Raw genomic sequence first — 111,249 nt, 5'->3', positions numbered from 1 at the left:
CTCAATCCTTCGCGACGTGCGCACGCACGCGGTACACGAGGTGCGGATGTTGCTCGACGAGCGTCCAGTCGGTCCACGCGTCGGCGCCGACCGTCAGGCCGGGGTGGCTCGCGACGATTTGCCGCGGCGACGCGGGCACGCACGGATCGGCCGGCTTCGCGCCTTCGTCGTCGATCGTTTCCTGCACGTCGAGCGCGAGCGACACCGTGTTCGCGCCGGCATCGACGGTGACCGGCGCGACCGTTACCGCGCGCGAACGCTCGGTCGGCACGACGCGCGCGGCATTGCCGCAGCCGACCGGCACGGCGGACGGATAGCGATGGGTATCGGTACGGGTCTGACCCACGGTGGTGCGCTGCTGGAACGTGTCGATGGTCTGACCGTCGCGTACCACCTGGATCTCCCACGCGACGGAGGCCGGTGCGGGGCTCTGCGCATGGGCGGCGAGCGCGATGCTCGCGAGCAGGACGGCCAGGCCGTGTTTCAGCATGAAACGTCTCCGGAAACGCGGAATAGCGGGGAACGGACGCACATCTTACGCCCGATCGATTTCGATCGCGATGTGACAGGATGCGTCGCGGCAGGTTCGCCGCACGATGCATGCCTGATCGAAAGGTAGGGCCGCGTCATGCGTTTTCAAGCGAAAAAGCGCGTGAACTCGGCGACCGGCGCGCGCTCGGTGACGAGGCGGTTCTCGATCGCGTCGGGGTCCGCATGGCCGAGCGACATCCCGCACACCAGCTGTTCGTTGGCGGGAATGCCGAGGTGTTCGGTGACGATCCGGTGAAACGGCACGAACGCGGCCTGCGGGCAGGTATCGAGCCCGCGTGCACGCGCGGCCGTCATCACGCCCTGCAGGAACATCCCGCAGTCGAGCCAGGCGCCGTAGGTCATCACGCGGTCGAGCGTGAAGAACAATGCGACCGGCGCATCGAAGAAACGGAAGTTGCGGGCGTGCTGCGCATGCATGCGCGCCTTCTCGTCGCGGCCGATGTTCAACAGGCCGTACAGATCCCAGCCGACCTTGCGGCGTCGGTCGATATACGGCGACACCCATTCGCGCGGGTAGTAGTCGTACTCGGCGACGTATTTCTCGTCGCGCGCGGGATCGTCGTGGGCCGCGGTGAGCGCGGCGGCGAGCGCATCGCGCGTGGCGCCCGTCGCGACGTACACGCGCCACGGCTGGATGTTGGTGCCCGACGGCGCACGGCTCGCGGCTTCGAGGATCGCCTCGAGCGTGTCGCGCGGCACCGGCGTCGGCAGGAACGCGCGGACCGCACGGCGCGACGTGAGCGCCGCGTCGACGGCACCGATCGTATCGGCATCGACGCGCGGAAAAGCAGGGGGGACGGACATCGGCATACCTTTGGGGCGGGGGCCGACGCGCCGCGCGGGCGCGGTCGGACGGGCCGGTGCGGCAGGTGGGTGAATCGACGATCATACGCCGCGGCGCGCCGGCGTGCAGCGCGCGCGGGTGTTAGCAGCAGACTCGCGCGGCTGCTTGCTTGCGCGGGGATGCGGGATCGCTACACTGAAATCGTAAGGGTCTGATGATCGTGTAACGGCAAGCGGCAGCGAGGTTGGTATGACGACGGCGATGGTGAAACAGGAACTGGCGGTGGCATCCTTCAGCACGGTGTACGACCTCGAGCAGGTCGAGACGGCGCTGAGTGACCTGAACGAGAGCGCGAGCGACGCACTGCGCGCCACCTACGAGAGGATGCTCAAGACGGGCAATCTGCGCTTCTGCGTGAAGCCGAACCGGATGCCGTCGTTCGACGCGCTCGGCGAGGCATTGCCGAATTTCGCCGAGCCGCTCGAAGACGTGCGCAAGCAGGTCGCGCTGTGCCTCGAAACGGAGGACCGGCTCGAACTGATGCCGATCCTGCTGCTCGGGCCCCCGGGCATCGGCAAGACGCACTTCGCGAAGGCGCTCGCGCAACTGCTCGGCACCGCTTACCACTACGTGCCGATGAGCTCGCTGACGGCCGGCTGGATCCTGTCGGGTGCGTCGTCGCAATGGAAGAACGCGAAGCCCGGCAAGGTGTTCGATGCGCTCGTGAACGGCAGCTATGCGAACCCGGTGATCGCGGTCGACGAGATCGACAAGGCCGGCAGCGATGCGCAATACGATCCGCTCGGCGCGCTGTATGCGTTGCTCGAGCACGACACCGCGCGCGCATTCATCGACGAATTCGCGGAAGTGCCGATCGATGCGGGCAACGTGATCTGGATCGCGACCGCGAACGAGGCGCACGCGATCCCGGAGCCGCTGCTCAACCGGATGAACGTGTACGAGATCGAGCCGCCCGACGCGGCCGGCGCGCGCCGGATCGCGCAGACGATCTACGACGAGATCCGCACGTCGCATGCATGGGGGCGGCGCTTCCCGGACACCCTCGGCGACGACGCGCTCGACGTGCTGGCCGCGACCCCGCCGCGCACGATGCGCCGCGCGCTGCTGCACGCGTTCGGCGCCGCACGGCTCGACGGGCGCGACGCGATCGGGCCGCGCGACATCCGGGCCGACGAAGGCGCGGCAAAGCGCCGGCCGATCGGCTTCTGAACGCGCGGCGCGCGCACGGCCCCGGCCCTGGCGGCGTGCGCGCCGCGCAGTGCCGCGAGTCGTGCCGTGCGGCGCGCATCATGCACGGCGGCGTCGCGAGACGCTGCACGACCTTCGGCAAGCGAATGAACCGGGACGTACAATTCTCTTCTCTCCCCTCGACGCGCTAGCGGCGCGAAACGTCATGGAGCAGATGGATTGTGTCGTGATCGGCGCGGGCGTCGTCGGTCTGGCGATTGCGCGCGAACTGGCCGCGCGCGGGCGTGAAACGCTCGTGCTCGAGGCCGCCGATGCGATCGGCACGGGTACGAGTTCGCGCAACAGCGAAGTGATCCACGCGGGGCTCTACTATCCGCGCGGGTCGCTGAAGGCGACGTCGTGCGTGCACGGGCGCGACCTGCTGTACGAATTCTGCGAGACCCATCACGTGCCGCACCGGCGCGCCGGCAAGCTGCTCGTCGCCACGAGCGCCGCGCAGGTGAAGCAGTTGAGGGCGATCGCCGCACGCGCGACCGAAAACGGCGTGCTCGACCTGATGCCGCTCACGCGCGCCGAGGCGCAGACGCTCGAGCCCGCGCTCGAATGCGTCGAGGCGCTGTTCTCGCCGTCCACCGGCATCGTCGACAGCCACCAGCTGATGCTCGCGCTGCTCGGCGACGCGGAGCGCGACGGCGCCGTGTGCGCGCTGAAATCCCCGGTCGAATCGATCGACGTGCTGCGCGGCGGGCGCTTCGTCGTGCGCACGGGCGGCGACGCGCCGACCGAGATCGAGGCCGCCTGCGTGATCAACAGCGCGGGCCTCGGCGCCCAGGCGCTGGCGCGCCGCACGCGCGGCCTCGACCCGCGCTGGGTGCCGCCGCTCTATCTCGCGCGCGGCAACTACTTCAGCCTGTCGGGGCGCGCACCGTTTTCCCACCTGATCTATCCGATGCCCGACCGCGCGGGGCTCGGCGTGCACCTGACGCTCGATCTCGGCGGGCAGGCGCGCTTCGGCCCGGACGTCGAATGGATCGATGCGCTGCGCTACGAAGTCGATCCGGCGCGCGCGACCGCGTTCTACGCGTCGATCCGCGCGTTCTGGCCGGGCCTGCCCGACGACGCGCTGCAGCCGGCGTACGCGGGCATCCGGCCCAAGCTCGCGGGCCCCGGCGAGCCGCCGGCAGACTTCATCGTGCAGGGCGCCGCGCAGCATGGCGTGCGCGGGCTCGTGAACCTGTTCGGCATCGAATCGCCGGGGCTCACCGCGTCGCTTGCGCTCGCGCAGCGGGTGGGCGACATGACGGCTTACCGCTGACGCGGCGCGCGCGTGGCGGGGAGGTCGCGAATGCGTATCGGCCGTGTGAAATTCCTTATCTCTGGAATTTCGGCGCGCACATTTATTCGCTTGAGCGTTATTCTGTCGAACGGCTGTCGCCAGAACAGCTTTCAAACCGATAACGTTGGAGCGAGTCCCCCATGAAAACATCCCGTCGGAGTTTCCTGATTACGAGCATTGGTGCCGTGTCCGCGCTGGCGCTGTCGCGTGAAGCGCTGGCCGATGCGCCGATGCTCGCGGAAAGCGACCCGACCGCGACGGCACTCGGCTACAAGGCCGATGCGACGAAGGTCGACAAGACGAAGTACCCGAAATACGCGGCAGGCCAGGATTGCGCGGCCTGCATGCTGTACCAGGGCAAGAAGGGCTCGGCCTCGGGCCCGTGCGGCGCCTTCCCCGGCAAGCAGGTGTCGGCGAAGGGCTGGTGCAGCGCCTTCTCGAAGATGGGTTGAGGCCCGTGCGGCATCGTGCGATGCCGCATTGTGGCGAAAACCGCACAACGCCCGCCGTCGAAAGATGGCGGGCGTTTTTTATTGCTTGAAAACGGTTCCGTCGCTTTCTACACTCGCTGCACACCGGCGCGCCGCGGGCACCCCGCGCGCCGCGCAGCCCGACACGGCGAACCGACGAGGACGAGGCACGCATGGCGACGATTGCGAATTCAACGAAAACGAGCCGGCCCGAGCGTGCACTGAACCGGCGTGCGGTCGCGGCCGCCGTGATCGGCAATGCGCTCGAGTGGTACGACTTCACGGTGTTCGGCTTCATGACGGTCGTGATCGCCGAGCTGTTCTTCCCGACCTCCAGCGAATACTCGTCGCTGCTGCTGACCACCGCGACGTTCGGCGTCGCGTTCTTCATGCGTCCGATCGGCGGCATCGTGTTCGGGCTGTACGCGGATCGCGCGGGCCGCAAGGCCGCGCTGTCGCTCGTGATCCTCCTGATGACGGCCGGCATCTTCCTGCTCGCGGTCGCGCCGCCGTATGCGGCGATCGGCATCGGCGGCCCGCTCCTGATCGTGCTCGGCCGTCTGCTGCAGGGCTTCTCTGCGGGCGGCGAATTCGGCAGCGCGACGGCGCTGCTGATCGAAGCCGCGCCATTCTCGAAACGCGGCTTCTACGGCAGCTGGCAGATGGCGAGCCAGGCGGCCGCGCTGCTGATCGGCGCGCTCGTCGGCGCGGCCGTCACGCGCGGGCTGTCGCACGAGGCGCTGCGCAGCTGGGGCTGGCGCGTGCCGTTCATCCTCGGGCTCGTGATCGGCCCGATCGGCTTCTACATCCGCCGCCATCTCGCCGATTCCGAGGCGTTCCTGCATGCGCAGCAAAGCGCGCGCCGCGTGACGCTCGGCGAAGTGTTCACGCGCTACCCGCGCGAGGTGCTGTGCGGGCTCGGCTCGGTGATCGCGCTGACGGTGACGATCTACGTGCTGATCAGCTATCTGCCGACCTTCGCGGTGAAGCAGCTGAAGCTGCCCTACGCGGAATCCTTCTATGCGGTGATCGTCGGCAACCTGCTGCTGATGGTGCTGTCGCCGATCGCGGGCGCGTGGTCGGACCGCATCGGCCGCAAGGGGCTGTCGCTGTGGTCGCTCGCGCTCACGCTCGTGCTGCTGTATCCGCTGTTCGCCTGGCTCGACGCGGCGCCGAGCATCGCGCGGCTGATCGCGGTGCAGGCCGTGCTGTCGGTCACGCTCGCGGGCTACTACGGGCCGTTCGGCGCGATGATCGCCGAGCTGTTCCCGGCCAACGTGCGCTCGACCGGGCTGTCGATCGCGTACAACGTCGCGGTGATGCTGTTCGGCGGCTTCGGGCAGTTCATCGTCACATGGCTGATCAAGGTCACGGGCACGCCGCTCGCGCCGACCTACTACGTGATGGCCGGGATCGCGCTGTCGATCGTCGCGGTCGCGTTCGTGCCCGCGCGCAGCGCCGACCTCGACGCGCCGGCGTGACGACGCGGCGACGCGACAACATGACGATTTGACGACGATCACCGGATCGTTTCGCAAAACGCAATGATGTGCTGCGGAACACGGGAAAGCGGTGCGCCGGGCCTTCGTGTTCGCGCCCGAATTGTTTAGTCGTCGAACGAAACTTGCGCGAAATGAACGAAATGGGCGCTCGCGCGCGTTGTCGCATTTTTTACTCCCACTAAACATCGGCAAAAACCCGGCGGGACATCTAGAAGAGTTTTTTCTCCAGCTTGTTGCCACATCGTTAGCTCAAGTAATATCCGCGTACGCCGGCCCCTGGCGGGCCGGTTCCGATCTGGAGACCTGGAGGAAACATGGAATACAACCGTCTGTTGCACACCCTGCGTGTTACCGCCATTGCAGGCGTGGCAGCGGCATCGCTCGGCGTCGCGGGCTCTGCATTCGCACAGATTCCGAACAAAACGCTCGTCTACTGCTCAGAAGGCAGCCCGGCGGGTTTCGATTCCGCGCAATTTACGACCGGCGTCGATTTCACCGCCGCCACGTTCACCGTCTACAACCGCCTCGTCGAATTCGAGCGCGGCGGCACGAAGGTCGAGCCGGGCCTCGCAGAGAAGTGGGACGTGTCGCCGGACGGCAAGGTGTACACGTTCCATCTGCGCCACGGCGTGAAGTTCCACACGACGGACTTCTTCAAGCCGACGCGTGAATTCAACGCGGACGACGTGCTGTTCACGTTCCAGCGCATGCTCGACCCGAACCAGGCGTTCCGCAAGGCGTACCCGGTGTCGTTCCCGTACTTCACCGACATGGGTCTCGACAAGCTGATCACGAAGGTCGAGAAGGTCGATCCGTACACCGTGAAGTTCACGCTCGCCGAGCCGAATGCGCCGTTCATCCAGAACATGGCGATGGAATTCGCGTCGATCCTGTCGGCCGAATACGGCGACCAGCTGATGAAGGCAGGCAAGGCCGCCGACATCAACCAGAAGCCGGTCGGCACGGGCCCGTTCATCTTCCGCAGCTACACGAAGGACGCGACGATCCGATTCGACGGCAATCCTGATTACTGGAAGAAGGGCGAAGTGAAGATCTCGAAGCTGATCTTCTCGATCACGCCGGATCCGGGCGTGCGCGTGCAGAAGATCAAGCGCAACGAATGCCAGGTGATGAGCTATCCGCGTCCGGCCGACATCGCGACGCTGAAGGCCGATTCGGGCGTCGACATGCCGTCGCAGGCAGGCTTCAACCTCGGCTATCTCGCGTACAACGTCGAGCACAAGCCGGTCGACAAGCTCGAGGTGCGTCAGGCACTCGACATGGCGATCAACAAGAAGGCGATCCTCGAGTCCGTCTACCAGGGCGCAGGCCAGGCGGCGACCGCGCCGATGCCGCCGACCCAATGGTCGTACGACAAGAACCTGAAGATGGCGCCGAACGACACCGCGAAGGCGAAGGCGCTGCTCGCGAAGGCCGGCTTCCCGAACGGTTTCGAGATCACGCTGTGGGCGATGCCGGTGCAGCGCGCATACAACCCGAACGCCCGCCTGATGGCCGAGATGATCCAGGCCGACTGGGCGAAGATCGGCGTGAAGGCGAAGATCGTCACGTACGAGTGGGGCGAGTACATCAAGCGCGCGCACTCGGGTGAGCAGGACACGATGCTGATCGGCTGGACGGGCGACAACGGCGATCCGGACAACTGGCTCGGCACGCTGCTCGGCTGCGAAGCGATCAAGGGCAACAACTTCTCGCACTGGTGCTACAAGCCGTTCGACGAGCTGGTCCAGAAGGGCCGCACGACGACGGGCCAGGACGCGCGGACCAAGCTCTACATGCAGGCTCAGCAGATCTTCGCGCAACAGCTGCCGTTCTCGCCGATCGCGAACTCGACGGTCTACCAGCCGGTGCGCAAGACCGTGGTCGACATGCGTATCGAGCCGCTCGGCTATGCCCGCTTCGACGGTGTGAGCGTGAAGTAACGCACCCGGCGTAAGCTGTCTACGAAGACCGAGACCGGCTAATTCATCCGGCGGCGGGAGGCCAAAAGCTTCCCGTCGCCGGTCGCACATTTCCCACAAGAAAATACGAGACGCATCATGTTCACATTCGTGTTGCGCCGCGTGGGCATGGTGATCCCGACTTTCATCGGCATCACCATCCTGGCGTTTGCGCTGATTCACCTGATACCGGGCGACCCCATCGAAGTGATGATGGGCGAGCGCGGCGTCGATCCCGCGATGCATGCGGAGGCGATGAAACGCCTCGGGCTCGACCAGCCGCTGCCCATGCAGTACATCCACTACATCGGCCGGGCGCTGCATGGCGACCTGGGCATGTCGATCATCACCAACACGAGCGTCGCGGGCGAGTTCTTCGCGCGCTTCCCGGCGACCGTCGAGCTGTCGCTGTGCGCACTCGTGTTCGCGCTCGCGGTCGGGCTGCCGGCCGGCGTGATCGCCGCATTGCGGCGCGGCTCGGTCGTCGACCATGGCGTGATGGGCACCGCGCTTACCGGCTACTCGATGCCGATCTTCTGGTGGGGGCTGATCCTCATCATGGTGTTTTCGTCATATCTCGGCTGGACGCCGGTGTCGGGGCGCATCGCCGTCGAATACGATTTCCCGCACCCGACGGGCTTCATGCTGATCGACGCGCTGCTCGCGCCGGATGAAGGCGCGTTCAAGTCGGCGGTCAGCCACCTGATCCTGCCCGCGATCGTGCTCGGCACGATCCCGCTCGCGGTGATCGCGCGGATGACGCGCTCGTCGATGCTCGAAGTGCTGCGCGAGGACTACATCCGCACCGCCCGCGCGAAGGGGCTGTCGCCCGCGCGCGTGGTCGTCGTGCATGCGCTGCGCAATGCGCTGATCCCGGTCGTCACCGTGATCGGCCTACAGATCGGCACGCTGCTCGCGGGCGCCGTGCTGACCGAGACGCTCTTTTCGTGGCCCGGTGTCGGCAAGTGGCTGATCGATGCGATCGGCCGCCGCGACTATCCGGTCGTCCAGGGCGGCATCCTGCTGATCGCGACGCTCGTGATCGTCGTGAACCTGGTCGTCGACCTGCTGTACGGCGTGCTGAATCCGCGCATCCGCCACACGAGGTAATCCCATGAGCAATCTGCAAAATACCCTGCCGACCGAATCCGCGCCGGCCGGCGGCCGTGCGCTCGCGCTGCGCGAGTTCTGGGCCAACTTCTCGCGCAACCGGGGCGCCGTCGGCGCCGGCATCGTCGTGATCGTGCTGATCCTGGTCGCGCTGCTCGCGCCGCTGCTCGCGCCGCACAGCCCGGTCGAGCAATACCGCGACTTCGTGAAGATCCCGCCCGCATGGCTCGAAGGCGGCAACTGGAAATTCATCCTCGGCACCGACGAAGCAGGCCGCGACATTCTTTCGCGGCTGATGTTCGGCGCACGGATGTCGTTCTGGATCGGCTTCGTGTCGGTCGTGCTCGCGCTGATCCCCGGCATCGTGCTCGGGCTCGTCGCCGCGTTCTTCCAGAAGTGGGCGGACACGCCCGTGATGCGCATCATGGACGTGCTGCTCGCGCTGCCGTCGCTGCTGCTCGCGGTCGCGGTCGTCGCGATCATCGGCCCGGGCCTCACCAACACGATGTTCGCGATCGCGATCGTCGCGCTGCCGGCCTATGTGCGCCTCACGCGCGCATCGGCGCTCGGCGAGCTGCAGAAGGAGTACGTGACGGCGTCGCGCGTGGCCGGTGCCGGCACGCTGCGCCTGATGTTCTCGCAGGTGCTGCCGAACTGTACGGCGCCGCTGATCGTGCAGGCGACGCTCGGCTTCTCGTCGGCCATCCTCGATGCGGCCGCGCTCGGCTTCCTCGGCCTCGGCGTGCAACCGCCGACCGCCGAGTGGGGCGCGATGCTGGCCTCCGCGCGCGACTACATCGACAATGCGTGGTGGATCGTGACGATGCCGGGCCTGTCGATCCTGATTTCGGTGCTCGCGATCAACCTGCTCGGCGACGGGCTGCGCGACGCGCTCGATCCCAAACTGAAACGGATGGCGTGAACATGAGCCAAGATCTTCTGACCATCCGCAATCTCGCGGTGAACTTCAACGGCCTGCCTGCGGTCGACCGGATCAACCTGTCGATCGCGCCGGGCGAGGTGGTGGGCGTCGTCGGCGAATCGGGCTCGGGCAAGAGCGTGACGATGATGGCGCTGATGGGCCTGATCGACGCGCCGGGCAAGGTGACGGCGGACGAAGTCACGTTCAACGGCGTCGACCTGCTGAAGGCGTCGCCGAAGGCGCGCCGCAAGATCGTCGGCAAGGACATCGCGATGGTGTTCCAGGACGCGCTGACGAGCCTGAACCCGAGCTATACGGTCGGCTACCAGATCAAGGAAGTGCTGAAGCTGCACGAGGGCTTGCGCGGCGACGCGCTGCACCGGCGCGCGCTCGAGCTGCTCGACCAGGTCGGCATTCCCGATGCGAAGAACCGCATCGCGTCGTTCCCGCACCAGATGTCGGGCGGGATGAACCAGCGCGTGATGATCGCGATGGCGGTGGCGTGCAATCCGAAGCTGCTGATCGCCGACGAGCCGACCACCGCGCTCGACGTGACGATCCAGGCGCAGATCATGGACCTGCTCGTGAAGCTGCAGAAGGAGCGCGGGATGGCGCTCGTGCTGATCTCGCACGACCTGGCCGTGGTGTCGGAAGTCGCGCAGCGCGTGGCGGTGATGTACGCGGGCGAGGTGATCGAGACCAACCGCGTGCCCGACATCTTCCGTGCACCGCATCATCCGTACACCGAAGCGCTGCTCGCGGCGATTCCCGAGCACAATCAGGGGGCGCGTCGCCTTGCCGCATTGCCCGGCATGGTGCCGGGCCGCGATGATCGCCCGTCCGGGTGCCTGTTCGCGCCGCGCTGCAAGTACGTCGTCGACGACTGCCGCAAGGCGCGGCCGGCGCTCGACACGCTGGTGCCGGCCAACGATGCGATGCGCGCGCGCTGCATCAAGCCGCTCAACGTTTCCAACCTCGACCTGACGGGAGGTGCACGATGAATGCAGTCAATCAAACGCCTCGCGTGTCGCACGACGAGGAAGCCGTGCTGGTGGCCGACGGCCTCGCGAAACACTATTCGGTGAAGCGCGGGATGTTCGGGCAGGGCACGGTGAAGGCACTGAACGGCGTGTCGTTCTCGCTGAAGCGCGGCAAGACGCTCGCCGTCGTCGGCGAATCGGGCTGCGGGAAGTCGACGCTCGCCCGCCAGCTGACGATGATCGAGACGCCCACCTCGGGCAGCCTGACGATCGACGGCAAGAACGTCGCCGGCGCCAGCCGCGAGACGGTGGCCGACCTGCGCCGCCGCGTGCAGATGGTGTTCCAGAACCCGTTCGCGTCGCTGAATCCGCGCAAGACCGTCGAGCAGACGCTTTCCGAGCCGCTCGAGATCAACGCGAACCTGACCGCCGCCGAACGCGCGCAGCGCATCGCGCAGATCATGCGCACGGTCGGCCTGCGGCCCGAGCACGCGAAGCGTTATCCGCACATGTTCTCGGGCGGCCAGCGCCAGCGTGTCGCGATCGCGCGCGCGATGATTCTCGATCCGCGCATCGTCGTCGCCGACGAGCCGGTGTCCGCGCTCGACGTGTCGATCCAGGCGCAGATCCTGAACCTGTTCATGGATCTGCAGGAGCAGTTCAAGACCAGCTACGTGTTCATCTCGCACAACCTGTCGGTGGTCGAGCACGTCGCGGACGACGTGATGGTGATGTACTTCGGCAGCGTCGCGGAGCTGGGCGACAAGGCGACGATCTACGCACGGCCGCGCCATCCGTACACGCGCGCGCTGATGTCGGCGACGCCGGCGATCTTCGAGGAAGACCGCCGCGTGCAGATCAAGCTGCAGGGCGAACTGCCGTCGCCGCTCAATCCGCCGTCGGGCTGCGCGTTCCATCAGCGCTGCCCGTATGCGGTCGAGCGCTGCCGGGTGGAGGAGCCGCAGCTGCGCGAGGTCGACGGCCGGCGCGTGGCCTGCCATCGGGCCGAGGAAGTCGGGGAGGAGAATGCCTGAGGTGTTGGCGGCGCGCGCGTCCGGCGTGCGCCGTGCGGGGGCAAGCAGCGCGCGCGTGATGCGCGCGTGCCGCTACGCGCGGCGCTGGAGCGTGCGTACCGTCACGGGCGCGGCGCTGGCCGGCGCGTGCGTGGCGGCCAGCCTCGTGGTTCCCGTCGAATCCGCGCGCGCCGAAGGGCGCGCGCCGGCCACTTCACCGATCCATCCATCGCAAGTCCCGCCGCCCGGCATGAGCCTGCCGGGCTTCCACGCGCCTGCCGTGTCGAACGGCACGGTTTCAAGCGGCTCCGTGCGCGTGCAGCCCGCCCGCATGCCGTTCTACGTTGCAACCAAGGGCAAGGTCACGCTCTACGTGCTCGGCACGCTGCACACCGGCGACCCGTCCGACTACCCGAGCGTGCAGCCGTTCCGGCCGCGCATCCTCGCGGCGCTCGCCGCGTCGCCCACCCTGGCGCTCGAGCTGTCGCCCGACGACCTGCTCGAATCGCAGGACGACGTGTCGAAGTACGGCGTCTGCCGCTACCCGTGCCTGCAGCGCCTGCTGCCCGAGCCGCTGTGGCAGCGGCTCGCGGTGCGCCTGCGCGGCAACCCGGCCGCGCTCGTCGAGATCCGCAAGATGCGGCCGTGGCTCGCGGCGCTCGTCGTCGAGACCTACGATTCGCTGTCGGCCGGCCTGCAGACGGAATACGGCACCGAGGCGCAGCTGCAGAACGTGTTCCTGAAGAAAAAGGGCGGCCGCGTGATCGGGCTCGAGACGCTCGCCGAACAAATGCGCGCGTTCACCGGGCTGACGCTCGCCGAGCAGCGCGAGATGCTCGCGCAGGACATGGTGCAGACGCCCGCGCAGAACGCCGACGACATCAAGGCGCTGCATCGACTGTGGCGAATTGGCGACGCCGATGCGATCTCGGCATGGGCGGTCGCGAAGAGCGAACGGCTCGCGCGTTCGAAGGCGTTGTCGGACGCGATCGACAACAAGATCGTGTACGAGCGCAACCGGCGCTTCGTTGCACGGATGACGGCAATCGCCGCACCGAACCGGCCGCTGTTCGTCGCGATCGGCGCGCTGCACCTGGGCGGCCCGCGCGGCGTGCTCGAATTGTTGCGTCAACAAGGTTACAGCGTCGACGCGAACTGATCGCCGTCACCGCGCCCGAACCGATCCTCCCCTGTTTGATCGACGCCGTGCGAGCGGCTCAAACGCCTGGTTGGGCACGCGATTCGATAAGGAAAACCCTCGAATCATCAGAAAATAGCGTTTCAAACGATTGACATCCCGATCTGCCAATATCTATTCTTCGATCCACAAGTTGAAAAAATGAAAAGAATAGAAAAAGTTCTACGGGGTAGCAGAAAATAAAGCGCGGGGTTAGCGCGTTGCCGGCACGTGGTGCACGTGCCGGCCGCGGAAGTGTCTGCATGTACGGCGGGGCCAATCATCGTCGGACAACAACAAGGCATGCAGGCCGACTTGCGGGATAAGCGACGTTCCGTCGTCCCACCGGGGAAAGGCAGTAATCGGGCGGCGGCGGACGTTTTTTAATCCGGAATAGTTTTCCGGTCACCGTCGCAAGACGGTTTCGGGGGGCGAATCGACAGACGGCGAAGCCGCAGCGATTGTGCCAACGGAAAAGCGCCACGAGGGCGCTTTTTTCTTTTGTGCGACGGATCGTGCGTCCGCCAGCGCGAGCGGCCGGATCAGGCGCGTTCGTCGGCCTGCAGCATCCCGGGTGCGACCACGTCGACGCCCACCGCCTCGAGCGCGGCGCGAATCCGTTTCGCGAATGCCAGCGCGTGCGGCCCGTCGCCGTGCAGGCAGACGGTCTGCGCATTGAGCATCACCCATTCGCCGCCGATCGCCCGCACCTGCCGGCTGCGCACCATGTCCAGCGTGCGCGCGATCATCGTATCCTCGTCGTCGATCAGCGCGCCGGGCTGGTTGCGCGGCACGAGCGAGCCATCGGCGCGGTAGCCGCGATCGGCGAACACTTCCTCCACCGCGGCGAGCCCCGCGTGCCGCGCGGCCGCGACGAACACGCTGTTCGCGAGCCCGAACACCGCGAGCGACGGGTCGAAATCGCGGATCGCGGACACCACCGCATCGGCGATCAGCGGGTCGCGCGCGGCCTGGTTGTACAGCGCGCCGTGCGGTTTCACGTGCGCGATGCGCCCGCCCTCGGCCTGCGCGATCGCCGACAGCGCGCCGAGCTGGTACAGCACGCCCGCGTAGATGTCGCTGGCCGGTAGCTGCATTTCCTTGCGGCCGAAATTCTCCGGATCGTGAAAGCTCGGGTGCGCGCCGATCGCCACGCCTTTCTGCACGGCCCAGCGTACGCAGTCGCGCATCGCGTTCGCACCGCCCGCATGCCACCCGCATGCGATGTTCGCGGACGTCACGAGGTCGAGCAGCGCCTCGTCCGAACCGCATCCTTCGCCGAGATCGGCATTCAGATCGATTTGCATGATGTTCCTCGTCCACTGATTGCGTGGCCCGTTTTCTCTACCGCGACTGCCTTCGGTACCGCTACCGCCATTGTCACGCCGCGCGCGACTCGGCGCGGCGGCGCGCTTCCTCGCGCATGTCGATCGCCACGTCGATCTGCCGCAGATACGCACGTTCCGCGGCCAGCGCGGCGCGCGCGGCGTCGGGTGTCGTGCGCACGAAGCGGATCGGCAGGTTGAGCCGCGCCTGCGCGAGTTTCCACAGGTCCGCCCGGATCACCGTGCCGATCTTCGGGTAGCCGCCGGTGGTCTGCGCGTCGTGCATCAGCACGATCGGCTGGCCGTTCGGCGGCACCTGGATCGTGCCGGGCAGCACCGCGTGCGACAGCAGCTCGGCCGGCCGCTCGCGCACGAGTTCGACACCGGCCAGCCGGTAGCCCATGCGGTTGCTGTTCGCCGTGACCAGCCATTCCTCATCCCAGAACGCCTGCTGCGAATCGGCGGCGAACGACGCGTAGTCGGGGCCCGGCAGCACGCGCACCGGCATCGCCCACGGCGCATGCGCGGGGCGGTGACGGCGCGGCGGCTCGTCGACGCGCACGAACGCGCACCACGCCGGCGCCTTGACGCCGAATTCGGGCGCGTCGGCCGCGAGGCAACCCATCCCGGCCGGAAGCACGCCGACCGGGAGGCGATCGCCGTCGCGCAGCGCGCGGCCGCCGAGGCCGCCGAAGCGCGACGCGAGATCGGTGCTGCGCGAGCCGAGCATCGGCAGCACGTCGATGCCGCCGGCGATGCACAGGTAGCCGCGCATCCCGCGTTTCGCGGCGGGCAGCACGAGCGTCTGCCCGGCCTCGACCGGCAGGCTCCACCATGAATATACGCGCTGGCCGTCGAGCGTCGCACCGAACTCGGTGCCGGTGATCGCGATGCGGGTCGCGCGCGTGAAGCGGAACGCGGCCGGGCCGATCGTGATCTCGACGGCCGCCGCATCGGCGCGGTTGCCGACCAGCCGGTTGCCGACTTCGAGCGCGAGGCCGTCGAGCGCGCCGCCCTGCGCGACGCCGAGATGGCGCGCGCCGCGGCGCCCGAGATCCTGCACGGTGGACAGCGGGCCGGCCCGCACCACTTCGATGGTGCCCGGTACGGTGCTCTGGGTCATCGTGCGTCGACTCCGGCAATGGTGAAGCGCACGCGGTCGCCGGGCAGCAGCAGCGTCGGCTGCGGCCGCGCCGGGTCGAACAGCACGTGCGACGTACGGCCGATCAGTTGCCAGCCGCCGGGCGACGTGGCCGGGTAGATGCCCGTCTGCGCGCCGCCGATGCCGACCGAGCCGGCCGGCACCTCGAGGCGCGGCGCCGCGCGGCGCGGCATGTGCAGCGCGGCGTCGAGCCCGCCGAGATACGCGAAACCCGGCTGGAAGCCGACGAAGAACACGACGTAGGCGCCGGCCGCGTGGCGCGCGACGACTTCGTCGGCCGACAGGCCGGTATGCGCGGCGACGGCCGGCAGATCGGGGCCGGCGGCGCCGCCGTATTCGACCGGGATCTCGACCTCGCGGCCGTCCGCGTGCTCGACGTCGGCCGTCTCCCACGCGTCGCGCAGCGCGGGCGTGAGCGACTCGGCCGTCGTGGCGAGCGCGTCGAATACGATCGTCAGGTTGTTCATGCCGGGCACGACGTCGATCACGTCGGGCCACGCGCGCGCGGCCTCGGCAACGGCCCAGACGCGGCGCTGGCAATCGAGCGTGGCGGGCGGCGGCACCTCGCAGACGAGGGCGGCATCGCCGAGCGGATAAAAGCGGGGTTGCGTCATCGGACTGGCACGGTTCGGACGGCAATGTTAGCGCACATTGTCAATAAAATATCGACAACTTCCCAATAAGCGTTTTCGCCTAGCCCGTATGTCGGGGCTTCTGGCGTACACTCGGCACACCCTGTCATCCGGCTTGCTCCGCCTTTCCATGAAGCGTCCTGCGACCAAGATCGTGTCATCCGAACACCTCGTTTCCGATTCGAGCGCGGAGCTGTCGGAACTCGAATACGGCCTCATCATGGCAGGCAATGCTTTCAATCGGTGGATGGTGCGCTGCATGTCGGCGGCCGGCGCGAAGGACATGACGGCGGTCGAGGTGTCGCTGCTGCATCACGTCAGCCATCGCGAACGCAAGAAGAAGCTCGCCGACATCTGCTTCGTGCTCAATATCGAGGATACGCACGTCGCGACCTATGCGCTGAAAAAACTGATCGCCCGCGGCTATGTGAAGAGCGAGAAGAACGGCAAGGAAGTGTTCTTCTTCGCGACCGACGCGGGCCGCGACCTGTGCCTGAAGTACCGCGAGGTGCGCGAGCACTGCCTGATCGAGACGCTGAAGGACAGCGGGCTCACCAACGAGCAGATCGGCGACGCGGCGCAGTTGCTGCGCAACGCATCGGGCCTGTACGACACGGCCGCGCGCGCGGCGGCGTCGCTGTAAACGGTTGCGCCGCGGCTGGCGCGCCGCGGTGCGCTGACGGGCGTGCGACGACGGATGCGGCGCCGCCCGCCGCGTCATCCGGCGGCCGGGTACAGCGCGCCGTCGGTCACGATCCAGTGCAGCGCGAGATCGTGCGCTTCGGCCGGCAGCGCATCGACGCGGCACGCTTCGTACGCGATGCCGACCGTCACGGGCAGCTCGCTGCCCGGCCAGGCGGCAAGCGTGCGGTCGTAGTAGCCGCCGCCGTAGCCGAGCCGGTAGCGCTGCAGATCGAATCCCACACAGGGAATCAGCAACAGGTCGGGCACGACGACGATTCCCGACGCCGGTTCCGGAATCCGGTGATGACCTTCGCGCATCGGCGTGTGCGTGTCCCACGCATGGAACTCGAGCGGCGTGTGCCGCTCGTCGATCACGGGTAGCGCAGCCTGCCTGCCGGCGCCGGCCGCGCACCACGCGAGCACGGCCTCGCGCGCGTCGAATTCACCCGGCAGCGGCCAGTAGAACCCGACCGTGCGCGGCGCGAGCCGGTCGAGCAGCGTGCGCAGCCGCGCATCGAGCGCGGCGTTCGCGGCGGGTTGCGACGCGGCGTCGCGACGCGCGCCGGACAGCGTTTTGCGTAGCGCAACCTTCGGGTTCGGCACAGGGTTGCGTGCTATGCTTTCGCTCACTTCGTGCTCCATTCAAAACGATGTCGAACAGCCTTTTCCGAGTATATCGCGCGGTCGCGCTCACACTTTCGGCCGCCGCGCTCGTCGCGGGGACGGCTGCGTGCGCCGCACCGAACGACGATACGGTCGCCGGGGATGACCAGACCTTCGTGCAGCTTCGTGAAGCCGCGCGTCGCAACGACGCCGCGAAAGCCGCGCAGCTCGCGTCGATGATCCCGAACTATCCGGTACCGTCCTACGTCGAGTATTTCCAGATCAAGCCGCAGTTGTTCGATTCGACGGGCCGCGCGCGCGTGGACGCGCCGGACGCGCCCGTGCAGTCGTTCCTGCAGCGCTACGACGGCCAGGCGATCGCCGACCGCCTGCGCAACGACTACCTGCTCGTGCTCGGCGCGCGCCACGACTGGCGCAACTTCGACGAGCAATACAAGCGCTTCGTGCTCGACGACGACACGCAGGTCAAGTGCTATGCGCTCGAATCGCGCGCGGCGCGCGGCGAGAACGTCGCCGAAGCGGCGCGTGCGCTGCTCGTCGAGCCGAAGAATTACGGCGACGCGTGCGTCGACCTGATCACCGCGCTCACGGTCAACCAGCAGTTCACGAGCGACGACGTGTGGCAGCAGGCGCGCCTCGCGTACGAGCAGAACTACACGACGCTCGGCGGCAAGATCGTCGACGCGCTCGGCCCGCGCCCGGTCGGCTTCGACCAGGCGACGAGCGCGCCGCCGCTGTACCTCGCGCGCGGCGTCGGCCCCGACGCGACGTCGCACCAGATCGCACTGATCGCGCTCAGCCGCATGGCGCGCAACGATCCGGACGCCGCCGCCGGGATGCTGACCACGGTCGCGCCGTCGCTGACCAAGCAGGAGCAGGCGATCGCGTGGGGCGCGATCGGCTACCAGGGCGCGATCAAGCGCTCGCCGCTCGCGTCGGTCTGGTACGCGAAATCGACGAATGCGCCGCTGTCGAACCCGGGCTACGAATGGCGCACGCGCGCCGCGCTGCTCGCCGGCAACTGGCCGATGGTGCGCTGGTCGATCGAGCAGATGCCGCCGTCGCTGCGCGACGATCCGGCGTGGATCTACTGGCATGCACGCGCGCTCAAGCAGAGCGGCGACACGCTGCAGGCGAACCAGGAATTCGAGCAGGTCGCGGGCCAGTTCAACTTCTACGGGCAGCTCGCCGGCGAAGAGCTCGGCCAGCGCACGACGATCCCGCCGCGCACGAAGGTGAGCGACGCCGAGATCGACGCGGTGAGCAAGATTCCGGGCTTCGCGCTTGCGCAGCGTTTCTATGCGCTGAACCTGCGCCTCGAAGGCAACCGCGAATGGAACTGGCCGCTGCGCGGGATGACCGATCGCCAGCTGCTGGCCGCGGCCGAATACGGCAAGCGCGTCGAGCTGCTCGACCGCACGGTCAATACGGCCGACCGCACGAAGGCCGAGCACGACTTCACGCTGCGCTACCCGTCGCCGTACCGCAACATCGTCGAGCGCTATGCGCAATCGACGGGCCTCGACACCGAATGGGCGTACGGGCTGATCCGCCAGGAATCGCGCTTCATCATCAGCGCGCGTTCGTCGGTGGGCGCGGGCGGCCTGATGCAGCTGATGCCGGCCACCGCGCAGATGGTCGCGAAGAAGCTCGGCATGGGCACGATCTCGCGCGCGCAGATGCACGACATCGATACCAACATCCAGCTCGGCACCTGGTATCTGGCGGACATCTACAACAACTTCGACAGCTCGCCGGTGCTCGCCACGGCCGGCTACAACGCGGGCCCGGGCCGGCCGCGCCAGTGGCGCCAGGTGTTGACGCAGCCGGTCGAAGGCGCGATCTTCGCAGAAACGATTCCGTTCAACGAGACGCGCGACTACGTGAAGAACGTGCTGTCGAACACCGTCTACTACGCGGCGCTCTTCGAGGGCAAACCGCAGTCGTTGAAGAAACGTCTAGGCATGATCTCGCCCTGATACGCAATCTTCACACTGCCGCGCGAGACGCGGCAGTGTTCTTTTGAGGCTCACGACATGGATCGCCAGACCGTCGCGCTGCTGGGCGGCACCGGCTTCATCGGCAGCCGGCTCGTCAATGCGCTGATCGAATCCGGCAAGCAGGTGCGGATCGGCACGCGCCGGCGCGACCACGCGCGCCACCTGCAGATGCTGCCGGTCGAAATCGTCGAGCTCGACGCGCTCGACACGCGCACGCTCGCGCGCTTCGTCGCCGGTGCGCACGCGGCGATCAACCTGGTCGGCGTGCTGCATGGCGGCCGCGGCACGCCGTACGGGCCCGGCTTCGAGCGCGCGCACGTCACGCTGCCGGCCGCGCTCGCGACCGCCTGCACCGAGGTGGGCGTGCAGCGCGTGCTGCATATGAGCGCGCTCGGCGCCGATTCGCATGGCGCGAGCATGTACCAGCGCTCGAAGGGCGATGGCGAGGCCGCGCTGCATGCGATCGCGGCGACCGATTCGCTCGCGCTGACGATCTTCCGCCCGTCGGTCGTGTTCGGCCCCGGCGATGCGTTCCTCAACACGTTCGCGAACCTGCAGCGCTCGGTGCCCGTGCTGCCGCTCGCGATGCCCGACGCGCGCTTCCAGCCGGTGTTCGTCGGCGATGTCGTGCGCGCGTTCGTCAACACGCTCGATCTCGCAGCCGCACACGGCAGGACCTACGAACTCGGCGGCCCGACCGTCTACACGCTCGAGCAGCTGGTGCGCTATTGCGGCACGCTGGTCGGCCGCCAGGCACGCATCGTGCGGCTGCCCGACGCGCTTGCGCGGCTGCAGGCGAGCGTGTTCGAATGCCTGCCCGGCGAGCCCGTGCTCACGCGCGACAATCTCGCGACGATGTCGGTGCCGAACGTGCTGTCGGGGCCGCTCGCGCCGGAGCTCGGGATCTCGCCCGCGAGTCTCGAAAGCATCGCGCCCGCGTATCTCGGCCAGGCCGCGCAGCGCTCCCGGTTCGACTGGTTCCGCTCGCGCCGCTAGCCCGGCAACGTCCTCCTTTCCACCTTCGCGTTTTCCGGAACACCGTCATGAAACTCGTCATTGGAGACAAGAACTACTCGTCGTGGTCGATGCGCCCGTGGCTGCTGCTCGCGCATTTCGGCATCCCGTTCGACGAGATCGCGATCGAGCTGCGCCACGATGACACGGCCGCGCGCATCCGCGAGTATTCGCCGTCCGGCAAGGTGCCGTGCCTGGTCGACGACCACGGCGTCGCGATCTGGGATTCGCTCGCGATCGCCGAGACGCTCGCCGAACGCTATCCGCAGTTTCCGATGTGGCCGGCCGATCCGCTCGAGCGCGCGCATGCGCGCTGCGTCGCGGCCGAGATGCATTCGGGCTTCGCGGCGCTGCGCACGCAGATGGGCATGAACGTGCGCGCGTCGATGCCGGGGCGCGGCGCGACACCCGACGCGCTCGCCGATGTCGCGCGCATCGATGCGCTGTGGAGCGCGTGTCTCGAGGCGTCGGGCGGGCCGTTCCTGTTCGGCGAATTCGGCATTGCCGATGCGATGTACGCCCCCGTCGTGATGCGCTTCAACACGTACGCGCCGGGCCTGTCGCCGGAAGCGGCCGGCTATGCGGCGCGCGTGACGGCGCTGCCGGCCGTGCAGCGCTGGATCGATGCCGCGCGCCGCGAAACGAACGTGATCGCCGAATACGAGCCTCAGCCATGAATATCTACGCAGTAGGCGGCGCCATCCGCGACGAACTGCTCGGCGTGCCCGTGCAGGACCGCGACTACGTGGTGGTGGGCGCGACCCCCGAGCAGATGGCCGCGCAGGGGTTCCGGCCGGTCGGCAAGGATTTCCCGGTATTCCTGCATCCGCGCACGCAGGAGGAGTACGCGCTCGCGCGCACCGAGCGCAAGACGGCGGCCGGCTATCACGGCTTCCAGTTCCATTACGCGCCGGACGTGACGCTCGACGAGGATCTCGCGCGGCGTGACCTGACGATCAACGCGATGGCGCGCGAGGTGAGCCCGGAGGGCGAGCTCGTCGGGCCCGTGATCGATCCGTTCGACGGGCAGGCCGACCTGCGCGCGCGCGTGTTCCGGCACGTGAGCGACGCGTTCGTCGAGGATCCGGTGCGGATCCTGCGCATCGCGCGCTTCGCCGCGCGGTTCGCGGATTTCACGGTCGCGGACGAAACGCTCGCGCTGATGCGGCGGATGGTCGAGGCGGGCGAGGTCGACGCGCTCGTGCCCGAGCGCGTGTGGCAGGAAATCGCGCGCGGGCTGATGGAGGCGAAGCCGTCGCGGATGTTCGCGGTGCTGCGCGAGTGCGGCGCGCTCGCGCGCATCCTGCCCGAGGTCGATGCGTTGTGGGGCGTGCCGCAGCGCGCCGACTACCACCCGGAAGTCGACACGGGCGTGCACGTGATGATGGTCGTCGACTATGCGGCGAAGCAGGGCTATTCGCTGCCGGTGCGCTTCGCGGCGCTCACGCACGATCTCGGCAAGGCGACGACGCCCGCCGACGTGCTGCCGCGCCACGTCGGCCACGAGGGGCGCAGCGTCGACCTGCTCAAGCCGTTGTGCGAGCGGCTGCGCGTGCCGAACGAATGCCGCGATCTCGCGCTGGTCGTCGCGCGCGAGCACGGCAACCTGCATCGCGTGATGGAGATGGGCGCGGCCGCGCTGGTGCGGCTGTTCGAGCGCAGCGACGCGCTGCGCAAGCCGGCGCGGTTCGCCGAGATGCTGCAGGCGTGCGAATCGGATGCGCGCGGGCGGCTCGGGCTCGACACCCAGCCGTATCCGCAGGCCGAGCGGCTGCGCGTTGCGCTCGCGGCCGCGCGCAGCGTCGATGCCGGGGCAATCGCGCGCGGCATCGGCAACGATACGGAGAAGATCAAGGACGCCGTGCATCGCGCACGGATCGAGGCCGTCGCGCACGCGCTCGAGATCGGCGAATAGGGCCGGCGAATAGGGGCGGCGAATAGGGGCGGCGAATAGGGGCGGCGAATAGGGCCGGCGGGAAGGGCGCGCGCCTTGCGTCTGCCTCCCCGGCAACCGTTACGACTTCTTCTTGCGCGCCGGCTTCGCGGCCGCCGGGCGTTTGCCGGCGGATGCGCGCGGCTTGGCCACGGCCTTCTTTTCCTTTCCCGCCGCGCCGGCGTCGCGCTCGCGTTCCGCCCGCTTGGGCGCCGGCCCACGGCGGCTCACGCGCGGCTCGCCCGGCGTCGCACGTGCGGCGGGCGCCGGCTTACCGACGTCCATCGTCGCCGACACGAACCCGGCGCCACGGTCGTCGAACAGCGGCAGCGTGCCGACCGCGATCACCTCGGCCGGCCCGTCGCCCACGTTGGCGACCCGATGCCGCTTGCGCGCGTCGAAGTGCAGCGAGTCGCCGGGCGACAGCGGGTAATCCTTCTTGCCGACCGTGTAGCAGATCCGGCCGGCCAGCACGTACACGAATTCGTCGCCGCCGTGCGCGACCCATTCCGAGCGGTAGCCTTCCATCATCTGCACCTTGAGCGCGTTGATCTGGCTGCCGTCGAACGTGGTGGAGAGGCGTTCGTACCACTGCGACCTGGCGTCGAGCGCGTACGGCTTGCGGCGACCCTCGTACGAATCGGGCTGGGCCTGACGCGGCTGGTCGATCAGCGCGCCGAGCGGCACGCCGAGTGCCTTCGCGACGTTGACGAGCGACGACAGCGAGATGCCCGTGAGGTGGCGCTCGACCTGGGACAGGAACCCGACCGACAGCTTCGCCTCGGTCGCGACTTCCAGCAGCGTCTTCTTCGCTTCCCGGCGCAGGCGGCGAATGCGCTGGCCGATACGCATGATGTCTGAATCCATGAATCTCTTTCGTGACAACGAGTCGGGAGGCGAGCGGACGGGCGGTGCAGTCGCCGGACGGTGATTTCCGCGCCTCGCACGAAGCACGGCCGTCGGGGCGGCGATGCCGGCGCATTGTACCGCGCCGTGTCGCCGGGAGAATGCATGTCGCGTTGTGCCGGGATGCGCAGGCGCCGCGCCGATTTTAGCCCTACGAAAATTTTAGCTTGACCTCAATTTCGGCGTGTTCTAGATTCTGTCGCGCGTATCAAAAAAAGTTAAGTGGGACGAAAATTTTTTCAAGGACTGCTGCCGGAACGGCACGGCGGTCCGGCGCCGTGCCGCGCCGGGCCGAACGTCCACCTGCAGCGGCGCCGTGCCGCATCAGGCCTGCCTCGGGCCTGCACCCCGCCGCGTCACCGCCGGCCGCCGACAACAATGCATAACGGGCTTCCGATGATCGATCGACTGAAATACAGCTTCTCCGGCCTTCCCCCGTACGACGCATCCGTCGTCGACACGCAGGCGGGCCTGTCGCGCCTGCTCGATGCGGCGCGGCTCGACGCGGTGCTGGTCACGTCGCAGGACGAATACGTGACCGAGTACCTGCCGCTCGCCAACAATCCGCGCTACGCGGTGTCGGGTTTCGACGGCTCGGCCGGCTGCGGGATCTTCCTGAGCGCGGCGACCGCGCAGGCACTCGATCTGCCCCCGTTCGTGCTGTTCGTCGACGGCCGCTATCACCTGCAGGCCGAGCAGCAGTGCGATCCGGCGCGCGTGCGCATCGAGAAGCTCGGGATGAACGTGACGATCTGGCAGGCGATGGCCGACTGGCTGGTCGCGCACGGCAGCCGGCTCGCGCGGGTCGGCTACGACGCGCGGCGGGTCAGCGTCGCGCAGCGCGATCGTCTGTTCGAACAGACGCAGGCCGCGTCGCTCGACTGGACGAGCCTCGTCGACCGGGAGATCGATCGCGCGATCGCGCTGCCGGGCTGGGTCGTCGAGCGGCCGATCTTCGAAGTGCCTGAGTCGGCGACCGGCCTGAGCGTTGCGCAGAACCTCGACACGCTGAACCGCCGGCTCGCCGCGCATACCGGCGCGCCGGACGGCAAGACCGCGTTCTTCACCTGCGCGTCGGACGATCTCGCGTACCTGCTGAACAGCCGCGGCTATCACATCCCGAATGCGTCGTCGCACCTCGGCTTCCTGTTCGCGGTCGGCGGCCAGGTGGCGTTGTTCCTGCCGGAAGGCTGCGACCGCTGCGAGGTCACGCTCGCGTCGTATCCGGCGCTGCACGTGATCCGGCGCGATGTCGCGGCGCTCGAGCGCTTTCTCGCGCAGTTCGACGTCGAGCACGTGTGCTACGGCTTCGAGTCGGTGAACTGCGCGCTCGTCGACGCGGTGAAGCGGGTGTGGCCGCACGCGCGGCAGGCCGACTTCAACCCGGTCGAGGCGATGCGGGCCAGCAAGACGCCGGCGGTGCTCGACCAGTTCCGCGACGCGTTCGCGCGCAGCTCCGCGGCGATCGCCGAGACGATGCGCTGGGCGAAGGCCGGCGAGCCGGGCGCGCGCCACACCGAATACGATCTGGCTCGCACGATCAACGACGCGTACGGCGCACGCTCGGCGGTGGCGCTGACGTTTCCGTCGATCGCGGCGAACGGCGCGAACAGCGCGTTCGCGCATTACACCGCGGCGAGCGCGGACGTCGAGCTGACGGAAGGCGAACTCGTGCTGCTCGACAGCGGCGCGTACTACGAAGCCGGCTTCGCGACGGACTGCACCCGTGTGGTGCTGCGCCGGACCCGGCCGGAAACGGTCGCGCAGCCGTGGCAGCGCGAGATCTACACGGTCGCGCTGAAGGCCTGCATCAAGGGGCTCGTCACGCGCTTTCCGAGCACCGCGACGGGCGGCGACGTCGATGCGCTCGTGCGGCAGGTGTGCCGCGACCACGGCCACGATTTCGGCCACGGCACCGGGCACGGCGTCGGGATCCACGTGCACGAGGGCGGCGTGCGGTTCGCGCCGGGCGCCAAGTACGGGCTCGTGCCGAATGCGGTGATCTCGGTCGAGCCGGGCATCTATGTGCCGGGCAAGGGCGGCGTGCGGATCGAGAACATCGTGATCATCCGCCAAGACGACGCGCAGCCGGACACCGTCACGTTCGAGAACATCGTGACGGTCGGCTACGACTGGGACCTGATCGATCTCGACCTGCTGGACGACGACGAGCGCGCGTACCTGCGCGACTACGAGCGGCTGTGCGTGGAGCGCGGCACGCAGGTCACCGCGTGTCCGCTGCTGTAGGCACGGCCGCCCGCGCCGGTCAGTTCAGCAGGCGTGCCCGCACGAACGGCGCGATCCGCTCGGCGAGCCACGCGTGCGTGCGCGTGGTCGGGTGCAGCGTGTCCCAGAACACGAAGCGCGCCGGGTCACGGCAGTCCGCACGCGGCGTCTGCGCGCCCAGGTAGGTGAGCGACGACGGTTTCGGGATGTCGAGGCACGAACGCTTCGCATCGTCGAAGCCATACTGGGCCGGGTGGCTCAGCAGGTCGTCGAACAACGCATACGCATCGAACACCTCGAGCCGCAACGTCGCGCCGTAGCGGGCGCGCAGCGCGGCGGCCGCGTCCGCGAGGCGCTGGTTGTAGTCCTTCACCTGCGCGGCCACGCTCGCGGTGTCGGTGCGGGTCGCGAACACCGGCGCGCGCGACACGTCCGGCAGCGTGACGAGCATGATCCGCGTCGCGCCGGCCGCGGCGAGCCGCTCGAGGCTGTCGCGCACCGCATTCGCCGCCTGTTCGGGCGAGCGCCCGTAGTTCACCAGGTCGTTGCCGCCCGCGAACACCGCGAACAGCGTGTTGGCGGGCCGGTAGTCCGGCGCGCGATCCATGTATTCGCGCCACGAATCGATCTGCTGCACGAGGCCCGGCACGACGAGGTACTGGTCGGTCGCCGCGCCGCCGATCGCCCAGTTGTAGAACGGCAGCCGCAACGCGTTCGCGAGATATTCGGCCCACACCGGGCCGTTGCTGAAGCGCCCCGCATTCCAGCTCGTGCCGTTCGGCAGCTTCCACTGGCTCGCGTTGAACATGTTCTGCGTGTCGGACAGGCTGTCGCCGAACACGATCAGCTTGTTGACGCGCGCGTCCTGCTGCGCGGCGTCGATGGTCCACACCGTGTAGTTGAACGACAGCGCGTTGTTCGCCGCGACCGCCTGCACGAGGTCGGTCTTGATGCCTTTCGCGGCCAGCGTCTTGCGGCACACGTCGGCGAGCGTGTCCTGCGGCGTCGTGCTGTAGAACATGTTCTTCCACTGCGTGATGCCGTCCGCCCACCAGTAGCCGGACACGCGATACCAGTCGCCGCCGGCCGGGTTGCGCGCCCATTCGTAGGTCGCGGCCGGCTTCAGCGGGTCCGCGTCGATCCGGTACCAGCAGCGCAGGTACGTGTAGGTGTCGGAGCCGCGGCGGGACGCGCGCGGCGTGGCGCCTGGCGGGCTCGATGCGGACGGCGGCACGACGTCGGGGCCGGCCGGCGACAGCGACATGTCGCCCGTCGGCGTGGGCAGCGGCGCGGGGCCGGCGGCCTGCGCGGCGGGGAGCGTCAAGGCGGCGCCCAGCGTGGCGACAGCGGACACGGCGGCGACGCGGGATGAAAACGGAATGCGGAAATATGGCATGCGGCCCTCTTCTGATTGTTGTGACGGGACGGCGCGCGGCTGCGCGACCGTGTATCGGAAGGGACCGTGGGTGCCGGGCTCGGGCCCGGTCTGTCGAAACGTGGCGTGCCGCGAACGGCGGGGGAGTACGGTGGCGGCGCTGCCGCCGATCAGTCAGTCAGTGCTTCAGCGCGTGAGGGCCGACACACGGCCATCGGCGCCGTAGATGCCGGCCGGCGCGGGCGCCGAGCGCAGTACCGCGAGCGCGCGCTCGTTGTAGTCCATCCGGATCCGGATCAGCATCCCGTTGTTCGCATTGGCCTGGCGCGCGCGTTCGGCGGACTGCTGCAGCAACTGCCAGCGGCCGGCGAGGCGGGCATCGCGCTCGGCGGCCTGGTCCATCCCCTTCTTGCCGGCCGGAAAGCCGAGTGCGGAAAGCTGGGTGTCGCGCGTGCGTTCGAGCTGCGCGAGCCGGTCGATCAGCTCGCTTTTCTTCTCAACGATCCCGGGCAGCATCTCGAGCGGCTGCGCCGTCGTCAGCGCCTTTTCCTCGTACGCAAGCAGGGACGCGAACGCTTCGACCGTCGCGTGTTCGTCGTTGACCGTGGCCAGCAGCTCTTCTCTCATCGCGTCATGCTCGTCGCGCCGGCGCGGGTAGCGCCGGCAAACCGGGGGGGCGGGCCTCGCGAGGCCCGCTTCAGTTGCCCGGGCGCTGCTGCTGCAGCAGCTCTCGGGCGGTATTCAATACGCCGTCGGCGATCTTGTTCGCGTCGATCGTCAGCGTGCCGTTGTTCAGCGCGTCCTTGATCGACTGGACCAGGCCCGTGTCGATATCGCCGTTGCCGGACGCGGATACCGAGCGCAACTGGCCGGACAGACCCGACAGGTTCACGCTCCGGTCGCCGCCGGTCGACCCCGCATCGGCCGCCTGCGCGGACGAAGACGAGGCCGTGCCGGATTGCGCACGGGTCGCGCCGTTGCCGGTCGGCGCCAGGGGGCTCGGGTTCGGAGTGGAATCGATCTTCACGATGGGTTTCCTGTTCGGTTTGACCCAGATAACGGCCGGGTCGGCCCGAACTTTAGCATCGCGAGCCCGAAATGCTCCGAATAAACAATTCTTTACATTCTTGCCGTGAGATCCGTCCCTATAGCGGAATTTCCACGGTGCCGGCGTCCTTGACGATCGCCGTGACGATCTGCCCTGCCGCCATCCGTACCCGCACCGACTGGCCGGGCGCCGCATTCGCCAGCGCGCTGCCCTCGGCCGAAATCGTGAAACCGGGCCCGGCCGCGACCACCCGCACCGTCTGGCCGGCCGACACCGACGCCGCGCTCTTCAGCAGGTCCTGCCGCAGCGGCAGCCCGGCCGAGATGCGCGCGAGCGCGGTCGCGCCGATCGCCTGCGCCGGATCGGTGATCACCGCGAGCGGCAGCACCGTCAGGTCGCCGTCGCGGGCGACCAGGTCGGCCGCGGAAAGCGGCTCGCCGGGCGCGATCTGGCGCGCGGCGACGTAGTAGGTGGCCTGCACGGTGACTTTCGCCTGCAGGTAGACGGTCCACGGCCGTTCGCCCGCGCAGCGCACGCCGACCGTCGTGCGGCCCCACAGGCGCGCGCCGGTGGGCATGAACGGCTCGAGCGTCGTGCACGCGGCGAGCCCGCGCGGAAACGCGGTCGTGACCGTCGTGGTGGTCTTGCCGGGCAGGCCCGCGACCTGCTGCTGCAGGAAGGCGAGGGCCGTGCGGCGGATCGACTCGGGATCCTGCTGGCCGGGCGGTGTCGCGGGCTGGGCCGCGGTGGCGGCATTGGCGGCATTGGCCGCCGGGGCTGGGTTCGAGGAAACCGGGACGGCGCGCGGCGCCGGCGCGGCGGACGCGGCGCGAGCCGCCGCCAGGCGCGCGGTCATGGCCGGCTGCGGGGCCGGCCGTACGGGATTCGATGCGGGTTCGGCCGTGCCGGCGACGACCGTCGCGATCGCGTTCGGATCGGCGGCGCGCGGCGCGCCATATCCGGTTCCGGCATTCATGCGGGCGGCTGCATAGACAGGGCGCGGCGCTGCGGCTGGCGCAGGAGCCGGCGGCGGGACGGTCGTCACGACCATCGTGCCGGCCGGTTGCGCCGCGTAGCCGGCGCCGGACGCGCCGGCGGCACCCGCACCCGCGCCGCTCGCGGCACGACCCGTGTCCGGCGCCAGGCCCGAACCCGGCGCCGTCGCCGCATTCGCGCCGTTCGCCGCATTCCCGCCGAACTGCCCGCCGCTCGCCGCATTGGCGTGCGCGAGCGCGGTTTCGGCCGTCTCGCCGCGCCCCGGAATCACGATCATCGCGTCGTCCGCGTGCGCGGCCGGGGCGGCGATCCACAGCGCCGCGGCGAGCGCAAACGCACGCCGGACGTGCGTGAGCCGCCCGTTCCTTCCGCGAAGTGCGCTGCCAGTCATCGCCGTATCCCCGATCCGTTGCTCCGCTTCGCATTCTAGGGAGCGGGGCGGTCGCGCAAACGATGAATAGAGGGGGCCTTTGCCGCGTTATTCGCCCGATTGCCGGTTGCGTCCGACGCCTACCATCGCTGTCATGGAAAAAAGCCTCTCGAGTCGCCATCCGGCGCGAGGGGCGTGCAGCGCTTCATACGGAGAGACGCACACATGCTGGACAAACTCGATGCGGAATTCGCGTTCGGCCGACAGGCGCTGGACGTGCGCGCCTACCGGCAGGAACTGCTGTCGTCGAACATCGCGAACTCCGACACGCCCGGCTACCAGGCCCGCGACGTCGATTTCGCGTCGACGCTCGCACGCTCGCTGAAGCAGGCGGGCGGCGGCCTCGCGCCGAGCAACGCGGCGCAACTGCCGATGGCGCAGCCGGCCGGCGTGACGAACGGGATGTCGATGGTGTCGACGGCGGCGGGCCACATGGCCGGCACCGCGAAGCTGATCCCGACGGGCGGCCCGTCGGACGACTACGGCCGTGCGCAGTACCGGATGCCGCTGCAGCCGGCGCTCGACGGCAACACGGTCGATCTCGACGTCGAGCGCGTGCAGTTCGCGAACAACGCGCTGCACTACCAGACCGGGATGACCGTGATGACCCAGCAGATCAAGGCGATGATCGCCGCGATCACGTCGAACCAGTGATGGCGCGCACCGCCGCCGAATCCGAGCAAAAGGAGCTTCCATGCCTTCGTTGATGAACATCTTCGGCGTCGCCGGCTCGGCGCTGTCCGCGCAGTCGCAGCGCCTGAACGTCACCGCGTCGAACCTCGCGAACGCCGACAGCGCGACCGGCCCCGACGGCAAGCCGTACAAGGCCAAGCAGGTCGTGTTCGCGACCGACCCGATCGGCGGCGCGCGCACCGCGTCCGGCCAGGGCGTGGGCGGCGTGCGCGTGACGAAGGTGATGGACGACCCGTCGCCGATGAAGTCGACCTACGACCCGTCGAACCCGGCCGCCGATTCGAACGGCTACGTGCAGATGCCGAACGTCGATCCGGTGCAGGAGATGGTGAACATGATCTCGGCATCGCGCTCGTACCAGGCCAACGTCGAGACGCTGAACACCGCGAAGACGCTGATGCTCAAGACGCTGACGATCGGCTCGTAAGCCGCGCCGACCGACCTTACCGACCCGACAGAAGGCCACCCAGGATGACTTCCTCCAACACGACGATCGGCAGCAACGGCACCAACGTGTCGAACCTGCCGACCGACACGATGAACACCAACAAAGTGTCGTCGACCAACGGCACGTCGGCGAGCGACCTGCAGGCGACGTTCCTGAAGCTGCTCGTCACGCAGCTGCAGAACCAGGATCCGACCAGCCCGGTCGACAGCTCGCAGATGACGTCGCAGCTCGCGCAGATCAACACGGTGAGCGGCATCGCGCAGCTGAACACGTCGCTCACGTCGCTGTCTTCGCAGCTCACGGCCGGCCAGCAGACGCAGGCCGCGCTGCTGATCGGCACGAACGTGCTCGCGCCGGGCAACGCGGTCGCGGTGAAGAGCGGCGCGGCGTCGCCGTTCGGCGTGTCGCTCGCGAATTCGGTGTCGAACCTGACGATCACCGTGAAGAACGCGGCGGGCACCGTGGTGAACACGATCAACGCGGGCGCGCAGTCGGCCGGCACCGTGCCGTTCAACTGGACGCCGACCGACGCGGCGGGCAACGCCCTGCCGGACGGCAAGTACACCGTCAGCGCGTCGTACACCGACAGCAACGGCACGCCGCAGCCGGCCACGACGCTCGCGGCGTCGACCGTGCAGAGCGTGATCAAGCAGGCGGACGGCACGGCGGGGCTCGTGCTGTCGAACGGCACGACCGTGGGGTTGACCCAGGTTGCGTCGATTTTCCCGAACACCACCGCGTCGTCGCCATCCGGCAGCGGCACCACCTCCAACTGATACTGATCGAGCAATCTCGAAACGGAGACCGAAATGGGTTATCAACAGGGTCTGAGCGGCCTCGCGGGTGCATCGAACGCGCTCGACGTGATCGGCAACAACATCGCGAACGCGAACACGGTCGGCTTCAAGTCGAGCACCGCGCAGTTCGCCGACATGTATGCGAACTCGGTCGCGACGTCGACCAACACGCAGATCGGTATCGGCACGTCGCTGAACGCGGTGCAGCAGAACTTCGGCCAGGGCACGATCAACACGACGAGCTCGTCGCTCGACGTCGCGATCAACGGCAACGGCTTCTTCCAGATGTCGAACAACGGCGTGACGACCTACTCGCGCGACGGCACGTTCCAGCGCGACAAGAACGGCTTCATCGTCGACTCGCAGGGCCGTAACCTGATGGGCTACGCAGCCAACGGGGGCGGCGTGATCAACACCGCGCAGACCGTGCCGCTGCAGGCGCCGACGACCAACATCGCGCCGACCGCGACGACCAAGATCGCCGCGCAGTTCAACCTGAACTCGCAGGACACGGTGCCGGCCAAGACGCCGTTCAGCGCGACCGACAACACGACCTACAACTACTCGACGTCGATCCAGGTGTACGACTCGCTCGGCGGTTCGCAGGCGGTCAACATGTACTTCGTGAAGTCCGCGGCCGGCACGTGGGAAGCGTACGCGGGCGTGCAGGGCGGCGCCACGTCGGATCTCGGCACGGTCACGTTCGACGCGTCGGGCGCGATCAAGAGCACGACCACGGGCACGCCGCCCGCGCCGACCACGTCGGTCGGCCAGTTCCAGTTCACGGTGCCGAACACCGACGGCTCGGCGACGCCGCAGAGCCTCACGCTCGACCTGACCGGCACGACGCAGTACGGAGGCAAGAACGGCGTGAACAACCTCGCGCAGGACGGCTACGCGAGCGGCACGCTGACGACCTACACGATCGGCGCCGACGGCAAGCTGACCGGCAACTACTCGAACGGCCAGACCGCCGTGCTCGGCCAGATCGCGCTCGCGAACTTCAACAACCCGAACGGGCTGGTGAGCCTCGGCGGCAACCAGTACGCGGAAAGCTCCGCGTCGGGCGTGCCGCAGATCTCGGCGCCGGGCAGCACGAACCACGGCAAGCTGCAGGGCAGCGCGCTGGAAAACTCGAACGTCGACCTCACGTCGCAGCTCGTCAACCTGATCACCGCGCAGCGCAACTACCAGGCGAACGCGCAGACGATCAAGACGCAGCAGGCCGTCGACCAGACGATCATCAACCTGTAAGCGCGGACAACGGGCAGCCATGGACCGACTGATCTACACGGCGATGACGGGTGCGTCGCAGTCGCTCGACCAGCAGGCGGTGGTCGCGAACAACCTCGCGAACGCGTCGACGACGGGCTTTCGCGCGCAGCTCGCGACGTATCGCGCGGTGCCGATGAATTTCGGCGACGGCAGCACGAGCGACCCGACGACGACGCGCACCTACGTGCTCGCGTCGACGCCCGGCGCCGACTACACGCCCGGTCCGATCACGCGCACCGGCAACCCGCTCGACGTCGCCGTGCAGGGCGCGGGCTGGCTGGCGGTGCAGGCGGCCGACGGCAGCGAGGCGTACACGCGCGCCGGCAACCTGCACGTCGACGAGAACGGCCAGCTCGTCAACGCGAGCAACCTGCCGGTGGTCGGCAATGGCGGCCCGATTTCGGTGCCGCCGAACGCGGAAGTGACGATCGGCAAGGACGGCACGATTTCCGCGCTGATGCCGGGCGACCCGCCGACGGCGGTCGCGATCGTCGACCAGATGAAGCTCGTGAACCCCGACCCGGCCACGCTCACGCGCGGCAACGACGGGCTGTTCCGCACCGCCGACGGCAATCCGGCCGACGCCGACCCGAACGTGGTCGTCACGCCGAATTCGCTCGAAGGCAGCAACGTCAACCCGGTGACCGCGATGGTCGCGATGATCGACAACGCGCGCGCGTTCCAGCTTCAGTCGAAGCTGATCCAGACGGCCGACCAGAACGAGCAGACGGCGAACCAGCTGCTCAATTTCAGCTGAGCGCCCGCGCCAGCCTACGCAGGAGAACTGACAAGTGAACCGTTCGCTCTACATTGCCGCCACCGGCATGAATGCGCAGCAAGCGCAGATGGACGTGATTTCGAACAACCTCGCGAACACCAGCACGAACGGCTTCAAGGCGTCGCGCGCGGTGTTCGAGGATCTGCTGTACCAGACCATCCGCCAGCCGGGCGCGAACTCGACGCAGCAGACGGAATTGCCGTCGGGCCTGCAGCTCGGCACCGGCGTGCAGCAGGTCGCGACCGAGCGCCGGTACACGCAGGGCGGCCTCACGCAGACCGGCAACGCGAAGGACGTCGCGATCAACGGCGCCGGCTTCTTCCAGGTGGTGATGCCGGACGGCACGAACGCCTACACACGCGACGGCGCGTTCCAGACCAACGCGCAGGGCCAGCTCGTCACGTCGAGCGGCTACCAGGTCCTGCCGGCGATCACGATCCCGCAGAACGCGACGTCGCTGACCATCGGCAAGGACGGCGTCGTGACGGTCACGCAGGCGGGCTCGACCAATTCGGTGCAGATCGGCTCGCTGCAGGTCGCGACCTTCATCAACCCGGCCGGCCTCGAGGCGCGCGGCGAGAACCTGTTCTCCGAGACGACGTCGTCGGGCGCGCCGAACGTATCGCAACCGGGGCTGAACGGCGCGGGCACGCTCAACCAGAACTACGTCGAAGCGTCGAACGTGAACGTCGTGCAGGAGCTCGTCAACATGATCCAGACGCAGCGTGCCTACGAGATCAACAGCAAGGCCGTGACGACGTCCGACCAGATGCTGCAGACCGTCACGCAGATGAAGAGCTAACCGGAACACCCGCCGTCGCCATGAAGCAGGTTCGCCTCCTCCCGTCAGCCACCGTCCGCGCCGCATGCGCGGTCGCGGTGGCGGCGTTCGCCGCCGGTTGCGCGCAGATTCCGCGCGATCCGATCATCCAGCAGCCGATGACGGCGCAGCCGCCGACGCCGATGTCGATGCAGGCGCCCGGCTCGATCTACAACCCCGGCTACGCGGGGCGGCCGCTCTTCGAGGATCAGCGTCCGCGCAACGTCGGCGACATCCTGACGATCATGATCGCGGAGAACATCAACGCGACCAAGTCGTCGGGCGCGAACACGAACCGGCAGGGCAACACCGACTTCAACGTGCCGACGGCCGGCTTCCTCGGCGGGCTGTTCGCGAAGGCGAACCTGTCGGCGGCCGGCAACAACAAGTTCGCGGCGACCGGCGGCGCCAGCGCGGCGAACACGTTCAACGGCACGATCACGGTGACCGTCACCAACGTGCTGCCGAACGGCAACCTCGTGGTCAGCGGCGAGAAGCAGATGCTGATCAACCAGGGCAACGAATTCGTGCGCTTCTCGGGTGTCGTGAACCCGAACACGATCTCGGGCGCGAACTCCGTCTACTCGACGCAGGTCGCCGACGCGAAGATCGAATACTCGTCGAAGGGCTACATCAACGAAGCCGAGACGATGGGCTGGCTGCAGCGTTTCTTCCTCAACATCGCGCCGTGGTGATGACGATGCAGAAGACGCTTCTCGACCGCCTCTCGGCCCGCGCGCATGCCGCCGCGCGGCTCGCCGTCGCGCTCGTGGCGATGGCCTGCGCATTCGGCGCGGCGCCCGCGCACGCGGAGCGCCTGAAGGATCTCGCGCAGATCCAGGGCGTGCGCGACAACCCGCTGATCGGCTATGGCCTCGTCGTCGGCCTCGACGGCACGGGCGACCAGACGATGCAGACGCCGTTCACCACGCAGACGCTCGCGAACATGCTCGCGAACCTCGGCATCTCGATCAACAACGGGTCGGCCAACGGCGGCGCGTCGCAGCTGAGCAACATGCAGCTGAAGAACGTCGCGGCCGTGATGGTGACCGCCACGCTGCCGCCGTTCGCGCGGCCGGGCGAGGCGCTCGACGTCACCGTGTCGTCGCTCGGCAACGCGAAGAGCCTGCGCGGCGGCACGCTGCTGCTGACGCCGCTGAAAGGCGCGGACGGCCAGGTCTACGCGCTCGCGCAGGGCAACATGGCGGTCGGCGGCGCCGGCGCCAGCGCGAACGGCAGCCGCGTGCAGGTGAACCAGCTCGCGGCCGGCCGGATCGTCGGCGGCGCGATCGTCGAGCGTTCGGTGCCGAACGCGATCGCGCAGATGAACGGCGTGCTGCAGCTGCAACTGAACGACATGGACTACGGCACCGCGCAGCGGATCGTGTCCGCGGTCAACTCGAGCTTCGGCCCGGGCACCGCGACGGCGCTCGACGGCCGCACGATCCAGCTCGCCGCGCCGGCCGATTCGGCGCAGCAGGTCGCGTTCATGGCGCGGCTGCAGAACCTCGACGTCAGCCCGGACAAGGCCGCGGCGAAGGTGATCCTGAACGCGCGCACCGGCTCGATCGTGATGAACCAGATGGTCACGCTGCAGAGCTGCGCGGTCGCGCACGGCAACCTGTCGGTCGTGGTCAACACGCAGCCGGTCGTGTCGCAGCCGGGGCCGTTCTCGAACGGGCAGACGGTGGTGGCGCAGCAGTCGCAGATCCAGCTGAAGCAGGACAACGGCGCGCTGAAAATGGTGACGGCCGGCGCGAATCTCGCCGACGTCGTGAAGGCGCTGAACACGCTCGGCGCGACGCCCGCGGACCTGATGTCGATCCTGCAGGCGATGAAGGCCGCCGGCGCGCTGCGCGCCGACCTGGAGATCATCTAAATGACAGCCAGTCTCCCGAACGCGAACGACCTCACGCAGCGCTTTGCGCTCGACGTGCAGGGTTTCGACGCCCTGCGCGAGCAGGCGAAGCAATCGCCGCGGGCCGGCGCGAAGGCGGTCGCCGGCCAGTTCGACGCGATGTTCACGCAGATGATGCTCAAGAGCATGCGCGACGCATCGCCCGACGGCGGGCTGTTCGATTCGCATACGTCGAAGATGTACACGTCGATGCTCGACCAGCAGCTCGCGCAGCAGATGTCGACGCGCGGGATCGGCGTGGCCGACGCGCTGATGAAGCAGCTGCTGCGCAATGCGGGGCAGGGCGCGGGCAGCGATTCGGCGGCCGACGTCGGCGCGGCCGGGCTGGGCGCGGCCGGCTTCGGCGCGTCCGGCAACGAAGGTGGCCTCGCCGCGATGAACGCGATGGCGAAGGCCTACGCGAACTCGGCCAACAACGGCGGGCTTGCCGGCACGCGCGGCTATTCGGCCGGCAGCGCGCTGACGCCGCCGCTGAAGGGCGCGAGCGGCGTGCAGGACGCCGACGCGTTCGTCGACCGGCTCGCGGCCCCCGCGCAGGCGGCCAGCGCGTCGACCGGCATCCCGGCGCGCTTCATCGTCGGCCAGGCCGCGCTCGAATCGGGCTGGGGCAAGCGCGAGATCCGCGCGACCGACGGCTCGACGAGCTACAACGTGTTCGGCATCAAGGCGACCAAGGGCTGGACCGGCCGCACGGTGTCGGCGCTGACCACGGAATACGTGAACGGCACGCCGCGCCGCGTGGTCGCGAAATTCCGCGCGTACGATTCGTACGAGCACGCGATGACCGATTACGCGAACCTGCTGAAGAACAACCCGCGCTACTCGGGCGTGCTGAGCGCGAGCCGCAGCGTCGAAGGCTTCGCGTACGGGATGCAGAAGGCCGGCTACGCGACCGACCCGAACTACGCGAAAAAGCTGATCTCGATCATGCAGCAGATCGGCTGACGGCCCCCGTCGGCTCCCGCCTGTTGCACCCTCTGGACCGCGCCCGGCAGCCCGCCGCGCGCGGTTTCAACGTTTGCGCGAAAAAAATCCCCAATTCGATCTAAACTTTCGGTCAGCACTGCCGCTAAGTGTGAGAGACCTGCGACCGGGCCCCCGTTCTGGCCCGGTTTTATTGCGCACCGGTTGCCCGGGCGCCCATGACAAGAATGACCGGCTAGCCATGAATATCGAAACGTCGACGGACCCCAGCCTGGATGCAGGCCACTCCGGGCCCGACTATGCCCGCCGCAATCCGCTGGAAATCGGCGTGCAGCTGCGCAACCTCGTCAATCGCGGCGATTTCCTGACCGTCCAGTACCCGGGCGGCCAGCTCGTCACGCGCCTGCTCGAGGTGGCTGTCGGTGCGCGGACGTTTACGTTCGACTGGGGTGCGCTGGCGGAGCAGAACGCCAGCATCCTCGGCGCGTCGCACTGTACGTTCGCGGCCGCGCCGGAGGGCGTGCGCGTCGAATTCTCCACGGGCACGCCGCGCGAGACGCGCTACGAGGGGCTGCCCGCGTTCGTCGCCGATTTCCCCGACGTCCTGACGTGCATCCAGCGCCGCGAATATTTCCGCGTCGATGCGCCGATCGTCGATCCGTTCCTGTGCCGCGGCAAGCTGCCGGACGGCGAAAGCTTCCTGTTCGAGGTGCATAACCTGTCGCTCGGCGGCGTGGGGCTGCGCACGGCCGACGAACGCGTCGAGGCGCTCGAGGTCGGCACGCTGCTGCCCGACGTCGAGCTCGAGCTGACCGGCCACGGCAAGCTGTCGCTCGACCTGCAGCTCGTGTCGCAGCGTTCGACGCAGATGCCGAACGGGTCGCGGCGCTACCAGCTCGGCTTCCGCTACATGTCGCTGCCGGGCAGCGCGGAGAACACGCTGCAGCGGCTGATCACGCAGCTCGAGATGAAGCGCCGCTCGCTCGCGCGGGCCTGACGCGCAAGCGGCGGCCGGCCCCGCCCGGGGCGGCCCGCACGGCGTTTGCGGCACCCTCGGCCGCACGCCTGAACCGGCGACGCGCACGTGCGCGTCGCGCGTGCATTTTTTCCTCAATTTTTTCGATCGGCGGCCGTTATACCGGGAGTCACGCAACCCGGCGGCCGCGACGCGCGGCCGGCTCATCAGGATCGCGCATGTCCAACACACTCATGAACCTCGGCGTCAGCGGCCTGAATGCCGCGCTCTGGGGCCTCACGACGACCAGCAACAACATCAGCAACGCGGCGACGCCCGGCTATTCGGTCCAGCGGCCCGTGTATGCGGAAGCGAGCAGCCAATACTCGGGCAGCGGTTACATGCCGCAAGGCGTGAACACCGTCACCGTGCAGCGGCAGTACAGCCAGTACCTGAGCGACCAGCTGAACACCGCGCAGACGCAGGGCGGCGCGCTGTCGACGTGGTACACGCTCGTCGCGCAACTGAACAATTACATCGGCAGCCCGACGGCGGGGGTCTCGACCGGGATCACGAACTACTTCACCGGGCTGCAGAACGTCGCGAACAACGCGTCCGACCCGTCGGTGCGGCAGACCGCGATCAGCAACGCGCAGACGCTGGCCAACCAGCTCAACGCGGCCGGCCAGCAGTACGACGCGCTGCGCCAGAGCGTGAACACGCAGCTCACCAGCACCGTGTCGCAGATCAACACGTACACCGCGCAGATCGCGCAGCTGAACCAGCAGATCGCGGCGGCGAGCAGCCAGGGGCAGCCGCCGAACCAGCTGCTGGACCAGCGCGACCTCGCGGTGTCGAACCTGTCGGGCCTGGCCGGTATCCAGGTCGTGCGCAACGACAGCGGTTACAGCGTGTTCATGTCGGGTGGCCAACCGCTCGTCGTCGCCGACAAGAGCTACCAGCTGGCGGCCGTCACGTCGCCGTCGGATCCGAGCGAACTGACCGTCGTGTCGCAGGGGATCGCCGGCGCGAAGCCGCAGGGGCCGAACCAGCCGTTGCCCGATTCGTCGCTGTCGGGCGGCACGCTCGGCGGCCTGCTCGCGTTCCGCAGCCAGACGCTCGACCCCGCCCAGGCCCAGCTCGGCGCGATCGCGACCAGCTTCGCCGCGCAGGTCAACGCGCAGAACGCGCTCGGCATCGACCTGTCGGGCAACAAGGGCGGCAACCTGTTCTCGACACCGTCGCCGACCGTGTACGCGAACCAGGGCAATACCGGCAACGCGTCGCTGTCCGTGTCGTTCGCGAACGCGTCGCAGCCGACGACGAGCGACTACACGCTGTCCTTCGACGGCGCGAACTACACGCTGACCGACCGCGCGAGCGGCGCGGTGGTCGACCAGAAGGCGGGGCCGATGCCGGTTTCGCTCGGCGGGCTGAATTTCTCGGTCCCGTCGGGCTCGATGAGTGCCGGTGACAAGTTCACCGTGCTGCCGACGCGCGGCGCGCTGAACGGCTTCGGCCTCGCCACGACGAGTGCGTTGGCGATCGCGGCGGCCTCGCCGGCCGTCACGTCGGCGGCGAGCACCAACACCGGCACGGGCAAGATCACGCTGGGCGGCGTCACCGCGGGCTATCAAGTGCCGACGACCAAGCTGACCTATGACGCGACGGCGAAGACGCTGACGGGTTTCCCGGTCGGCACCACGGTGACGATCGGCACCACGCCGCCGACGTCGGTCACGATCAACAACCCGACGGACACCGTCCCGTACGACCCGGCGGCCGGCGCGACGATGACGATGTCGGGAACGGCCGCGGGCGCACTCAACGGCGTGAGCGTCACGCTGTCCGGCGCACCGGCGACCGGCGACTCGTTCACGATTGGGCCGTATGCGGGCGGCACCAGCGACGGCTCCAACGCGCTCGCGCTGTCGAAGCTGGTCAACTCGAAGGCGTTCGGCAACGGCACGACGACGCTCACGGGCGCGTATGCGAGCTACGTGAACGGCATCGGCAACACGACGACCCAGCTGAAATCGTCGAGCGCCGCGCAGACCGGGCTGATCGGCCAGATCACCCAGGCGCAGCAGTCGGTGTCGGGCGTGAACACGAACGAGGAAGCGGCCAACCTGATGCAGTACCAGCAGTTCTACCAGGCGAACGCGAAGGTGATCCAGACGGCGGCGACGCTGTTCCAGACCGTGCTCGGCCTGTTCAATTGACCGGATTCGAAGGATAGAAGCGATGCGGATTTCCAGCGCCCAGTTCTTCCAGCTGAACGTTTCACAAATGAACGATCAGCAGACCCAGCTTGCGCAGCTGTATCAGCAGATCTCGAGCGGTGTGAGCCTGCAGACGGCGGCGGACAATCCGGCCGGCGCGGCGCAGGCCGTGCAGCTGTCGATGACGTCGGCGACGCTGTCGCAGTACGCGACCAACCAGAACGCGGCGCTCGCGTCACTGCAGGCCGAGGATCAGACGCTGCAGAACGTGAGCACCGTGCTGACGAACACGCAGTCGCTGCTCGTGCGCGCCGGCGACGGTTCGATGTCCGACAGCGACCGCTCGGCACTCGCCACGCAGCTGCAGGGTTACCGCGACCAGTTGATGACGCTCGCGAACACCAACGACGGCGCGGGCAACTACCTGTTCGCCGGCACGAAGAATTCGGCGGCGCCGTTTTCGACGACGGCGAGCGGCAGCGTCACCTATGTCGGCGACACCGGCACGCGCCAGGTGCAGATCGCCGATTCGAGCACCGTGTCGCAGGGCGACACGGGCGCGGCCGTCTTCATGTCGGTGCCGGCGATCGGCAGCTCGCCGGTGCCGTCGGCCGGCGCGGGCAACACGGGCACCGGCACGATCGGCGCGGTCACGGTGACGAACCCGTCGATCGCGACGAACGGCCATCAGTTCTCGATCAAATTTGGCGGCACGGCCGCTGCGCCGACCTACACCGTGACCGACAACTCGGTCAGCCCGCCCACCACCACGCCGGCGCAGGCTTATTCGTCGGGCTCGGCGATCTCGCTCGGCGGCGGAATGACGGTGGCGGTGTCGGGCACGCCGGCCGCCGGCGACACGTTTGCCGTTGCGCCGGCGCCGCAGGCGAGCGGTGGTTCGGACGTGTTCTCGACGCTCGACGCGATGATCGCGGCGCTGAAGACGCCCGTGACGGGCAACGCGGTGGCGGGTGCGGCGCTGAAGAACGCGCTGATGACCGGCTCGACCAAGCTGGGCAACACGATGCGCAACGTCACGACGATCCAGGCGTCGGTCGGTGGCCGCGAGCAGGAAGTCAAGGCGATGCAGGCCGTCAACCAGACCGCGTCGCTGCAGGTCACCAGCAACCTGTCCGACCTGACGAGCACCAACATGGTGACGACGATCAGCCAGTTCCTGCAGATGCAGAACGCGCTGACGGGCTCGCAGAAGGCGTACGCGCAGTTGCAGAACCTGTCGCTGTTCCAGTACATCAACCCCTGATGTCAGCCGCGCCGGCCGCGATGTGAGCGCCCGCTTGCGTCGCGGCAGGCGTCGGTCGCCGCCCGGTCGAGTGTCTGCTCGGGCGGCTGCTGTATCAGGTCGCGCGCTGGGACGTCGACAGCTCGCAACTTTCAGTGGCGTTGATTTCGGCCGCACGGACCTTGACCTTGCGCGTTGTCGTCACGGTGGCGATCGCCAGCATCGCGGCCGCCACGATGCAGACGGCGCGCGGCTGCGGACACGCCCAAAGCAGCGCTTGCGCGCCGGCCTCCCCGAACGCGCCTGCGACCCAGATGAAGCCAAAGTAGCGGCTGCGCGCATGCGCGGGTGCGTGTTCGGAAACCAGGTGGTAGAGCACCGGGATCGACAGGAGTTCGCCGATGCTCAACACGACTATGCCGGCGCCGACCATCCAGCCGGCGGGTGCCGCTCCCACCAGCGCGACGCCGACGGTGGTCAGCGCGAGTCCGGCCGTCACACTGGGCCAGGAGATACCGGTCCTTGCCGGGCGGCGCAGCGTCCACAGGTAAGCGAGTAGGACCGTGGCCGAATTCACGCCCAGCCAGACGTTGCCTTGCGTGCGTAACCCGAGTTCGGCTGCAATCAGGGGGGCGCTGGAAAAGATCATCGTGTAGCACACCCTCAGGAAGATCGGGTCGTGCAGCGGTGCGAACCAGGACGCGGATCGATGCGGTGCCGGTATCGCGCGCGATTCTGCCGAGGACGCGAGTACGGTCACCAGTGCGACGCCAGCCGGGAGCAGGAGCCACAGGCATGCGTTGCCGAAAGCAGGCCACAGGACAAGCGGGCCGGCCAGCGCCCCGACGTTGATCAACAAATAGTGCGTGGAAAAAGCGCGGCTGCCGGCCGGGCCTGATACCTGGCTCAGCATCGAATAAATGACCGGATTCAGGAGCCCTCCACCGATTCCGACCAGTCCGCCCGCGAAGAACAGCGCTTGCGACGAGGTGGCCTGACACAGTGCCGCCAGCCCGAGCGCCTGTAGCAGCGAGCCGAAGGCGAGCGTCGAGCGTTTCGAATACCGGTCCGCGAGGAATCCACCCAGTAAAGGGAAGAGCCGGTAGCAGAAGATCTGGATCACGAAGAACAGCGCGAGCCCCGAATCATCCAGCCAGCCTGCCTGCCAGGCGGAAATGGGTTTGTTCGGCGCAATCGAGAAGAACAGGAGCTTGTCGAGCGCGTGAAAGGCGAGCAGCGTAAGCAGCGGTCGATTCATCGCGCGATCCTGACGACGACATCGCCCAGCACCGCCTGTACCCGGTCGGCCGCGATATCGGCCGTGTCACCGGTCACGATAACGAATGCGATCCGGTCAGCGGAGCTTTCGGGTGGACGAATGCGGTCCCCCGGTTTCTTTTCCAGCCCGCAATGGACGACGTAGTCGCGCCGAGTGACGTCGTCCCAACCGTCGAGCGCTTCCAGCACGCCTTCGCGCGGGGCAACGACGAACCCCACGGCCGCCGCCGCGTTTCGAGCGGGGGGCGTTGTTTCGGCATCACCCAGCAGCGCTCGCAGGTGGAGCTTGAACAGATCGATGCCGGTTGCGAGCGGGACCAGGTGCGTTGTGATGTGATCGCCGCCGGGGCGCGGGTTGGTCTCGATAATGCGCGGGCCAGTCGAAGTCCAGCGCAACTCGATGTGAAATACCCCGGTATCCAGGCCGAGCGCCTGCGTCGCGGAGCGGGCCGCGTCGAGCAGTGCCTGGCGTTGCCGCGCGGGCAGGCGCGCGGGGAATACGTGACCGATCTCGACAAAAGACGGCGGTGACGTCACCCATTTCTCCGTTACGCCGGCAAACCGAACGGTTCCGTCGACTAGCGCCAGCTCGACGCTGAACTCGCGACCGTCCGCGAACGCCTCGAGCAGGTACTCCGTACGGCGTGCCAGGCCGAACATGCCGAAGTCCGTTTGCTGCAACTGCCGATATGCAGGTTCGAGCGCGCTCTCGTCTTGCAGCAGCGTGACCCCCTTGCTCGACGCGCTGCTGGTCGGCTTGATCACGAGCGGGTAACCGATTCGGGCTGCCGCGGCTTGCGCGTCGTCCAGGGTCGCGACCAGTGCGTAGTCGAGCGACGGCGCCCCCGCCTGCCGATACGCGTGCCTTGCGAGATCCTTGTGGACGCCGCATTCGGCCGCGAGCGCGGGGACGCCGCGCAGTCCCAGCAAGGCGACCAGTTTCGCGGCTGTCACGGTGACGAACTGATTGCCGGCGACCACGGCTGCGATGGTCGGCAGCAGGTCTGCTTCGTCCAGCGCGTGCTTGACGGCTTGCGCGTCGTTTACCGGGCACACCAGCACACCACGCACCTGATCGCGATAGTTGTACTGATCCGGATGCGTCGCGTCGCTGGTTACCGCCCAGCATTCCAGGCCTAGCGCACGGGCCGCCTGAATGTAACCGAGGCCGAAGAAGCACGGCTCGATGATGAGAACCTTCATGGGTTTGCTCCTCTCGTGGCGCGCGCGCCCTTTGCCGTTCACGCACGCTCTGGATTACCGGCGGTCAGGCGTTCCTGTCTCTCCAGTTTTTATTGGCATTCGGATGCGTCCGCTCTCCGCTGTTCCGGAATAAGCGGACTGCACGCGCTGATGCAGGCTTTCTCGTGTTGAACTACTGTTTGAACTCGATGGATCCGTGCCGCCACGCTCGCAGCGGGGCAGTCCAGCTACTTTAGGGTGGGCGGCCCCGGCCGTGAATTGGACGAGTTCGAATCTGCAGGGCTGCCGTTCGGCAGCCGCATGCGCGTCCGCCGCTTGCCAGCCCCATTTCCGCTCCGTAAACTCGCGCCAGATTCCAGACCGGCGCATCCTCCGCAGCCGGCGACCGACAGGAGCCCTTTTCCCCATGTCCGATTCCTACTTCCCGCGCTGGCGGGTGCAATCGACCGGCGCGGCCTCGCGCGTGGTCGGCCCCGACGAGCGCCTCGCGTGGCCGCAGATGGTCGCGATGGGCGTGCAGCACGTCGTCGCGATGTTCGGCTCGACCGTGCTCGCGCCGCTGCTGATGGGCTTCGACCCGAACCTGTGCATCTTCATGTCGGGCATCGGCACGCTGCTGTTCTTCGTGCTGGTCGGCGGCCGCGTGCCGAGCTACCTCGGCTCGAGCTTCGCGTTCATCGGCCTCGTGATCGCGGTGACCGGCTACGGCGGCAGCGGCCCGAACCCGAACATCCCGGTCGCGCTCGGCGGGATCGTCGCGTGCGGCGTCGTGTACGTCGCGCTCGGCCTGCTGGTGCAGGCGATCGGCACGCGCTGGATCGAGACGCTGATGCCGCCCGTCGTGACCGGCGCGGTGGTTGCGGTGATCGGGCTGAACCTCGCGCCGATCGCGGTCAAGGGCGTGTCCGGGTCGACCTTCGAATCGGTGATGGCGCTCGTCACGGTGCTGTGCGTCGGCGGCGTCGCGGTGTTCTCGCGCGGCATGGTGCAGCGCCTGCTGATCCTGGTCGGGCTGGTGATCGCTTACGCGATCTACGCGGTCGCGACCAACGGGATGGGGCTCGGCAAGCCGATCGATTTCTCGATCGTCGGGCAGGCGGCCTGGTTCGGGGTGCCGAGCTTCCGCGCGCCGGTGTTCGATCCGCACGCGATGCTGATGCTCGCGCCGATCGCGGTGATCCTGGTCGCGGAAAACCTCGGCCACATCAAGGCCGTCAGCGCGATGACGGGCGCGAGCCTCGATCGCTACGTGGGCCGCGCATTCATCGGCGACGGGCTCGCGACGATCGTGTCGGGCAGCGTCGGCGGCACGGGCGTGACGACCTACGCGGAGAACATCGGCGTGATGGCCGTCACGCGGATCTACTCGACGCTCGTGTTCGCGGTCGCCGCGGTGATCGCGATCGTGCTCGGCTTCTCGCCGAAGTTCGGCGCGGTGATCCAGACGATTCCGGGCCCGGTGCTCGGCGGCGTGTCGATCGTCGTGTTCGGGCTGATCGCGGTGACGGGCGCGCGGATCTGGGTCGTCAACAAGGTCGACTTCTCCGACAACCGCAACCTGATCGTCGCGGCCGTCACGCTGGTGCTCGGCGCCGGCGACTTCTCGCTGAAGATCGGCGGCTTCGGGCTCGGCGGGATCGGCACCGCGACGTTCGGCGCGATCATCCTGTACGCGATCCTGCGCAAGGAAAAGGAACCGGGCCCGGTGGTCTGAGCGTCCGGCGGGCGGCGTCCTGCCGCCCGCGCCATCTTTTGCGTCGACCGTCGACGCGCTACGCGCCGACGTTCGACTGCGTCTGCAGCCACGCGCAGAACTGCGCGACGAGCGGATCGTCCGCCGGCGCGCGCGGCGCGATCCACCAGTAGCTGCGCGTCGCGATGCGCGGCCCCTCCAGCGGCATCACCAGCCGGCCGCTCGCGAGCTCGTCGTCGATCAGCGGCAACGGGCCGAGCGCGACGCCCAGGCCGTCGACGGCCGCCTGCAGCGCCAGGTAGAAGTGGTCGAACGACTGCCGCTTGCGCCCCTTCATCGCCACGCCGGCCGCCGCGAACCAGTCGCGCCAGCCTTCCGGCCGCGTATCCGAATGCAGCAGCACGTGGCGCGCGAGATCGTCCGCGCGCGCGATCGGCGCGCGCTTGAGCAGCGCCGGGCTGCAGACGGGTATCACGCTTTCGTCGAGGAAGTGGCCGCTCGTGCAGTTCGGCCAGTGGCCGGGGCCGCGGCGGATCGCGACATCGAAGCCGTCGAGCGTATCGAGGGGCGCATTCGACGTCGACAGCTTCAGCTCGACGTTCGGCACGTCGCGCTGGAACCGCGACAGGCGCGGCAGCAGCCATTTCATCGCGAAGGTCGGCAGCGCATTGATGCGCAGCACGCGTGCCGCGCCCGTGTTGCGCAACTGCTCGGTCGCGAGCGCGATGCTGTCGAACGCCGCGCGCACGGTGTCGAGGTAGCGGCGGCCTTCGTCGGTGAGCTTCACGCGCTTGCCGTAGCGGTGGAACACCGGCTTGCCGAGCCAGGCCTCGAACCCGGCGATCTGCCGGCTGATGGCACCGTGAGTCACATGCAGCTCGTCGCCGGCAGCGCTGAAGCTTTCATGTCGTGCCGCGGCTTCAAAGGCCCGAAGCGCGGAAAAGGGCGGGAGATCGCGTGCCATGCTTGTGATTCTAGATCACAAGGGCGCGCCGATAAAATCGTTTTGCCGGCATACCGAACGGCGGTAACCTCGGGTCACCGTTTGATAAGGAACCCCATGCAATCCGCTTCTCCGCCGGCCGCCCCGCCGCCGGCCGCCTCGCCCCGCGGCGTCGGCCTCGCCGAGCTGTTCACCGGTTTCCTGTCGCTTGGCCTCATGTCGTTCGGCGGCGCGCTGCCGTTCGCGCGGCGCACCATCGTCGAAGAGCGCAAGTGGCTCTCCGCCGACGAGTTCACCGATCTGCTCGGGCTGTGCCAGTTCCTGCCGGGCGGCAACGTGATCAACCTGTCGGTGGCCGTCGGCATGCGCTTTCGCGGCGTCGCCGGCGCGTTCGCCGGCATGCTCGGGCTGATCGCGGGCCCGACGCTCGTCGTCGTCGCGCTCGGCGTGCTGTACGCGAAGACGCAGAACGATCCGCGCGTGCAGCACCTGTTCGCGGGGCTCGCCGCGGCGGCGGCCGGGCTGCTCGTCGCGATGGCCGTGAAGGTCTTGAAGCCGCTGCGGCATGCGCGGGCGGCGGCCGGCATCGCGGTGCTCGCGTTCGTCGCGATCGCGGTGCTGCGCATTCCGCTGCTGACCACGATGCTCGTGCTGACGCCCGTCAGCGTGTGGTTCGCGTCGCGCCGCGGCGACGCGGGCACGCCGCGGCCGGCGCAGGCCGCGGCGCGCGACGCGCAGCGAGGAGAGCGGCCATGAACGACACGCTGATCGCCATCGCGACGATCTTCAGCCAGTTGTCGCTGCTCGCGTTCGGCGGCGGCAACACGATCCTGCCGGAGATGCAGCGGCAGGTCGTCGACGTCCATCACTGGATGAGCGCGCACGAGTTCACCGCGCTGTTCGCGCTGGCCCAGGCCGCGCCCGGGCCGAACATGATGATCGTGTCGCTGGTGGGCTGGCACGTGGCCGGCTGGAGCGGGCTCTTGGTCGCGTCGCTTGCGAAGTTCGGGCCGTCGTCGATCGTTACCGTGCTCGCGCTGCATGCGTGGGAGCGCTTTCGCGACCGGCCGTGGCGCCGCTACGTGCAGCAGGGGATGATGCCGGTCACCGCCGGGCTCGTCGCGGCCAGCGCGGTGCTGATCTCCGAGGCGTCGAACCGCACCGCGATCCAGTGGGGCATTACGGCCGCGTGCGCAGTGCTCGCGTGGCGCACGCGCATCCATCCGTTGTGGCTGCTCGCGGGCGGCGCGCTGATCGGGCTCACGGGCATCGGGCAATGACCGGCGCACTTTGACCGCCCGTGCGCCATACTGCGCGAATCTTCACGGGAGGCTCGATGGATCTCGACGGCGCCAGCCGCAATCTCACTGTCGCCGCGTTGCTGACGCTGTCCGGCGGCTATCTCGACGCGTATACGTATGTCGGCCATGGCCACGTGTTCGCGAACACGATGACCGGCAACGTCGCGCTGCTCGGCATCAACCTGTCGGCCGGCGAATGGGCCGCCGCGCTGCATCACGTGCCGCCGCTCGTCGGCTTCACGATCGCGGTGTTCGTCGCGCACCTGCTCGGGCTTGCCGCGCAGCGCGGCTGGATGAAGCACACGGCGTTCGCGAGCCTGCTCGTCGAGATCGTCTTTCTCGGTGTCGCCGCGAGCGGCCTCGTCGGCGCGTCGAGCGCGTGGCTGATTCCGGGCATCTCGTTCGTCGCGACGCTGCAGACGCTGTCGTTCACCCATCTCGAGGAACTGTCGTACACGTCGGTGATGACCACCGGCAACCTGCGGCGCGCCGCGCAGAAGCTGTTCGTCGGGTTGATCCCGCGCTACGACGCGGGTGCGCTGCACGACTCGGCGATGCTCGCGACGATCAGCTTCTGCTTCCTGGCCGGCGCGGTGGTCGGCGGCCTCGTCACGCGACTCGTGCCGGAGGTCGCGCTGTGGGGCGCCGTGCTGTTGCTCGTCGGCGCGTTCGCGGAAATCGTGCGGCGCGCGTGGCGCCGGCACACGGCCGACGGCGGGCCGGCGGCGGTGTGACCGCGCCTCCCGAGGGCGCACCCCTGCGTGTGCCCCCAGCGTGCGCCCCCGGGCGTGCCCGCGCGCGCCCGTTCCGCGGCACCTGCCGCGCGATCCTGACCGACCCGACGCACCGTCAGCCGCGCTCGCGGCCGCTGCCGTGCGGCGCCCGATGCCCGCCGGATGCGCGTTGCCGCGCGCAGCGTTGTGCGCGGGCGACAGTTCCGCCGTTACCGCGCATTTCAATTTCTTTCAGCGATGGCACTCGTCATATGATTCAGCCCACATCGCGCGCGCCAAGAACGTGAGCGATCGCCACCCGGCTGCGCACGCGGCCGGCCATGAATGGAGACACCTACAAAAAGGAAAGCTCATGAAGCAGACCACCCGACTCGCAGCCATCGCAGGGGGCGCCGCGCTCGCATTTGCCAGCCAGTATGCGGCCGCACAAAGCTCGGTCACGCTCTGGGGCGTCGCCGACGCCAGCATCCGTTACCTGACCAACGCCAACGCCAAGAACGACGGCCTGCTGTCGATGACCAACGGCGCGATCACGAACAGCCGCTTCGGCATCTACGGCACGGAAGACCTCGGCGGCGGCCTGAAGGCCGTGTTCAACCTCGAGAGCGGCGTGAACCTGCAGAACGGCGCCTTCGCCGACAGCGGCCGCCTGTTCAACCGCGCAGCGTACGTCGGCCTGCAGAGCCCGTACGGCACGGTGACCCTCGGCCGCCAGAAGACGCCGCTGTTCGACCTGCTGTCGGATACCTACGATCCGCTGACGGTCGGCAACTACCTCGAAAACGCATGGCTGCCGGTCGCACTCGGCGGCGGCCTGTATGCGGACAACCAGATCAAGTACACCGGCAAGTTCGAAGGCCTGACCGCGAAGGCGATGTACTCGACCGGCACCAACTACGAATCGACCGGCGCGGGCGGCTTCTCGGGCCAGATCCCGGGTTCGCTGGGCAAGGGCAATGCGTGGGGCGTGTCGCTGTCGTACGTGATGGGCCCGCTCAGCATCGCGGCCGGCGCGCAGCAGAACAGCGACAACTCGGCGCGCAAGCAGACGATCTACCACGCGAACGTCGTGTATGCGTTCAGCAAGGCGAAGATCTACGCGGGCTACCTGCGCTCGAAGGACGACACGGGCTTCGTCGACAGCCTGCTCGCACAGCAGACGATTCCGGTCGCGAAGGGCACCGGCCGGATCGACGACGGTCCGTTCGCGGGCGTGAGCTGGCAGGTCAGCGCGCCGCTGACGCTGACGGGCGCGTTCTACTACGACCACATGCGCAACGCGATGACCACCAACGGCACGCTCGCGAGCGGCAACCGCTACGCGATCGTCGGCATTGCCGAGTACGCGCTCAGCAAGCGCACGGAAGTCTACGGCACCGTCGACTTCAACAAGACGAACGGCGCGGCGAACGTCGAGCTGCCGGGTCGCAGCAACCAGACCGGCATCGCGATCGGCCTGCGCAATATCTTCTGACGAACGTCGGAACGCATCGGCCGGCAGTCGTCCGGCCTGCATCGAAGGGGCGCCGCGAGGCGCCTCTTTTTTTTCGTCACGCGACCTTCATACGCGCGCACGACTATTCGGCGAATGCTTCATCACGAGACCCCCGCGCCGTAAGGGTTTCGTCGGCAATCCAGAACATACTTTTACAGTGCGCGCGACGGCTTTCCGCTACGCTGCGTGCATCGCCCGTTGCGTGCCGCCTGGCGCGCGCGTGCGTCGTTCCGGTTGCGCTCGGCGAGTGCGGCCGGCCTGGTGCGTAACTTGTGTATCCGGTGATGACAATCGCGGTCCGCCGGTTTTTTTCGTGGGACGATGCGCTCACGATTTTCTTGAAAGGGGATGACGATGGGTATCCTGAACACCGTGGGTGAAATCGCTGGCGCAGTCGCTGCTGTCGAAGGCGCGGAAAAGCTGGATCCGGATGCGGGCCTGCTGACCAAGGCGGCCGCCGCCGTCGCCGGCTTCAAGGGTGCGGAAGCGATCGAAGGCATGCTCGAGAAGAAGGAAGAGCAGCCGCAGCAGGCAGACGACACGCAGGCGACGGACGGCAGCGACACGTCGCAGGCATGAGCATGGCGGCTGGTCCGGCCGTGGGCGCGCTCTTCGCGCGCCCGGGCGGATCGGTGCCGCGCAGCCGGCAGGTCGGGCATGCGGTCGATCGGTGACGCATGACACACCCGGCAGCTGGTTTGACCGGCGAGAGGCAACGTCTCTCGCCGTTTTTTATTGGGCGGGCGCCGGGCTGCACCGTGCGCCGCAAGAATGCCGGAATCTTGCTATCGTGCCGTCATCCGAACTGCGATGAGGGAATGCGATGGATTTCGACTACGACCTGTTCGTCATCGGCGCCGGCTCGGGCGGCGTGCGGCTCGCACGCATGTCCGCGTCATACGGCGCGCACGTCGGCATTGCGGAAGAAGAGCAGATCGGCGGCACCTGCGTGCTGCGCGGCTGCATTCCGAAGAAGCTGCTCGTCTACGCATCGCACTACCCGCATGAAGTCGAGGACGCGAAGGGCTTCGGCTGGAGCTTCGGCGCCGGCACGCTCGACTGGCCCGCGCTGATCGCCGCGAAGGATCGCGAGATCAACCGGCTCAGCGACATCTACATCAACCTGCTGCGGCAATCGGGCGTCGAGATGCACGCGGGGCGCGCGACGCTCGTCGATGCGCACACGGTCGCGATCGGCGAGCGCACGATCCGTGCGCGCCACATCGCGATCGCGACCGGCTCGCGCCCGTCGATGCCGGCGCGGCCCGGCATCGGGCATGCGATCACGTCGCGCGAGGCGCTGTCGCTTGCCGCGTGCCCCAAGCGCATCGCGGTGGTCGGCGGCGGCTATATCGCGGTCGAGTTCGCGGGCATCTTCAACGGCTTCGGCAGCCACGTCGACCTGTTCTATCGCGGCGAGAAGATCCTGCGCGGCTTCGACGACGACGTGCGCCAGTTCCTGACCGACGAGATGACGAAACAGGGTGTCACGATCCATGCACGCTCGGTGGTCGAGTCGATCGAGCGCGCGGACGACGGCACGCTGAGCGTGCGCGTCGGCGCGGCACGGCACGGGCCGTACGACCAGGTGCTGTATGCGACCGGCCGCGTGCCGAACGTCGACGGCCTCGGGCTCGAGCAGGCGGGCGTGATGCTCGACGCGCGTGGCGCGATCGCCGTCGATGCGTATTCGGCGACGTCGGTGCCGTCGATCCACGCGATCGGCGACGTCACGTCGCGGCCGCAGCTCACGCCGGTCGCGACGCGCGACGGCGGGTTGCTCGCCCGCACGCTGTTCGGCGGGTCGCGCGTCGCGGCCGATCACGAATGGGTGCCGTCGGCGGTGTTCAGCCAGCCCGAGGTCGCGACGGTCGGGCTCACCGAGTCGACCGCGCGCGACCTGTACGACGGCGACGTCGATATCTACCGCACGTCGTTCAAGGCGCTGCGTCACACGCTGTCGGGCCGCGACGAGCGCACGCTGATGAAGCTCGTCGTCGCGCGCGACAGCCAGCGCGTGGTCGGCGCGCACATGGTCGGCCGCGATGCGGGCGAGATCATCCAGGGCATCGCGATCGCGATTCGCGCGGGTGCGACGAAGGCGCAGTTCGACGACACGATCGGCATTCACCCGACCGCGGCCGAGGAGTTCGTGACGATGCGGCAGAAGGTGGCGGATTAGCGGGGGCGCGTCGGCGCACGGCAACAACGGAACGGCTGCGCTTCGACGCGGCCGTTTCTCGTTGATGTGACCCGGTCAATGCACGCCGAATGCGTCGAGCAGCCGGTACCAGCTCATCGCGAGCACCAGCGCCGGCGTGCGCAGCGCCTCGCCGCCGGGGAAGTCGCGATGGCGGATCTTGTCGAACAGGTCGAAGCGGCTCGCCTGCCCGTTGATCGCCTCGGCGATCAGCTTGCCCGCAAGCGCGGTCGTGTTCACGCCGTGCCCCGAGAACCCCTGCGCGAAATACATCGTCGGCGCGATGCGGCCGAAGTGCGGCGCGCGGTTCATCGTGATGTCGACGAAGCCGCCCCACGCGTAGTCGACCTTCACGTCCGCCAACTGCGGGAACGTCTTCAGCATGTCCGCGCGCATTGCCGCCGCGAGATCGCGCGGCTCCCGCGTCGAATAGCTGACCTTGCCGCCCCACACGAGCCGCGTGTCGGGCGCCGGCCGGAAATAGTCGAGCACGAAGCGGCTGTCGCAGATCGCCGCGCGCGCGGGCATCAGCGCGGCGGCGCGCGCGTCGCCGAGCGGCTCGGTCGCGATCACGTAGGTGCCGACCGGCATGATCTTCCTCGACAGCGCGGGCGCGAGCGTGCCGACGAAGGTATTGCACGCGAGCACGACGAAACGCGCGCGCACGTTGCCGCCGCTCGTCTCGACGACATGGCCGCCCGCGACGTCGCGCACGCGCGTCACGCAGCTGTCCTCGTGGATGCGCACGCCCGCGTCGGTCGCCGCGCGGGCGAGGCCGAGCGTGTAGTTGAGCGGATGGAGGTGGCCGCTGTCCGGGTCGTACAGGCCGCCGCAATAGCGCTCGGACTGCACGTAGTCGCCGAGTTCGTCGGCTTCGACGAAGTGGAAGCGGTCGTAGCCGAAGCGCTTCGCGGCTTCGTCGCGCCAGCGTTTCAGGCCGTCGGCGTCGCGCTCGGTGTTCGCGGCGGTCAGGTAGCCGGGCACCAGCGCGCAGTCGATGTCGTGCTGCGCGATGCGCGACTTCACGAGCGACAGCGTTTCGAGCCCCATGTCCCAGATGCGCTTCACGTCGCCTTCCGGCATGAACTGCCCGAACGTGTCGATGTCGCACGCGAACCCGCCGATCAGCTGGCCGCCGTTGCGGCCGCTCGCTGCCCATCCGACCCGCGACGCCTCGAGCACGGTCACCGAATGGCCGCGCTCGGCGAGATTGAGCGCGGCGGACAGGCCCGTGAGGCCCGCGCCGATCACGCACACGTCGGCATCGATCGTGCCGGCGAGCGGCGCGTGGCGGGTCGTATCGTTGGCGGTCGCCGCGTAGTAGGACGCGACGTGCGGCTGGTTGGCGAATGTCTGCATGGTCAGGATAACGGAGGAGTTTGACTCAGAATAGCTCGCGCACGCGGTGGTACAGCATCCCGAGTTCGAGCGCGGGTTGCCGCCATGCGTCGCCGCCGGGGAAGCGCCGGTGACGCATGCGCGCGAACAGGTCGAACGCGCGTGTGTCGCCCGCGATCGCGCCGGCGACCGCGCGTCCGGCGATGCCGGTGAGCGCGACGCCATGGCCGCTGAAGCCCTGGACGTAGAAGAAGTTCGGATCGAGCGCGCCGAAATCCGGCGCACGGTTGCGCGTGACGTCGACGAAGCCGCCCCAAGCGTGGTCGACGCGCACGTCACCGAGCTGCGGGAACACGCCGACCATGCGGCGCCGGATCGTTTCGGCGAGCGTGGCGGGCGACGCGCCGGCCGAATTCGCGCGGCCGCCGAACAGCATCCGGTGGTCGGCCGACAGCCGGAAATAGTCGAGGAAGAAGTTGTTGTCGCATACGGCTTCGCGCTGCGCGATCAGCGCGTCGGCGCGCGCCAGGCCGAGCGGCTCGGTCGCGATGATGTACGACGCGATCGGCGCGATGCGGGCGGCCGTCGCGGCCGGCAGCACGCCGCCGGGGCCCGCGTTGCAGCACGACACGACGAAGCGGCAGCGCACGTCGCCGGTTGGCGTGCGCACGATGGGCCGCTCGCCGCGCACGACGTCGAGCGCGGACGTATGCGCGTACAGCGCGACGCCTTCGCGGCGCGCGGCATCGGCCAGGCCGAGGCAGTACTTGAGCGGATGCAGGTGGCCCGACAGCGGATCGTAGACGCCCGCGAGATAGCGTGTCGATGCGATGCGCGCGCGGATCTCGCCGGTGTCGAGCCATGACAGCGACGGATGGCCCCAGCGCTGGGTCGCTGCGTCCATCCACGCGTGCAGGTCGTCGATGCGGCGCGGTTTCGTCGCGACCGTCAGGTAGCCGCGCGTGAAGTCGCAGTCGATCCCGTAGCGCGCGATCCGCTCGGCGATCAACGCGACGCCGTCGAGCGACAGCGACCACGCGGCGCGCGCGCCGTCGGCGCCGAGCTGCCGCTCGACTTCCTCGTCCTTCGCGAAGCCGGTGATCGCCTGGCCGCCGTTGCGGCCCGACGCACCCCAGCCGGGCCGGTGCGCGTCGATCACCGCGACGGACAGCCCGCGCGCACGGCAGTCGAGCGCGGTCGACAGGCCCGCGAAGCCGGCGCCGATCACGCAGACGTCGACGTCGATCGTCCCGTCGAGCGCCGGGTCGTCCACGGCGGGGCGCACGGCCGTCGCTTCGTAGTACGAGTCGCGCGCGAGCGCATCGGCGCGGCGGGTGAAAGACTGCGTCATGAATCCGGCTCCCTCGTTGCAGCCGGCGGCGGTGCATCGCGCACCGTCGTCCGGCCGGTAAAAACGGCGCGGGACGCCGTGCGTGCGGCACGGCGTCCCGCGCGGGCTGCGTCAGAACGAATAGATGAACTGCGTCGCGAGCAGGTCGTTGGACTTGCCATACGATCCGTCGTTGCGCAGGAACACCTTGTTGTTCGCCCAGTCGTGGCGGTATTCGACCTTCACGGTGATCTGCTGGGTCGGATAGAACAGCAGGTCGAGCGCGACATCCTGGCGCACGGCCCCCTTGCACTCGAAGCCCAGGCCGCCGCCGGCCTTCGACTGCGCGAGGCAGTCCGCGTCGACGCCGAAGCCGTTGCTCGGGTCCATCCCGTTGCCGTTCAGCGCGATGCCGCCGCCGCCGCCGCCGTTCTTCGAGTTGGCGAGCAGGTCGTAGCGCAGCGTCACGCCCATGCGGCCGACCACCGGCGCGTTGAACTTGCGGTGCGCGAGCAGCGACAGGCCGTACCACTGCGCGAGCCCGCCGTTGAACGCCGCATGCTGCTGACGGCCGTAGTCGACTTCCGCGTTGTACTGAATGTCGGCGAGCGTGTAGGTCGCGTCGAGTTCACCGAAGAAGAACGAGCCGTACGCGCTCGGTGCTGCACCACCCGGGCCGTAGTTGACGCCGATTTGTTGGCCGGTAACCGGATCTGTCACAGCTGCCGACGACAGCGTCTGGCGACCGATATTGAACGAACCGCCGATGTCGAGCGCACTCGACCACGTGTAGTCCGCGCGTGCGGTGAAGGTCGGCACCTTGTTGCTGGTGGTGATCGGGTCGCCGAGCGCATTCACGCCTTTCTGCGTGACCGAACCGTACGTGCGGTACTGCTCGTTGCCGAGGAAGAACTTCCACGCCCAGTTGCCCTTCGTGTAGTTCGCGCCGATCCCGACGTAGCTGCCCGGATCCGAGAAATCGTACAGCAGGTTGTGCGTGAGCGTGAGCATCTGGTTCGACTGCTGCACCTCGTAGCCGCCGAAGCTCGGGATCAGGCCGGCGACCAGCGTCGTTTCGGCGGTGATCGGCACGTTGATGACCGCGGTGTTCAGCAGGTTGTCGGTGATCGAGCCGCGCGAGTTCTGCAGCAGCGTGATGCCGTTGCCGCGGTTAGGCATCAGCGTGATTTCCGCCGACGGCGCCATCGGGCCGACGCCGAACGTCTTCTTGATGTCGAGGTAGAGATCGCCGAACGTGCTGTTGAAGTAGTTGTACGCGTTCTCGTGGTTCGCGAACAGGAACGACGACGTGCCGGCCGCGCGGTTGTACATGTAGGTCGGGTCGATGTAGCCCGTCACCGACAGGCCGGCGAGCGGGCCCGTGTTGGCCGCGTCCGTCAGCGAGTCGACCTTCAGCTGCTGGTTCGCGATCTGCTGCTTCATTTCGCCGACCTCATCGTTGGTCAGCGTGGCCTGCGCCTTGCCGTAGTCCGGCGAGCCCGGGTCGACGGCCACCGCGGCCGGCGCGACGCCCACCCCTGCCTTCGTGCCGGCCTGGGCGGTCGCGGGGCCGCCCTTCGCCGACAGTTGCGCCTGCATCGCCTTCATCTGTTTCTGCAGCGCCGCGACCTGCGCCTGCAGCGCCTTGATCTCGGCGGATGTCGAGTCGGCCAGCGCGATGCCCGGTAACGCGCCGGCCACCAGCAGGCAGATCAGTTTCTTCTTCATTGCGGATTCTCCTTGTCGTGTGCCTGTCAAATCGGAATCGAATCGCGCGCCCCCCCCTTGGGGCGGCGCATCTTGCTTGTCTGCAGTGCTTGTTATCTTTGGAACAGGAGGCGATGCGTCACGCCACCGCGAACGCCGCCTTCATGTCGGTGATGCGGCGCCGCTCACGCGCGATCATCATCCGGTTCACGACGATCACGCCGATCGTCACCGCCGTGATGAACAGCGTCGCCAGCGCGTTCATCTCCGGGTTCAGCCCCAGCCGCACGCGCGAGAACACCACCAGCGGCAGCGTCGTCGAGCCCGGCCCGGACAGGAACGCCGACAGCACCAGGTCGTCGATCGACAGCGTGAACGACAGCAGCCACCCCGACAGCAGCGCCTGCGAGATCAGCGGCAGCGTCACCACGAAGAACACCTTCAGCGGCGTCGCGCCCAAATCGAGCGCCGCTTCTTCCAGCGACTTGTTCATCTCCTTCACGCGCGACTGCACGATGATCGCCACGTACGACACGCACAGCATCACGTGGCCGATCCAGATCGTCACCATCCCGCGCCCCTTCGGCCAGCCGAACATCTGCTCCAGCGCAACGAACAGCAACAGCAGCGAGATGCCCTGGATCACTTCCGGGATCACCAGCGGCGCGTTGATCATCCCCGTGTACAGCGTGAAGCCCTTGAAGCGGCCGAAGCGCGCGAGCACGAAGCCCGCCCACGTGCCGATCACGACCGATGCGGTGGCCGTCAGCAGGCCGATCTTCAGCGACAGCCACGCGGCGCTCAGCAGCTCGTCGTCGTCCAGCAGCGCCGCGTACCACTTCAGCGAGAAGCCCGACCACACCGTCACCAGCTTCGACTCGTTGAACGAGTACACGACCAGGCTGATGATCGGGATGTACAGGAACAGGAAGCCGAAGGCGAGGACGCCCGTCGACAGCGGTTTGCTCGGCTTGATCATTTCGCGTCCTCCAGTTCCTTGACCTGGTAGTACTGGAACAGCGCCATCGGCACCAGCAGCAGCAGCACCATCGCGACCGTCACCGCGGACGCCATCGGCCAGTCCATGTTGTTGAAGAATTCATCCCACATCACGCGGCCGATCATCAGCGTGTCGGCGCCGCCGAGCAGCTCCGGAATCACGTACTCGCCGACTGCCGGGATGAACACCAGCAGGCTGCCGGCGATGATCCCGTTCTTCGACAGCGGCAGCGTGATCCGCGTGAACGCGACCCACGGTTTCGCGCCGAGGTCGTACGCGGCTTCGAGCAGCGTGAGGTCCATCTTCACGAGGTGCGCGTACAGCGGCATCACCATGAACGGCAGGTACGAATAGACCATCCCGATGTAGACGCCCGCATCGCTGTGATAGAGGCGCAGCGGCGTATGGATGATGCCGAGCGCGATCAGCGTGTGGTTCAAGAGGCCGTCGTCCTTCAGGATGCCGATCCATGCGTACACGCGGATCAGGAACGACGTCCAGAACGGCAGCATCACGGCCATCATCAGCACGTTGCGGCGGTTCGGTTCGGAGCGCGCGATGTAGTACGCCATCGGATAGCCGATCAGCAAACACAGCACCGTCGACACGGCGGCCATCTTCAGCGAGCTGAGGTAGGTCGCGATGTACAGGTCGTCCTGCAGCAGGAACGCGTAGTGCGACAGCTGCAGCGCGAAGTGCACGACGCCGTCCTTGATCTCGACGAGCGACGTGTACGGCGGAATGCCCATCACCTGGTCGGCGAAGCTGATCTTCAGCACCAGCACGAACGGCAGCGCGAAGAACACGGCAAGCCATACGAACGGCACGCCGATCGCGACGCTGCGGCCCGACGGCAGGAAACGCGACAGCGCAGCAAAGCGGCCCGGGCGGGCGCGGCCGGTGCCGGCGCTCGCGGCGCCGGTCGGCACCGGCGCGGACGGATTGGAGGCGGAGGTTCTCATCGTGGCGTCCTCACTGCGTCAGCACGACGCCGCTGGCCGGCGACCACGACACGAACACGTCGTCGTTCCACGCCGGTGCGTTCTCGTTCATCAGGTGCGAGCTCGACAGGTTCGACACGACCGTCTTGCCGCTCGGCAAGCGCACGTGGTACAGCGAGTAGCTGCCCATGTACGCGATGTCGGTCACGACGCCGCGCGCCCAGTTGTGTTTCGAGCCCGGCTTCTCGCGCGACACGTGAATGCGTTCCGGGCGCACCGAGATGCCGACCGGCATGCCGAGCGGGCCCGTGACGCCGTGGCTCACGTACATGCGGGCTTCGAGGTCGTCGCTTTCGACGAAAATGTGATCGGGCTCGTCTTCGACCACGCGCCCTTCGAACAGGTTGGTCGAGCCGATGAATTCGGCCGAGAAGCGGCTGTTCGGAAACTCGTACACCTCGCCCGGCGCGCCGATCTGCACGATCTTGCCTTCGCTCATCACCGCGAGGCGGCTCGCGCCCTTCGAACAGGTTGGTCGAGCCGATGAATTCGGCCGAGAAGCGGCTGTTCGGAAACTCGTACACCTCGCCCGGCGCGCCGATCTGCACGATCTTGCCTTCGCTCATCACCGCGAGGCGGCTCGCCATCGTCATCGCCTCTTCCTGGTCGTGCGTGACCATCACGCAGGTCACGTCGACCTTCTCGATGATGTTCACGAGTTCGAGCTGGGTTTTCTGGCGGATCTTCTTGTCGAGCGCGGACATCGGCTCGTCGAGCAGCAGCAGCTTCGGGCGCTTGACCAGCGAGCGCGCGAGCGCGACACGCTGCTGCTGGCCGCCGGAGAGCTGATGCGGCTTGCGCTGCGCGTACTTGCTCATCTGCACGAGCGCGAGCGCGTCGGCCACGCGCTCCTTGATCTCGTGCTTCGGCGTGCCTTCCTGCTTCAGGCCGAACGCGACGTTCGATTCGACCGTCATGTGCGGGAACAGCGCGTACGACTGGAACATCATGTTCACCGGCCGGCGGTACGGCGGTAGCGACGCGAGGTCCTCGCCGTCGACGAAGATCTTGCCGGAGGTGGCCGTCTCGAGGCCCGCGAGCATGCGCAGCAACGTCGACTTGCCGCAGCCCGAGCTGCCGAGCAGCGCGAACAGCTCGTTCTTCGCGATCGTCAGGTTCACGTTGTCGACGGCGGTGCTGTCGCCGAATTTCTTCACGACGTTTTCGATGCGCACGAAGGCGTCGTTTTGCGTACGGGCCGCGGGGGCCGGCTGGGTGTGTCGTGCAGCAGCGGAAGAGGGTATCGATTGCATGGGATTCACCATTCGTTCTTCACGGATTGCAGGCGTGAGCGCCCCCGCGCGAGGCGCAAAACGCGACTCACGGGCGACGGCTCGTGCCGGATGGAACAGTGCGCGCGGCGCGCGCGGGCGGACGGAGGTCCGCGGATCTCAGGCGGGCAGGCGTGAAGCGCCGCCTGCGCCGCCGGAATTCAGGTCGATCAGTGGCCGGTCTTCAGTTGGGCCCACAGACGGTTCTCGAGGCGCAGGATGTCGGCCGGCATCGGCTTCATCAGCACCATCTTCTTCAGCACGTCTTCAGGCGGGTAGACGGTCGGGTCCTGCGCGACGGCCGGCGTGACGAACTGGTGCGCGGCCTTGTTCGCGGTCGGGTAGAACACCGTGTTGGTGATCGCCGCGTTGACCTTCGGATCGGACACGTAGTTGATCCACTTCAGTGCGGCTTCGGCGTGCGGTGCATCCTTCGGGATCACCATCACGTCGAACCACAGCAGGCCGCCTTCCTTCGGATTCGAGAACTTGATGTCGTACGAACGCTTCGCTTCGGCCGAGCGGCGATGCGCGATGCCGACGTCGCCCGACCAGCCGAGCACGACGCACACGTCGTTGTTCGCGAGGTCGTTGATGTAGCCGGACGAGTTGAACTGGGTGATGTACGGGCGGACTTTCTTCAGGACTTCGAACGCAGCCTGGTAGTCGCCGGGATTCTTGCTGTTCGGATCCTTGCCCATGTATTGCAGCGTGGCGGCGAACACATCGACGGCCTGGTCGAGGAACGACACGCCGCAGCTCTTCAGCTTTTCCATGTTGGCCGGATCGAACACCAGCGCCCAGCTGTCGACCGGCGCCTTGTCGCCGAGGGCCTTCTTCACCGCCTGCGCGTTGTAGCCGATGCCGTCCGTGCCGTAGGCCCAGGGCACGCCGTACTGGTTGCCCGGGTCGGCATCCGAGATCATCTTCATCAAGAGCGGGTCGAGGTTCGCGAGGTTCGGCAGCTTCGACTTGTCGAGCTTCTGGTACACGCCGGCCTGGATCTGCTTGGCCATGTAGTTCGACGTCGGCACGACGATGTCGTAACCCGAACTGCCGGCCAGCAGCTTCGCCTGAAGCGTGTCGTCGCTGTCGTAGTTGTCGTACTTGACGTGGATGCCCGTCTGCTTCTGGAAGTTCGGGATCGTGTCGGGTGCGATGTAGTCGGACCAGTTGTAGACGTTCAGCTCGTCGGCCGCGTGTGCCGTCGGGCTGGCGACCGACGTGAACGCGGCCGCGGCGGCAAGGGCGGCAACGGAACAGGCTTGGCGAAGAAAGCAGGCACGCATGGTGGAATTCCCCTGGTTATGGCGGCGTGCGGCGCCCGCCGCACGCCTGTAGGCAAAAACCGTTACGAAATACCCAGTTGCTGGGCGGTTGCATCGACTGCTTTTTTCGCCTTCGATACGAGTTCATCGATTTCCGGACGCGAGATCACGAGCGGCGGCGACAGCAGCATCCGGTCGCCGGTCGCGCGCATGATCAGGTTGCCGTTGAAGCAGAAGTCGCGGCAGATCGTGCCGACGTCGCCACCGTTCGCGAAGCGGCGGCGTTCGGCCGGCGCTTCGGCGAGCTGCAGGCTCGCGACGAGGCCGTGGCCATGCACCTCGCCGACGATCGGGTGGCGCGCGAAGGTTTCGCGCATCAGCGCCTGGAAGTACGGGCCCGTGTCGTTCTTCACGCGCTCGACGATCCCTTCATCGCGCAGCAGCTTCAGGTTCGCGACCGCGACGGCCGCCGCGACCGGGTGGCCCGAGTACGTGAGGCCGTGATTGAATTCGCCGTTGTCGATGATCGGCCGCGCCACGCGTTCGTGAATGCCGACGGCCCCCATCGGCACGTAGCCCGACGTGAGGCCCTTGGCCATCGTGATGAGATCGGGTTCGAAGCCGAAGTGTTGGTGTGCGAACCATTCGCCGGTGCGGCCGAAGCCGCCGATCACTTCGTCGGCCACCAGCAGGATGTCGTACTTGCGGCAGATCCGCTGGATTTCCGGCCAGTACGTCGACGGCGGGAAGATCACGCCGCCCGCGCCCTGGAACGGCTCGCCGATGAACGCGGCGACGTGCTCCGCGCCGAGTTCGAGGATCTTCGCTTCTAGCTGCTGTGCACGCGCCAGGCCGAACGCTTCCGGCGTTTCGCCGGCCGCCGCTTCACCGAAGAAATACGGCTGGTCGATATGCACGATGTGCTCGACCTTCGACGGCATCTGCTCGTGCATGTAGCCCATCCCGCCGAGCGTGCCGCCGGCGATCGTCGAGCCGTGATAGCCGTTCTTGCGCGAGATCACGTATTTCTTCTGCGGCTGGCCCTGCACGCGCCAGTACTGGTGCACGAGGCGCAGCACGGTGTCGTTGCCTTCCGAGCCGCTGTTGCAATAGAAGAAGTGGTTGAAGCCGGCCGGCGTGACTTCCGCGAGCATCGCGGAGAGCTCGATCACCGGCGGGTGCGTGGTCTTGAAGAACGTGTTGTAGAACGGCAGTTCCTGGATCTGGCGATACGCGGCGTCGGCGAGTTCCTTGCGGCCGTAGCCGACGTTCACGCACCAGAGGCCGGCCATCCCGTCGATCACCTTGTTGCCGTCCGAGTCCCACAGGTAGACGCCGTCGGCCTTCACGATCACGCGGCTGCCTGCACGGTTCAGCGCGCCCATGTCCGAGAACGGGTGGATGTGGTGCGCGGCGTCGAGCGCGCGGTATTCGGCGGTCGTGCGCGCCTGCGTCGCGCGCGGTGCGGCGGCCGTGGCGCTCGGTGCGGCCGGTTGGACCCAGGCAGATTCGTTGCGGTACGTCATGTTTCCTCCGTGATTCCGTATTCGGTCGAGTGCACGCTCAGACGTGCAGCAGCAGATGGCGGCGTTCCCACGAGCTGATCACGCGGAAGAACGCTTCGTATTCGGTTTCCTTCAGCGCGAAATACGCCTTCAGGAACTTGTGGCCGAGGATCTCGCCGAGCGGCTCGCAGGCGGCCATCAGCGTCAGCCCTTCCTCGAGGTTGCGCGGCAGCTGGTACGGCAGGTCGTAGCCGTCGCTGACGAGCGGCTCGGTCGGCTCCAGGCGCTGCGTCATGCCGAGATAGCCGGCCGCGAGCGTCGCGGCGAGCGCGAGGTACGGGTTGCAGTCGACGCCGGGGATGCGGTTCTCGATGCGGCGTGCCGACGGGCCCGAGTGCGGGATGCGGAAGCCGACCGTGCGGTTGTCGTAGCCCCACTGCACGTTGATCGGCGCAGCCATGAAGCGCGACAGGCGGCGATACGAGTTGATGTACGGCGCGAAGATCGGCATCAGCGCCGGCGTGTACTTCTGCAGCCCCGCGAGGAAGTTGTAGAACATCGACGTCGCGCCGCCGGTTTCCGGCGACGTGAACAGGTTCTGGCCCGTTTCCTCGTCGACGATGCTCTGGTGCACGTGCATCGCCGAGCCCGGTTCGTCTTCCATCGGCTTGGCCATGAACGTCGCGTACATGTTGTGACGCAGCGCGGCCTCGCGCACCGTGCGCTTGAACAGGAACACCTGGTCGGCGAGCGACAGCGCGTCGCCGTGCATGAAGTTGATCTCCATCTGCGCGGCGCCGACTTCGTGGATCAGCGTGTCGATGTCGAGGTTCTGCGCTTCGCAGTACTCGTAGATGTCCTCGAACAGCGGGTCGAACTCGTTGACGGCCTCGATCGAATACGACTGGCGGCCCGTTTCGGGGCGGCCCGTGCGGCCGACCGGCGGGCGCAGCGGCAGGTCGGGGTCCTTGTTCATGTCGACCAGGTAGAACTCGAGTTCCGGCGCGACGACGGGCTTCCAGCCCTTCGCCTTGTACAGGTCGAGCACGCGGCGCAGCACGTAGCGCGGCGAGATCTCGACCGGCGAGCCGTCGAAGTGCACGCAGTCGTGGATCACCTGCGCGGTCGGGTCGACGGCCCACGGGATCAGGCGGATCGTCGACGTGTCGGGCACGCACACCATGTCGGGGTCGGTCACGCCGGTCAGCGAGCCGTCTTCCGGATATTCGCCGGTGACGGTCTGCACCATCACGGCCTGCGGCAGGCGCATCGACTCGCCGGACGTGAACTTGTTGCGCGGCGTGATCTTGCCGCGCGCGATACCGGCCATGTCGGGAATGATCGCTTCGATCTCGGTGATCCGGTGCTGCTTCAGAAAGTCTTCGATGTCTTGCATGTCTGTTCTCGTTGGTTGGGTCGGCGCTCAGGCGAGCGCGGCGGCGGCCATGGCGCGCGTGCGGGCAGCGCGGCGGACGCGGCAGGCATCGCCGAAGGCGCGGAAGATCGCGCTCGACAGCGGGTCCTGCGCATGGCGCCACTCCGGATGCCACTGCACGGCGAGGGCGAAAGCCGGCGCATCGACGACGCTCACGGCTTCGATCAGCCCGTCCGGCGCGACGGCCTCGACGGCGAGGCCGGAGCCGAGTTGCGCGATGCCCTGCTTGTGCAGCGAGTTCACGTGCACTTCGTCGCGGCCGCCGGCGAGCGCGTGCAGCGTGCCGCCGGGCGTCAGGCGCACGACGTGCGCGGGGCCGTACTGCGTCTCCATCGGCGCGTCGTCGTCCTCGCGGTGATCGGCGAGGCCCGGCACTTCGTGCACGCGCTGGTGCAGCGTGCCGCCGCAGACGACGTTCAGCTCCTGGAAGCCGCGGCAGACGGCCAGCACGGGCACGCCCGCGGCGATCGCCGCGCGCAGCAGCGGCAGCGTGGTCGCGTCGCGGGCCGGGTCGTGCTTCGTGCCCGGTGCGCTCGGTTCGCCGCCGTACCGGTGCGGCTCGACGTTCGAGTAACTGCCGGTAAACAGCAGGCCGTCGACCGTGTCGAGTACGTCGTCGACCGACTGGCGCTCGCCGAGCGCGGGCAGCACCATCGCGAACGCCTGCGCACCATCGACGATCGCGGCGACGTATTTGTCGCCGACCGTATGCGACGCATGCGCGCCGATTTGCGTGTGGTCGGCGGTGATGCCGACGAGGGGTTTCCTTCTATCCATGACGTCAATCAGTTATCCGGAGGGTTGTTGCGTCTTGCTTGCCGGATGTGGCGAAACGCCGGCGTGCAACAGCCCCGCAGCCTTGCGCGAGACGCAGGGCCGCTGGTGAATGGGCGCAACGGGATGGCGTGGCGATCCGCGCTGCGCGCGACGATCAGGCCGTCGTTCGTTTCATTGCGACACGCGACGCGGCAACGCATGCGCGAACGCGTTCCGTCACCGCATGGACGATGCGGTTGGCGAATCAGCAGATGAAACGAACGACGTAAAGAAAGGAGAGGCGCTACGGCAGCAGCGACGCCACTTCGTCGGTATCGACGGCGACGAATGCGCGTGCGGAAACGGCGTTGTGACGCCGAACGGAACGACGGGACAGGATGGTGTAGATCGACAGGTGAAGCAGGCGAGGACTATGCCAGCCGCAACTGCCGTCGTCGGAAGCGGACGCCGCGCTGCGCAAACTTCGCACATCGCCTCGATCCCACCTCACCAGAGGGCCACGGACTCTCACGATTACACTCGACTGGGTTGTTGAAAGTATTGAACACCTGACCGTTTCGACGCGCGGGGCGTTTAAAATAATCAAGGCGCCGGTTACGCGTTATTTACATTGATGGGCATCAATTTTTGCGTTGCAATAACGTTTTTTGCTGCCGATGAATGCTTGATGACGCTAACCTGAGAGCCAGCATATACGAGCCAAAAACGGCGTCAAATGTTTTTTAACGGTGCTGTATCAGGGCTTTCCCGAGCAGTGCGAACAAAAGATTCGCAAAAGGAATAATCGACGGGGTGTTCATTATTTCGAACGCCTTTCAGGGTTTTCCCCGCTGATGTGCGGCATAAAGTGATTAGAATATTCAACGGCTGTCCACCGCGTCGTTTCACTTTGTCATCGCACTTATCGTGTCCGAAACCGAATCGATGTCCACCGAAGTCGCCGAGCGCCTGCGTTTCGTGCGCAACAAGCATGGCCTGTCGCAGCGCGAACTCGCGAAGCGGGCCGGCGTGACCAACGGCACGATCTCGCTGATCGAACAGGGCCGCGTGAGCCCGTCGGTCGGCTCGTTGAAGAAGCTGCTCGAATGCATCCCGATGAGTCTCGCGGAGTTCTTCACGTTCGAGCTCGTCGAATCGCGCTCGGTCGTGTCGCGTCGCGACGAGATGCCGAACCTCGGCAACGACACGCTCGCGTTTCATCTGGTCGGCGCGAGCATGAAGGATCGCAACATGTGCATCCTGCGCGAGATCTACCAGCCGCAGGCCGATACGGGGCCCGAGATGCTCGTGCACGCGGGGCACGAGGGCGGGGTCGTCGTGTCGGGCCGGCTCGAGCTGACCGTCGACGGCGCGACGTGGCTGCTCGACCCCGGAGACGGCTACTACTTCGAAAGCCGTTTGCCGCACCGTTTTCGCAATCCCAGCGCGGACCTGATCTGCGAGGTCGTCTCGGCCAATTCGCCGGCGACCTTCTGAGCTCCCCCCGCGCGTCACTGCATTCGCTGCCGGCCGGCTGCGCGTCATGCGCAGCGGCGTGTCGCATCGCGAATGCCAAAAAACTGAGGCATCCTGATGAACAAGTTGACTTTGGCTGACTGGCAGGACAAGGCGGCGTCGCTCGAGATCGAAGGGCGCGCATTCATCGACGGCGCGTCGCGCGACGCGCACGGCGGCAAGACGTTCGACTGCGTGAGCCCGATCGACGGCCGCGTGCTCGTGAAGGTCGCCGATTGCGGCGAAGCCGACGTGAACGCGGCCGTCGCGGCCGCGCGCCGCGCGTTCGACGCGGGCGTGTGGGCCGGCATGAACCCGCGTGCGCGCAAGGCCGTGCTGCTGCGCTGGGCCGCGCTGATGCGCGAGCATCTCGACGAGCTGTCGCTGCTCGAGACCCTCGACGCCGGCAAGCCGATCGGCGACACGACGACGGTCGACGTGCCGGGCGCCGCGTACTGCGTCGAATGGTTTGCCGAAGCGATCGACAAGGTGGGCGGCGAGGTTGCGCCGGCCGATCATCATCTCGTCGGTCTCGTCACGCGTGAGCCGGTCGGCGTGGTGGCCGCCGTCGTGCCGTGGAACTTCCCGATCCTGATGGCCGCGTGGAAATTCGGCCCGGCGCTCGCGGCCGGCAACAGCGTCGTGCTGAAACCGTCGGAGAAATCGCCGCTGACCGCGATCCGTGTCGCGCAACTCGCGGTTGAGGCCGGCATTCCCGCGGGCGTGTTCAACGTCGTGCCGGGCGCGGGCGAGCCGGGCAAGCTGCTCGCGCTGCATCGCGACGTCGACTGCATCGCGTTCACGGGCTCGACGGCGGTCGGCAAGCTGATCATGCAGTACGCCGCGCAGTCGAACCTGAAGCGCGCGTGGCTCGAACTCGGCGGCAAGTCGCCGAACATCGTGCTGCCCGATTGTCCCGATCTCGACCGCGCGGCGCAGGCGGCTGCCGGCGCGATCTTCTACAACATGGGCGAGATGTGCACGGCAGGTTCCCGCCTGCTCGTGCATCGCGACATCAAGGACGCGTTCATCGAGAAGCTCGTCGCGGCCGCACGCGCGTACGTGCCCGGCAATCCGCTCGATCCGTCGGTGTCGATGGGCGCGATCGTCGACGGCATCCAGCTCGAGCGCGTGCTCGGCTATATCGAGGCCGGTCGCAGCGAAGGCAGGCTCGTCACGGGTGGTGCGCGCGTGAAGGCGGAAACGGGCGGCTTCTACGTGGAGCCGACGGTGTTCGAGGTGAAGCCCGACGCGAAGATCGCGCGCGAGGAGATCTTCGGGCCCGTGCTGTCGGTGATCGTGTTCGACGACGTAGACGAAGCGGTGCGGATCGCGAACGACACCGAATACGGGCTGGCCGCGGCCGTGTGGACGTCGAACCTGACGACCGCGCACGACGTGTCGCGCCGGCTGCGTGCGGGCACCGTCTGGGTGAACTGCTACGACGAGGGCGGCGACATGAACTTCCCGTTCGGCGGCTACAAGCAGTCGGGCAACGGCCGCGACAAGTCGCTGCATGCGCTCGAGAAATACACCGAGCTGAAGTCGACGCTGATCCGGCTGCGCTGACGCGCAATCGGGCGCGGGCGCAGCGCCGGTCGGCGGTGTGCCCGCGGTTCGCAGGGTGCGGACGTTATGCGGCGCGCAGCGCGGGGTGGAAGCCGGCGGCTTCGATGATCGACTGCACGCGCTCGGCGCCTTGCGCCGATTCGACCTTGACGATCTTCGCCGCGACGTCGATGTCGAGCTTCGCGGCGGGATCGGCGGCCGTCACCGCGCGCGTGATGGCGTTGGCGCAGCCGCCGCAGGTCATGTCCTGGACTTCGAATTCCATCGTGTTCTCCTGAGTTGACGATTGACAAGCATCGACAGCATGAAGCTTGCCACGGTGGGAAGGTCAAGCGTACGCGTGTTGCGGGAAATCCGTGTCGCGGCGTCGCTGCAGCGACAGACGGTTGTAAACGTGAAGTCTGACGAATTGCGGTCGCGCCTTTGACGTCATTCGGAATTTATCCCGATTGACGGCGAAGCGTTCCGGGCACGGCGGGGCGGATGCCTTGCCGGGCAACGCGCGACTGCGATCCATGAAGCGTGATCACCATGTCGCCAGTAAGGGTACGCGAGTTGAAAATGCGAATCGATCTTAGTATCGGTTCCCTTCGATATTTCAATTCGTTACCCTCATGAACCGTTTTGCTTTCGGCTTCGCACTGGCCCTGCTGGGCGCATCGGCCACGTCCGCATTCGCGGCCGACGATGTCGTCAACCTGACCCTGAAGGACCACAAGTTTTCGCCCGATGGCGTGACGATCCCGGCCGGCAAGAAGGTGAAGTTCGTCGTGAAGAACCTCGACGCGACGCCCGCCGAATTCGAGAGCGACGACTTCAAGGCGGAGAAGGTCGTGCCCGCGGGCAAGTCGGTGGAGATCCTGGTCGGGCCGCTGAAGGCCGGCACGTACGAATTCCACGACGAGTATCACGAAGCGCAGTCGAAGACGCACCTGACCGTCAAATAAGCCCCTATCGCCATGTTGTCTACTGCCCTGATCGTCTTTCGTGAAGTGCTCGAGGCCGCGCTGGTGGTGTCGATCGTGATGGCCGCCACCAAGGGCGTGCCGCGGCGCGGCTGGTGGGTCGGCGGCGGGCTGGCGGGCGGCGTGATCGGCGCCGGCCTGATCGCCGCGTTCGCCGACGGGATCTCGCAGTGGGCGTCCGGCATGGGGCAGGAAGTCTTCAACGCGGGTGTGATGTTCGTCGCGACGCTGATGCTCGCGTGGCACAGCATCTGGATGAGCCGGCACGGCCGCGAGATGGCGATGCAGATGACCGCGGTCGGGCGCGCCGTCGCGGACGGCAGCAAGCCGCTGACGGGGCTGGCGATCGTGGTCGGCGTCGCGGTATTGCGCGAAGGCTCCGAGGCCGTGCTGTTCCTGTACGGCATCGCGGCGGGCGATCCGGGGCAGACGCCGCAGATGATCGTCGGCGGGCTGCTGGGTGTGCTGGGCGGCGCCGGGCTCGGCTACGGGATGTATGCGGGCCTGCTGCAGATTCCGCTGAAGCGCCTGTTCTCCGTCACCAACTGGCTGATCGTGCTGCTCGCGGCGGGGATGGCCAGCCAGTGCGTCGGCTTCCTGCTCTCGGCGGGCCTCGTGCCGTCGTGGGGCGATACGATCTGGGATACGTCGTGGCTGCTCAAGGATTCGAGCCTTGTCGGCAAGGCGCTGCATGCGCTGATCGGCTATACCGCGCGACCGGCGGGGATCCAGATCGTCGCGTACCTCGCGACACTGGCCACGATCGTCGGGCTGGCACGGCTCGTCGGCCGGCCGCAGACGGCCATGCGGCCGCCACGGCCTGCAGCCTGAGTTGTTCGGGGTCGACGAGGAAAGGGGCGTCCATGACGCCCCTTTTTTTCATTTGCGGTGTGCAGCCGGCCGATGCGTGGCGCCGGCTCAGCGGTGGCTGTCGATCCAGGCGCGAGCCCATTCGAGCCCTGCTTCGCGCGCATCGTCCTCGGTGTCGAACACACCGAGCACGCCCGACGCCTCGACCAGCTTGTTGTTCTGCGTGATCGTGCCGCTCGCCGCGAAGCGCTCGGGTTGCAGGATCTCGTCCTGCTGCAGGATCGCGTGGCCCCAGATCTGGTAGCCGTGGTAGGTTTGCGCTTCCATTATCGAGTCACCTCCGCGGAGCGGCCGTGCGTGCCGACCTGCAGCACGTTGCCGTCCGGCGTGTATTGACGCGGGATGTTGGAGTAACTCAGTGCGTGCGGCGCATCGGGCGCAGCCGGCTGCATCACCGTCAGGCGTCCCGGTGCGGGCTGCGCAACGGGGCGCGGAGCGGCCGGCGTCCCGGCCGCGGGCGGGCGATGCGAATCGGCTTTCACCGCCTGCGCGACGCGGCGCTTGTGCGGCTTCGCCGCGGCTTTCGGGGTGGCGTTCGCGTGCTTCTCCGCGCTCTTGCCGGTGCGCGCGTCGGCGCCCGTGTGCGTGGCCGGGGTACGGGCGTCCGGCATACGGGCTTCCGGCGTACGGGCTTCCGGCGCATGGGCCGCCGGCTTCCGCGCCTCGGGCGGGTTCCAGACCTCGACGTAATGCTCGGCGGCCCAGCCCGTCGACGCGAACGTCAGCGCCAGCACACCGCATCCAATCAGTCTTACCATTGTCTCTCCGTCATATTCCTTGCGACCCGCGTTCGGCCGGCCGTGCATGCGCATTCGGGGCAGTGGCTCAGGAGAACACCTCGAGCCCGTGCTTCTCGACGATCTGCAGCATCCGGGCGGCGATGCCGCTCGGCCGCTTGTCGCCCTGTTCCCATTGGCGGATCGTCGAAGCCGTCGTGTTCAGGTAGAGCGCGAACACGCTCTGGCTGACGTTGACGGATTTGCGGATGCGGGCGATTGCCTCGGGGTCGAACTGCGGCGCGGCTTCGATGCAGAGATCGTCGTATTCGCGCATCGTCTTCTTGTCGATCAGCTTGGCGCGATAGAGGCCCGACGCGGCGCTGTGAATCGCCTCCGTCGCATCGCTCTTGAATCGACTCTTAGCCATTGCAAATCTCCACAAGCTCTTTAAGTGCGATCAGCGTCGCGACCTCGGTGTCGCTGCGGCGCCCGATATCCGCGGCGAGCTTTCTGAAGGCGCGCAGTTCGCGTTCGTCGATGTCGTCCCGATCGCGTTTCGCGAACAGGAACACGAACACCCACGCTCGCCCGACCTTGCTCAGCACGATCCCGCGCTGCCGATTGCCGTCCAGGCGCTTTTTCCAGACGTTGCCGCCGAGCTCGGTGCCCTGGCCGCGTGCCAGTTCCTGCGCGACGCGGCAGCGTTCGGCATCGGCGATACCTGATTTTCTCGCTGCCTTGTGAAACCACTTCGTCTTGAAGACGCGTCGTACGGAAGCAGGCATGTCGGGTCGGTCGAGTTTGCACAGGATTATATACCACCAAGTGGTATATATTTCGACCTGGCCGAATGGCCTGCTTCACGCCGGACCGCGCCCGGGACGGCCCGGCGGAGGCCATCCCGACTTCCCGCCTTATTCCACCGTCACCGACTTCGCGAGGTTCCGCGGCTTGTCGACGTCGGTGCCGCGCGCGCACGCGGTGTGATACGCGAGCAATTGCAGCGGCACGACGTGCAGGATCGGCGACAGTTGCCCGTAGTGCTCCGGCATCCGGATCACGTGCAGGCCGTCGTCGTTGACGATCTGCGTGTCGGCATCGGCGAACACGTACAGCTCGCCGCCGCGCGCACGCACTTCCTGCATGTTCGACTTCAGCTTCTCGAGCAGCGTGTCATTCGGCGCGACCGTGACGACCGGCATCGCTTCCGTGACGAGCGCGAGCGGCCCGTGCTTCAGTTCGCCGGCCGGATAGGCCTCGGCGTGGATGTACGAGATTTCCTTCAGCTTCAGCGCGCCTTCGAGCGCGATCGGGTAGTGCAGCCCGCGGCCGAGGAACAGCGCGTTTTCCTTGCGCGCGAATTCCTCCGACCACGCGATGATCTGCGGCTCCAGCGCGAGCACGCTGTTCAGCGCGGCCGGCAGGTGGCGCAGCTGCTTCAGGAATTCGGCTTCCTGCGCGGCATCGACGTGCCCGCGCAGCTTGCCGAGCGTGGCCGCCAGCACGAACAGCGCGACGAGCTGCGTCGTGAACGCCTTCGTCGACGCGACGCCGATCTCGGTGCCCGCGTGCGTCAGGAACTGCATTTCGGTGAGGCGCACCATCGCGCTCGTCGCGACGTTGCAGACCGCGAGCGTATGCGTATGGCCGAGCGACTGCGCGTGCTTGAGCGCGGCGAGCGTGTCGGCGGTCTCGCCCGACTGCGAGATCACCAGCACGAGCTGGCGCGGGTTCGGCACCGATTCGCGGTAGCGGTATTCGCTCGCGATCTCGACCTGGGTCGGGATCTTCGCGATCGATTCGAGCCAGTACTTCGCGGTCAGGCCCGAGTAGTAGCTCGTACCGCACGCGAGGATCAGCAGGCTGTCGATCTCCGCGAACGCGGCGGGCGCGGCGTCGCCGAACAGCGTCGCGTCGAATGCATCCGTCTGCGGCACGGTATCGCTGAGCGCGCGCGGCTGCTCGAAGATTTCCTTCTGCATGAAGTGGCGATACGGCCCGAGTTCGACCGCGCCGCCGTAGGCGCTGACCACGCGGATCTCGCGCTGCACGGTGGCGCCGTTGCGGTCGACGATCTTCACGCCATCGAGCGACAGCTCGCACACGTCGCCTTCCTCGAGGAACGTGAAGTGGTCGGTGCTGCCCGCGAGCGCGAGTGCGTCGGACGCGAGGAAGTTCTCGCCGTCGCCGTGGCCGACCACGAGCGGCGAACCCTGGCGCGCGCCGACGACGGTGTGCGGCTGGTCCTTGTGGATCACGGCGATCGCATACGCGCCGTGCAGCTGGCCCACCGCCTCGCGCACCGCGTCGAACAGGTTGCCGCGATACAGGCTGTGCACGAGGTGGGCGATCACTTCGGTGTCGGTCTGCGACACGAATTCGTAGCCCTTCGCGCGCAGCGCTTCGCGCAGCGATTCGAAGTTCTCGATGATGCCGTTGTGGACGAGCGCGAGCGCGTTCGACGAGAAGATCGGATGCGCGTTGTGCGTGACGGGCGCGCCGTGCGTCGCCCAGCGCGTGTGCGCGACGCCGGTGGTGCCTTCGAGGTGCGATTCGCGCACCTGCGCGTCGAGATCGGCGACGCGTGCGACGCTGCGCGCGCGCTTCGGTGCGCCCGGCTCGAGCACGGCGACGCCGCACGAGTCGTAGCCACGGTATTCGAGGCGCCGCAATCCTTCGATCAGCACCGGAACGATATTACGCTGCGCAACTGCGCCGACAATGCCGCACATGAATGAGTGAGTCCTGTAAGTCGACGCGGACGCCGTCGGGGCGCCCGCAAAAGGTTCAGCTTTTCTTCTTGACCGGGCGGACGTAGCCGCTCTTCGCGGTCTGGGTCTTCTCGTTCAACGCGAGCAGGCCGTCGGCCACGTCCTTCCAGATCGTCGTGCCGGCGGCGATCGTCACGCCGCGGCCGACGCGCACGGGCGCGACGAGCTGCGTGTCGGAGCCGACGAACACGTCGTCCTCGATCACGGTGCGGAACTTGTTCGCGCCGTCGTAGTTGCAGGTGATCGTGCCCGCGCCGATGTTCACGCGCGCGCCGATGTCGGCGTCGCCGATGTACGTGAGGTGGTTCGCCTTCGAGCCGTGGCCGATCACCGCGTTCTTCACCTCGACGAAGTTGCCGACGTGCGCTTCGTCCGCGAGTTGCGCGCCGGGGCGCAGCCGCGCGTACGGGCCGATCACGGTGTGCGCGCCGAGCTCGGCGCCGTCGATGTGCGTGAACGCGTCGATGCGCGTGCCCGCGCCGACCGACGCGTTGCGGATCACGCAGTTCGCGCCGATCGTCACGTTGTCGGCGAGCGTCACGTTGCCTTCGAACACGCAGTTCACGTCGATCGACACGTCGCGGCCGCAGCGCAGCGTGCCGCGCACGTCGACGCGCGCCGGATCGGCGAGCGTGACGCCGTCGACGAGCAGTGCGTCGGCGATATTGCGCTGGTGGATGCGCTCGAGCTCGGCGAGCTGCGCCTTGCTGTTCACGCCGAGCGTTTCCCATTCCTCGTCGGGCTGCGCGGTGACGACCTCGAAACCGGCCTCGATCGCCAGTTCGACGACGTCGGTCAGGTAGTACTCGCCCTGCGCGTTCTCGTTCTTCAGCGCGCCGAGCCACATCGACAGCTGGGCCGTGGGCGTGACGATGATGCCGGTGTTGATCTCGGCGATCTTCAGCTGTTCGGGCGACGCGTCCTTCTGTTCGACAATGCGCGTGACGAAGCCGGCCGCGTCGCGCACGATGCGGCCGTAGCCGGTCGGATCGTCGAGCGTGACCGTCAGAATCCCGTAGCGGCCTTCGCGCGCGGCGTCGACGAGGCGCTGCAAGGTCGACGCGCGCGTGAGCGGCACGTCGCCGTACAGCACGAGCGTCGGTTGCGCGGGATCGAGGAGCGGCAGCGCCTGGCGCACCGCGTGGCCGGTGCCGAGCTGCTCGGCCTGCACCGCGAACTGGACGTCGGGCGCGGCGACGGCGGCCTGGACCTGCTCGGCGCCGTGACCGACGACGACGACGAGCCGGGACGGCTGCAGCGTGCGCGCGGTGTCGATGACGTGGGAGAGGAGCGGCCTGCCGGCCAGGGGATGAAGCACTTTCGGCAGCGCGGAACGCATGCGCTTGCCGGTGCCTGCCGCCAAAATCACGATATTCATGGCGCCAGCTGTAAGAGGAGTTCGAAGCCGCCTATTTTAGCATGCGGCCCCCGGCGTCCCGGGCCTGTCGCGGCGGGGCGACAGTGCCGGAAAGAGGACTTGCCGCCCCGTTCCGACAAGGGTTCCGGCCCCGCTTACAGGTCGTCGAACTGGACGATCGAGATCGGTTGGGCGCCGCCCGGCGCCGCGCTGTCGTCGCCCGACGCGCACGGTTCCTCGTCGAACGCGATGTCGCCCTGCGGATCGGCCTCGCCCGTCGCGCGCAGCGACTGGAACGGGTACAGCGTCGTGTCCATCAGGTGCGACGGCACGACCTTCGCGAGCGCGTTGAACATATTCTCGACGCGGCCCGGGAAGCGCTTGTCCCATTCGCGGATCAGCGCCTTCATTTCCGCGCGCTTCAGGTTCGGCTGGCTGCCGCACAGGTTGCACGGGATGATCGGGAATTCGCGCAGTTCCGCGTATTTCTCCAGATCGGTTTCCTTCACGTACGCGAGCGGACGAATCACGATGTTCTTGCCGTCGTCCGACTGCAGCTTCGGCGGCATCCCCTTCAGCTTGCCGCCGTAGAACATGTTGAGCAGCAGCGTCTGCACGATGTCGTCGCGGTGGTGGCCGAGCGCGATCTTGGTCGCGCCGAGCTCGCCGGCCACGCGGTACAGGATCCCGCGGCGCAGCCGCGAGCACAGCGAGCAGGTCGTCTTGCCCTCGGGCACGAGGCGCTTGACGATGCTGTAGGTGTCCTGGTTCTCGATGTGGAACGGCACGCCGACCTGCTTCAGGTATTCCGGCAGCACGTGCTCGGGAAAGCCCGGCTGCTTCTGGTCGAGGTTCACCGCGACGATGTCGAAATCGATCGGCGCGCGCTCGCGCAGGCGCAGCAGCACGTCGAGCATCGCATAGCTGTCCTTGCCGCCCGACAGGCACACCATCACCTTGTCGCCCTGCTCGATCATGTTGAAGTCGCCGATCGCCTGGCCGACCTGGCGCACGATCCGCTTGAACAGCTTGTTGTTCTCGTACGCGTCCTTCTGTTCGCGGCGCGTGAGCGCCGGGCGGCCGGCCGGGGCCGCGGGCGTGTCGAGGGTGGCGGCATCGGCCGCCGTGTCATTCATGTGGGGGGCGTTCATGCGCGCTCCTCGTCCTTGATGCGAAAGACTTCGACGCCGACGGCGTCGCAGTCCGGATAAGCGTCCGGTTTCTCGGTACAGACGCGTACCGCGCGCACGGCATCGTGCGCCAGCAGGCGCGCGGCGATCGCGTCGCACAGCGTTTCCTGCAGGTGGATGTGGCCGCGCGCCAGGCATTGCGTGACGCTCTGCTTCATCAGATCGTAGTCGACGATTTCATGCAGCCGGTCGTCGACGGGGGTGGACAGCGCGAGCGGCACGAACAGGTCGACATTGATGACGACGCGCTGCTCGCCGCGCTTCTCGTGTTCGAAGGCACCGATGTTGATGTGCACTTCGTAGTCGCGCAGGTAGAGCCTGCGGCAGTCCGCGAGGCGGGGGTGCAGGAGAGCGGAAAACATGGTCGTCCCAGTCAAATTGGCGTGCGCACACGCAAAGCGGCGCGGGCGGCGGCGCTCAGGCCGCGCGTTTCCGCGCAGTTCATTCATTCGGGCCGACGGCGGGCGGCACGAGGTGCTCGCCGCCGTCGACGGTCAGCGTCGCGCCGGTGACGCCCGGCGCGCTCGCGAGATAGCAGGCGGCCGCCGCGATGTCGTCCGCGTGCGGCGCGTGGCCGCGCACGAGCGCCGCGACCCGCACCTTCGGCGCGAGCGCCAGCGCCAGCGCCGACGTCGCGCGATTCAGCGCGGCCTGCATCAGCGCGTGCGACATCTGCGCCGGCGCAGGGTGAAACAGGGCCTGATCCAGCACGTGGATCGCGCAGGCGCGCAGCGCCTCGTGCTCGCGCGCGGCGTCGGGCGTCGCATCGGCGAGCGCGCGGGCCAGCGCGAGCGGCGCCGTCACGTTGCGCGCGAGGGCGCCGGCGAGCGACGCGCCGTCCACCGTGTGCGCGTCGTCGGCGCCGGCGCTGGCGCTCACGAACACCGCGCACGCGGGCCGGCCGAGCGCCGCGCCGCACGCGGCGACGAGTCCGGCGGCGTCGGCTTCCAGGGCCAGATCGGCGTCGAGCACAATCGCGCGGCGGCCGAGCGCCGCGACTTCGGCGACGAGTGCGTCGGCTGCCGCATGCGGCGCGCCGTGGCTGCGCTGCAGCGCGACGTCCCAGCCGCGCCGGGCGAATCCGGTGGCGAGCGCACGACCGATCGACGCGGCGTCGGCCGCGCTGCCCAGGGCACCCGTGACGAGCGCCACGCGCTGGGTCGACATATCGGCTGAAACGGTCATTTACAATGCCGGGATGAACCCGAAAGCTCACGAACCCGCTAGTTTACCTGCTCCCGGCCCTGACGCGCTTGCGCAGTCCGAAACCCTCGCCGCGCAACTGCGCGACGAGATCGCGGCGGCCGGCGGCTGGCTGCCGTTCGACCGCTTCATGGAGCGCGCGCTGTATGCGCCCGGCCTCGGTTATTACAGCGGCGGCGCGCGCAAGTTCGGGCGCCGCGCCGACGACGGCAGTGACTTCGTCACCGCGCCCGAGCTGTCGCCGCTGTTCGCGCAGACGCTCGCGCAGCCGGTCGCGGAAGCGCTTGCGGCGAGCGGCACGCGCAGCGTGATGGAATTCGGCGCCGGCACGGGCAAGCTCGCGGCCGGGCTGCTCGCGGCGCTCGACGCGCAGGGCGTCGAACTCGACGCCTACCTGATCGTCGACCTGTCCGGCGAGCTGCGCGAGCGACAGCGCGACACGATCACGGCCGCCGCGCCGGCGCTCGCCGCGAAGGTGCGCTGGCTCGACGCGCTGCCCGAGCGGTTCGACGGCGTCGTGGTCGGCAACGAGGTGCTCGATGCGATGCCGGTGCGCCTGTTCGCGAAGGCGGGCGGCGCATGGCAGGAGCGCGGCGTCGCGCTCGACGCGCGGCAGGCGTTCGTGTTCGAGGACCGCCCGGCCGCACCGGCCGGCTTGCCGCCGGTACTCGCGGGCCTCGACGATGCGGCGGACGGTTACGTGACCGAGACGCACGAGGCCGCGCTGGCGTTCACGCGCACCGTCTGCACGATGCTCGGGCGCGGCGCGGTGCTGCTGGTCGACTACGGCTTTCCCGCGCACGAGTACTACCACCCGCAGCGCGACCGCGGCACGCTGATGTGCCACTACCGTCACCATGCGCACGACGATCCGTTCCTGTACCCGGGGCTGCAGGACATCACCGCGCACGTCGAATTCACCGGCATCTACGACGCGGCCGTCGCGACCGGCGCCGATTTGCTCGGTTATACGTCGCAGGCGCGCTTCCTGCTGAACGCGGGCATCACCGACGCGTTGTCCGCGATCGATCCGTCGGACATCCACGCGTTCCTGCCGGCCGCGAACGCGGTGCAGAAGCTGATTTCCGAAGCCGAGATGGGCGAGCTGTTCAAGGTGATCGCGTTCTCGCGCGGCATCGACGGCACGCTCGACGCGTTCGCGCGCGGCGACCGCTCGCACGCACTCTGACGGGAGCCGACATGCTGCGCTGGCTGATGACGTCGTTCGTCGCGGTGATGATCCTGACGCGCTGCTGGCCGTGGCTCGGCAAGCTCGGCATCGGGCGGATGCCGGGCGACGTCACGCTGACGCTCGGCGGGCGGCGCTACCCGTTCCCGTTCATGTCGACGCTGGTGCTGACGATGCTGCTGTCGATGGTGGCGCGGCTGCTCTGAGCCGCGCCTGAATGGCGGCGCGCTACAGCTCGATTTCGCCGAGGATCCGGTGCGCGAGCGCCTTTGCCTCCTCGAATGCTTCCTCCTCGCTGGGGCTCGTCGAGTGGACGTCGTAGCGCGTGTTCTCGGTGTCGTCCCCGTCGTCCCGCGCGAGGATCACGTAACCCTGGAACTGCCCGTTGCCCGCATGCTGGGTATGCGCCTTGGCCGTGTAGATGCCCTTCGTGAACGTGTTGGTGTCCATGGTGCTCTCCCGCAAAAGGACACTTCATCGTAGCACTGCGGCGCAGCATGTACAGCGCGGCTTATCGGTGACCGAACGGAGTCCGGCCGCCATCCTGCCCGTCATCGTTCGATCAGCGCGACGACCTCGTCGAGCGTCGGCGCGTGCGCGCCCGTATGCCGGCAGGCCGCGGCGCCCGCCGCCAGCGCGAACACGAGGTGCTCGCGCCAGGTTCGCTGCGGCGCGGCCATCAGGCTGAACAGCATGCCGCCGATCGATGCGTCGCCCGCGCCGACGGTGTCGGCGACCTCGACGCGCGGCGGGCTCGCTTCATGCACGTCGCCGTCCGCGTAGAGCGTCGCCGCCTGCGCGCCGCGCGTGACGAGCACGGCCGCGTGCGGGTTCAGCGCGCGCACCGCGGCGATCGCGTCGGGGCCGTCGCCGCCGAACAGGTGCCGCAGGTCCTCGTCGGACACCTTGATCAGGTCGGCGAGCGCGGCCATCTTCTCGAGCGTCGGCCGGAATGCGGCCGTCATCAGGTTCCGGACGTTCGGGTCGAAGCTGATCTTCACGCCACGCGCGTGCAGGTCGGCCGCGAGCGCGGCCAGCGTGCCGGCGAGCGGTTCGCGCACGAGGCTGATGCAGCCGAAGTGCGCCCATTTCACGTGGTCGGTCCAGCCGGCCGGCAGCCGCGCCGGATCGAACGCGAGGTCGGCGCTCGCTTCGCCGATGAAGAAGTAAGCAGGCGGGCGCGTCTCGTGGACGATCGCGAGCAGCGGCGGCCGCGCGACGCGCTGCAGGAAGCGCAGGTCGAGCCCGGCCGCTTCGCTCGTGCGCCACAGCACGTCGGAGAAGCAGTCCTCGCCGATCGAGCCCGCGAGCGCGCTCGGCACGCCGAGCCGCGCAACCGCGCGTGCGACGTTCCAGCCGGCGCCGCCCGGCACCGAGGTCCATTGCGCGTCGCCCGCGCGCACCATGTCGGTCAGGATGTCGCCTGCCGACACGAAAGCCGGAAACGTGCCGCCGCTCATTGCGTCGGCTCGCTGCGTTGCGCGCGCGCGAGGGTCGCGAGCACGTCGTAGCACGCGCCCATCGTGTGATAGTCGGTCTTGCCGGCCGGGCTCTTCTCGTCGCTGTACTTGCGGTTGTCGCAGGTGAGGATGCGGTACCACGCGCCGTAGCGGTGATCGACGAAGTGGGCCCAGCTGTAGCGCCAGATCTCGTCGTACCAGTCCCAGAAGCGCTCGCTGCCGGTGCGCGCGCCGAGCATCGCGGCGGCCGCGAAGGTTTCCGCCTGCACCCAGAAATACTTGTTGTGGTCGCAGATCGTGAAGTCGGGGCCGAAGCCGTAATACAGGCCGCCGTGATCGGCGTCCCACGCATGCGTGAGCGCCGCGTCGAACAGCTCGGCCGCGCGCGGCACGAGCCAGTCGAGCGGGCGATGCCGCTCGAGGATCAGCAGCAGCTTCGCCCATTCGGTCTGGTGTCCGGGCTGGAAGCCCCACGGGCGGAAGATGTTCGAGCTGTCTTCCTTGTTGTAATCCCAGTCGACCGACCAGTCCGCATGGTAGTGCTCCCACACGAGCCCGCCCGACAGCGCGGCCTGGCGCTGCGTGATGTGGGACGCGAGCTTTTCCGCGCGATCGAGGTACGTGAGGTGGCCGGTCGCCTCGTACGCGGCGAGCAGTGCCTCCGTCATGTGCATGTTCGCGTTCTGGCCGCGGTACGACGACACGATCCAGTTCGGCGTCGCATCGTCCGCATAGAGGCCCGCGGCCGCATCCCAGAAACGGTGCTCGGCGAGCTCGAAGGTGGCCGCGATCAGCGGGCGGGCCTCGTCGAGGCCGGCCATCGTCGCGTGCGCGGCCGCGAGCAGCACGAACGCGAGCCCGTAGCAGTGGCGCGTGCCGTCGAGCGTCGCGCGCTTCGCGCCGTCGCGCCAGTCGAGTTCCCAGTCGTAGCCCTGCAGTGCGTCGTCCCAGTGCGCGTCGCGCAGGAAGCGCAGCCCGTGGCGCGCGTATTCCAGGTGGCGCGGATCGCCGAAATGCCGGTACGCCATCGCGTAGTTGAAGACGAACCGGCAACTGCTGACGAGGTGGCGCGACGTGCGGTTGTAGATGCTGCCGTCGTCGCGGAAGTAGTGGTAGAAGCCGCCCGTCGGGTCGAACGCGTTCGTCGCGTAGAAGCGCAGCGTGTCCTCGATGTGCGACAGCAGGAACGACGGGTCGCGGAAGCTCGCGACGAACGGCGCGGCTTGCGTGTGGGCGGCCGGCGCGGCCGTGCAGGGTTGGACCGGGGGCATGTTCATGATTCGGTGACCGTGGCGGTATCGAGTGCCGGGGAGCCGGCGGGCTGGCTGCTGGCCCGCACGATCAGCTCGACGGGCAGGGAGATCTCGGTGCGCTCGGGCGCCTCCGCGAGCAGCAGCTCGACGCCGCGGCGGCCGAGCGCCTCCTTGTCGACCGCGAGCGTCGTGAGCGGCGGGCTCGCGTGCGCGGCGGCGGGGATGTTGTCGAAGCCGACGATCGCGATGTCGTCGGGAATGCGCAGCCCGCGCGCGGTGCAGACGCGCTGCGCGGCGAGCGCGGCCGCGTCGTTGTACGCGAACACGGCTTCCGGGCGCGGGCCCGGCGCGTCGAGCAACTGCTCCATCGCGCGTGCTGCGCCGGTGTCGGGATCGAGCCCCGCATCGATCGTCACTTCGTACGCGGGATCGAACAGCCGCCCGGCCTCGAAGAATGCGCGCCGGTAGCCGATCGCGCGCTGCGCGATGCTGTAGTGCGCGGGCGAGCCGCCGATGAACGCGATCCGCGTGCGGCCGGTGGCGAGCAGGTGGCGCATCGCGAGCGCCGCGCCCGTCGCGTTGTCGATGTTCACCGAGCGCAGCCCGGGCGCCCACAGGTCGATCAGCACGAGCGGTCGGCCGGTCGCGGCGAGCGCCTCGATCGTCTCGGGCTCGATGAAGCCGGCCACCGCGATCGCGTCGGGCGCGTGCGGGCGCATCTGGCGCAGCACGTCGTCGTTCGGCCCGACCGTGAGCAGCGTCGGCACGATGCCGCGCTCGCGGCACGCATCCTCGACGCCGTGCAGCACGTGCGAGAAGAATGGGCTGGCCGGGAAGCGGTTGTGCTGGCGATGCAGCAGGAACGTGAGCCGGCGGATGCGCGGCCGCAGTTGCGCGGGATCGTAGCCGAGCCGCTGCGCGATCTCGACGATGCGCGCACGCGTCGCTTCGGACAGGCCCGGCTGGTTTTTCAGCGCGCGGGAGACGGTGCCGATCGAGACCTCTGCCGCCCGCGCCACATCGCGAATGGTCGTACCCATCGTTCGGGGTCCGGTTTGTTTAGGGTGAAAGCGATTGTATAGTAAAACGTATTGCGGAATTCGGGCCGGATAGCCGGGGAATACCCGCAAATTCCCGGGTTTTAAGCGCTAATCTGCGAAAACACCGTTACTAAAAATACTAAACAAAGCGCGAAAAAGGCAAGGTGAACGTGCGGGTGCATGGCGAGCGGGAAGCGGGCGGCAAGCGGGCTGGCTTCACGCATTCGCGCGAGTCGTGCGCGGTTGCCTCCGCCGGCCGCCGGAAAGGTGCAGTGCAACTAACGGTCTGGCTGCATGGTGCATGAATGCGCGCCCCCGCCGCACCGGGCGCGTCGTGTCTGCAAACGGCGATCGCCCGCCGTTCAGCGGATTGCCACGGCCGGTGGTTCGCCGCGATGGCGCAGCGCAGCGCGGCCCGCATCGAGGTCGACGACCGCGAGCCCATCCGGCTGCTGTTTCGCGCGCCGCTTCGCGAGCGCGGCGACCGATGCGATCTCGTCGCTGCCGTAGCGTTTCGCGCCGTGCGCGCCGGCCGCCACGCCGACCGCGCCGATCGCCATCGTCACGAAGCCGAAGAACGCCGGGTTGCCATGGCGGTCCTCGCCGTGCAGCCCGCCCGCCTGCCGGTCGGCCTGCGTGTAGAAGAGCTGCGCGCCTTCGTTGAAGCGGGCGATCGCGTCGGCGGCGCGTTCGCGCCAGTCGGCGCGCTGGAACAGCACGAGGAAATCGTCGCCGCCGACGTGCCCGAGAAAGTCGCGTTGCGGGTCGCACACGCCGGCCAGCACCGTCGCCGCGAACTTCAGCACCTCGTCGCCCTGCCAGTAGCCGTACTGGTCGTTGAACGGCTTGAACTGGTTCAGGTCGACGTAGCACGCATGAAAGCCGGCGTCGCGCTGGAGCAGGCGGTCGATGTGCGCGCTGATCGGGATGTTGCCGGGCAGGAACGTCAGCGGATTCGCGTAGCGCGCGGCCTCGATGCGCATCTCGGTCACCGCGCGCACCAGGCTCTCGCCGGTGCCGAGCCCGACGTAGCGGCCGTGTTCGGTGATCACGAAGCCGTCCGCGAGATAGCGCTGGTCGTGGCTCGCGAGCAGCATCGCGAGCTGCTCGAAGGTCGTCGCGTTGTCGATCATCAGCGGCGCGTCGTTCGCGAACTGCAGGCACGGCTTCTTCCCGAACACCTCGCGGTGATACGGCAGCGCGAAGCGGTCGATGAAGCCGCGGCGATTCACGAGCGCGACGGGCCGCCCGCGTTCGACGAGCGCGACCGCATGCAGGTCGGGCATCCGGTTGAACAGGTCGAGCACGTCGTTGCTGGTCGCGTCGCGCGGCAGCGCCGGCGCCGGCACCAGCATCTTCCCGGCGATCGTGCCGGCCGGCCGCACCGAGCGCGTCGCGCCGGGAAACACCGCGATGTGCGGCGCGCGGATCGCATCGCGCGCGGCCGGCGCGACGACCCGCGACGGCTGCGCGTTCGGCCGGCCGAGCAGGAAACCCTGCACGCAGCAGATGCCCATGTCGCGCACGACGATCAGGTCGCTTTCGTTCTCGATGCCTTCCGCGATCAGTTTCGCGCCGCTCGCCTGCGCGAAGTGCTGCATTGCCTTCACGGCTTCGAACTTGAGCGGGTCGCGGGCGATGTCGTGGATGAAGAAGCGGTCGATCTTCACGACATCCGGATGCAGGCGCAGCCACAGGTTCATGCTCGCGTTCGCGGTGCCGTAGTCGTCGAGCGCGAACTGGATGCCGGCGTCGCGCAGCGAGGCGACGGCCGGGCCGATCTGGGCGACATCGGGAATCGCATTCTGCTCGGTCAGCTCGATCACGATGCGCTCGGCGCCGATCCGCGCGCGCACGAGGAGCTGACGTGCACGCTCGCGTTCGCTGGCGAGCTTCAGGATCGTCCCGGCGCTGAAGTTGAGGAACAGCTTGCCGTCGCAGCCGAGTGCCGCGAATGCGTCGAGGCAGGTGCGCGCGGCGGCCTGTTCGAGTGCGATCGTCTCGCCTTCGCGCGCGGCCTGCGCGAACAGCGCGGCGGGTGGTTCGAGGTCGGTGCCGCGCGGGCCGCGTATCAGGCCCTCGTAGCCGACGACCGTCCCCGACCCGAGATCGACGATCGGCTGGAAGACGGCGGCGAGCGCGCGATCCGCGATCAGGCGCGTGATGCTGGCTGCAGCGGAATCGGAGTGGGGCGCGGGCATGGGCGAGAGCAGCCGAATCGACGGGACGCCCGACATAACGGCATCGCGCGCGGAGAATTGAATGAAGATTTCGTGACGCGATGGGCGTTGGTGGTGCATCGCGTCGGGTGTGAAGCTGGAAGGGCGGTGAGGCGGTGAGGTGGTGAAGCCGGAAGCGGACGGCGGAAAGCAGGAGGGCGGAAAGCAGGAAGGCGGAAATCAGGAGGACAAAACCGCCGGAACGGCACCCCCCGCTGACCGTCCCGCCGCCCTGCTCGTCAGCGCTTGCCCGGGCTCAGCGCGCCGGACGCCGATGCCGCGTCGCCCTCGTCGTGCTCGCCGCTCATGTCGCGCGCGCCCCAGCGCTGCGCGAGCGCCGCGCACGCCATCAGCTGGATCTGGTGGAACAGCATCAACGGCAGCACGATCGCGCCGACCGCGTTCGCCGAGAAGATCACCTTCGCCATCGGCACGCCGGCCGCGAGGCTCTTCTTCGACCCGCAGAAGATGATCGTGATCTGGTCGGCGCGGTTGAAGCCGAGCCGCTTGCTGACGAACGCGGTCAGCAGCAGCGCGATCGCGAGCAGCACGAGGTTGACGACGAGCAGGCCGCCGAGCGCGCGCGGCGGGATCTGGTGCCACAGGCCTTCGTTGACGGCCTCGCTGAAGGCAACGTAGACGACGAGCAGGATCGAGCCCTGATCGACGAAGCGCAGCACGCCGCGGTTGCGGTCGATCCAGCCGCCGATCATGGGCCGCAGCAACTGGCCGGCGATGAACGGCACGAGCAGCTGCAGCACGATGCTGCCGACGGTGCTCCACGGCGACGCGGCGGCCGCCGACTGCGACGTGATCATCAGCCCGACGAGCGCCGGCGTGACGAAGATCCCGAGCAGGCTCGACGCGGATGCCGCGCACACGGCGGCCGGCACGTTGCCCTTCGCGATCGACGTGAACGCGATCGACGACTGGACCGTCGACGGCAGCGTGCACAGGAACAGCACGCCCGCATACAGCGTCGGCGTGACGAGCGGCTGCAGCACGGGTTTCAGCGCGAGGCCGAGCAGCGGGAACAGCGCGAACGTGCTGAGCAGCACGACCGCGTGCAGCCGCCAGTGGGTCGCACCCGCGATGACGGCTTCGCGCGACAGCTTCGCGCCGTGCAGGAAGAACAGCAGGCCGACGGCGATGTTGGTCGCCCAGTTGAACGCATGGGCGGCCGGGCCACGGCACGGCAGGAAGCTTGCGAGCACGACGGTGCCGACGAGCGCGAGCGTGAAGTTGTCGGGAAGAAAACGGGGACGGGCCATCGGGAACTCGATTCGGAAACGGCAAAGGCGCGCGTCGCGCGCGCGGATGGCGTCATTGTCCCGGTCGGCGATTCACTACACAAATGCATTGTGGGAATCGATTGATGAGCTGATCTCATGCAACAGCGCCCGCGGCATCGGCCCGGCCGGGCGCGAAACGGCAGAAGAATGTTCTGTCGCGGTCGCGCCCGGAAGTGAAAAAACCTAGCAGTAACATGGTGTTACACCGATGCCGGCGACATAACACTTTTTGGCTCGACACGCTTTCGGCCCGCTCATAAATTACTGCTGAAAGCCTTGGGTCGGCCGAAAGGAGCCGGCGGCGGGCGTGGACAGGCACTGAACGATGACGGAACGGGTGAAACGGAAGATCGGACGATGGGTGGCAGGCGTGCTCGGCGCGCTGCTGTTGCCGCTCGCGCTCGCGCAACCGCCCCACGGCGGCGGTCATGCGTTCGGCGGCCACGGCTTCGGTGGCGGCGACATGCGCGCGTACGGCGCGTACGGTCAGCCGGCTGGTGGTGGGCCCGTCTGGCGCCGCGCGGCGCCCCTGGCCGGTGCACGCGCCGGCGGCGTGAACGGCTACGGCTCCCGCTGGGGGCTGCGGCCGACGCCGTCGTATGGCCATTACGCCGCGCAAAGCCCGTATCGTCCGATCAGCGCCGACGTGCGTCAGGTGCCGCGCCCGCCGGGCGGCGGCAACGTGCCGCTGCGTGCCGGTTCGATCCGCGCCGACGTCGCGCGCTACAACGAGGAGCGCGGCGGACGTCCGATGCCGCCGCCCCGCTCGCAGGAAGAGCCTGCGCACTCGCCGTCTTTCTCCCCGTTCTACCGAAACTGAGCGCCCGCGCGCTCGTCCCTCCGCCGGCTGATGCGAATTCGCCACAGTCGCGCACAGATTTCCGCTGATTTTCCCGTCGCATTGCGCTATCTTTCGCGCCCGGCTCGCGTGTGCCCCGCTGCCGTCCCGCCGCGCGACCGCGTTCGTGCGGGGCCGCCGGCAGGTGCCCGGCCATGTATCCATTCCGCGAAGTTAATGCTGGCGCTATACCAGCAATAAGTGTGCGCAATTTTGGCCGGACGAATGATCCGTAAAGATGGCTGCGCCCCATACGACGCAAGCACTCGGCTCCATAAAACAACGCTCGCGCCACTTATCGACAATTCGACAAAATCTGGAGATCCAATGAAAGCATTCGCTCGCCGTGCGTCGCGCACGTCCGTCAAGCTGATCGCCGCGGCCGCCTGCGTGGCGGCTACCGCCCCCGTCCATGCACAGTCGAGCGTGTCGCTCTACGGGCAGGTCGACGAATGGGTCGGCGCAACCAAGTTCCCGGGCGGCAACCGCGCATGGAACGTGAGCGGCGGCGGGATGTCGACGTCGTACTGGGGCCTGCACGGCGCCGAGGATCTCGGTAACGGCTACAAGGCGATCTTCACGCTGGAAAGCTTCTTCCGCGCCCAGAACGGCCAGTTCGGCCGCTTCCAGGGCGACACGTTCTTCGCACGCAACGCCTACGTCGGCATCGATTCGCCGTACGGCACGGTGACGGCCGGCCGCCTGACGACGCACCTGTTCCTGTCGACGATCCTGTTCAACCCGTTCTACGACTCGTACACCTTCTCGCCGATGGTGTATCACGTGTTCCTCGGCCTCGGCACGTTCCCGACCTACCCGAGCGACCAGGGTGCCGTCGGCGATTCGGGCTGGAACAACGCGCTGTCGTACACGTCGCCTTCGTTCGGTGGCCTGAATTTCGGCGCGATGTACGCACTCGGCAACCAGGCCGGCGACAACGGCTCGAAGAAGTGGAGCGCGCAGTTCAACTATGCGAACGGTCCGTTCGCGGCGACCGCGGTCTACCAGTACGTGAACTTCAACAACGGCCCGCGTGACCTGAGCGCGCTGGTGGCCGGCATGAAGAGCCAGGGCATCGCGCAAGTCGGGGCGACCTACGACCTGAAATACGTGAAGCTGTTCGGCCAGTACATGTATACGAAGAATGACCAGGTCGCGGGCAGCTGGCACGTGAACACCGCGCAGGGCGGCGTGTCGGTGCCGCTCGGCGTGGGCAACGCGATGGCGTCGTACGCGTACTCGCGCGATTCGGGCGGCCTCGACCAGACGCGCCAGACCTGGGCCGTCGGCTACGACTATCCGCTGTCCAAGCGCACGGACGTCTACGCCGCGTACATGAACGACCACATCAGCGGCCTGTCGACCGGCAACACGTTCGGCGCCGGCATCCGCGCGAAGTTCTGACGCGCACGCGCGGCCGGCGTGCCGGACGCGGGTGAAAAGCGCGTCCGGACTGCATGTTTTCCCGCCAAAAACGGCGCTGCGACCCCGCGGCGCCGTTTTGCCTTTCTTGACCTTTCTGTTTCCCCGCCTTTGTTACCCTATCTCGTAATTGGACCATTCCCCGTCATTACGAGCTAGTTCGATGGATACCCTCGTCAGCATGAATGTGTTTCGCTACGTCGTCGAAGTGGGCAGCTTCGTCGGCGCGGCCGAGCGCATGCAGATGTCGGCTGCGATGGCGAGCAAGCACGTGATGCATCTCGAGCAGCAGCTCGGTGCGCGGCTGCTGCATCGCACGACACGACGCGTCGCCCCTACCGAGGCGGGACGCGAATACTATGAGCGCCTCGTGCAGGCGCTGTCCGAACTCGACGAAGCCGGGCAGGCCGTCGGCGCCGCGAGCGTGGTGCCGCAAGGCCGGCTGCGCGTCACGTCGCTATCGGCGTTCGGGCTGCGGCACGTGATGCAGGCCGTCACCGACTATGCGGGCCGGTTCCCGGACGTGACCGTCGACATGACGCTGTCCGATCGCGTGGTCGACCTGATCGAGGAAGGCTACGACGTCGCGGTGCGCGCGGCGCCGAACGGATTGAAATCGTCGTCGCTGGTCGCACGTCAGATCGCGACCGCGCACATCCTGCTGGTCGCGTCGCCCGAGTATCTCGAGAAGCACGGCACGCCCGCGACGATCGGCGATCTCGCGCACCACAACTACCTGCGGCGCGACTCGAATTCGACGATGCTCGACGCGCTGGTGATCGACGCGGCCGCCGCGTCGCGCGTGAACCTCAACGGCAACCTGATCGTGAATCATCTCGAAGGGCTGCGTGCGGCCGTGCTCGCGGGCGCGGGCATCGCGCTGCTCGGCACCGAGGTGGTCGGCGACGACATCGAGTCCGGCCGGCTCGTGCCGGTGCTGCTCGATGCGGTGCCGCCGCACGAGGCGCCGATCTACGCGGTCTACGCGAGCCGTCGTCACGTATCCGCGAAGGTGCGTTCGTTCGTCGACTTCCTGGCGGCGCGTTTCGAAGGGCAGTCGCTGTGCCCGTCGATCGAATCGCGCCTGCGCGTGATGCCGATCACGCGGATGAAGCGCGCGGTCTGAGCCGCCGTGTGTCCCGCTACAGCGGGGCAATGAAAAAGCGCGAACCGCTGCGGTTCGCGCTTTTTGTTTTGTCCGCCGGCATGCGCGCCGGCGGCGGCCGCGAGGGCCGACGCATCCGTCAGCGCGGAATGCCGAGTCGCGCCTTCGCGTCGTCGTATTCGCGCTTCAGGCGCTCGACGAGCGCGCCCACGCTCGGCAGGTCGTCCATCAGGCCGACGCCCTGGCCGGCGCCCCAGATGTCTTTCCACGCCTTCGTCTTGTCGCTGCCGAAATTCATCTTGGTCTTGTCGGATTCCGGCAGCGCCTCCGGATCGAGGCCGGCCTTCTCGATGCTCTCGCGAATGTAGTTGCCGTGCACGCCCGTGAAGAGGTTCGTGTAGATGATGTCCGACGATTTCGCGTTCACGATCGCGTGCTTGTAGTCGTCGATCGCGTGCGCTTCCTGCGTCGCGATGAAGCGCGTGCCCATGTACGCGAAGTCGGCGCCCATCGCCTGCGCCGCGAGGATCGAGCCGCCGTTCGCGATCGCGCCGGACAGCACGATCGGGCCGTCGAAGATCTTGCGGACTTCGCCGACGAGCGCGAACGGCGACGTCGTGCCCGCATGGCCGCCTGCACCGGCCGCGACGAGGATCAGCCCGTCGACGCCGGCTTCGAGCGCCTTCTGCGCGTGGCGCAGGTTGATCACGTCGTGCAGCACGATGCCGCCGTAGCTGTGCACCGCGTCGACGATCTCGCGCGCCGGTGCGCGCAGGCTCGTGATGAAGATCGGCACCTTGTGCTCGACGCACACGCGCACGTCGTGCTCGAGCCGCGCATTCGACTGGTGGACGATCTGGTTGACCGCGATCGGGCCGATCACCGCGCCGGGATTCTTTGCCTGGTGATCGGCGAGATCGGACTGGATCTGCGTGAGCCACTCGTCGAGCAGTTCGGCCGGACGGGCGTTGAGCGCGGGGAACGAACCGACGATGCCCGCCTTGCATTGCGCGAGCACGAGTTCGGGGTAGCTGACGATGAACATCGGCGATGCGATGACGGGCAGCGTCAGGTTCTGCAGGACGGTGGGCAATGCCATGTGATGTCTCCAGTCTCCAGGGGCGCCCGCGCGGTCGCGCCGGCGCCATGCTTTGCGGTCGAACGGTGATTCGAGTGTAGCGGCGAAACGATGTCGTCCTTATTAATACGAACGATCGTGCGATTCTACGCGAGCTTAACAAAATGCGCGGTGTGCCGGCAATCGAGTGAGTGTTCTCTTTCTACGGATTCTGGCTGTTGCGCCGCTGTGCTGACGCGCAAGCGCTCCTAAAATAGCCGCCATAACAAACCAACGAGAAACAAACCATGTCGTTTGAGGCGTTTGCACCGTTTCGCGTGACGGTGCAGGACACCGACATCTTCGGTGTCAAAGGAGGCGCGGGTCCGCCGCTCCTGTTGCTGCACGGACATCCGCAAACCCATATGATCTGGCATCGCGTTGCGGCGACGCTCGCGAATCATTTCACGGTGATCGCCACCGACCTGCGCGGGTACGGCGCGTCGGGCAAGCCGCCGAGCGACGCGCAGCACGTGCCGTATTCGAAACGGGCGATGGCGGCCGACCAGGTCGCCGTGATGCGGCATTTCGGCTTCGAGCACTTCCATGTGTGCGCGCACGATCGCGGCGCGCGGGTCGCGCACCGGCTCGCGCTCGATCATCCGGACGCCGTCGAGCGGATGATGCTGCTCGACATCGCACCGACGCTCGCGATGTACGAGAAAACCGATCGCGCGTTCGCGACCGCATATTTCCACTGGTTCTTCCTGATCCAGCCGGAGCCGTTGCCCGAGACGCTGGTCGGTGCGCATACCGATGCGTACATCGAGCGCGTGATGGGCAACCGGTCCGCCGGGCTGGCGCCGTTCGCGCCCGAGGCGCTCGCCGCGTACCGCGCCGCGCTCGCGCAGCCGGGCGCCGTGCATGCGATGTGCGAGGACTACCGCGCGTCCGCGACGATCGATCTCGAGCACGATCGGGCGGATCTCGAGCGCGGCAACAAGGTCGCGTGTCCGCTGCGCGTGCTGTGGGGCGAGAACGGGATCGTCGGCCGCTGCTTCGATCCGCTCGACGAATGGCGCCGTGTCGCGCGCGACGTCAGCGGCCGCGCGCTCGAGTGCGGGCACTACATTCCGGAAGAGGCGCCCGTCGCGCTGATCGACGAACTGCTGGCGTTCTTCGAGGCGCGCGACGCGGCTGCCTGACGGTACGCGCGGGCACCCGTCGGCACGCGGGCGGCGCGGCCGCGTACCGGCTCGTTCAGCGGTGCGCGCCGTCGTCCTCGACGAGCGGCGGCAGCCGGCGCGGCACCGGCGTCGACTTCACGATCGCGGTGCTCGTCTCGGCGCGCTCCGTCACTTTCGACAGGATGTCGTCGAGGTGCGCGATCGTGCGCAGGTAGAGCCGGCAGATGAAGCAGTCGTCGCCGGTCACCTTGTCGCACTCCACGAATTCGGGAATCCGCCGCAGCATCTCTTCGACGAGATGCAGCTGGCCGGGCAGCGGCTTCACGCGAACGATCGCCTGCAGCGTGTAGCCGAGCGCGCGCGGGTCGAGCTCGACGGTGAACGCGGCGATCACGCCTTGCGCCTCGAGCCGCCGCACGCGGTCGGCGGTCGCGGGCGCCGACAGCCCGATCTGCCGGGCGAGTTCGCTGGTGGCGATGCGCGCGTCGTCGGCCAGCGCCGCGAGGATCGCGCGGTCGGTCGCGTCGAGCGACGCGACGGCGGGCGGGGAAAGGCGTTTCGGCATGATCACTTTGCTTTCGAAGGTGAATCGGTCGATTCACTTCAGTTTAGCCGTGGTTGCCGCGAAAGCAAGTTTCTAGAATCGAAGTCATCCACTCTTCTGAACGGAGTTCACGATGGCTTCGAATGAAATTCGCCGCGGCGCCGCCGAGATGGTCGTCGCGATGATGATGTCCGGCACGATCGGCTGGCTCGTGATGTCGTCGCAGCAGCCGCTGACGAACGTCGTGTTCTTCCGCTGCCTGTTCGGCGCCGCGACGCTCGCGATCGTCTGCGCGGCGTTCGGGTTCCTGCGCCGTGCACTGTTCTCGCCGCGGATGCTCGCGCTGGCGACCCTCGGCAGCGTCGCGATCGTCGCGAACTGGCTGCTGCTGTTCGCCGCCTATTCGCGCGCGTCGATCTCGATGGCGACCGCCGTCTACAACACGCAGCCGTTCATGCTCGTCGCACTCGGCGCGATCGTGTTCCGCGAGCGGATCACCGCGTCCACCGTCGCGTGGCTCGCGCTCGCCTTCGTCGGGCTCGTCGCCGTGGTGCGCGTCGAGCCGGCCGTGCTCGCGGTGCCGGGCGAATACCTGGAAGGCGTCGCGCTGTCGCTCGGCGCGGCGTTCCTGTATGCGATCTCGTCGATCGTCACGAAGCACCTGAAGGGCACGCCGCCGCATCTGCTCGCGCTGCTGCAGGCCGGCCTCGGGGTCCTGCTGCTCGCGCCGTTCGCGCACTTCGGCACGTTGCCGGCGACCGCCGGGCAGTGGCTCGACCTCGTCGTGCTCGGCGTCGTGAACACCGGTCTGATGTATGTGCTGCTGTACGGCGCGATCCAGAAGCTGCCGACCGCGATGACCGGCGCGCTGTCGTTCGTCTATCCGGTCGTCGCGATCGTCGTCGATCACGTCGCGTTCGGGCAGACGCTCGCGTGGACGCAGGTGGTCGGCGCGCTGCTGATCCTGCTCGCGGCGGCCGGCGTGAATCTCGGCTGGCGCATCGTGCCGGCCCGTCGTGCGGCCGTCGGCCATTGAAACGGTCGTGCGATTCGGCGAGCCGCTACGGGGCAGCGCAGCCGCTCGTCGAATGCGTATTTCGGGCGCGTGTATTGCGGAGACGGCGTGTGCGTGACGAGCAAAAGTCGTGCGCGCGCACGCGTCCGAGACGCTGTAAGAAGTTGTAGGGAAACACCCGATGCGATGCGGCCGCGTCGCTCGTATGATGCGGGCTGTGACGTTGATCACGTTCACAGGATTCCGATCTCGATGCCGTTCGCCTGTCAGGTTGAACGGCTTTTTTTTATGCGCCGCTTCTCGCCAGCAGACGCCGCCGCGCATCGAGCCGCGCGAGCAACGCGCGCCGCGCGTCGTCGTCCGACGCACGCCATCCCTTGATCTCGCCGCGCGTGCGCAGGCAGCCCGCGCACCAGTCGGTGCGCGGATCGATCCGGCATACGTCGGTGCACGGCGACGCGACCGTGCCGACCGGCACCGTCACCGGCACGTCGCTCATGCGGGCTCCCGCAACGCGACGTCCGCGACCGGCGCGCCCGTCAGCGACACGAGTTCGTTCGGCGACAGGTTGAACACCGCGTGCGGATGGCCGGCGGCGGCCCACAGGCTGTCGAGCTCGAGCAGGTCGGCGTCGATCAGCGTGACGGGTTCGACGAGATGACCGATCGGGCACACGCCGCCGATCGCATAGCCGGTGTGGTCGCGCACGAACTTCGCGTCCGCGCGGCCAACCGCGCCGACTTGCGCGGCGACCTTCTTCTCGTCGACACGATTCACGCCGCTGGCGACCACGAGCACCGGCGCGCCGTCCGACTGGCGGCGAAACAGGATCGACTTCGCGATCTGCGCAACCGAGCAGCCGAGCCCGGCCGCGGCCTCGGCCGAGGTCTTGCCGGTTTCGGCGAGCATCACGATGCCTTTCGCATGGCCACGCTCGCGCAGCAGCAGCGCGACGCGTCGCGCGGAGTCGGGGAGGGAATCGAATGAAGCAGGTGTCGTCATGTTGAGGAATCCATCGAATACCGGGGTCATACGCAGTTCGCGGCGTCGGCCGCGCTCTGCGCCTTGGCGAGCAGGGCGCGACCGGCGCGCGACACGTTCGCGCGGCCGATCGCGTTCGAGATGAAGTCGCCGGCGGCGACGACCTGCGCGAGGTCGATGCCGGTGTCGATGCCGAGGCCCTGCATCAGGTACAGCACGTCCTCGGTCGCGACGTTGCCGGTCGCGCCTTTCGCGTACGGGCAGCCGCCGAGGCCCGCGACCGACGCGTGGAAGATCTCGATTCCTTCGAACAGCGCCGCGTAGATGTTCGCGAGCGCCTGGCCGTAGGTGTCGTGGAAGTGGCCCGACAGGCGTTCACGCGGGAACACGCGCGTGACGGCCGCGAGCACTTCGCGCGTGCGCTTCGGCGTGCCGACGCCGATCGTGTCGGCGATGTCGATCTCGTCGCAGCCGAGCGCCGCGAAGCGCTCGACGACGTCGACGACCGATGCGACCGGCACGTCGCCCTGGTACGGGCAGCCGAGCGTGCACGACACGCTGCCGCGCAGCCGCAGGCCCGCATCCTTCGCCGCCTTCGCGACCGGCTCGAAGCGCGCGATGCTCTCGGCGATGCTGCAGTTGATGTTCCGCTGCGAGAACGCCTCGCTCGCCGCGCCGAAGATCACGACTTCGTCCGCGCGCGCCGCGACCGCATTCTCGAAGCCCTTCAGGTTCGGCGTGAGCACCGAATACACGGTGCCCGCGCGGCGCTCGATGCCGGCCATCACGTCGGCGCCGTCGGCCATCTGCGGCACCCATTTCGGCGACACGAACGACGCGGCCTCGACGTTGCGGAAGCCGGCGTGCGACAGGCGGTCGACGAGCGCGATCTTCACGTCGGTCGGCACGAAGGTCTTCTCGTTCTGCAGCCCGTCGCGCGGGCCGACTTCGACGATCTTGACGGCGGTGGGGAACGTCATGGTTGTCTCCTGGTGTGCTTGTAGGTTCAGTAGCCGCGTGCGTAGTCGACGATGCCGCCGATGCGCTCGCCGCGCTCCAGTGCGCGGATCTTGCCGGCGATCTGGGCGATGGCTTCGTCGCGCAATGTCTCGGCCGAGCTGTGCGGCGTGATCGTAATGCGCGGCGCGTGCCAGAACGGATGGTCTTCCGGCAGCGGCTCGCGGTGGAACACGTCGAGCGTCGCGGCGGCGATCTGGCCGCTCGCGAGCGCGTCGAGCAGGTCGGCTTCGACGAGATGCGCGCCGCGCGCGACGTTGACGACATACGCGCCGGGCGCGAGCAGTGCGAACGTGAGCGACGCCAGGATGCCGTCGGTGTCGGGCGTGCTCGGCAGCAGGTTGACGAGCACCTTCGCGCCGTCGATGCACGCATCGAATGCGCCGTCGCCCGCGAAGGTCGTCACGCCGTCGAGCTGCTTCGCGCTGCGGCTGTAGCCGCGCACGGGCAGGCCGAGCGCGGCGAGCGCGCGCGCGACCTGCGCGCCGAGCACGCCGAGGCCGAGCACGGCGACGATGAAGCTGGCGCGCGCATGCGGTTCGAGCGGTTGCCAGCGGCGCTCGCGCTGCAGCACTTCGTATTCGTCGAAGCGGCGCAGGTAGCGCAGCACCGCGTGCGTCACGTATTCGACCATCTGCTGCGCCATGCCCGAATCCTCGAGCCGCACGAGCGGCACGTGGCGCGGCAGCGTGCCCGGATGCGCGTGCTCGAGCGCGAGCAGCGCGTCGACGCCGGCGCCGAGGTTGAAGATCGCGCGCAGGCCGTCGCGCGGGGCGAAGAATTCGCGCGGCGCGCGCCAGACGAGCGCGTAGTCGGCGGCGGCCGTGTCGCCCGGCTGCCACGCGCGCAGTTCGGCTTCCGGCAGCGCATGCGCGATCTGGTCGCGCCACGCGGCGGCTTCCTGGTGCGGGGAATGGAACAGGATCTTCATTGGATGACGGCGCGCGCGCCGGCGAGGCGCGTCACGGGAACGGCGAGCGGGGCCGGGCGCAGCGCGCCGGCGGGCGTAGCGGACATCGGGCGTCTCCTGACGACCGGGCGCCCGGCGCGTCGGCGCCCGGCCCCGGTTCCGTGTGAAGCTGACGGGAAGCCCACATTCTACGGTTTCGCGGCGCATCGCGCGCCGGTGCGCGAGGCGGGCGGACGCCCGGATGGCCTGCCCCCGGATGGCCGGCCCATGCAAAAGCAAAGCACAAAATATTGGTTCGGCCGCCGCAGACGCCGCGCCACAATCGAATCCCGTCTTCAAGCAAGCGAGGGCAATCATGCGCGCATGCAGCAAATCGGCGTGGCCGCCGCGGCTCGTCACCGTTCCGGGCCTGCACGGCAGCGAAGGCGCTCACTGGCAGACCTTGCTCGAACGGCAGTTCCCGCGCTCGCTGCGCGTCGAGCAGGACGACTGGGATGCGCCCGATCTCGCGCGCTGGGCGCAATCGGTGCGCGCATTGCTCGACCGCGAACGCGGCCCGTTCGTGCTGGCCGCGCACAGCTTCGGCTGCCTCGCGACCGCCCATGCGCTCACGCAGTGGCCGCATACGGGCGATGTCGCGGGCGTGTTGCTCGTCGCGCCCGCCAGTCCGAAGAAATTCACGTTTGCCGGGCCGTTCGACGCGCGCCGGCTCGCCGTGCCGTCGATCGTGATCGGCAGCGAAACCGATCCGTGGATGCCGCTCGGCGACGCGCGCACGCTCGCGCAGCACCTGGGCAGCGCGTTCGTGAACCTCGGCGACGCGGGGCACATCAACACCGCGGCCGGCTTCGGGCCGTGGCCGCGCGCGAAGTACTTCATCGATACGCTCGTCCATTGCGCGGCACCGCTGCGCTTTCGCGACGCGGACGACGGCTTCGAAACCGCGCTCGTCGACCGCGCGCTCGCGCACGCGGTCTGACGGGCGGGCGGCGCGGCGCGTGCCGCGCGGCGGCTGTCGCGGCATCGCGTGCCGTTGCGCGTGCGGCGCACGCACGGGCCTGACGCCGGCCGGGGCCGAATCGCTCGGCCGGCCGGGCTCGGCGTGGCCCGCGAGGTGGCGCGACGCCATGCCGTTTGCGCCGCCGCCGACCGTGACGTCATGTCAGCGACGCCTCCCAACGAATGCCCACCGCTCTCCCCGAGCGGGTCCGACTCATTTCACGTAGTGGCGGGATCAGCCCGGCGACGACGCGGCCGCGCTGGAGGCGGCTGCATTCGCGGCGGGCTTCGCATCGTCGTCGTCATCGGGCGGGTAGTGCACGACGGGCGGCGCGAGCGGCGCGGCATCGGACGCGGCGGTATTCGCGCTCGCGTCACTGTTGAACGCGCCGGCGGCGCCGCTCGATGCGCCGCCGGCCTGCTGCGCGGCGTCGGTCGCGTTGGCGTCGTGCGGCGCGTCGTCGCTGCAGGCGGCGACGAAAACGGCGGCACATAGAACGACGGCGACGAAAACGCGACGCATGACTTCTCTCCTGGCAGGCTGATCGGGAAACGTTTTCGAGTATGCCGCCGCGATGCGACGTTTCGGTGAATCGTTTGCGATGCGAGTGTGATCGCGACATGTTTTCGTCAGGCCGACGGAACGCCTTCGCGGCGATCCGCCGGCACGCGTGGCGGAATTTTCCAGCAGAGACGGATGCTGCGCGCATTTACACGGCGCGCCACGACGCGACCCGGCCACGGCGACGCAAGCGCCATGCGCGCCGTGGCACATGCACCCGGCAACTTGCGACCGATGTGTGGCCGGATGCGCCGGAAAACCGGGCGTTATTGCCGCTTCGTCAGCGAACGGCCAGCCGCGCGCCAGCGTGGTGTCATGAAGGCAGGGTCAGCGGCAACGTGTTCCGTCTGCCGCCCGTGCCGCGCCGCGCACGGGTGACTGACGCGACACATCGGCGTTGCCCCGCCGTTTCGCGGCACCGGAATTGCTCGTTGCCGATGGGCGTGCCGCCCGCACCGCCATCCGGGCGCGGGCAGCACATCTGCGTCCATCGACCATTGAGCGAGCAGAAGCCATGTCCAGCGATCGATCCGATTCTCCGTCTGCCGAACCGGCGCGCGATGCCGCCCCGTCGCCGCTCGGGCCCGGCCATTCAGCGGCGCCGCGGTTGCCGCACGACACGCCGTCCAGTGCCGCGCGGCGCCGCTTCCTGCAATCCGCGGCGGCGGCCGCGACCGTCAGCGCCGCATCGCACGTTCATCCGCCGCCGTCGTACGCGGCATCCACGCCGGCCGCGCCCCGCCGCGATCCGGTGCCGGCGCAGCCCGTGCGTCTCGACATCAACGGGCGCGCGTACACGCTGCAGCTCGAACCGCGCGTCACGCTGCTCGACGCACTGCGCGAATACGCCGGGCTCACGGGCACGAAGAAGGGCTGCGATCGCGGGCAGTGCGGCGCGTGCACGGTGCTCGTCGACGGGCGGCGCATCAACGCATGCCTGACGCTCGCGGTGATGCACGAAGGCGCACGAATCACGACCGTCGAAGGGCTGGCGCGCGGCGGCGTGCTGAGCCCGGTGCAGCGCGCATTCGTCGAATGCGATGCGTTCCAGTGCGGCTACTGCACGTCCGGCCAGCTCTGCTCGGCGACCGCGCTGCTCGACGAGTTCGCGGCGGGGGCCGGGAGCGCCGCCACCGACGACGTGCGGCGCCGTCCCGCGCAGCTGTCGGACGACGAGATCCGCGAGCGCATGAGCGGCAACCTGTGCCGCTGCGGCGCGTACCCGAACATCGTCGCCGCCGTGCGCGCCGCGCACGCGGCGCGCGGCTAGCCGACGGAGGGCACCACAATGGAAGCGATCTCCTACGAACGCGCGACCGACGTCGCCGGCGCCGTGCGCGCGGCGCAGCGGCCCGGCGCCGCCTTCATCGGCGGCGGCACGAACCTGCTGGACCTGATGAAGGGCGGCGTCGCGCGGCCCGTCACGCTCATCGACATCACGCACATCGCGGGCCTCGATACGGTCGAGGCGCTGCCCGGCGGCGGCGTGCGCATCGGCGCGCTCGTGCGCAACAGCGATGCGGCCGATCATCCGCGCCTGCGCGCCGACTATCCGCTGCTGTCGCAGGCGCTGCTCGCCGGCGCGTCCGCGCAATTGCGCAACATGGCGACCGTCGGCGGCAACCTGATGCAGCGCACGCGCTGCCCGTATTTCTACGATCCCGCGTTCGCGCAATGCAACAAGCGCGAGCCGGGCAGCGGCTGCGCGGCGATCGGCGGCCACAACCGGATGCACGCGATCCTCGGCGCCAGCCCCCAGTGCGTGGCGGTGAACCAGTCGGACATGAGCGTCGCGCTCGCCGCGCTCGACGCCGTCGTGCAGGTGAGCGGCCCGCGCGGCGCGCGGCAGATTCCGATCGCATCGTTTCACCGCTTGCCGGGCGATCGTCCCGACCTCGACACGGCGCTCGAGCCGGGCGAGCTGATCACCGCGGTGGACTTGCCGCCGCCGCGCTTCGCCGACCATGCGCACTATCTGAAGGTGCGCGATCGCGCGAGCTATGCGTTCGCGCTGGTGTCGGTCGCGGCCGCGCTGCGGATGGACGGCCCGCGCGTCGCCGACGCGCGGATCGCGCTCGGCGGCGTCGCGCACAAGCCGTTGCGTGCGATGGAGGCGGAAGCGCATCTCGCGGGCCGCACGCCGACCGACGCGACGTTGCGCGAGGCGGCCGCGCTGGCGTTGCGCGACGCGCGGCCGCTCGACGGCAATGGCTTCAAGGTCGCGCTCGCGCAGCGGGCGATCGTCCGTGCGGTCGAAATGGCAGCCGCCACGACGGGAGGTGCCGCATGAACACGATGACGGGACAGCCGCTGGACCGTGTCGACGGCGTGCTCAAGGTGACGGGGGGCGCACACTACGCGGCCGAATTCTCCGATGCGCGGCTCGCGCACGCGGTGCTCGTGACGAGCACGATCGCAGCCGGGCGCATCGAGTCGATCGATGCGGCGCGCGCCCGCGCGATGCCGGGCGTGCTGATCGTGATCACGCACGAGAACGCGATGCGGCTGCCCAACGGCGGCCGGCCGCCGCTGTCGCCGCCCGCCGGGCGCCGACTCACGTTGCTGCAGGACGACACGGTGCGCTACAGCAACGAACCCGTCGCGGTCGTCGTCGCCGAAACGCTCGAGCAGGCGACCGACGCCGCGCATGCCGTGCAGGTGCGCTATCGCGCGAGCGATGCCGTGGCGGATTTCGCGCAGGCGTTGCGCTGGGCGCGCGTGCCGCCGAAGCAGCAGGGCCGCCCGATGGATACGCAGCGCGGCGACGTCGATGCGGGCCTGCGCGAAGGCGCGGTGCGCATCGACGCGACCTATACGACGCCGATGCAGCATCACAACCCGATCGAGCCGCATGCGACGATGGCGCGCTGGGACGGCCCGACGCTCACGCTGCACGATGCGACACAGGGCGTGTCGGGCGCGAGCACGGCGGTGGCCGCGGTCTTCGGCATCGCGCCGGACCACGTGCGCGTGATTTCACCGTTCCTCGGCGGCGGCTTCGGCTGCAAGGGTTCGTCGTGGTCGCACGTGTCGTTGTGCGCGATGGCCGCGAAGCAGGTCGGGCGCCCGGTTCGTCTCGCGCTGACGCGGCCGCAAATGTTCGGCCCGGTCGGCGGGCGGCCGTTCACCGAACAGCGCATCGTGCTGGCCGCCCGCCAGGATGGCACGTTGACGGCGATGCGCCACGACACGATTGCCACCACGTCGACGTTCGAGGACTGGATGGAGATGTGCGGGATGCCGTCGCGGATCATGTACGCGGTGCCGAACCACGCGACCACGCACCGGCTCGTGTCGCTGAACGTCGGCACGCCGACGTTCATGCGCGCGCCCGGCGAGGCGTCGGGCTCGTTCGCGCTGGAATCGGCGATGGACGAGCTCGCGTGGCAACTCGGCATGGACCCGGTCGCGCTGCGGCTCGCGAATTACGCGGCGGTCGATCCGCAGGACGGCAAGCCGTGGTCGAGCAACAAGCTGCGCGAATGCTACGAGCTCGGCGCGCGGCGCTTCGGCTGGTCGCGCCGCACCGGCGCGCCGCGCACGATGCGCGACGGCGACACGCTGATCGGCCTCGGGATGGCGGCCGCCACGTATCCGGCGAACCGCAGCGAAGCGTCGGCGCGGGCGCGCATCTTGCCGGACGGCACGGCCGAAGTCGCGTCGGGCACGCAGGACATCGGCACCGGAACCTACACGGTGATGACGCAGGTCGCGGCCGATGCGCTCGGTTTCTCGCCGCAGAACGTGCGCTTCGTGCTCGGCGATTCCAGCCTGCCGCGTGCGCCGGTATCGGGCGGCTCGCAGTCAGCGGCGAGCGTGGCGCCGGCCGTGCGCGAGGCCGCGCTGCAGGCGCGCGCGAAGCTGGTCGCGCTGGCGGTCGCCGCCCCCGGATCGCCGCTGCACGGCGTCGCGGCCGACGACGTGACGGTCGACAACGGCTGGGTCGTGCATCGCGACGACCCTTCGCGGCGCGATCCGGCCGCGGCGGTGATCGCGCGCGCGGGCGGTCAGCCGATCGACGTGCAGGCGACGACGAAGCCGGGCGACGAGAAGTCGCGCTATGCGTCTCATTCCTTCGGCGCGGTGTTTGCCGAAGTGCACGTCGATGCCGAACTCGGCACGATTCGCGTACCGCGCATCGTCGGCGTCTACAGCGTCGGCAGCCTGCTCAACGCGAAAACGGCACGCAGCCAGTTGATCGGCGGGATGGTGTGGGGGCTCGGCACCGCGCTCGAGGAAGGCTCGCATCTCGACGTGCGGCACGGCCGCTTCACGAACGCGAATCTCGCTGAATATCACGTGCCCGTGAACGCGGACATCGGCGAGCTGGACGTGAGTTTCGTCGACGAGCGCGACACGCATTTCAATCCGCTCGGCATTCGCGGCATCGGCGAGATCGGCATCACCGGCGTGCCGGCCGCGATCGCCAATGCGGTCTTTCACGCGACCGGCGTGCGGGTGCGCGATCTGCCGATCACGCTCGACAAGGTGGCGATGCCGATGCGGGCGTGAGCGCCGGCGTCAGCGCCGCGGCGTCCTGCGCCGCACCTCGCTGCGCAGCCAGTCGAGCCAGGTGCGGATCGCCGCTTCGTGAGGATGGCCGGGGCGCCACACGACGTAGTGCGCATACACGTCGGTCACGCGCACCGTCGACACGCGCACGAGCGTGCCGTTCGCGAGTTCGGGCTCGATCAGCGAGCGGCGCGCGAGGGCGACGCCGCGCCCCTTCAGCGTCGCGTCGATCAGCGCATTCGGATCGGTGAAGCGCGGCGCGCGTGCGGATTCGGTGAGGTCGAGCCGCGCGGCCTGGAGCCACGGTTCCCACGGCTGCGCGGGATGGCGCAGCAGCGTCGCGCGCACGAGATCGGCCGGCGCGCGCGGCGCGACGCCGTCGCGATTGCGGTACGCGGGGCTCGCGACTGGAAAGATCGTCTCGTTCATCAGCTTCTCGGCGACGACGCCCGGCCACGTGCCGGGCCCGTAGCGCAGCGCGACGTCGATGCGGTCGCGCTTGCGCAGCGGCGCCAGCGCCACGTCCGGGTGCAGCGCGATCGCGATGTGCGGATGCGCGGCCGCGAAGCGCGGCAGGCGCGGCGCGAGCCAGCGCTCGGCGACGCTCGGCAGCACGCTGACGTTCAGCGTGACGTCGCAGGTGCGAGGGCGACTGCGCACGGCGAGTGCCGGCTCGAACGCGCGCTCGAGCACGCTGAGGCCCTGGCGTACCTGCAGGGCGAGCGCGTGCGCGGCGTGCGTCGGCGTCGCACCGTTGCGCTCGCGCGTGAAGAGCGGATAGCCGAGCTGCGCCTCGAGCGCACGGATGTGCTGGCTGACGGCGCCTTGCGTGAGCGCGAGTTCATCTGCCGCACGCGTGAAGCTCTGCAGCCGCACGGCGGTCTCGAACGCGCGCAGCGTCTGCAGCGGAGGAAGGTGGATGCGTCGCATGCGGGTATTAGTAACACTAATGTCCGAGCACGACAATTCATCGTTTGCGGCGGGCGGGCACGCGTTCCTACACTCGGTTCCGTCTTCCACAGCCTCGTCGGGCCCCACCACCATGAACGCCTATCGTCTCTATCTATCGCCGGGCGCCTGCTCGCTTGCCGCCCACATCGCACTGGAGGAAACCGGCGCGCCGTTCGACGTCGAGATCGTCTCCGTGCAGAAGCAGCAGAACCTCGAGGCGCGCTATCTCGCGATCAACGCGAAGGCGCGCGTGCCGGTGCTCGCGATCCCGGGCGAGCCGCACGTGCTGACCGAAACGCCGGCGATCCTCACGTATCTCGCGCGCCGTTATCCCGAGGCGCAGCTGCTGCCGTTCGGCGATCCGCTGCGCGAGGCACGGTGCCACGAATGGCTCGCCTGGCTGGTCGGCTGGGTGCATGGCGTCGGCTACGGCGCGCTGTGGCGGCCGGGCCGTTTCATCGGTGATCCGGCCCTGCATGGCGAGGTCAGCGCGCACGGCCGACGCACGATCGAAGCCGCGAACGAGGCGATCGAAGCCGCGCTCGCCGATGGCCGCACGTGGGCCGAGCCGGGCGCGCATTCGATCGTCGATCCGTTCCTGTTCGTGCTGTATCGCTGGGGCGTCGCGATCGGGCTCGACATGACGCGGCATGCGGCTTGGACTGCCCACGCGCAGCGCGAGGCCGAGCGGCCCGCGTCGCGGCGTGCGTTGGCGCGCGAGGCGGCCTGACGGATCGCGCGGGCGTCGTGGCGTGCGCGGCGACGCCCGCGGGAGACGTGCGGCTGCTATTTCGCGGCGAACAGCGGATAGGTCGCGCCGGCGACCAGCGCGGCCGCGAGCCACACGACACTCCACGAACTGACTGCGAGCAGCGGTGGAATCGCGAGTGGCGTCGCGAACAGCCCGAGGTAGACGATGGTATTGGCCATTCCGAGTGCGGTGCCCGCCTGATTCGCGCCCGCGAGCGTCGCGAGCTCCGTGTACGCGACGCCGTGCCACGCGGACACGCAGATGCCGGCGAAGACGAGAATCGCGACGATCGCGGCGAGCGGCACGTGCGCATGGCCAGCCGTCGCGGCTGCGAGCAGCGCGAACGAGCCGGCCGCGACGAACACCGATCCGCGCAGATACGCGCGCCGGTTGCCGTGCCGGTCGGTATGACGGCCGCTCCACACGCGCATCACCATCGCGCCCAGCTGCAGCGTGACCATCGCCGCACTGATGCCGGCGAGGCCGAGTCGGCCGAAGTCGTGCAGGAACACCGTCGCGAACGTGAGCACCGCGAACTGCGGCGCGCACAGCAGGCCGATGCCGAGCACGATGCGCCACACGGGGCCGCTCGCGAGCGGGTTGCGCCCCTGCCGCGCGGACGGCTGCCGCTCGACGAGGCGATGCGTGGCCGGGTGCGTCACGGCCGGCTCGGCCGGCGGCTCGTGCAGCCAGCGCCAGGTGAGCGCGGCCGAACCTGCACACAGCAGCATCAGCGCGCCGAATACCGCGGCGAAGCCGATATGCGATGCGAGCGACGGCAGCAGCGCCGCGCCGATGCCGCCGCCGAGCGGCACGGCCGTCTGGCGGATGCTCATCGCGAGCCCGCGTTCACGCTCGCCGAACCAGCGCATCACCGCGCGCCCGCTCGACCCGTTCACGCTGCCGCCGAGCAGGCCGACGCAGCACATCGTCGCGACGACGCGCATCAGCGGCGGCACGCCGTGCGCGCTCGGGACGATCGTGCACACCATCAGCGCGAACATCGCGGCCGTGGCGACGAGCCCGGCGAGCAGCACGCGGCGGTCGCCGAAGCGGTCGGCGGCCATTCCCCACGGCAGCTCGGACAGCGCGACGCCGAAGCCGAGCGCGCCGAGCACGAGGCCGAGTGCGCCGTTGTCGAGGTGATAGGCCGTGCGCATCCACACGGCCGTGGTCGGAATGCCGGCCGCCGCGGCCGAAAAGCTCATGTTCGCGGCGACGCCGGCCGCCAGCACGCGCCAGCGATGAGCCGCGCCGCGCACGTCGCGGGCGGGCGAGGAGGGGGAAGCGATGCACGAGGTATCCATGACGGCAGGCCCGGTTGGAAATTGACATCCACAGTCTGGCGACCTACATTCATCCTGAAAATCGGAAAGTTTTTGATGAATCGCTCGATAAAACAGGATGGTTGAGATGTCCGGACAAGACATTCCACGCGACGACGGCGAGTCGCTTGCGCTGGCCCGGCCCAACTTCGACGTGGCGGCGCTGCGCAGCCTCGTCGCCGGGGTGGATCTCGGCAGTTTTGCGAAGGCGGCCGACCGCGTTGCGCGCTCGTCGTCGGCGGTGAGCGCGCAGATCCGCAAGCTCGAGGAGCAGGCCGGCACGCCGCTGTTCGTGAAGGCCGGGCGCGGGCTGGCGTTGACCGACGCCGGCGACGCGATGCTGCGCTACGCGCGGCGGATGATCGAGCTGAACGACGAGGCGGCCGCGGCCGTGCGCGGCATGAATCTCGACGGCTGGGTGCGCGTCGGGCTGCAGGAGGATTTCGGCGAGGCGATTCTGCCCGACGTGCTCGGGCGGTTCGCGCGTGCGCATCCGAAGGTGCGGATCGAGGCGCGCGTGGCGCGCAATGCCGACTTGCTCGACCGGCTCGACGCGAACCAGCTCGATCTCGCGCTGGTGTGGGGAGACCCGGCGTCGGCGGCGCTGGTGGCGCGCGCGGGGATCGATAGCGAAGCGATCGCGCAGGTGCCGATGCAGTGGGTGGGGGCGGCGGGCTTGGCCGCGGGCGGCTTCGGCATGCCGGGCGGCGGTGCCGAGGAGGGGATGGACGGCGGCGCGGTCGAAACGGGCGATCGTGCGGGGCGGGAGCCCGGCGAGCCGCTGCCGCTCGTCGTGTTCGACCGGCCGTGCCGGTTCTTCGGCGCGGCGACCGGCGCGCTCGATCGCGCGGGCGTGCCGTGGCGCGTTGCGTTCACGACCCCCAGTCTCGCCGGGCTATGGGCCGCGGCGGCGGCCGGCCTCGGGCTGACGGTGCGCTCGCAGTACGGGCTGCCCGCTTCGGTGCGCGTGCTCGATGCGGCTTCGAGCGGGCTGCCGGCCCTGCCGAGTTTGCCGCTGATTTTGCTGCGGCGCACGTCGTCGGCGACGCCGACCGTCGATCGGCTCGCGCGGATCGTGAAGCAGGCCGTGCGGGATGCGACGGAGGGGACGGGGGTGGCGCTGGCGGCGTGACGAAACACTCGATTGCCGCTGCGGGTTGCAATTCGGCAGCCCCTCTGCCGATCGGTCGAATGGATCGATCAGGTGAACCTGACTACAGTGATGATCACTTGAAACGGAGGTCATCATGCAAAACGCGAATACGCCCGGCACCAATGCGGTCGATCCGGCCCAAAGGGCAGATGCCACGATCCGCGGTGACGGGACGTCAACTGATCGACTCGTGCCCGGCGATCCGCCTGTTCGGTTCGGTGTCCTGCAAGGGCAGGCGTGGATCGCGGACGACTTCGATGCTCCGCTGCCCGATTACCTGCTGGATGCCTTCGAAGGGCGCTGATGCGGCTGTTGCTCGATACGCACATCTTTCTGTGGATCGTGACCAATGACCCCAGGCTGAGCGCAAGGGCGCGCCGCCTGATCTCGGCCGCCGACGTACGTTTCGTCAGCAGCGCGAGTATCTGGGAGGACGCCATCAAGGCCGGCCTGGGGCAGCTCGATATCGACGTCGGCAAGCTGATCCGAGCGATCGGCTCGAGCGGGATTCGCGAGCTACCGGTTCGGGCCGCGCATGGGGTCGCGGTCCGTGATCTGCCGCACCACCATCGTGATCCATTCGATCGCTTGCTGGTCGCACAGGCCCGTCACGAGCCGCTTCAGCTCGTGACGGCCGATGCCCATCTTGCGCGGTATGACCGGTCTCTCGTTCTGACAGTTTGAAGCAATCTGTCGGGGCGAAATCCATCGGTCGGCTGCACGTCATGTGGCGTCGCGGTTCATGCTGCCGCGACGTCCGGCTCGATTTCGTCCAGTTCCGCACAAATGGCCGCCAGCCGCTCTCTCAACCCTTCACTCGCCGGCACGAACGGCAGCCGCAACCCGTCCTCGCACCACCCTTGCGCGGCCAGCACGGCCTTCACCGGCGCCGGGTTCGGCTCCGCGAACAGCGCCGCGACGAGCGGCTGCAGCGCGACCGACAGGCGCCGCGCATCGGCGAGCCGGCCGTCGCGCAGCAGCGCATGGATGCGCACATGCCATTCGGGCAGCACGTGCGCGCTGCTCGCGATCGCGCCGTGCGCACCGGCGCACATCGCCGCGAAGTTCTGGTTGTCGTCGCCGGACAGGATCGCGAGCGGCGTGTCGTGCACGAGCCGGCTCATCCGGTCGAGCGTGCCGCCGCATTCCTTGATGCCCGCGACGCGCGGGTCGCGCGCGAGCGCCTGCAGCGTGTCCAGTTCGACGTTCACGCCGGTGCGGTACGGGATGTTGTAGACGAGCACCGGCAGGTCGGCCGCGTCGACGATCGCCTCGACGTGGCGGCGGATGCCGTCCTGCGTCGGCCGAACGTAGACGGGCGGCGTGACGAGCAGCCCGTCGGGCCGCAGCGCCGCGAGTTCGCGCGCACGGGCGGCCGCGAAATGCGTCGCACTCGCGGTCAGCCCGACGACGATCGGCAGGCCGGGCGCCGCGTCGCGCAGCGTCGCAAACACGGCGTCCTGTTCGCGCGCGTCGAGCAGCACGCCTTCACCGGTCGTCGCGCCGGCGACGAAGCCCGCGAGGCCCGCGGCCGCATAGTGGCGCGCGAGTCGCGCGAGCGCGGCATGGTCGACTTCGCCGTGGTGGAACGGCGTGATGATCGGCAGCCAGATACCTTCGAAACGTGTGTTCATGCAAAGCCTCAGGGTGGAAACGGAGTGGGAAGGAACCGTTCCGCCGGCGGAGAGCCGGAGTGAGGCGTGCGAGCAAGGAGAAAGAAACGACCTGCGGGCATCCCGTCCGGCATTCGCCTGACGGGACGCGACGTCCCCGTCAGTCGAGGAGTCGTTTTTTCAGTTTCAGCCCGGCCGCGCGCGCACCTGCCGCGACGGCGGCGAGGATCGGAAGCGAGCGCAGGGCAGCGGACATGGAGGAACCGGGAAATGGGCTGAGCGGCGATCTTAACACCGGATCCGATCCGCACGCGAGCGCCCGCCGCCGTTTAGCAGAATTCGAGATTTGCTTTCCACGACTGATTGGAAAGCGCGCCGCGCCCGGCCGCTAGAATGCCCGCTTACGTTTCGATGACAGCGCGTACGCGTGCCGTCACGCACATTCACCACCACTGGAAACGGGGCATATCACGATGGCAAGCATGAAGGGGATCGGCCGCTGGCTGCACACGGGCGCAGCGGCGGCGCTGGTCGTGGCGGCAACGGCCGCGCACGCGGATACGTCGATCCTGAACGTGTCGTACGACGTGACGCGCGAACTGTACAAGGACATCAACGCGGGTTTTGCCGCTGCCTACAAGCAGAAGACCGGCGAGACGGTCGCGATCAAGCAGTCGCACGGCGCGTCGAGCGCGCAGGCGCTGTCGGTGCTGCAAGGGCTGCAGGCCGACGTCGTGACGATGAACCAGCCGAACGACATCGACCTGCTCGCCGAGCGCGGCCAGCTGCTGCCGAAGGACTGGCGCGCGCGTTTCCCGGACAACAGCTCGCCGTACTCGACCACGATGGTGTTCCTGGTGCGCAAGGGCAACCCGAAGGCGATCAAGGACTGGAGCGATCTCGCGAAGCCGGGTGTCCAGGTGATCATCGCAAACCCGAAGACGTCGGGCAACGGCCGCTATGCGTATCTGGCCGCGTGGGGCTTCCAGAAGCAGAAGGGCGCGACCGACCAGCAGGCGATCGACTTCGAGAAGGCGATCTTCCGCAACGTGCCGGTGCTCGACTCCGGCGGCCGCGGCGCGACGACGACGTTCACGCAGCGCGGCATCGGCGACGTGCTGGTCACGTTCGAGAACGAAGTCGCGCTGATGGACACCGGCGCATCGGGCGCGCAGTTCGACGCGGTGTATCCGTCGGCGAGCATCCTCGCGGAGCCGCCCGTCGCCGTCGTCGACAAGGTCGTCGACAAGAAGGGCACGCGCAAGGTCGCGCAGGCGTATCTCGACTACCTGTACACGCCGGAAGCGCAGGAAATCATCGCGCAACACCATCTGCGCCCGCGCGACGCGAACGTGCTGAAGAAGCATGCGGCCGAATTCAAGTCGCTGAAGACGTTCAGCGTCGAGCAGGTCTTCGGCAGCTGGGCGAACGCGCAGAAGACACACTTCGCGGACGGCGGCACGTTCGACCAGGTGATCGTCGACCGCAAGTGAGCACCGCTCGCTTGCCCATACGCTGAAGACGCAGCCGGCCGTTTCCGCGGCCGGCTTTTTTTGCGTCGCGCGGCCGGTGGCGCGACGGATTTCCATTCCGAACCGGTACGCATATCCGGCCGCCGCCGCGCGTGCTACGCTCATCGCCTCCCTGCTTCCGGCACCGCGCGATGAACGTCGATTCGTCCTCCCCAGCCTCCCGCGGCCGTGGCCGCAAGCTCTGGTCGGGCACCCGCCCGGTGATCGCGTACGGGATGCCGCCGCTCGGCTGGCGCGACCTCTATCACCGCGCGCTGACGGTGAGCTGGCCCGTATTCTTCCTGTCGCTCGCCGTGCTGTTCCTGCTGCTCAACGGCGCCTTTGCGACGCTCTACCTGCTTGGCCATGCGCCGATCGCGAACCAGTCGCCGGCCGGCTTCGGCGGCGCGTTCTTCTTCAGCGTCGAGACACTCGCGACCGTCGGCTACGGCGACATGCATCCGCAGACCGTCTATGCGCACCTGGTCGCGACGTTCGAGATCTTCGTCGGGATGTCGGGCATTGCGATGGCCACGGGGCTCGTGTTCGCGCGGTTTTCGCGGCCGCAGGCGAAGATCCTGTTCGCACGCTACGCGATCGTCCGGCCGTTGAACGGCAGGATGACGCTGATGGTGCGCGCCGCGAATGCGCGCCAGAACGTGATTGCCGAGGCGCAGGCGAAACTGCGGCTGATGCGTGTCGAGGGCACACACGAGGGCTATACGCTGCGCAAGATCCACGACCTGGCGCTCGTGCGCAGCGAGCATCCGATCTTCCTGCTCGGCTGGAACCTGATGCACGTGATCGACGAATCGAGCGCGCTGTTCGGCGAGACGCCCGAATCGCTTGCCGCGCGCGACGCGTCGTTGCTGATCACGATCGAAGGCTCGGACGAGACCACCGCGCAGGTGATGCAGGCGCGTCATTCCTGGGAGCATGACGAGATCCGCTGGCGTCACCGTTATGTCGACCTGATGCACGACGAAGACGGCATCACGCACATCGACTACACGCATTTTCATGAGGTGGTGCCGGTCGACACCGATACCGACGAGCGCGGCTCGCCGGGTGCGGTGGTCAATGCCGGCGCCGCGACGTCGGGCCCGGCTGCGTAGGCGTGCTCGCGGGCGGCGGGTAGCGCCGCCCCCCGCACGACACGCGTACACGTCACGCATGCAGCAGGCGCGCCGCTTCGCGCTGTTCGATCGCGACCGCGCGGCGGAATGCGTCGCGATCCTCGGCGCGCGCGACGTAGTCGCCGAGCACGCCTTCGTGCGGCAGCAGATGCGCGTCGAAGGCGATCTTCAGCGTGCTGGCGAGCAGCAGGTCGGCCGCGGTGAAGCGGTCGCCGACGAGCCACGGACGATGGGCGAGCGCTTGCGCGAGGGCGCGCTGCACGCGCGTGATGTTGCCCCAGCCGAACGCGACCGGATTGCCCGACGCGCCGGTGAATTTTTCGGCCATCGCCGGTTCGAGGCAGGTCGGCGTGAAGAACATCCATTGGAGGAAACGGCCGCGCAGCGGATCGTCGGGCGCGACGCCGAGCCCGGCGCCGGGGCAGCGGTCGGCAAGATAGAGCAGCACGGCGCCCGATTCGGCGAACGGCACGCTGCCGTCGTCGAGCGCGGGCAGCTTGGCCATCGGGTTGACCTGCACGAACGCGTCGCTGCCCTGTTCGTGCGAACGCAGGTCGATCGGCACGAGTTCATACACCACGCCGAGTTCTTCAAGCATCCACAAGGCCCGGAATGCCCGGGTCTTCGGCCAGTAGTAGAGCTTCATCGTGCCTCCGCGTTGGGGTGCAGCTGTCGGTCCGGTGGATGCTCCAGCGTACCCGAGCAGCGGCGGTTCGGACAGAGGCGCCCGGCGAGGGGCGGCTATCCGCGTGTGATGACCCGATGCGCTGTGTGTCGGGCGTGAATCAGGCAGAAGACCGGGCAAAGCCTTATGGTACAAGGATGTATGTTGATAACTAGTTATATTTAAACTAGTTATGGATGTGACGGATATCACGGTTAGGCCGGCATTCCGCACACGGCATCACGGAGCCAGCAACGTCCGTGCACACGCCAACACGGGCATCGTTCCGCGAGCGCGGATGCATCACGAAACAGGGAAGTCATGAGAGACAACTCACGCATGGCAAACGACGATCGCACCACGATCATTCCGAGAAGAACGCCGGAATCGGCGGCGATGGTGGCCGAGGTCAGGCGGGCGATGTCGATCGCCGCGCGGATCAATCGCCTGACGTTCGACGATGCCGCCGAGGTTCGCACATT

108 protein-coding genes and 1 pseudogene (1 of these 109 cut by a window edge) are annotated in these 111,249 nt (G+C 68.2%); 57 read left to right on the top strand and 52 right to left on the bottom strand.

The genetic code is table 11. From position 1 onward, the window contains the following. Position 1: 1 nt before the first annotated feature. Both CFB45_RS17095 and CFB45_RS17090 read right to left on the bottom strand, forming a co-directional pair. Entirely contained in the window at positions 2-490 is a 489-nt protein-coding gene (locus CFB45_RS17095; protein ID WP_089426540.1) for a hypothetical protein, read from the bottom strand. A 146-nt stretch (positions 491-636) separates the two neighbouring features. Then, positions 637-1,356 (bottom strand): nitroreductase, encoded by a 720-nt coding sequence (locus CFB45_RS17090; protein ID WP_089426672.1) that lies wholly within the window; start codon positions 1,354-1,356, stop codon positions 637-639. A 229-nt stretch (positions 1,357-1,585) separates the two neighbouring features. Here CFB45_RS17090 and CFB45_RS17085 point away from each other — a divergent pair, with 229 nt between their 5' ends. From CFB45_RS17085 to CFB45_RS17040, 10 genes are all read left to right on the top strand, one after another. Continuing rightward, positions 1,586-2,566: an AAA family ATPase gene (locus tag CFB45_RS17085; RefSeq protein ID WP_089426539.1), complete on the top strand. Its 981-nt coding sequence runs from the start codon at positions 1,586-1,588 to the stop codon at positions 2,564-2,566. A 184-nt stretch (positions 2,567-2,750) separates the two neighbouring features. Further along, positions 2,751-3,860, top strand: a complete 1,110-nt coding sequence (locus CFB45_RS17080; protein ID WP_089426538.1) for an NAD(P)/FAD-dependent oxidoreductase — start codon at positions 2,751-2,753, stop codon at positions 3,858-3,860. Between the two features lie 161 nt (positions 3,861-4,021). Next, complete coding sequence (locus tag CFB45_RS17075; protein ID WP_039354792.1) at positions 4,022-4,333, top strand: high-potential iron-sulfur protein; 312 nt, start codon at positions 4,022-4,024, stop codon at positions 4,331-4,333. Positions 4,334-4,524: 191 nt separating this feature from the next. Then, the gene (locus tag CFB45_RS17070; RefSeq protein ID WP_089426537.1) at positions 4,525-5,832 is read left to right on the top strand and encodes an MFS transporter; all 1,308 of its coding nucleotides are present in this window, start codon (positions 4,525-4,527) and stop codon (positions 5,830-5,832) included. A gap of 335 nt (positions 5,833-6,167) precedes the next feature. Then, positions 6,168-7,796: an ABC transporter substrate-binding protein gene (locus CFB45_RS17065; RefSeq protein ID WP_089426536.1), complete on the top strand. Its 1,629-nt coding sequence runs from the start codon at positions 6,168-6,170 to the stop codon at positions 7,794-7,796. Between the two features lie 117 nt (positions 7,797-7,913). Continuing rightward, entirely contained in the window at positions 7,914-8,924 is a 1,011-nt protein-coding gene (locus CFB45_RS17060; RefSeq protein ID WP_089426535.1) for an ABC transporter permease subunit, read from the top strand. Positions 8,925-8,928: 4 nt separating this feature from the next. Beyond that, positions 8,929-9,846, top strand: coding sequence for an ABC transporter permease subunit (locus tag CFB45_RS17055; RefSeq protein ID WP_089426534.1), 918 nt, complete (start codon positions 8,929-8,931; stop codon positions 9,844-9,846). A 2-nt stretch (positions 9,847-9,848) separates the two neighbouring features. Beyond that, positions 9,849-10,847: an ABC transporter ATP-binding protein gene (locus tag CFB45_RS17050; protein WP_089426533.1), complete on the top strand. Its 999-nt coding sequence runs from the start codon at positions 9,849-9,851 to the stop codon at positions 10,845-10,847. Continuing rightward, entirely contained in the window at positions 10,844-11,860 is a 1,017-nt protein-coding gene (locus CFB45_RS17045; protein WP_039354810.1) for a peptide ABC transporter ATP-binding protein, read from the top strand. Before CFB45_RS17050 ends, CFB45_RS17045 begins: the two co-directional genes overlap by 4 nt. After that, entirely contained in the window at positions 11,853-12,998 is a 1,146-nt protein-coding gene (locus CFB45_RS17040; RefSeq protein WP_089426532.1) for a TraB/GumN family protein, read from the top strand. The genes CFB45_RS17045 and CFB45_RS17040 overlap by 8 nt, the downstream gene beginning before the upstream one ends. A 560-nt stretch (positions 12,999-13,558) precedes the next feature. Here CFB45_RS17040 and pxpA read toward each other — a convergent pair. From pxpA to pxpB, 3 genes are all read right to left on the bottom strand, one after another. Next, entirely contained in the window at positions 13,559-14,323 is a 765-nt protein-coding gene (gene pxpA / locus CFB45_RS17035; protein WP_089426531.1) for a 5-oxoprolinase subunit PxpA, read from the bottom strand. A gap of 73 nt (positions 14,324-14,396) precedes the next feature. Continuing rightward, a complete protein-coding gene (locus CFB45_RS17030) occupies positions 14,397-15,464 on the bottom strand; it encodes a biotin-dependent carboxyltransferase family protein (RefSeq protein WP_089426530.1) in 1,068 nt (355 codons plus the stop codon). Then, positions 15,461-16,117 (bottom strand): 5-oxoprolinase subunit PxpB, encoded by a 657-nt coding sequence (pxpB, locus tag CFB45_RS17025; RefSeq protein ID WP_089426529.1) that lies wholly within the window; start codon positions 16,115-16,117, stop codon positions 15,461-15,463. Before pxpB ends, CFB45_RS17030 begins: the two co-directional genes overlap by 4 nt. 148 nt (positions 16,118-16,265) lie before the next feature. On the opposite strand from pxpB, the gene CFB45_RS17020 reads away from it, so the two are divergent. After that, positions 16,266-16,778: a winged helix DNA-binding protein gene (locus CFB45_RS17020; protein WP_027788908.1), complete on the top strand. Its 513-nt coding sequence runs from the start codon at positions 16,266-16,268 to the stop codon at positions 16,776-16,778. 74 nt (positions 16,779-16,852) lie between these two features. On the opposite strand, the gene CFB45_RS17015 is transcribed toward CFB45_RS17020, so the two are convergent. Further along, positions 16,853-17,461 (bottom strand): 5-formyltetrahydrofolate cyclo-ligase, encoded by a 609-nt coding sequence (locus CFB45_RS17015; protein WP_089426528.1) that lies wholly within the window; start codon positions 17,459-17,461, stop codon positions 16,853-16,855. Positions 17,462-17,469: 8 nt separating this feature from the next. On the opposite strand from CFB45_RS17015, the gene CFB45_RS17010 reads away from it, so the two are divergent. Genes CFB45_RS17010 through CFB45_RS16995 form a run of 4 tightly spaced genes read left to right on the top strand, consistent with a single transcriptional unit; the run spans position 17,470 to position 22,372 of the window. After that, positions 17,470-19,422, top strand: coding sequence for a lytic transglycosylase domain-containing protein (locus tag CFB45_RS17010; RefSeq protein ID WP_089426527.1), 1,953 nt, complete (start codon positions 17,470-17,472; stop codon positions 19,420-19,422). A gap of 57 nt (positions 19,423-19,479) precedes the next feature. Then, a complete protein-coding gene (locus CFB45_RS17005) occupies positions 19,480-20,439 on the top strand; it encodes a complex I NDUFA9 subunit family protein (RefSeq protein WP_089426526.1) in 960 nt (319 codons plus the stop codon). Positions 20,440-20,486: 47 nt separating this feature from the next. Then, positions 20,487-21,134 (top strand): glutathione S-transferase family protein, encoded by a 648-nt coding sequence (locus CFB45_RS17000; RefSeq protein ID WP_089426525.1) that lies wholly within the window; start codon positions 20,487-20,489, stop codon positions 21,132-21,134. Further along, complete coding sequence (locus CFB45_RS16995) at positions 21,131-22,372, top strand: multifunctional CCA addition/repair protein (RefSeq protein WP_089426524.1); 1,242 nt, start codon at positions 21,131-21,133, stop codon at positions 22,370-22,372. Before CFB45_RS17000 ends, CFB45_RS16995 begins: the two co-directional genes overlap by 4 nt. A gap of 99 nt (positions 22,373-22,471) precedes the next feature. Here the strand turns inward: CFB45_RS16995 and CFB45_RS16990 are convergent, their stop codons facing one another. Further along, positions 22,472-23,257 carry a helix-turn-helix domain-containing protein gene (locus CFB45_RS16990; protein ID WP_089426523.1) on the bottom strand — a complete coding sequence of 262 codons (786 nt, stop codon included), beginning with the start codon at positions 23,255-23,257 and terminating at the stop codon, positions 22,472-22,474. A gap of 435 nt (positions 23,258-23,692) precedes the next feature. On the opposite strand from CFB45_RS16990, the gene CFB45_RS16985 reads away from it, so the two are divergent. Further along, positions 23,693-25,543 (top strand): M24 family metallopeptidase, encoded by a 1,851-nt coding sequence (locus tag CFB45_RS16985; protein WP_089426522.1) that lies wholly within the window; start codon positions 23,693-23,695, stop codon positions 25,541-25,543. Between the two features lie 19 nt (positions 25,544-25,562). Here the strand turns inward: CFB45_RS16985 and CFB45_RS16980 are convergent, their stop codons facing one another. The 4 genes from CFB45_RS16980 to flgA form a co-directional block, all read right to left on the bottom strand. After that, a complete protein-coding gene (locus CFB45_RS16980) occupies positions 25,563-26,918 on the bottom strand; it encodes an SGNH/GDSL hydrolase family protein (RefSeq protein ID WP_089426521.1) in 1,356 nt (451 codons plus the stop codon). Between the two features lie 165 nt (positions 26,919-27,083). Beyond that, positions 27,084-27,524: a flagella synthesis protein FlgN gene (locus tag CFB45_RS16975; protein ID WP_089426520.1), complete on the bottom strand. Its 441-nt coding sequence runs from the start codon at positions 27,522-27,524 to the stop codon at positions 27,084-27,086. Between the two features lie 70 nt (positions 27,525-27,594). Next, positions 27,595-27,924 carry a flagellar biosynthesis anti-sigma factor FlgM gene (flgM, locus tag CFB45_RS16970; RefSeq protein ID WP_089426519.1) on the bottom strand — a complete coding sequence of 110 codons (330 nt, stop codon included), beginning with the start codon at positions 27,922-27,924 and terminating at the stop codon, positions 27,595-27,597. A gap of 118 nt (positions 27,925-28,042) precedes the next feature. Beyond that, the gene (gene flgA / locus CFB45_RS16965) at positions 28,043-29,332 is read right to left on the bottom strand and encodes a flagellar basal body P-ring formation chaperone FlgA (protein ID WP_089426518.1); all 1,290 of its coding nucleotides are present in this window, start codon (positions 29,330-29,332) and stop codon (positions 28,043-28,045) included. 204 nt (positions 29,333-29,536) lie between these two features. Here flgA and flgB point away from each other — a divergent pair, with 204 nt between their 5' ends. From flgB to flgL, 12 genes are all read left to right on the top strand, one after another. Further along, entirely contained in the window at positions 29,537-30,025 is a 489-nt protein-coding gene (flgB, locus tag CFB45_RS16960) for a flagellar basal body rod protein FlgB (protein WP_039369170.1), read from the top strand. A 40-nt stretch (positions 30,026-30,065) separates the two neighbouring features. Next, positions 30,066-30,491 carry a flagellar basal body rod protein FlgC gene (gene flgC / locus CFB45_RS16955; RefSeq protein WP_011353470.1) on the top strand — a complete coding sequence of 142 codons (426 nt, stop codon included), beginning with the start codon at positions 30,066-30,068 and terminating at the stop codon, positions 30,489-30,491. A gap of 44 nt (positions 30,492-30,535) precedes the next feature. Continuing rightward, positions 30,536-31,288 carry a flagellar hook assembly protein FlgD gene (locus CFB45_RS16950; RefSeq protein WP_089426517.1) on the top strand — a complete coding sequence of 251 codons (753 nt, stop codon included), beginning with the start codon at positions 30,536-30,538 and terminating at the stop codon, positions 31,286-31,288. Between the two features lie 33 nt (positions 31,289-31,321). Further along, entirely contained in the window at positions 31,322-32,563 is a 1,242-nt protein-coding gene (gene flgE / locus CFB45_RS16945) for a flagellar hook protein FlgE (RefSeq protein WP_089426516.1), read from the top strand. Between the two features lie 19 nt (positions 32,564-32,582). Continuing rightward, positions 32,583-33,341 (top strand): flagellar basal-body rod protein FlgF, encoded by a 759-nt coding sequence (flgF, locus tag CFB45_RS16940; RefSeq protein ID WP_089426515.1) that lies wholly within the window; start codon positions 32,583-32,585, stop codon positions 33,339-33,341. 34 nt (positions 33,342-33,375) lie between these two features. Further along, positions 33,376-34,164, top strand: coding sequence for a flagellar basal-body rod protein FlgG (gene flgG, locus CFB45_RS16935; RefSeq protein WP_089426514.1), 789 nt, complete (start codon positions 33,376-33,378; stop codon positions 34,162-34,164). 20 nt (positions 34,165-34,184) lie between these two features. Further along, positions 34,185-34,877 carry a flagellar basal body L-ring protein FlgH gene (gene flgH, locus CFB45_RS16930; protein ID WP_069249068.1) on the top strand — a complete coding sequence of 231 codons (693 nt, stop codon included), beginning with the start codon at positions 34,185-34,187 and terminating at the stop codon, positions 34,875-34,877. A 5-nt stretch (positions 34,878-34,882) separates the two neighbouring features. After that, on the top strand, positions 34,883-36,061 hold the full coding sequence (locus tag CFB45_RS16925) for a flagellar basal body P-ring protein FlgI (protein WP_089426671.1): 1,179 nt from the start codon (positions 34,883-34,885) through the stop codon (positions 36,059-36,061). Then, complete coding sequence (flgJ, locus tag CFB45_RS16920; protein WP_089426513.1) at positions 36,062-37,045, top strand: flagellar assembly peptidoglycan hydrolase FlgJ; 984 nt, start codon at positions 36,062-36,064, stop codon at positions 37,043-37,045. 220 nt (positions 37,046-37,265) lie between these two features. Beyond that, positions 37,266-38,021: a flagellar brake protein gene (locus CFB45_RS16915; RefSeq protein ID WP_089426512.1), complete on the top strand. Its 756-nt coding sequence runs from the start codon at positions 37,266-37,268 to the stop codon at positions 38,019-38,021. Between the two features lie 197 nt (positions 38,022-38,218). Beyond that, positions 38,219-40,201 (top strand): flagellar hook-associated protein FlgK, encoded by a 1,983-nt coding sequence (gene flgK, locus CFB45_RS16910; RefSeq protein WP_089426511.1) that lies wholly within the window; start codon positions 38,219-38,221, stop codon positions 40,199-40,201. A gap of 22 nt (positions 40,202-40,223) precedes the next feature. Then, positions 40,224-41,465: a flagellar hook-associated protein FlgL gene (gene flgL, locus CFB45_RS16905; protein WP_089426510.1), complete on the top strand. Its 1,242-nt coding sequence runs from the start codon at positions 40,224-40,226 to the stop codon at positions 41,463-41,465. Between the two features lie 94 nt (positions 41,466-41,559). Here the strand turns inward: flgL and CFB45_RS16900 are convergent, their stop codons facing one another. Continuing rightward, the gene (locus CFB45_RS16900) at positions 41,560-42,702 is read right to left on the bottom strand and encodes an MFS transporter (protein ID WP_089426509.1); all 1,143 of its coding nucleotides are present in this window, start codon (positions 42,700-42,702) and stop codon (positions 41,560-41,562) included. Continuing rightward, the gene (locus CFB45_RS16895; RefSeq protein ID WP_089426508.1) at positions 42,699-43,925 is read right to left on the bottom strand and encodes an ATP-grasp domain-containing protein; all 1,227 of its coding nucleotides are present in this window, start codon (positions 43,923-43,925) and stop codon (positions 42,699-42,701) included. Before CFB45_RS16895 ends, CFB45_RS16900 begins: the two co-directional genes overlap by 4 nt. 406 nt (positions 43,926-44,331) lie before the next feature. On the opposite strand from CFB45_RS16895, the gene CFB45_RS16885 reads away from it, so the two are divergent. Next, entirely contained in the window at positions 44,332-45,639 is a 1,308-nt protein-coding gene (locus tag CFB45_RS16885; protein WP_089426506.1) for a solute carrier family 23 protein, read from the top strand. A 58-nt stretch (positions 45,640-45,697) separates the two neighbouring features. Here the strand turns inward: CFB45_RS16885 and CFB45_RS16880 are convergent, their stop codons facing one another. After that, on the bottom strand, positions 45,698-46,582 hold the full coding sequence (locus CFB45_RS16880) for a transcriptional regulator GcvA (RefSeq protein WP_069249062.1): 885 nt from the start codon (positions 46,580-46,582) through the stop codon (positions 45,698-45,700). 96 nt (positions 46,583-46,678) lie between these two features. On the opposite strand from CFB45_RS16880, the gene CFB45_RS16875 reads away from it, so the two are divergent. The 6 genes from CFB45_RS16875 to gor all read left to right on the top strand — a co-directional run bounded on the left by CFB45_RS16875 (position 46,679) and on the right by gor (position 52,273). Continuing rightward, complete coding sequence (locus CFB45_RS16875) at positions 46,679-47,317, top strand: chromate transporter (RefSeq protein ID WP_089426505.1); 639 nt, start codon at positions 46,679-46,681, stop codon at positions 47,315-47,317. Next, positions 47,314-47,841 carry a chromate transporter gene (locus CFB45_RS16870; RefSeq protein WP_043184629.1) on the top strand — a complete coding sequence of 176 codons (528 nt, stop codon included), beginning with the start codon at positions 47,314-47,316 and terminating at the stop codon, positions 47,839-47,841. Before CFB45_RS16875 ends, CFB45_RS16870 begins: the two co-directional genes overlap by 4 nt. Positions 47,842-47,897: 56 nt before the next feature. Next, positions 47,898-48,596, top strand: a complete 699-nt coding sequence (locus CFB45_RS16865; protein ID WP_089426504.1) for a YoaK family protein — start codon at positions 47,898-47,900, stop codon at positions 48,594-48,596. 352 nt (positions 48,597-48,948) lie between these two features. Beyond that, on the top strand, positions 48,949-50,070 hold the full coding sequence (locus CFB45_RS16860; protein ID WP_039369128.1) for a porin: 1,122 nt from the start codon (positions 48,949-48,951) through the stop codon (positions 50,068-50,070). A 375-nt stretch (positions 50,071-50,445) separates the two neighbouring features. Further along, positions 50,446-50,670 carry a hypothetical protein gene (locus tag CFB45_RS16855; RefSeq protein ID WP_043185162.1) on the top strand — a complete coding sequence of 75 codons (225 nt, stop codon included), beginning with the start codon at positions 50,446-50,448 and terminating at the stop codon, positions 50,668-50,670. Between the two features lie 244 nt (positions 50,671-50,914). Continuing rightward, a complete protein-coding gene (gene gor / locus CFB45_RS16850) occupies positions 50,915-52,273 on the top strand; it encodes a glutathione-disulfide reductase (RefSeq protein ID WP_089426503.1) in 1,359 nt (452 codons plus the stop codon). A 75-nt stretch (positions 52,274-52,348) separates the two neighbouring features. Here gor and CFB45_RS16845 read toward each other — a convergent pair whose 3' ends face one another. From CFB45_RS16845 to CFB45_RS39465, 11 genes and pseudogenes are all read right to left on the bottom strand, one after another. Continuing rightward, entirely contained in the window at positions 52,349-53,650 is a 1,302-nt protein-coding gene (locus CFB45_RS16845) for an NAD(P)/FAD-dependent oxidoreductase (protein WP_089426502.1), read from the bottom strand. 25 nt (positions 53,651-53,675) lie between these two features. After that, positions 53,676-54,980, bottom strand: coding sequence for an NAD(P)/FAD-dependent oxidoreductase (locus tag CFB45_RS16840; protein ID WP_089426501.1), 1,305 nt, complete (start codon positions 54,978-54,980; stop codon positions 53,676-53,678). Positions 54,981-55,091: 111 nt separating this feature from the next. Further along, positions 55,092-56,687, bottom strand: coding sequence for a DUF3138 family protein (locus CFB45_RS16835; protein ID WP_089426500.1), 1,596 nt, complete (start codon positions 56,685-56,687; stop codon positions 55,092-55,094). A 118-nt stretch (positions 56,688-56,805) separates the two neighbouring features. Further along, positions 56,806-57,645: an ABC transporter permease subunit gene (locus tag CFB45_RS16830; protein ID WP_089426499.1), complete on the bottom strand. Its 840-nt coding sequence runs from the start codon at positions 57,643-57,645 to the stop codon at positions 56,806-56,808. Next, positions 57,642-58,628: an ABC transporter permease subunit gene (locus tag CFB45_RS16825; RefSeq protein ID WP_089426498.1), complete on the bottom strand. Its 987-nt coding sequence runs from the start codon at positions 58,626-58,628 to the stop codon at positions 57,642-57,644. The genes CFB45_RS16830 and CFB45_RS16825 overlap by 4 nt, the downstream gene beginning before the upstream one ends. A 10-nt stretch (positions 58,629-58,638) precedes the next feature. Continuing rightward, positions 58,639-59,920: pseudogene (locus CFB45_RS39810) on the bottom strand (ABC transporter ATP-binding protein). A 188-nt stretch (positions 59,921-60,108) separates the two neighbouring features. Beyond that, the gene (locus tag CFB45_RS16810) at positions 60,109-61,227 is read right to left on the bottom strand and encodes a polyamine ABC transporter substrate-binding protein (RefSeq protein WP_089426497.1); all 1,119 of its coding nucleotides are present in this window, start codon (positions 61,225-61,227) and stop codon (positions 60,109-60,111) included. A gap of 62 nt (positions 61,228-61,289) precedes the next feature. Then, positions 61,290-62,732: an aspartate aminotransferase family protein gene (locus CFB45_RS16805; RefSeq protein WP_089426496.1), complete on the bottom strand. Its 1,443-nt coding sequence runs from the start codon at positions 62,730-62,732 to the stop codon at positions 61,290-61,292. Positions 62,733-62,769: 37 nt separating this feature from the next. Next, on the bottom strand, positions 62,770-64,107 hold the full coding sequence (locus tag CFB45_RS16800) for a glutamine synthetase family protein (protein WP_089426495.1): 1,338 nt from the start codon (positions 64,105-64,107) through the stop codon (positions 62,770-62,772). Between the two features lie 27 nt (positions 64,108-64,134). Continuing rightward, positions 64,135-64,923: a gamma-glutamyl-gamma-aminobutyrate hydrolase family protein gene (locus CFB45_RS16795; RefSeq protein ID WP_089426494.1), complete on the bottom strand. Its 789-nt coding sequence runs from the start codon at positions 64,921-64,923 to the stop codon at positions 64,135-64,137. 283 nt (positions 64,924-65,206) lie between these two features. Continuing rightward, positions 65,207-65,392, bottom strand: coding sequence for a hypothetical protein (locus CFB45_RS39465; protein ID WP_043184603.1), 186 nt, complete (start codon positions 65,390-65,392; stop codon positions 65,207-65,209). A gap of 455 nt (positions 65,393-65,847) precedes the next feature. On the opposite strand from CFB45_RS39465, the gene CFB45_RS16785 reads away from it, so the two are divergent. Together CFB45_RS16785 and CFB45_RS16780 are read left to right on the top strand one after the other, a co-directional pair. Beyond that, a complete protein-coding gene (locus CFB45_RS16785; RefSeq protein WP_089426670.1) occupies positions 65,848-66,399 on the top strand; it encodes a cupin domain-containing protein in 552 nt (183 codons plus the stop codon). Between the two features lie 96 nt (positions 66,400-66,495). Further along, positions 66,496-67,986 carry an aldehyde dehydrogenase gene (locus CFB45_RS16780; protein ID WP_089426493.1) on the top strand — a complete coding sequence of 497 codons (1,491 nt, stop codon included), beginning with the start codon at positions 66,496-66,498 and terminating at the stop codon, positions 67,984-67,986. Between the two features lie 64 nt (positions 67,987-68,050). Here CFB45_RS16780 and CFB45_RS16775 read toward each other — a convergent pair whose 3' ends face one another. Next, entirely contained in the window at positions 68,051-68,251 is a 201-nt protein-coding gene (locus tag CFB45_RS16775; protein ID WP_011353438.1) for a heavy-metal-associated domain-containing protein, read from the bottom strand. Positions 68,252-68,600: 349 nt separating this feature from the next. Here CFB45_RS16775 and CFB45_RS16770 point away from each other — a divergent pair, with 349 nt between their 5' ends. Both CFB45_RS16770 and CFB45_RS16765 read left to right on the top strand, forming a co-directional pair. Further along, entirely contained in the window at positions 68,601-68,933 is a 333-nt protein-coding gene (locus tag CFB45_RS16770) for a cupredoxin domain-containing protein (RefSeq protein ID WP_011353437.1), read from the top strand. Positions 68,934-68,945: 12 nt separating this feature from the next. Further along, entirely contained in the window at positions 68,946-69,782 is an 837-nt protein-coding gene (locus tag CFB45_RS16765) for an FTR1 family iron permease (protein ID WP_089426492.1), read from the top strand. Positions 69,783-69,869: 87 nt separating this feature from the next. Here CFB45_RS16765 and CFB45_RS16760 read toward each other — a convergent pair whose 3' ends face one another. The 9 genes from CFB45_RS16760 to CFB45_RS16720 all read right to left on the bottom strand — a co-directional run bounded on the left by CFB45_RS16760 (position 69,870) and on the right by CFB45_RS16720 (position 77,043). After that, positions 69,870-70,088, bottom strand: coding sequence for a hypothetical protein (locus CFB45_RS16760; RefSeq protein ID WP_021162109.1), 219 nt, complete (start codon positions 70,086-70,088; stop codon positions 69,870-69,872). Beyond that, a complete protein-coding gene (locus CFB45_RS16755; RefSeq protein WP_089426491.1) occupies positions 70,088-70,579 on the bottom strand; it encodes a hypothetical protein in 492 nt (163 codons plus the stop codon). Before CFB45_RS16755 ends, CFB45_RS16760 begins: the two co-directional genes overlap by 1 nt. Positions 70,580-70,646: 67 nt before the next feature. After that, positions 70,647-70,967 carry a helix-turn-helix domain-containing protein gene (locus tag CFB45_RS16750; protein WP_011353433.1) on the bottom strand — a complete coding sequence of 107 codons (321 nt, stop codon included), beginning with the start codon at positions 70,965-70,967 and terminating at the stop codon, positions 70,647-70,649. Beyond that, positions 70,960-71,325, bottom strand: coding sequence for a type II toxin-antitoxin system RelE/ParE family toxin (locus CFB45_RS16745; protein ID WP_089426490.1), 366 nt, complete (start codon positions 71,323-71,325; stop codon positions 70,960-70,962). The genes CFB45_RS16750 and CFB45_RS16745 overlap by 8 nt, the downstream gene beginning before the upstream one ends. A gap of 129 nt (positions 71,326-71,454) precedes the next feature. After that, positions 71,455-73,272, bottom strand: coding sequence for a glutamine--fructose-6-phosphate transaminase (isomerizing) (glmS, locus tag CFB45_RS16740; protein ID WP_089426489.1), 1,818 nt, complete (start codon positions 73,270-73,272; stop codon positions 71,455-71,457). Between the two features lie 55 nt (positions 73,273-73,327). Beyond that, entirely contained in the window at positions 73,328-74,689 is a 1,362-nt protein-coding gene (gene glmU, locus CFB45_RS16735) for a bifunctional UDP-N-acetylglucosamine diphosphorylase/glucosamine-1-phosphate N-acetyltransferase GlmU (protein WP_089426488.1), read from the bottom strand. Between the two features lie 134 nt (positions 74,690-74,823). Then, positions 74,824-75,819, bottom strand: a complete 996-nt coding sequence (gene ttcA / locus CFB45_RS16730) for a tRNA 2-thiocytidine(32) synthetase TtcA (protein ID WP_046544270.1) — start codon at positions 75,817-75,819, stop codon at positions 74,824-74,826. Then, a complete protein-coding gene (locus CFB45_RS16725) occupies positions 75,816-76,220 on the bottom strand; it encodes a dihydroneopterin aldolase (protein ID WP_043186999.1) in 405 nt (134 codons plus the stop codon). Before CFB45_RS16725 ends, ttcA begins: the two co-directional genes overlap by 4 nt. 79 nt (positions 76,221-76,299) lie before the next feature. Next, the gene (locus tag CFB45_RS16720; RefSeq protein ID WP_089426487.1) at positions 76,300-77,043 is read right to left on the bottom strand and encodes an SDR family oxidoreductase; all 744 of its coding nucleotides are present in this window, start codon (positions 77,041-77,043) and stop codon (positions 76,300-76,302) included. Between the two features lie 13 nt (positions 77,044-77,056). Here CFB45_RS16720 and CFB45_RS16715 point away from each other — a divergent pair, with 13 nt between their 5' ends. Next, complete coding sequence (locus CFB45_RS16715; RefSeq protein ID WP_089426486.1) at positions 77,057-78,250, top strand: class I SAM-dependent methyltransferase; 1,194 nt, start codon at positions 77,057-77,059, stop codon at positions 78,248-78,250. Between the two features lie 11 nt (positions 78,251-78,261). Then, positions 78,262-78,456 carry a DUF2905 domain-containing protein gene (locus CFB45_RS16710; protein ID WP_039355363.1) on the top strand — a complete coding sequence of 65 codons (195 nt, stop codon included), beginning with the start codon at positions 78,262-78,264 and terminating at the stop codon, positions 78,454-78,456. A gap of 22 nt (positions 78,457-78,478) precedes the next feature. Here CFB45_RS16710 and CFB45_RS16705 read toward each other — a convergent pair whose 3' ends face one another. From CFB45_RS16705 to CFB45_RS16680, 6 genes are all read right to left on the bottom strand, one after another. Then, positions 78,479-78,700: a hypothetical protein gene (locus CFB45_RS16705; RefSeq protein ID WP_069249042.1), complete on the bottom strand. Its 222-nt coding sequence runs from the start codon at positions 78,698-78,700 to the stop codon at positions 78,479-78,481. 101 nt (positions 78,701-78,801) lie between these two features. Beyond that, positions 78,802-79,710, bottom strand: coding sequence for a carbohydrate kinase family protein (locus tag CFB45_RS16700; protein WP_089426485.1), 909 nt, complete (start codon positions 79,708-79,710; stop codon positions 78,802-78,804). Beyond that, positions 79,707-80,987, bottom strand: coding sequence for an AGE family epimerase/isomerase (locus CFB45_RS16695; RefSeq protein ID WP_089426484.1), 1,281 nt, complete (start codon positions 80,985-80,987; stop codon positions 79,707-79,709). The genes CFB45_RS16700 and CFB45_RS16695 overlap by 4 nt, the downstream gene beginning before the upstream one ends. Next, positions 80,984-82,003, bottom strand: a complete 1,020-nt coding sequence (locus tag CFB45_RS16690) for a LacI family DNA-binding transcriptional regulator (protein ID WP_039355370.1) — start codon at positions 82,001-82,003, stop codon at positions 80,984-80,986. The genes CFB45_RS16695 and CFB45_RS16690 overlap by 4 nt, the downstream gene beginning before the upstream one ends. Positions 82,004-82,365: 362 nt before the next feature. Next, the gene (locus CFB45_RS16685; RefSeq protein WP_089426669.1) at positions 82,366-84,204 is read right to left on the bottom strand and encodes an EAL domain-containing protein; all 1,839 of its coding nucleotides are present in this window, start codon (positions 84,202-84,204) and stop codon (positions 82,366-82,368) included. A gap of 257 nt (positions 84,205-84,461) precedes the next feature. Continuing rightward, on the bottom strand, positions 84,462-85,493 hold the full coding sequence (locus tag CFB45_RS16680) for a bile acid:sodium symporter family protein (protein WP_089426483.1): 1,032 nt from the start codon (positions 85,491-85,493) through the stop codon (positions 84,462-84,464). A gap of 346 nt (positions 85,494-85,839) precedes the next feature. Between CFB45_RS16680 and CFB45_RS16675 the strand changes: the two genes are divergently transcribed. The 3 genes from CFB45_RS16675 to CFB45_RS16665 all read left to right on the top strand — a co-directional run bounded on the left by CFB45_RS16675 (position 85,840) and on the right by CFB45_RS16665 (position 88,900). Continuing rightward, entirely contained in the window at positions 85,840-86,334 is a 495-nt protein-coding gene (locus CFB45_RS16675; RefSeq protein WP_089426482.1) for a peptide-binding protein, read from the top strand. Between the two features lie 345 nt (positions 86,335-86,679). After that, a complete protein-coding gene (locus tag CFB45_RS16670; RefSeq protein ID WP_089426481.1) occupies positions 86,680-87,756 on the top strand; it encodes a porin in 1,077 nt (358 codons plus the stop codon). 181 nt (positions 87,757-87,937) lie between these two features. Beyond that, the gene (locus CFB45_RS16665) at positions 87,938-88,900 is read left to right on the top strand and encodes a LysR family transcriptional regulator (RefSeq protein ID WP_089426480.1); all 963 of its coding nucleotides are present in this window, start codon (positions 87,938-87,940) and stop codon (positions 88,898-88,900) included. 118 nt (positions 88,901-89,018) lie between these two features. Here CFB45_RS16665 and CFB45_RS16660 read toward each other — a convergent pair whose 3' ends face one another. After that, positions 89,019-89,978, bottom strand: a complete 960-nt coding sequence (locus CFB45_RS16660; RefSeq protein ID WP_089426479.1) for an NAD(P)H-dependent flavin oxidoreductase — start codon at positions 89,976-89,978, stop codon at positions 89,019-89,021. 266 nt (positions 89,979-90,244) lie between these two features. Here CFB45_RS16660 and CFB45_RS16655 point away from each other — a divergent pair, with 266 nt between their 5' ends. Continuing rightward, entirely contained in the window at positions 90,245-91,141 is an 897-nt protein-coding gene (locus CFB45_RS16655; protein ID WP_089426478.1) for an alpha/beta fold hydrolase, read from the top strand. Positions 91,142-91,196: 55 nt separating this feature from the next. Here the strand turns inward: CFB45_RS16655 and CFB45_RS16650 are convergent, their stop codons facing one another. Beyond that, on the bottom strand, positions 91,197-91,688 hold the full coding sequence (locus CFB45_RS16650) for an Lrp/AsnC family transcriptional regulator (protein WP_011353413.1): 492 nt from the start codon (positions 91,686-91,688) through the stop codon (positions 91,197-91,199). A 112-nt stretch (positions 91,689-91,800) separates the two neighbouring features. Here CFB45_RS16650 and CFB45_RS16645 point away from each other — a divergent pair, with 112 nt between their 5' ends. Further along, positions 91,801-92,703 carry a DMT family transporter gene (locus CFB45_RS16645; RefSeq protein WP_089426477.1) on the top strand — a complete coding sequence of 301 codons (903 nt, stop codon included), beginning with the start codon at positions 91,801-91,803 and terminating at the stop codon, positions 92,701-92,703. A 265-nt stretch (positions 92,704-92,968) separates the two neighbouring features. Here the strand turns inward: CFB45_RS16645 and CFB45_RS16640 are convergent, their stop codons facing one another. Genes CFB45_RS16640 through CFB45_RS16625 form a run of 4 tightly spaced genes read right to left on the bottom strand, consistent with a single transcriptional unit; the run spans position 92,969 to position 95,611 of the window. Further along, complete coding sequence (locus tag CFB45_RS16640; protein WP_089426476.1) at positions 92,969-93,181, bottom strand: DUF1289 domain-containing protein; 213 nt, start codon at positions 93,179-93,181, stop codon at positions 92,969-92,971. Then, positions 93,178-93,684 carry a YbaK/EbsC family protein gene (locus CFB45_RS16635; RefSeq protein ID WP_089426475.1) on the bottom strand — a complete coding sequence of 169 codons (507 nt, stop codon included), beginning with the start codon at positions 93,682-93,684 and terminating at the stop codon, positions 93,178-93,180. Before CFB45_RS16635 ends, CFB45_RS16640 begins: the two co-directional genes overlap by 4 nt. 26 nt (positions 93,685-93,710) lie before the next feature. Beyond that, the gene (locus CFB45_RS16630) at positions 93,711-94,643 is read right to left on the bottom strand and encodes a hydroxymethylglutaryl-CoA lyase (RefSeq protein WP_089426474.1); all 933 of its coding nucleotides are present in this window, start codon (positions 94,641-94,643) and stop codon (positions 93,711-93,713) included. Between the two features lie 26 nt (positions 94,644-94,669). Continuing rightward, the gene (locus tag CFB45_RS16625; protein WP_089426473.1) at positions 94,670-95,611 is read right to left on the bottom strand and encodes a 2-hydroxyacid dehydrogenase; all 942 of its coding nucleotides are present in this window, start codon (positions 95,609-95,611) and stop codon (positions 94,670-94,672) included. A 334-nt stretch (positions 95,612-95,945) separates the two neighbouring features. On the opposite strand from CFB45_RS16625, the gene CFB45_RS16620 reads away from it, so the two are divergent. Next, on the top strand, positions 95,946-96,569 hold the full coding sequence (locus CFB45_RS16620) for an RBBP9/YdeN family alpha/beta hydrolase (protein WP_089426472.1): 624 nt from the start codon (positions 95,946-95,948) through the stop codon (positions 96,567-96,569). Between the two features lie 255 nt (positions 96,570-96,824). Here the strand turns inward: CFB45_RS16620 and CFB45_RS16615 are convergent, their stop codons facing one another. Further along, positions 96,825-97,112 carry a hypothetical protein gene (locus tag CFB45_RS16615; protein ID WP_089426471.1) on the bottom strand — a complete coding sequence of 96 codons (288 nt, stop codon included), beginning with the start codon at positions 97,110-97,112 and terminating at the stop codon, positions 96,825-96,827. Between the two features lie 553 nt (positions 97,113-97,665). Between CFB45_RS16615 and CFB45_RS16605 the strand changes: the two genes are divergently transcribed. From CFB45_RS16605 to CFB45_RS16595, 3 genes are read left to right on the top strand one after another with little or no spacing between them, the layout of a single operon-like run. Further along, entirely contained in the window at positions 97,666-98,421 is a 756-nt protein-coding gene (locus CFB45_RS16605; RefSeq protein ID WP_089426470.1) for a (2Fe-2S)-binding protein, read from the top strand. Positions 98,422-98,439: 18 nt separating this feature from the next. Then, positions 98,440-99,441 carry an FAD binding domain-containing protein gene (locus CFB45_RS16600; RefSeq protein WP_089426469.1) on the top strand — a complete coding sequence of 334 codons (1,002 nt, stop codon included), beginning with the start codon at positions 98,440-98,442 and terminating at the stop codon, positions 99,439-99,441. Beyond that, entirely contained in the window at positions 99,438-101,663 is a 2,226-nt protein-coding gene (locus CFB45_RS16595; protein ID WP_089426468.1) for a xanthine dehydrogenase family protein molybdopterin-binding subunit, read from the top strand. The genes CFB45_RS16600 and CFB45_RS16595 overlap by 4 nt, the downstream gene beginning before the upstream one ends. A gap of 9 nt (positions 101,664-101,672) precedes the next feature. Here CFB45_RS16595 and CFB45_RS16590 read toward each other — a convergent pair whose 3' ends face one another. Beyond that, positions 101,673-102,593: a LysR substrate-binding domain-containing protein gene (locus CFB45_RS16590; RefSeq protein WP_089426467.1), complete on the bottom strand. Its 921-nt coding sequence runs from the start codon at positions 102,591-102,593 to the stop codon at positions 101,673-101,675. Between the two features lie 112 nt (positions 102,594-102,705). Here CFB45_RS16590 and CFB45_RS16585 point away from each other — a divergent pair, with 112 nt between their 5' ends. Further along, the gene (locus CFB45_RS16585) at positions 102,706-103,344 is read left to right on the top strand and encodes a glutathione S-transferase family protein (protein WP_089426466.1); all 639 of its coding nucleotides are present in this window, start codon (positions 102,706-102,708) and stop codon (positions 103,342-103,344) included. Between the two features lie 56 nt (positions 103,345-103,400). On the opposite strand, the gene CFB45_RS16580 is transcribed toward CFB45_RS16585, so the two are convergent. After that, complete coding sequence (locus CFB45_RS16580; RefSeq protein ID WP_089426465.1) at positions 103,401-104,672, bottom strand: MFS transporter; 1,272 nt, start codon at positions 104,670-104,672, stop codon at positions 103,401-103,403. Between the two features lie 106 nt (positions 104,673-104,778). Between CFB45_RS16580 and CFB45_RS16575 the strand changes: the two genes are divergently transcribed. The 3 genes from CFB45_RS16575 (at position 104,779) to CFB45_RS16565 (ending at position 106,527) form a co-directional block, all read left to right on the top strand. After that, a complete protein-coding gene (locus tag CFB45_RS16575; RefSeq protein WP_089426464.1) occupies positions 104,779-105,822 on the top strand; it encodes a LysR substrate-binding domain-containing protein in 1,044 nt (347 codons plus the stop codon). A 115-nt stretch (positions 105,823-105,937) separates the two neighbouring features. Continuing rightward, positions 105,938-106,147, top strand: a complete 210-nt coding sequence (locus CFB45_RS16570; RefSeq protein WP_089426463.1) for a hypothetical protein — start codon at positions 105,938-105,940, stop codon at positions 106,145-106,147. Next, entirely contained in the window at positions 106,147-106,527 is a 381-nt protein-coding gene (locus tag CFB45_RS16565) for a type II toxin-antitoxin system VapC family toxin (protein ID WP_089426462.1), read from the top strand. The genes CFB45_RS16570 and CFB45_RS16565 overlap by 1 nt, the downstream gene beginning before the upstream one ends. Before the next feature lie 56 nt (positions 106,528-106,583). Here CFB45_RS16565 and dapA read toward each other — a convergent pair whose 3' ends face one another. Next, positions 106,584-107,477 carry a 4-hydroxy-tetrahydrodipicolinate synthase gene (gene dapA / locus CFB45_RS16560; RefSeq protein WP_089426461.1) on the bottom strand — a complete coding sequence of 298 codons (894 nt, stop codon included), beginning with the start codon at positions 107,475-107,477 and terminating at the stop codon, positions 106,584-106,586. Positions 107,478-107,929: 452 nt separating this feature from the next. Between dapA and CFB45_RS16550 the strand changes: the two genes are divergently transcribed. After that, positions 107,930-108,949, top strand: a complete 1,020-nt coding sequence (locus CFB45_RS16550) for a sulfate ABC transporter substrate-binding protein (RefSeq protein WP_069249019.1) — start codon at positions 107,930-107,932, stop codon at positions 108,947-108,949. A 170-nt stretch (positions 108,950-109,119) separates the two neighbouring features. Beyond that, positions 109,120-110,082, top strand: a complete 963-nt coding sequence (locus CFB45_RS16545; RefSeq protein WP_089426460.1) for an ion channel — start codon at positions 109,120-109,122, stop codon at positions 110,080-110,082. Positions 110,083-110,134: 52 nt separating this feature from the next. Here the strand turns inward: CFB45_RS16545 and CFB45_RS16540 are convergent, their stop codons facing one another. Then, on the bottom strand, positions 110,135-110,749 hold the full coding sequence (locus CFB45_RS16540; protein ID WP_089426459.1) for a glutathione S-transferase family protein: 615 nt from the start codon (positions 110,747-110,749) through the stop codon (positions 110,135-110,137). A gap of 357 nt (positions 110,750-111,106) precedes the next feature. Here CFB45_RS16540 and CFB45_RS16535 point away from each other — a divergent pair, with 357 nt between their 5' ends. Then, a protein-coding gene (locus tag CFB45_RS16535; RefSeq protein ID WP_089426458.1) for a sugar O-acetyltransferase crosses the window boundary here: on the top strand, positions 111,107-111,249 show its 5' end (the start). 415 nt of this gene lie beyond the right edge of the window; the window shows 143 of its 558 coding nt (coding positions 1-143); its start codon is at positions 111,107-111,109; the stop codon falls past the right edge of the window.

Source organism: Burkholderia sp. HI2500 (assembly GCF_002223055.1).
Lineage (GTDB): Bacteria > Pseudomonadota > Gammaproteobacteria > Burkholderiales > Burkholderiaceae > Burkholderia.
This window is presented reverse-complemented; position numbering and strand designations above follow the sequence as displayed.

Bases quoted from the DNA above. Each gene is read 5' to 3' on its own strand.
- CFB45_RS17095 (WP_089426540.1), bottom strand. From the start codon at position 490: ATGCTGAAACACGGCCTGGCCGTCCTGCTCGCGAGCATCGCGCTCGCC.
- CFB45_RS17090 (WP_089426672.1), bottom strand. From the start codon at position 1,356: ATGTCCGTCCCCCCTGCTTTTCCGCGCGTCGATGCCGATACGATCGGT.
- CFB45_RS17085 (WP_089426539.1), top strand. From the start codon at position 1,586: ATGACGACGGCGATGGTGAAACAGGAACTGGCGGTGGCATCCTTCAGC.
- CFB45_RS17080 (WP_089426538.1), top strand. From the start codon at position 2,751: ATGGAGCAGATGGATTGTGTCGTGATCGGCGCGGGCGTCGTCGGTCTG.
- CFB45_RS17075 (WP_039354792.1), top strand. From the start codon at position 4,022: ATGAAAACATCCCGTCGGAGTTTCCTGATTACGAGCATTGGTGCCGTG.
- CFB45_RS17070 (WP_089426537.1), top strand. From the start codon at position 4,525: ATGGCGACGATTGCGAATTCAACGAAAACGAGCCGGCCCGAGCGTGCA.
- CFB45_RS17065 (WP_089426536.1), top strand. From the start codon at position 6,168: ATGGAATACAACCGTCTGTTGCACACCCTGCGTGTTACCGCCATTGCA.
- CFB45_RS17060 (WP_089426535.1), top strand. From the start codon at position 7,914: ATGTTCACATTCGTGTTGCGCCGCGTGGGCATGGTGATCCCGACTTTC.
- CFB45_RS17055 (WP_089426534.1), top strand. From the start codon at position 8,929: ATGAGCAATCTGCAAAATACCCTGCCGACCGAATCCGCGCCGGCCGGC.
- CFB45_RS17050 (WP_089426533.1), top strand. From the start codon at position 9,849: ATGAGCCAAGATCTTCTGACCATCCGCAATCTCGCGGTGAACTTCAAC.
- CFB45_RS17045 (WP_039354810.1), top strand. From the start codon at position 10,844: ATGAATGCAGTCAATCAAACGCCTCGCGTGTCGCACGACGAGGAAGCC.
- CFB45_RS17040 (WP_089426532.1), top strand. From the start codon at position 11,853: ATGCCTGAGGTGTTGGCGGCGCGCGCGTCCGGCGTGCGCCGTGCGGGG.
- pxpA (WP_089426531.1), bottom strand. From the start codon at position 14,323: ATGCAAATCGATCTGAATGCCGATCTCGGCGAAGGATGCGGTTCGGAC.
- CFB45_RS17030 (WP_089426530.1), bottom strand. From the start codon at position 15,464: ATGACCCAGAGCACCGTACCGGGCACCATCGAAGTGGTGCGGGCCGGC.
- pxpB (WP_089426529.1), bottom strand. From the start codon at position 16,117: ATGACGCAACCCCGCTTTTATCCGCTCGGCGATGCCGCCCTCGTCTGC.
- CFB45_RS17020 (WP_027788908.1), top strand. From the start codon at position 16,266: ATGAAGCGTCCTGCGACCAAGATCGTGTCATCCGAACACCTCGTTTCC.
- CFB45_RS17015 (WP_089426528.1), bottom strand. From the start codon at position 17,461: ATGGAGCACGAAGTGAGCGAAAGCATAGCACGCAACCCTGTGCCGAAC.
- CFB45_RS17010 (WP_089426527.1), top strand. From the start codon at position 17,470: ATGTCGAACAGCCTTTTCCGAGTATATCGCGCGGTCGCGCTCACACTT.
- CFB45_RS17005 (WP_089426526.1), top strand. From the start codon at position 19,480: ATGGATCGCCAGACCGTCGCGCTGCTGGGCGGCACCGGCTTCATCGGC.
- CFB45_RS17000 (WP_089426525.1), top strand. From the start codon at position 20,487: ATGAAACTCGTCATTGGAGACAAGAACTACTCGTCGTGGTCGATGCGC.
- CFB45_RS16995 (WP_089426524.1), top strand. From the start codon at position 21,131: ATGAATATCTACGCAGTAGGCGGCGCCATCCGCGACGAACTGCTCGGC.
- CFB45_RS16990 (WP_089426523.1), bottom strand. From the start codon at position 23,257: ATGGATTCAGACATCATGCGTATCGGCCAGCGCATTCGCCGCCTGCGC.
- CFB45_RS16985 (WP_089426522.1), top strand. From the start codon at position 23,693: ATGATCGATCGACTGAAATACAGCTTCTCCGGCCTTCCCCCGTACGAC.
- CFB45_RS16980 (WP_089426521.1), bottom strand. From the start codon at position 26,918: ATGCCATATTTCCGCATTCCGTTTTCATCCCGCGTCGCCGCCGTGTCC.
- CFB45_RS16975 (WP_089426520.1), bottom strand. From the start codon at position 27,524: ATGAGAGAAGAGCTGCTGGCCACGGTCAACGACGAACACGCGACGGTC.
- flgA (WP_089426518.1), bottom strand. From the start codon at position 29,332: ATGACTGGCAGCGCACTTCGCGGAAGGAACGGGCGGCTCACGCACGTC.
- flgB (WP_039369170.1), top strand. From the start codon at position 29,537: ATGCTGGACAAACTCGATGCGGAATTCGCGTTCGGCCGACAGGCGCTG.
- flgC (WP_011353470.1), top strand. From the start codon at position 30,066: ATGCCTTCGTTGATGAACATCTTCGGCGTCGCCGGCTCGGCGCTGTCC.
- CFB45_RS16950 (WP_089426517.1), top strand. From the start codon at position 30,536: ATGACTTCCTCCAACACGACGATCGGCAGCAACGGCACCAACGTGTCG.
- flgE (WP_089426516.1), top strand. From the start codon at position 31,322: ATGGGTTATCAACAGGGTCTGAGCGGCCTCGCGGGTGCATCGAACGCG.
- flgF (WP_089426515.1), top strand. From the start codon at position 32,583: ATGGACCGACTGATCTACACGGCGATGACGGGTGCGTCGCAGTCGCTC.
- flgH (WP_069249068.1), top strand. From the start codon at position 34,185: ATGAAGCAGGTTCGCCTCCTCCCGTCAGCCACCGTCCGCGCCGCATGC.
- CFB45_RS16925 (WP_089426671.1), top strand. From the start codon at position 34,883: ATGCAGAAGACGCTTCTCGACCGCCTCTCGGCCCGCGCGCATGCCGCC.
- flgJ (WP_089426513.1), top strand. From the start codon at position 36,062: ATGACAGCCAGTCTCCCGAACGCGAACGACCTCACGCAGCGCTTTGCG.
- CFB45_RS16915 (WP_089426512.1), top strand. From the start codon at position 37,266: ATGAATATCGAAACGTCGACGGACCCCAGCCTGGATGCAGGCCACTCC.
- flgK (WP_089426511.1), top strand. From the start codon at position 38,219: ATGTCCAACACACTCATGAACCTCGGCGTCAGCGGCCTGAATGCCGCG.
- flgL (WP_089426510.1), top strand. From the start codon at position 40,224: ATGCGGATTTCCAGCGCCCAGTTCTTCCAGCTGAACGTTTCACAAATG.
- CFB45_RS16900 (WP_089426509.1), bottom strand. From the start codon at position 42,702: ATGAATCGACCGCTGCTTACGCTGCTCGCCTTTCACGCGCTCGACAAG.
- CFB45_RS16895 (WP_089426508.1), bottom strand. From the start codon at position 43,925: ATGAAGGTTCTCATCATCGAGCCGTGCTTCTTCGGCCTCGGTTACATT.
- CFB45_RS16885 (WP_089426506.1), top strand. From the start codon at position 44,332: ATGTCCGATTCCTACTTCCCGCGCTGGCGGGTGCAATCGACCGGCGCG.
- CFB45_RS16880 (WP_069249062.1), bottom strand. From the start codon at position 46,582: ATGGCACGCGATCTCCCGCCCTTTTCCGCGCTTCGGGCCTTTGAAGCC.
- CFB45_RS16875 (WP_089426505.1), top strand. From the start codon at position 46,679: ATGCAATCCGCTTCTCCGCCGGCCGCCCCGCCGCCGGCCGCCTCGCCC.
- CFB45_RS16870 (WP_043184629.1), top strand. From the start codon at position 47,314: ATGAACGACACGCTGATCGCCATCGCGACGATCTTCAGCCAGTTGTCG.
- CFB45_RS16865 (WP_089426504.1), top strand. From the start codon at position 47,898: ATGGATCTCGACGGCGCCAGCCGCAATCTCACTGTCGCCGCGTTGCTG.
- CFB45_RS16860 (WP_039369128.1), top strand. From the start codon at position 48,949: ATGAAGCAGACCACCCGACTCGCAGCCATCGCAGGGGGCGCCGCGCTC.
- CFB45_RS16855 (WP_043185162.1), top strand. From the start codon at position 50,446: ATGGGTATCCTGAACACCGTGGGTGAAATCGCTGGCGCAGTCGCTGCT.
- gor (WP_089426503.1), top strand. From the start codon at position 50,915: ATGGATTTCGACTACGACCTGTTCGTCATCGGCGCCGGCTCGGGCGGC.
- CFB45_RS16845 (WP_089426502.1), bottom strand. From the start codon at position 53,650: ATGCAGACATTCGCCAACCAGCCGCACGTCGCGTCCTACTACGCGGCG.
- CFB45_RS16840 (WP_089426501.1), bottom strand. From the start codon at position 54,980: ATGACGCAGTCTTTCACCCGCCGCGCCGATGCGCTCGCGCGCGACTCG.
- CFB45_RS16835 (WP_089426500.1), bottom strand. From the start codon at position 56,687: ATGAAGAAGAAACTGATCTGCCTGCTGGTGGCCGGCGCGTTACCGGGC.
- CFB45_RS16830 (WP_089426499.1), bottom strand. From the start codon at position 57,645: ATGATCAAGCCGAGCAAACCGCTGTCGACGGGCGTCCTCGCCTTCGGC.
- CFB45_RS16825 (WP_089426498.1), bottom strand. From the start codon at position 58,628: ATGAGAACCTCCGCCTCCAATCCGTCCGCGCCGGTGCCGACCGGCGCC.
- CFB45_RS16810 (WP_089426497.1), bottom strand. From the start codon at position 61,227: ATGCGTGCCTGCTTTCTTCGCCAAGCCTGTTCCGTTGCCGCCCTTGCC.
- CFB45_RS16805 (WP_089426496.1), bottom strand. From the start codon at position 62,732: ATGACGTACCGCAACGAATCTGCCTGGGTCCAACCGGCCGCACCGAGC.
- CFB45_RS16800 (WP_089426495.1), bottom strand. From the start codon at position 64,107: ATGCAAGACATCGAAGACTTTCTGAAGCAGCACCGGATCACCGAGATC.
- CFB45_RS16795 (WP_089426494.1), bottom strand. From the start codon at position 64,923: ATGGATAGAAGGAAACCCCTCGTCGGCATCACCGCCGACCACACGCAA.
- CFB45_RS16785 (WP_089426670.1), top strand. From the start codon at position 65,848: ATGTCCACCGAAGTCGCCGAGCGCCTGCGTTTCGTGCGCAACAAGCAT.
- CFB45_RS16780 (WP_089426493.1), top strand. From the start codon at position 66,496: ATGAACAAGTTGACTTTGGCTGACTGGCAGGACAAGGCGGCGTCGCTC.
- CFB45_RS16775 (WP_011353438.1), bottom strand. From the start codon at position 68,251: ATGGAATTCGAAGTCCAGGACATGACCTGCGGCGGCTGCGCCAACGCC.
- CFB45_RS16770 (WP_011353437.1), top strand. From the start codon at position 68,601: ATGAACCGTTTTGCTTTCGGCTTCGCACTGGCCCTGCTGGGCGCATCG.
- CFB45_RS16765 (WP_089426492.1), top strand. From the start codon at position 68,946: ATGTTGTCTACTGCCCTGATCGTCTTTCGTGAAGTGCTCGAGGCCGCG.
- CFB45_RS16760 (WP_021162109.1), bottom strand. From the start codon at position 70,088: ATGGAAGCGCAAACCTACCACGGCTACCAGATCTGGGGCCACGCGATC.
- CFB45_RS16755 (WP_089426491.1), bottom strand. From the start codon at position 70,579: ATGGTAAGACTGATTGGATGCGGTGTGCTGGCGCTGACGTTCGCGTCG.
- CFB45_RS16750 (WP_011353433.1), bottom strand. From the start codon at position 70,967: ATGGCTAAGAGTCGATTCAAGAGCGATGCGACGGAGGCGATTCACAGC.
- CFB45_RS16745 (WP_089426490.1), bottom strand. From the start codon at position 71,325: ATGCCTGCTTCCGTACGACGCGTCTTCAAGACGAAGTGGTTTCACAAG.
- glmS (WP_089426489.1), bottom strand. From the start codon at position 73,272: ATGTGCGGCATTGTCGGCGCAGTTGCGCAGCGTAATATCGTTCCGGTG.
- glmU (WP_089426488.1), bottom strand. From the start codon at position 74,689: ATGAATATCGTGATTTTGGCGGCAGGCACCGGCAAGCGCATGCGTTCC.
- ttcA (WP_046544270.1), bottom strand. From the start codon at position 75,819: ATGAACGCCCCCCACATGAATGACACGGCGGCCGATGCCGCCACCCTC.
- CFB45_RS16725 (WP_043186999.1), bottom strand. From the start codon at position 76,220: ATGTTTTCCGCTCTCCTGCACCCCCGCCTCGCGGACTGCCGCAGGCTC.
- CFB45_RS16720 (WP_089426487.1), bottom strand. From the start codon at position 77,043: ATGACCGTTTCAGCCGATATGTCGACCCAGCGCGTGGCGCTCGTCACG.
- CFB45_RS16715 (WP_089426486.1), top strand. From the start codon at position 77,057: ATGAACCCGAAAGCTCACGAACCCGCTAGTTTACCTGCTCCCGGCCCT.
- CFB45_RS16710 (WP_039355363.1), top strand. From the start codon at position 78,262: ATGCTGCGCTGGCTGATGACGTCGTTCGTCGCGGTGATGATCCTGACG.
- CFB45_RS16705 (WP_069249042.1), bottom strand. From the start codon at position 78,700: ATGGACACCAACACGTTCACGAAGGGCATCTACACGGCCAAGGCGCAT.
- CFB45_RS16700 (WP_089426485.1), bottom strand. From the start codon at position 79,710: ATGAGCGGCGGCACGTTTCCGGCTTTCGTGTCGGCAGGCGACATCCTG.
- CFB45_RS16695 (WP_089426484.1), bottom strand. From the start codon at position 80,987: ATGAACATGCCCCCGGTCCAACCCTGCACGGCCGCGCCGGCCGCCCAC.
- CFB45_RS16690 (WP_039355370.1), bottom strand. From the start codon at position 82,003: ATGGGTACGACCATTCGCGATGTGGCGCGGGCGGCAGAGGTCTCGATC.
- CFB45_RS16685 (WP_089426669.1), bottom strand. From the start codon at position 84,204: ATGCCCGCGCCCCACTCCGATTCCGCTGCAGCCAGCATCACGCGCCTG.
- CFB45_RS16680 (WP_089426483.1), bottom strand. From the start codon at position 85,493: ATGGCCCGTCCCCGTTTTCTTCCCGACAACTTCACGCTCGCGCTCGTC.
- CFB45_RS16675 (WP_089426482.1), top strand. From the start codon at position 85,840: ATGACGGAACGGGTGAAACGGAAGATCGGACGATGGGTGGCAGGCGTG.
- CFB45_RS16670 (WP_089426481.1), top strand. From the start codon at position 86,680: ATGAAAGCATTCGCTCGCCGTGCGTCGCGCACGTCCGTCAAGCTGATC.
- CFB45_RS16665 (WP_089426480.1), top strand. From the start codon at position 87,938: ATGGATACCCTCGTCAGCATGAATGTGTTTCGCTACGTCGTCGAAGTG.
- CFB45_RS16660 (WP_089426479.1), bottom strand. From the start codon at position 89,978: ATGGCATTGCCCACCGTCCTGCAGAACCTGACGCTGCCCGTCATCGCA.
- CFB45_RS16655 (WP_089426478.1), top strand. From the start codon at position 90,245: ATGTCGTTTGAGGCGTTTGCACCGTTTCGCGTGACGGTGCAGGACACC.
- CFB45_RS16650 (WP_011353413.1), bottom strand. From the start codon at position 91,688: ATGCCGAAACGCCTTTCCCCGCCCGCCGTCGCGTCGCTCGACGCGACC.
- CFB45_RS16645 (WP_089426477.1), top strand. From the start codon at position 91,801: ATGGCTTCGAATGAAATTCGCCGCGGCGCCGCCGAGATGGTCGTCGCG.
- CFB45_RS16640 (WP_089426476.1), bottom strand. From the start codon at position 93,181: ATGAGCGACGTGCCGGTGACGGTGCCGGTCGGCACGGTCGCGTCGCCG.
- CFB45_RS16635 (WP_089426475.1), bottom strand. From the start codon at position 93,684: ATGACGACACCTGCTTCATTCGATTCCCTCCCCGACTCCGCGCGACGC.
- CFB45_RS16630 (WP_089426474.1), bottom strand. From the start codon at position 94,643: ATGACGTTCCCCACCGCCGTCAAGATCGTCGAAGTCGGCCCGCGCGAC.
- CFB45_RS16625 (WP_089426473.1), bottom strand. From the start codon at position 95,611: ATGAAGATCCTGTTCCATTCCCCGCACCAGGAAGCCGCCGCGTGGCGC.
- CFB45_RS16620 (WP_089426472.1), top strand. From the start codon at position 95,946: ATGCGCGCATGCAGCAAATCGGCGTGGCCGCCGCGGCTCGTCACCGTT.
- CFB45_RS16615 (WP_089426471.1), bottom strand. From the start codon at position 97,112: ATGCGTCGCGTTTTCGTCGCCGTCGTTCTATGTGCCGCCGTTTTCGTC.
- CFB45_RS16605 (WP_089426470.1), top strand. From the start codon at position 97,666: ATGTCCAGCGATCGATCCGATTCTCCGTCTGCCGAACCGGCGCGCGAT.
- CFB45_RS16600 (WP_089426469.1), top strand. From the start codon at position 98,440: ATGGAAGCGATCTCCTACGAACGCGCGACCGACGTCGCCGGCGCCGTG.
- CFB45_RS16595 (WP_089426468.1), top strand. From the start codon at position 99,438: ATGAACACGATGACGGGACAGCCGCTGGACCGTGTCGACGGCGTGCTC.
- CFB45_RS16590 (WP_089426467.1), bottom strand. From the start codon at position 102,593: ATGCGACGCATCCACCTTCCTCCGCTGCAGACGCTGCGCGCGTTCGAG.
- CFB45_RS16585 (WP_089426466.1), top strand. From the start codon at position 102,706: ATGAACGCCTATCGTCTCTATCTATCGCCGGGCGCCTGCTCGCTTGCC.
- CFB45_RS16580 (WP_089426465.1), bottom strand. From the start codon at position 104,672: ATGGATACCTCGTGCATCGCTTCCCCCTCCTCGCCCGCCCGCGACGTG.
- CFB45_RS16575 (WP_089426464.1), top strand. From the start codon at position 104,779: ATGTCCGGACAAGACATTCCACGCGACGACGGCGAGTCGCTTGCGCTG.
- CFB45_RS16570 (WP_089426463.1), top strand. From the start codon at position 105,938: ATGCAAAACGCGAATACGCCCGGCACCAATGCGGTCGATCCGGCCCAA.
- CFB45_RS16565 (WP_089426462.1), top strand. From the start codon at position 106,147: ATGCGGCTGTTGCTCGATACGCACATCTTTCTGTGGATCGTGACCAAT.
- dapA (WP_089426461.1), bottom strand. From the start codon at position 107,477: ATGAACACACGTTTCGAAGGTATCTGGCTGCCGATCATCACGCCGTTC.
- CFB45_RS16550 (WP_069249019.1), top strand. From the start codon at position 107,930: ATGGCAAGCATGAAGGGGATCGGCCGCTGGCTGCACACGGGCGCAGCG.
- CFB45_RS16545 (WP_089426460.1), top strand. From the start codon at position 109,120: ATGAACGTCGATTCGTCCTCCCCAGCCTCCCGCGGCCGTGGCCGCAAG.
- CFB45_RS16540 (WP_089426459.1), bottom strand. From the start codon at position 110,749: ATGAAGCTCTACTACTGGCCGAAGACCCGGGCATTCCGGGCCTTGTGG.